The sequence below is a fragment of the Kitasatospora sp. NPDC086801 genome (assembly GCF_044745805.1).
Lineage (GTDB): Bacteria > Actinomycetota > Actinomycetes > Streptomycetales > Streptomycetaceae > Kitasatospora.
The window spans coordinates 169,084-279,632 of record NZ_JBIVAX010000001.1 but is presented as its reverse complement, the minus strand read 5'-3'; the positions used below and the strand labels follow the sequence as shown (position 1 = coordinate 279,632).

The window sequence follows — 110,549 nt, the reverse complement described above, 5'->3', positions numbered from 1 at the left end:
GGGGCGGTGAGGCGGTGCGTGGCGGACATGGCGTCAGTGGCTCCTTCAGCGCGCGGCGGTCGGGGCCGCGCCGTTGCCGTCACCGTACGCCTTGTCACCGCGGAGCAGCCCGGTGCCCTCCGCGGCCTCGGCGGGGTCGCCGCCCAGACCGGTGATCCGGTTCCGCTCGTCCACGAAGACGATGCTCGGCTCGTAGCCCTTGGCCTCGGCCGTGTCCATCTGCCCGTAGGCGATGAGTATGACCAGGTCGCCGGGGTGGACCAGGCGGGCGGCGGCGCCGTTGATGCCGATCACGCCGGAGCCGCGCGGGCCGGCGATGGTGTAGGTCTCCAGCCGGGCGCCGTTGTCGATGTCGACGATGTGGACCAGCTCGCCGGGGAGCAGGTCGGCGGCGTCGAGCAGGTCCTCGTCCACCGTGACGGAGCCGACGTAGTGCAGGTCGGCCTGGGTCACGGTGGCCCGGTGGATCTTGGACTTGAGCATGGTGCGGAGCATTGCGGGTCACGCCTCCTGTGAGTGCATGCCTGAAAGGGGGAGCTCTTACCGGACGATGATGCGGACGTTGTCGATCAGGCGGGTGGAGCCCACCTTCGCGGCGACGGCCAGCACCGCCTCGCCCTGGAAGCCTTCCGCCGCTTCGCCGAAGTCGTGCGGGTCGATCAGGGCGAGGTAGTCGAGGGTGACGCCGTCGGCCGCGTCCAGGACGGCCGAGGCGGCCTCGCGGACGGCCTTCGGGCCCTGCGCGGCCGCGTCCCGGCCGGCGAACAGCGCCTTGGAGAGGGCGAGGGCCTGCTCGCGCTCGTCGGCGGAGAGGTAGCGGTTGCGCGAGGAGCGCGCCAGCCCGTCCTCCGCGCGGGCGGTCGGCACCCCGACCACCTCGACGTCGAAGTCCAGGTCGGCGACCATCCGCTGGATGATCGCGAGTTGCTGGGCGTCCTTCTCGCCGAAGAACGCGAAGTCCGGGTCGGTGATGTGCAGCAGCTTGGCGACGACGGTCAGCACGCCGTCGAAGTGGCCGGGGCGGGTGGCGCCCTCGAAGCGCTCGCCCATCGGGCCGGCCGACAGGCGCACCTGCGGCTCGCCGTTCGGGTACACCTCGTCGACGGAGGGCGCGAACACCACGTCGGCGCCGTTCTCCTCGGCCAGCCTCACGTCCTCGTCCAGGCTGCGCGGGTAGCGCTCCAGGTCCTCGGCCGGGCCGAACTGCAGCGGGTTGACGAAGACCGTCACCGCCACCCGGCCCTCCTGGCCGACCTGCTTGCGGGCGGCCCGGATCAGCGCGGCGTGGCCCTCGTGCAGCGCGCCCATGGTCATCACGACGGCGTTGTCGACCGGACGCTCGTCCGGCCAGAACGCGGCCTCGAAGTCGTCCACGGTGCGGGTGACGACGGCCCGGTGGACCTTCGGTGCCCGCTGGGGCTTGTTTCGCTGGGCTTTGCCCGCCATTCCTGCACTCCTTCGCTCATTCGGCTGCGCGAGATCCCGCCGCCTTGTCACGCTCTGCCCCGCGCGGTGACGCACCGGGCAGGGCTTGTCCGTCATGAGGCCGCTCCGGCGGCCGAGTGAGAAGCCCCGGCTCAGGCCGGGGAGGAGTCACTGGTGATTCTCCTCGTCGAGAGCGTCCAGCACGGCGGCCGCGGAGTCGGTCGCGAGGGTTCCGTTCGCCACCGCCCGCTGCGCGGTGGCGCGGGCCATCGCCCGGTAGGCCGCCGGGATGTCCGGGGACACCGTACTGAGCTGTGCCAGGTGGCGCCGCACGGTGCCCGCGTCGCCCCGGGCGACCGGGCCGGTGAGGGCCGCGTCGCCGGAGCGCAGGCTGTTGTCCAGGGCGGCGCCGAGCAGCGGGCCGAGCAGCCGGCCGGGCTCGGCGACGCCGGCCGTGCGCAGCAGGTCCATCGCCTGCGCGACCAGGGTGACCAGGTGGTTCGCGCCGTGCGCGAGGGCCGTGTGGTAGAGCGGGCGGACCTGTTCCGGCACCCACTCCGGCTCGCCGCCCATCTCCACCACCAGCGCCTCGGCGACCGGCCGCAGCTCCTCGGGGGCGGTCACCCCGAACGGGCAGCCGGCCAGCCGGTCCAGGTCGACGGAGGTGCCGGTGAAGGTCATCGCCGGGTGCAGCGCCAGCGGCAGCGCCCCGGCCAGGGTGGCGGGCTCCAGGATGCCGACGCCGTGCGCGCCGGAGGTGTGCACCAGCAGCTGCCCGGGGCGGACGGCGCCGGTCGCGACGAGGCCGGCCACCAGGTCGGCCAGCGCGTCGTCCGGCACGGTGAGCAGCACCAGGTCGGCGGCGGCCAGCACCTGCGGCGGGGTGACGATCCGCACCCCCGGCAGCAGTGCCTCGGCCCGGCGGCGGGAGGTGGCGGACACCCCGGAGGCGGCGACCACGGTGTGCCCGGCGAGTTGCAGGGCGGCGCCCAGTGCCGGGCCGACCCGGCCGGTGCCGACCACGCCGACGGCCAGCCGGGCCGGGCGGTTGCCGGGGTCGGTCGGGTCGTTCGGGTCGCCGAAGCCGTCGGCGAGCGGGGCGAACCCGCCGTCGGCGGCGCGGTCGGCACTGTCGGACGTGTTCACGGCCCGGCCCTCGTCCTTAGTTCCTCGTTCCGGTCCTCTTCGGGTACCGGACGTACCGGCCCATTCTACGGGCGCTCAGCCGGTCCTCCACGGGGTGTTCGGGGGCGGGGGTGCTCAGTCCGTCGCCCCGGCCCGGATCAGCCCGGCCTCGTAGGCGAGCACCACGGCCTGGACCCGGTCGCGCAGGCCGAGCTTGGCCAGGATCCGGCCCACGTGGGTCTTCACGGTGGCCTCCGAGAGCACCAGCCGGGCCGCGATCTCGCCGTTCGACAGCCCCTGGGCGACCAGCAGGAACACCTCCCGCTCCCGCTCGGTCAGCCGCCCGAGGACGTCCGAGCCGGGCGCGCTCTGCGGGGTCGGCAGCACCTCGGCGAAACGGTCGATCATGCGGCGGGTGGTGGTCGGCGCGACCACCGCGTCCCCGCCGTGCACCGCGCGGATCGCGGCCACCAGCTCGGTCGGCGGGACGTCCTTGAGCAGGAAGCCGCTGGCGCCGGCCTTGAGCGCGGCGAAGGCGTACTCGTCCAGGTCGAAGGTGGTCAGGATGAGCACGTGCGGGGCGTCGGGCACGGGGCTGCCGTCCTCGGCCAGGCAGATCCGGCGGGTGGTCTGCACCCCGTCCAGGCGCGGCATCCGCACGTCCATCAGGATCACGTCCACCTGGGTGTGCCGCAGTTCCTCCAGGGCCCGGGCGCCGTCGCCGGCCTCGGCGACGATCTCGATGTCGCCCTGCGACTGCAGGATCATCCGGAATCCGGTGCGCAGCAGTTCCTGGTCGTCGACGAGCATCACGCGGATGGTCAAGGTGGCTCCTTCGGGGGGCGTCGGGGGGACCGGGGGGTTAGTGGGCCGCCTTGAGCGGGAGGACGGCGCGGATCCGGAAGCCGCCGCCGGGGCGGGGGCCCACGTCGAGGCTGCCGCTGACCATGCCGACCCGCTCGCGCATGCCGATCAGGCCGTGGCCGAGGCCGTCCGTGCCGCCGGTGGCCAGGTGTTCGTCGGTGCTGCCGCGGCCGTCGTCCTCGACCAGGACGGCCAGCTCGCGCTCGCCGAAGTCGACCGCGACCCGGGCGTGCACGTCGGGGCCGCCGTGCTTGCGGACGTTGGTCAGCGCCTCCTGGACGATCCGGTAGACCGTCAGCTCGACGCCGCGCGGCAGCTCGCGCGGATGCCCGGAGGCCGCGTAGTCCACCTGCAGCCCGGCGGTGCGGACCTGCTCCAGCAGCTCCGGCAGCTCCTCGACGCCCGGCTGCGGCACGTACTCCTCGGCGGTGTCGGCGGTGCGCAGCACGCCCAGCAGACGGCGCATCTCGACCAGCGCCTGTCGGCCGGTGGACGCGATCGTGCCGAGCGCCTCCTTCGCCTGCTGCGGCGAGTTGTCGAGCACGTACGCGGCGCCGTCGGCCTGGACGATCATCACCGAGACGTTGTGCGCGACCACGTCGTGCAGCTCGCGGGCGATCCGGGCGCGCTCGGCGGCCACCGCCACCTTGGACTGGGCGTCCCGCTCGCGCTCCAGCCGGGCGGCGCGGTCCTCCAGCTCGGTCAGGTAGGCACGGCGCACCCTGGTCAGCCGGCCCCACGCCCAGCACAGGATGAACGGGGTGCTCATCAGCAGCGTGATCAGCGCCGCCTCGCCGAAGGAGTACGGGCGGGTGTGGTAGTCCCCGGCGCCGTTGGAGACCGTCTTCATCGGATGGAGCTGCCAGAACACCAGGGGCCCGGCGGCCAGCCCGGCGACCAGCGCCAGCCGGGACGTCCACTTCTGGCCGAAGGCGGCGCCGGTGTACGCGAACACCAGGTAGGCGAGGGCGGAGACGGCCGGGGTGACGTCGGCGGCCACCTGGCCGACGCCCAGGCCGGTGGCGGCCGCCACGGTGACGTCGGGGAAGCGCCGGCGGAAGACCATCAGCGCGGGCAGCAGCACCCCGATCAGGATCTGTGCGTCGAAGCGCCAGCCGTCGCTGACGTTGTCGTTCGGCAGCAGGCTGAGGAACAGCACCACCGCAGCCCAGGCGGCGTCGACCACCATGGGGTGACGGCGGAGCCAGGCGTTGAGTCGATGCACGTCTCCAGCCTAGGCAGTGACTTGGCGTGCCCAGGTCCGCCGGTAGGGCGATCCGTCCTACTCCGTAGGTCGGAGACGCACCGTACCGGTGGGGAGGGCGCGCCCGGCTCCGGGTAGCGTCCCGCGCTATGACTTGGATGCGGTGGGCGCCCGCCATGGAGCAGGCCCTGTACGACCCGGACGGCGGCTTCTACCGCAGGCCGGAGGGCCCCGCCGGGCACTTCCGCACCTCGGTGCACGCCTCGCCGCGGTTCGCCCGCGCGGTGGCCCGGCTGCTGCTGGAGGTTGACGCCGCCCTAGGCCGTCCGGAGGAGCTGGCCCTCGTCGACGTCGGGGCCGGACGCGGTGAACTGCTCACCGGGGTGCTGGCCGAACTGCCCGGCGAGGTGCTGGCGCGGCTGCGCCCGTACGGCGTGGAGATCGCGGAGCGCCCGGCGGGCCTGCCGTCCACAGCCCTGTGGACGGACGAGGTGCCGCGCGGCCTCACCGGGCTGCTGTTCGCCAACGAATGGCTGGACAACGTGCCGCTGGACGTCGGCGAGGTCGACGAGGACGGGGTGCTGCGCTACCGGGAGGTGGACACCGCGACCGGCGGGGAGCGGCTCGGCGAGCCCGTCTCGGCGGCCGACGCGGCCTGGGCCGAGCGCTGGTGGCCGGTCGGGCACCCCGGGGACTTCGTGGAGTTCGGCGGCACCCGGGACGCCGCCTGGGCGCGGGCCGTCGCCGGGCTGGAGCGCGGCCTGGCCGTCGCCGTCGACTACGGGCACACCGCCGACCGGCGCCCGCCGTTCGGCACCCTCGCCGGCTTCCGGGGCGGCCGCGAGGTGGCGCCGGTGCCGGACGGCTCCTGCGACGTCACCGCGCACGTCGCCCTGGACTCCGCCGCCGCACCCGCCCTCCACAGCCTGTGGACAACCCAGCGGGACGCCCTGCGCGCCCTCGGCGTGAGCGGCGCCCGGCCGCCGCTCGCACTCGCCTCCACCGACCCGGCCGGCTACCTGCGGGCGCTCGGCGGGGCCGGCGAGGGCGCCGAACTGACCGACCCGGCCGGGCTCGGCGCCTTCGGCTGGCTCGCCCAGGCCGTCCGCATGCCGGCACCGGAGGCCCTGGCCGCCCTGCCGGGGTGGCAGACTCTGACCTCATGAGGGAGACCACGGTCGGCATCGGGGCGGGAGCCGAGAACTTCACCGGCGAGGCGGGCACCACCGACATGGTGCTCAACATCGGCCCGCAGCACCCCGCCACGCACGGCGTGCTGCGACTGCGGCTGGTGCTCGACGGCGAGCGGATCATCACCGCCGAGCCGGTGATCGGCTACATGCACCGGGGCGCGGAGAAACTGTTCGAGGCCCGCGACTACCGGCAGATCATCATGCTGGCCAACCGGCACGACTGGCTCTCCGCCTTCGGCAACGAACTCGGCGTCGTCCTCGGCGTCGAGCGGATGCTCGGCATGGAGGTCCCCGAGCGGGCGGTGTGGATCCGCACCCTGCTCGCCGAACTCAACCGGGTGCTCAACCACCTGATGTTCCTCGGCTCCTACCCGCTGGAACTCGGCGGCATCACCCCGATCTTCCACGCCTTCACCGGCCGCGAGGACCTCCAGCACGTCCTGGAGGAGGCCTCCGGCGGCCGCATGCACTACATGTTCAACCGGGTCGGCGGCCTCAAGGAGGACCTCCCGGCCGGCTGGCTCGGCCGCGTCCGCACCGCCGTCGCCACCGTCCGCTCCCAGCTGCCGGTCTTCGAGGACCTCGTCCTCGGCAACGAGATCTTCCGCGCCCGCACCGCCGGCGTCGGCATCCTCACCCGGGCCCAGGCCGAGGCGTACGGCGTCAGCGGCCCGATCGCCCGCGCCAGCGGCCTCGACCTCGACCTGCGCCGCGACGAGCCCTACCTCGCGTACGGCTCCGACGAACTGCGGCAGGTGCTCACCGTGGTCACCCGCGAGGAGGGCGACTGCCTGGCCCGCTTCGAGTGCCTGCTGGAGCAGAGCCTCAACTCGCTGGACCTCGCCGACGCCTGCCTCGACAAGCTCGCCACCCTGCCGCCCGGCCCGGTCAACCAGCGGCTGCCCAAGGTGCTCAAGGCCCCCGAGGGCAGCACCTACTGCTGGACCGAGAACCCGCTCGGCATCAACGGCTACTACCTGGTCTCGCGCGGCGACAAGACGCCGTGGCGGCTCAAGCTGCGCTCGGCGTCCTTCAACAACGTCCAGGCGCTGACCGAACTGCTGCCCGGGACGCTGGTCGCGGACATGGTGGCGATCCTCGGGTCGATGTTCTTCGTCGTCGGGGACATCGACAAGTAGGGCCCGGGCCCGCGCGGCGGTTTCTAGGGGCCTTTCGTGGGCCCGGGGGCCCGTGGGCGGGGCCCTCCGCGGGCCCAGCCCTTCTCCGGCTCAGCCCTCCGTGGGCCCAGCCCTTCGGGTGCTCAGCCCTTCTTGGGCCGCTTGGCAGGGTCGGCCGGGTGCGGGGCCACCTTGCGGTCGCCCTTGGTGGCGATCCGCTCCGCGCACAGGCCGGCCAGCACGTCGTACGCCGCCTTGCCCATCAGCTCGGTCAGCTCCGGGCGGTAGCTGACGTACACCGGGTCCGGCCCCTGGTGCGCCGCCGGGCTGCCGGTGCACCACCAGTGCAGGTCGTGGCCGCCCGGGCCCCAGCCGCGGCGGTCGTACTCGCCGATCGAGACCTGGAGGTAGCGGGTGTCGTCCGGCCGGTCGATCCAGTCGTAGGTGCGGCGGACCGGCAGCTGCCAGCAGACGTCCGGCTTCGTCTCCAGCGGCTCCCGGCCCTCCTTGAGCGCCAGTGCGTGCAGCGCGCAGCCGGCGCCGCCCGCGAAGCCGGGGCTGTTCACGAAGATGCACGCCCCGCCCACCCGGCGGGTCTGGCGGTCGCCGTCCTCGTCGAGCATGGTGACGCCGCCGTCGGACGTGATCCGGCCCTCGGCGTCGGTGCCGTGCGCGAAGTTCTCCCACAGTTCGGGCGTCAGCCGTGCCGCGTGGCCGAGGACGCGCTTCTCGTCGTCCTCGTCCGAGTAGTGCGCGCCCAGCGTGCAGCAGCCGTCCGACTCGCCGCGGCCCTCGCGGATGCCGTGGCAGCCCTGGCCGAAGACGCACGACCAGCGGGAGGTCAGCCAGGTGAGGTCACAGCGGAACACCTGCTCCTCGTCGTCGGGGTCGGCGAACTCGACCCAGGCGCGCGGGAAGTCGAGCGGGACCTCGTCGCGGGGGATCCCGCCGAGCGGGGCCTTGCCGAGCGGGGCCGTGCCGCGCAGGGTCGGCATCGCCAGGTCGACGGGGGCGGGGGAGGCCTTGGACTTCTTCTTGGACGTTTCTGCTGGTGCCACCCGGCAAGGGTAGAGCCTTCGGAGCGCTGCCGACCGCCCGTGGCCGGGGCTTTTACGGCGATTCGGTCGGGTGGGCCGCCCGTGCGGCGGGGCTCGGCCGGTGGTCGGTTGGTGGTCGGTCGGGGCCTGGCCGGTGGTCGGCCGGCCGTGAAGGCGGGGTGAAGAGGTCCGCCGGGCGGGCGGTCGGGTCCGGCTTGGTGCCTAGGATGGCGGCCATTCCGCTACGGGGAGGTACGGGGATGGCAGACGGCGGCGGCACGACCGGCACCGGCGGCGGGGAGTTCGTCCTCAAACCGTGGGAACTGCACGGTGAAGGGCGGGAATTCGAGCGGATCGGACGCGAACTGGCGAAAACCGTCGGCGCCCTGGAACGCGACGTCTCCGCTCTCGGCACACCGTGGGGCGCGGACCAGCCCGGCAGCGGCTTCGCCGCCGTCTACGGCCAGGCGCACGGCGAACTCACCGGCGGGCTCCGAGGGTTGGCCGGGCGGTTGGACCAGATCGGCACCGGGTTGCACGCGATGGCCGCCCGCACCACGGACACCGACACCTCGGCGGCGACCGCCTTCGGGCCGGGTGCGGCCGGGCCGGCGAAACCGGCGGCGGTCGATGCGGCGGCGGTCGATGCGGTGGTGGTCAGACCGGCGGCGGGTACACCGCCGGTGGTCAAACCGGCGGTGGCGGCAACCCCGGTGGTGGCGCCGGTCGTCCCCACGGACATGGCGGTCTGACGGCCGGATCCCGAAGGTCTCGAAGGGGGAGCACGTGTCCCGGAAACTGCCCGCCGAACTCGCCCCGCTCCTGGCCAGGACCGGCCACCCCTGGCCGCAGGCCGACGAGGACGCCCTGCGCCGGGCGGCCGGACGCTGGCGGGAGTTCGGCACCGACACGGAACGCCTCACCCGCCGCTGCGCCGAGTCCGTCCTACGCGTCACCAGCGACAACTCCGGCCACGCGGTGGACGCCTTCGGCGCGTACTGGCGGGCGTTCAGCGGCGGCGGCAAGGGCCACCTCGACGATGCGCACGCCGCCGTCGGACTGGTCGCCGGGGCCTTCGACAAGGCCGCGCGGGCCGTCGACGGCTGCAAGTCCGAGATCATCGCCACCCTCCAGGGGCTCGCCGCCGAGCTCAAACAGGCCGAAGAGCAGGCGGCCAAGGCGAAGGAGGCCGCCGCCAAGATCGCCGACGCGGCCGCTGCCAAAGGCGACGCCGCCAGGCCCGGGAACGGCGTGATCGGCGGGCTGGAACAGCGCGCCGGCGGCGTCGCGGACACCGTGCGCGGCACCGCCACCCGGCAGGTCGCCGGCGGCGTCGCGGTCGTCGCCGTCGAGGCCGCCGGGCTGAAGATCGGCGGGCTGCTCGACGAACTCGGCCGCGGCATGAAGGACGCCCTCGCCACCGCCCTCAAGGAACCGGCCGTCGTCGCCCTGCTCCGGCTCGGCGCCGCGCCCGGGGCCACCGCCGCCTCGTACCGCACCACCTCCGGCGCCTTCGACCCGCGCGCCGCCGGCCTGCCCGCGGCCCTCGGCGAACCCGGCGTGCTCGCCGCCGACGGCACCGGGCTGGTCCTGCTCGCCGGGCAGGACGGAAAACCCCTGGTCGGCGTTCTCGGGCTCACCGTCCAAGTCGACGAGACCGGGCAGCCCGTCCTCGGCCAGGACGGCAAACCGGTCATCCTCCGGGCCGACGGCACCCCCGTCCCGGACTCCGCCGGGCTGCTCGTCGTCACCGGGCCGGACGGCAAGCCGGTCGTCGGCGTGGCCGACCCGGCCGTCCGACTCGACGACCACGGGCGGCCGGTGCTCACCGGACCGGACGGCCGGGAACCGCACGGCCTGCCGCTCACCGACCCGACCGGGGTGGAGGGCCGGGCCGCCGACCCGAAGGCGGCGAGTGTGGTGGCCGCCGCCGTGGCCGTCGCGCCCGAGCAGGTGGCGGTCGCGGGCGGGACGGACACCGTCGTCTCCGGCGGCGCCTCTCCGGGCACCCCCGCCGCAGCCTCCGGCGCCTCGTACGCCGTCGGGGGCTGGTCGGGGCAGAACCGGGCCGTGCCCGGCGCCGACCAGTCGCCGCCCGCGCGGGCCGCCGCACCGGCCCCCCGGGGCGGTGGGGGTGGCTGGTCGGACGGTGACTACCCGCTCCAGCCCCCCTCGCGCGGTGGCGGTGGCGGTGGCGGTGGTGCTGGCGGTGGTGGTGGTGCTGGCGGTGGTGGTGGTGCTGGCGGTGGTGGTGGTGCTGGCGGTGGTGGCGGAACGCCCGTGACCGTACGGACCGACTCGCTGCTCGCGCCGTCTGCGCCCACCTCCGCCGCCTACCCGTCGTACGCCCAGGCCCAGGCCCCGGCCCCGGAGACGTCGGCGGCCGGCCGGCCGATCCAGGTGATCGGGCACGTCAACGCACCGTACGGCTCCCCCTCCCCGGGCGGCGGTGGCGGCGGCCTCGTCGGGCCGGGCCCGCTCGCGGGCGGCGGCGGATACGCCGGGCACGCGCCGGCGCCGTTCGGCAGCGGCGTCGGCGCGGGGGCCGCCGGTCCCGGGCCGTCCGGAGTGATCGCGGCGCCCGCTGGCGGCACCCCCGCCCCCGCCCCCGGCGGTCCGCAGCCCTCCGCCGAACCCCGCCCGGGCACGGCCCCGCCCCGCACCCCCGGCGGTGCCGCGCCGCACCCCGGCACCGCGCCCGGACCGACCGTCGCCCCGCCGCCCCCGGCCGCGCCCCCGATCGTCGGCACCACTCCGATCCCCGGCCGACCCGAACCCCACCACGCCGACGGCCGCCGCCGGGACACCGCTCCGTCCGCCGCCGACGCCTCCCTCGCCTGGGGCGCCGTCCCGGTCGCCTCCGCCCATGCGACGGCCCTCCAACTCGCCCTGCGCGCACGGCACGGAGCCCACCCCGACGGCCGGGCCGCCCCGGCGCGCACCATCGCCGACAGCCGCCCCTACGGCCGGCCCGGCGGGCTCGGCCCCGTCGACCCCGAACACCAGGCCGAACTCGAACGCCGCGCCCCGCGCGACGCCGACGGCCGGCCCCACCGCCACCCCGATCCGGCCGCCGGCGGCTGGACCGAAGCCGTCAACGACGGTGGATACCGCGAACCCGGCCGCGCCAACAACAGCCTGGAGATCGCCCTGTCCGCCCTGGACAGTTACGCCGGCCGCCCCACCTGCGCCGCCCCGCGCATCCCCACCGAAGGCGACGCGGGCGAACGCGGTGGCCGTAACCGCGCCGAACGCGAACTCGGCACCTGCTTCCGTGACCTCGGCGACGGCGGCCAGGCCTTCGGCCGCCTCGCCGCCGAACTGTGCCGCTCCGGCCACGGCTCCCAGGCCCTCGTCCTCACCCTTGACACCCACGGCCGCCCGCACGCCTGGAACGCCGTCAACCACCAGGGCGCCGTCATCTACCTCGACCACCAACTTGCCCGCCAGAGCCGCACCCCCCTCCACCCCGCCACCCACGGTCTCTGGGCCATCACCCTCACCCCCGAAGGCCACCCCCTCGACCTCACCCCCATCCCATGACCCCACTCACCGCCACCCCTGGCCCCGGCCCAGACTCTGCCCCTGTTTCACGCGCTGCTGTGCGCAGGAAGTCGGCCTGCCCGACTTCCTGCGCACAGAGCCCTTTCCGGTCGGCCAACTATGTAGACCGGTCGTCATATTCGGAACGGGGGCGTGGAGCAACCTGGAACCCGGCCAGGGGAGGGCGGCGCGCAGGAAGTCGGCTGGGCCGACTTCCTGCACGGAGGCCGGTGGTGGCGCCAGTGAAATATGTAGACCGACCGTCATATTCGGTGCGGCGAACGGAGGCGGTGTACGGGAAGTCGGTTGGGACGACTTCCCGTGCAGGAGGAGCGATGGTGACTCCGGTGAAATATGTAGACCGACCGTCATATTCGATGGCGCCTGGAGGATGGTGCGCAGGAAGTCGGGCGGGCCGACTTTCTGTGCAGAGGTTGATGGTGGCCTCAGCAGAATATGTAGACCGACCGTCATATTCTGCCCCGGCCGTGGCGGTTGGGGGCGGGTTGGAGACGGCGCGGAGGGGGCGGGCTCTGGGTAGGGCGGGGGGTGCCGGGTTGTGGTGCGGCCGGGGATGGTGGGTGGGCGAGTGGACGGGACGAACGGGGCGGTGGCTGGGTGATTTCGCGGGCGCAGGCGGTGGAGGCGGGGCAGCGGTGGGTCAATGGAGATCTGCCGCAGGGGGCTGGCGGGGTGCGGCGCGTGGTTGCGTACGAGTTCGAGCTGGGATGGGTGGTGTGGGCGGAGCCGCCACGGGTGGGAGTGGATCCGCGGACGGGGGAGCGGCGGGCACCTGAGGAGGTCGGGGCGGCGTGTGCCGTGGTGGACCGGGAGAGCGGGCGGTTCACGGTGTGGCCGTCGGTGCCGGTGGACGAGGTGGTCGGGCTGTACCGGGATTTCGTGGGCGCGGGCGGGTACGACCCGGCGCGGCCGCCGGTGACCGGCCGGGGTGCCCGGGCGGAGCTGTCGTACCGGGACGGCGCGGGCGAGGTCCGCTCGCTGGCGCTGCGTTCGGCGGCAGGGCTGCCGCATCCGGCGCTGCGCGGCTGGTGGTGGCTGCGCGAGCAGGGGGTGTCGGCCGAGGACGTGCTGGCCGTCCGGACCGACCTGCGGATGAGCGCGCTGCCCGGCGGTTACTGGGCGTACGCGCTGGCGGCGGAGTTGCCGCAGGTCCGGGTGGACTTCGAGCTGCCGTACGGGCCGCGGTTCGACCACCGGGCGGCGGCCGTACGGGCGTTGCCCGCGCCGCCGGACGGGCCGGCCCGCAACCGGGTGCCGTTCCCGCGGGCGGTGGCGCCGGTGCCCGCCGAGCCGGACGCCGAGCTGGACACCGAGCCGGACGCCGAGCCGGACGCCGCGTTGGCGGCGCGGTTGGCCGCGACGTTCGGCCCGGGGGGCGTGCGGCGGTTCGACCCGGCGGACGTGGCGCGGGCGGAGCTGCCGGGGGAGGCCGCCGCGCTGCTGTCGGCGGTCGGGGTGCCGGTGGCCGTGGACGGCTTCTTCGCCCTGCACCACCCGGGGGCGGGGGCGATCACGGACGGTTCCCGGGCGGGCGGGGTGCTGCCCCCGCTGGCGGGGTGGCTCGCGGCGGCGGGTCGGGGCGCCCGGGCCGCGGAGCGGGAGCGGCTGGCGCTGGCCGGCCGGTTGGTGCTGGGGACGGACGGCCGGGCGCTGGTGACGCTCGACGTGGCGGGCGGCGCGGTCCGGGCGGTCGATCCGGACTACGCGACGGCCCGGTACTGCAACGCCGATCTGCGGGCCTTCGTCCGCTGCCTGGCGGTGTTCGCCGAGCGGTTGCCCGCAGCGCGCGGGCCGGCTCCGGCGGAGGCGGGCCCGGCGGTCGAGGTCTTGCAGCGGGCTTTGGCGGAGGTGGACGGGACGGTCTTCGACGATCCGGAGAACTGGTGGGCCGTCATCGTCGAGCAGCTGTGGGACGGTCTGCTGTGAGCCGGCTTGCCGTGAGCAGGGGTTGCCGTGAGCCGGGTTGACGGGACCCGTCCGGGTGATCCGGGCTGCGCCGCGGCGACGGCGGGGACCGGATGGCCGCACGCTGAAGGGAACCGAGCGGCACTGTCGGGTTGTCAGATCAGTTTGATGATCTCGCACTGACCCGTATTGGATGCCCTGGAGCACCCCGCACCACCCCGCACCACCCCGGAACACCCCGGCCCACCCCGGAACACCCCGGCCCACCACTGGAGCACCGAGCCGTGACCGCCTCGCCCCGCGCCGCCCAGACGGCCGTCCTCGCCGCCCTCGCGGTCCTGGCCGCCGGGTGCGCCTCCGCCCCCGCACTGCGGGCCCGGTCGGCCGCCGCCGCGCCGGTGTGCGACGCCCCGGTGGTGGTCGGCCACCGGGGTGCCCCGCGCAACGCCCCCGAGAACACCATGGCCTCCTTCGAGACCGCCCTCGACCAGGGCGCCGACTGGCTGGAGACCGACGTCCAGACCACCCGGGACGGCGTCCCGGTGCTGATGCACGACCCCACGGTGGACCGCACCACCAACGGCAAGGGCGCCATCGCCGACCTGACCGCCGCCCAGATCGCCGCCCTGCGGGTGACCGTCGGCCCCGGCTCCGCCGAGCCCGTCCCCACCCTGCAGGAACTGCTCAAGCGCCTCTCCGACAGCAACGCCACCCTGCTGATGGAGATCAAGTGGCAGCGGGCCGAGGACGTCACCCGGATCGCCCGGATCGCCGCCGCCAGCGGCGCCCGGGTCGTCCTCTACTCGTTCTCGGCGGAGCACCTGCGCCAGGCCCACGCCGCCGCGCCCGCGCTGCCGGTCGTGCTGATCCAGGGCTCCGCGATCGCCGAGGACCCGGGTGATCTGCCGCTGCGCGGCATCGCCCTGGACGCGGCGCTGGCCAGCGCCTCCCGGATCGCCGCCGAGCGCAAGGCGGGCCGCGAGGTGTACGTCTGGACGCTCGACGACGAGGAGTCCTGGCAGCTGATGTCCGCCCGGGACGCCGACGGTCTGATCACCGACACCCCGGGCCGGGCCCGCCGCTGGGTGGACGCCAACTGCCGTACCGAGCGCCGGGCCGGGCCGCGCGGCCACTGAGGCGTCCGGTCGTCGGGCCGCTCGGTCACCGAGGCACCCCGTCACCGAGGCACCCCGTCACCGAACCGAAGGGCGCGATACGACCGGGACCAGTGTGAATACGGTCGTGACCGGTTTCGCCCGGGGCCGGATCGCGTAGCGTGGAGAGTTATGCGACTCGGTGTACTCGACGTAGGTTCCAACACCGTCCACTTCCTCGTGGTGGACGCCCACCCGGGTGCCGCCCCGCTGCCCGCGTACTCGCACAAGGCCGAACTGCGCCTGGCCGAGCTGCTGGACGACGACGGCGCGATAAGCGAGGCCGGCGTCGAGCGGCTGGTGGGCCACGTCGCCTCGTCGCTGCGGGTCGCGGAGGACAAGGGCGTCGTCGACATCCTGCCGTTCGCCACCTCCGCCGTCCGGGAGGCCGCCAACGGCGAGGAGGTGCTGCGCCGGGTCGCGGCGGAGACAGGGGTGGAGCTGCGGGTGCTGTCCGGGCAGGACGAGGCCCGGCTCACGTTCCTGGCCGTCCGGCGCTGGTTCGGCTGGTCCTCGGGCCGACTGCTCAACCTGGACATCGGCGGCGGTTCGCTGGAGATCGCCTGCGGCCTGGACGAGCAGCCCGACGTCGCCTGCTCGCTGCCGCTGGGTGCCGGCCGGCTCACCGCCCGCTGGCTGCCCGGCGAGGTCGCCGACCCGGACAGGCTGCGCGGGCTGCGGCGCCACATCCGGGCCGAGATGGCCACCGTCGTGGGCGAGGTCGCCCGGCTCGGTGCGCCGCAGCACGCGGTCGCCACCTCCAAGACCTTCAAGCAGCTGGCCCGGATGACCGGCGCCGCCCCCGCCGACGCCGGCCCGTACGCCGACCGCCGGCTCACCCGTAGCGGGCTGTCCGCCTGGCTGCCGCGACTGTCCTCGATGACCGTCGAGGAGCGGGCGCGGATTCCCGGTGTCTCCGAGGGCCGGGCCAAGCAGCTGCTGGCCGGGGCGCTGGTGGCGGACGCCGCGATGGACCTGTTCGGCCTCGACGAGCTGGACGTCTGCCCGTGGGCGCTGCGCGAGGGCATCATCCTGCGCCGCCTGGACGCCATGGACAGCTCCGCCGACCGCCGCCGCCCGGCCCTCACACCGTAGGGCCCTCACGCCGTAGGGCCCGTACGGCGCCCGGTCCGCACGGCGTAGGGCCCCATGGCCCGTCCGGCGGTTCCGGCCGGGGCCGCCCGGGGATCCGGTCCCGTTCGGAGCGCGGTCCGCTTACGCTGTCTCCCGTGGCGCAACCAGCGGGCGAGGACGGGACGCGGGAGGGCCGCGCTCCCGGGGACGGGCAGCCGCGGCCGGACGGCCCGCGCCGCAAGCTCGGCAAGGCGGTCAAGGGCGCCACCGGGACGCAGGCCGCGAAGGCCGTCGAGGCGGCCCGACGCACCGGGCGGAAGACCACCGCGCGCAAGGCCGCCGAGAAGCCTGCCGCACCCGAGGCGAAGCCGCCCGCGGAGGACACGTCCGAGGCGAAGGCGCCCGCCGGCAAGAAGCCCGAGCCGAGGAAGCCCGAGCCGAGGAAGCCCGGAACTCGGCAGCCCGGAACGCCGAAGGCCGCCGCGACCGCCGCCCCCCGGGAGACCCGCACCGCCCGGGCCGCCGGCGCCGCCAAGGCCGCCGTCCAGTCGGTGCGCTCGGTCAAGGCCGCCCGGCGCGACGCCGCCCGCCCGCCGCTGCTGCGCACCACCGACCGGCTGGTGCTGCCCTCGCACCCGGCCCTGCACATCCCCGACACCAAGGTGGTCCTGTCCACCGCGTCGGTGTACCCGGCGAGCACCGCCGTCGCCTTCGAGCTCGCCGCCAAGCTCGGCTACGACGGGGTCGAGGTGATGGTCTGGAACGACCCGGTCAGCCAGGACATCGACGCCCTGCGCCGCCTCTCCGACGCCCACCAGCTGCCGATCCTGGCCGTGCACGCGCCTTGCCTGCTGATCACCCAGCGGGTGTGGACCACCGACCCGTGGACCAAGCTGGTCCGGGCCCGGGCGGCGGCCGAGAAGCTCGGCGCGAGCGCCGTCGTGGTCCATCCGCCGTTCCGCTGGCAGCGCCAGTACGCGCGGGACTTCGTGACGGGCATCAACCGGATGGCGGGCGAGACCGACGTCCGCTTCGCGGTGGAGAACATGTACCCGTGGCGCTACCGCGACCGCGAGGTGCTGGCCTACGCCCCGGGCTGGGACGTCACCGACGAGGAGTACCGGCACTTCACCATCGACCTCTCGCACGTCGCCACCTCCCGGATCGACGCGTTCGCCATGGTCGAGCGGATGGGTGACCGGCTCGCCCACATCCACCTCGCCGACGGCAGCGGCTCCGGCAAGGACGAGCACCTGATCCCGGGCCGCGGCAAGCAGCCCTGCGCCGAACTGTTGGAGCACCTGGCCCGTACCGGCTTCGACGGCCACGTGGTGCTGGAGGTCAACACCCGCCGTTCCGCGTCCCCCGCCGAACGCGAGGCCGACCTGGCCGAGGCGCTCGCCTTCACCCGCTTGCACCTGGCCACCCCCTCGCGCGTACGCTGAGGAGCCGCGCCCGGCTGGGTGCGAACTTCCTTGCAGAGGGGGAGACATGACGGAGAAGCAGGACTTTCGGGAGGTTGCCGAGAGCTTCGGCGGGGTCGCCGCCGAGTACGACCGGGGCCGCCCCGGCTACCCGGACGGGCTGTTCGACGCGCTGGAGCGGCTGTCCGGCCGCGGTCTCAAGGGCGCCCGGGTGCTGGACGTCGGCGCCGGTACCGGCATCGCCACCCGGCTGCTGGCCGCGCGCGGCGCCGACGTCGTCGCGGTGGAGCCCAACGCGGGCATGGCCGCCCAGTTCCTGGCCTCGTCGGCGGGCCTGCCGCTGGTCAGGGCCGGCGGCGACGAACTGCCGTTCCACGACGACTCCGCGGACCTGATCAGCTACGCCCAGTCCTTCCACTGGACCCACCCCGAACGGGCCGTCCCCGAGGCGATCCGGGTGCTGCGGCCCGGCGGCGCCCTCGCCGTCTGGTGGAACGTGCACGACGAGACCGTGCCCTGGGTCCGGGCCCGGGTGGAGCGGCTGAGCGCCGCGCTGCCCGGCTACCACGGCTACGGCCGGATCGCCGAGTTCACCGCCCTCCTCGCCCCGGCCGGGCTGACGGTCGAACGCGCGGTGCTGCGCTGGGACCGGCGGATCACCGTCGACCACGTGCTCACCGACCTGGTCTCCCGCTCGTTCATGGCCGCGCTCTCCCCTGCCGAGCGCGAACCGGTGCTGGCCGTGGAGCGGGAGGCGATGACCGCCGAGTTCCCCGACGGCTGGGTGGTCGAGCCCTACGTCCTGGAGCTGGCGGTGGGGATCACCCCGGCCTGAGCCCCGTCCCGCCCGGCCTGACCCGCGCCCCGCCCCGCCCGGCCTGACCCGCGCCCCGCCCAGGCCGGCACCCGCGCCCCGCCCCGCCCGGGCCGGCACCCCCCGCCCGGACCGCGCCGCGGACGGACGGCCCGCCCGCGTGACCGCATCGCGGACGGACCGTCCGCCGCCTGGACGGCGGGCGTAGGCTCGGTAGCCACAGCGGCCCCCGCATCCTCCTACCGGCGGGGCGCCGGCGAGAGCCCCGAAGGAGTGGAGCACAGTGCCCGAGCTGAGGTCCCGTACGGTCACCCACGGTCGCAACATGGCAGGCGCCCGGGCGCTTCTCCGGGCCGCCGGCGTAGCCCGCGAGGACTTCGGCAAGCCGATCATCGCGGTCGCCAACTCCTTCACCGAGTTCGTCCCGGGCCACACCCACCTCCAGCCGGTCGGCCGGATCGTCTCCGAGGCGATCCAGCAGGCGGGCGGCATCCCGCGCGAGTTCAACACCATCGCCGTGGACGACGGCATCGCGATGGGCCACGGCGGCATGCTCTACTCGCTGCCCTCGCGCGACCTGATCGCCGACTCGGTCGAGTACATGGTCAACGCGCACTGCGCCGACGCGCTGATCTGCATCTCCAACTGCGACAAGATCACCCCGGGCATGCTGATGGCCGCGCTGCGCCTGAACATCCCGACCGTCTTCGTCTCCGGCGGCCCGATGGAGGCCGGCAAGGCCACCCTGGTCGACGGCACCGTGCGCAGGCTCGACCTGATCGACGCGATCTCCCAGGCGGCCAACGAGAACGTCTCCGACGAGGACATCGCGATCATCGAGGAGAACGCCTGCCCCACCTGCGGCTCGTGCTCCGGCATGTTCACCGCCAACTCGATGAACTGCCTCACCGAGGCCATCGGTCTCTCGCTGCCCGGCAACGGCTCCGTCCTCGCCACCCACACCGCCCGCAGGGCCCTGTACGAGAAGGCCGGGCAGACGGTCGTCGAGATCACCAACCGCCACTACGGCCAGGACGACGCCTCGGTGCTGCCCCGCGCGATCGCCACCCGCGCCGCCTTCGAGAACGCCATGGCCCTGGACATCGCCATGGGCGGCTCGACCAACACCATCCTGCACCTGCTCGCCGCCGCCCAGGAGGCCGAGCTGGACTTCGACCTGCGGGCCATCGACGCCGTCTCCCGCCGGGTGCCCTGCCTGTCCAAGGTCGCGCCCAACGGCTCGTACTACATGGAGGACGTGCACCGGGCCGGCGGCGTCCCCGCCATCCTCGGCGAGCTGTACCGCGGCGGGCTGCTCAACGAGGACGTTCACACCGTCCACTCCGACTCGCTCGCCGAGTGGCTCAAGACCTGGGACGTGCGCGGCGGTTCGCCCTCCGCCGAGGCCGTCGAACTGTGGCACGCGGCTCCCGGTTGCGTCCGCTCCGCCGAGGCCTTCTCGCAGTCCGAGCGCTGGGAGTCGCTGGACACCGACGCCGCCAGGGGCTGCATCCGCAGCGTCGAGCACGCCTACTCGGTCGAGGGCGGCCTCGCCGTCCTGCACGGCAACCTCGCCGAGGACGGCTGCATCGTGAAGACCGCCGGTGTCGACGAGTCGATCTGGACCTTCAGCGGCCCGGCCGTGGTCGTCGAGTCCCAGGACGACGCCGTCGAGGCGATCCTCGCCAAGCGGGTCAAGGAGGGCGACGTCGTCGTCATCCGCTACGAGGGCCCCAAGGGCGGCCCGGGCATGCAGGAGATGCTCTACCCGACGTCCTTCCTCAAGGGCCGTGGCCTCGGCAAGGCCTGTGCGCTGGTCACCGACGGCCGCTTCTCCGGCGGCACCTCCGGCCTGTCCATCGGCCACGCCTCCCCGGAGGCCGCCTCCGGCGGCACCATCGCCCTGGTCGAGGATGGTGACACCATCGCCATCGACATCCCCGGCCGGAGCATCTCCCTGGAGGTGCCCGACGAGGTCCTGGCGGAGCGCCGCCGCGCCCTGGAGGCCGCGGGCGGCTACCGCCCGAAGAACCGCGAGCGCCAGGTCAGCCAGGCCCTGCGCGCCTACGCCGCGATGGCCACCTCCGCCGACAAGGGCGCCGTCCGCGACGTCACCAAGCTCGGCTGAGACGTCACCAAGCCCGGCTGAGACGTCACCAAGCCCGGCTGAGACGCCACCAAGCCCGGCTGGGACCGTCACCAGCCCGGGCTGAGCCCCGCAGCTCCGGAGGAGCCGTCCCGCAGGCCGGGGCGGCTCCTCGCGCGTCGGGTGGATAATCGACCCCGTGAGCGAGCAGCCCCCCACCCCCGCACCCAAGCCCGCCGGCGCCCCCGAGCCGGAGCCGATCCGCTGGTTCGGCACCAGTTGGGTGAACCGGGACAACGGCTACTGGCTGCGCCGCGTGGCCGTGTCGGCCGGCGCCCTGGTCACGACCGCCGCCGCCGTCCTGCTGCTGCGCTTCGGCGTCGAGGGCGTCGCCCTCTCCGACGGCGGCGGCTTCCTGAACGGGCTGCTGACCGCCGCGATCGCGGTCTGCTCGATGATGTGCGTCATGCGCACCTGGAAGGTCCTCACCGAGGGCAAGGACCGGCTGAGCGGCTGGATGGCCGAGGACAAGTCGCTCGGCGCGGTCTGGCTCATCGGCGGCGCCGGCAGCCTGGCCGCCTACTTCGCCCGCAGCCTGGTCGAGGCCCCCGGCGAGACGGTCAAGCGCTCCTCGTACGAGCGGGCCGTCGCCCAGTACGAGAAGCGCCAGGCGGGCCGCAGCGGCCGGCCCGGCGCCAAGGCGCCGGGCCGGGGCAAGCGCAGGAGCTGAGCGTCAGAGGCGGCTGGCCGCGCCGCACCCGTCGCCGGTCGACAGGTCCTTGCGGCGGTCGTACGGGTCCGTCGTGGGGCCGGCCGGACGGCTGCCCGGGGCGTCCGGCGACTGCGTCGCGAACTGGTCGAACTGCGGGTGGTAGTAGCCGTCGTAGACGTCGCAGGACGAGTTGGCGGAGTCCGACCCGCCGCCCTCGCCGAACACGAGCTTCTTCGGGTTGGTCCGGTAGCGGGCCGGGTCGTAGAAGCGGAAGTTCTCGACCCGGCGCACGATCGTCCGGGTGGTCCAGGTGTCCCCGGCCACGTCGGCCGCCGGCACCAGCAGACCCACCGGCTTGGCCGTGCCGTCCTGCGGCGCGGCCGGCTTCGTGGGCTGCCGTCCGCCGGTCGGCTGCCCGCCCGTCGGCGGCTGGGGCCGGGGTGACGCGGCGCGCTTGGCGGCCTCCGGGCCGGGGCGCATCGCGTACACGTAGCTGAAGTCGGCGTGGACGAGGAGGCCCTTGTCCCCGTCGCCCTCGAAGGTGATCCGGCCCTGCACCTTGACCGTGTCGCCCACCTGGACGGCCTCGCGCTGGTCGAAGCGGCTGAACCAGGTGGTCGGATCGGTGTCCTTGGACGGGTTCGCCAGCGCGTTGATCGCGCGGTCCCGTTCCTCCCGGTCCAGCAGTACCAGGGCGGTTTCCGGCCGGCCGCCCGCGATCACCTGCGGGTCCAGGTTGGCGGCGGTCAGGTAGTCCTTGACCAACTGCAGCTGGGCGCCCACCTGTTCGGTGGAGAACGCGCCGGTGGCCTGGGCCTCGGGCAGGACGAAGGCCTCCGCGCCGTTCGGCCAGCCCTCGGCGGGGGAGCCGGCCCAGGGGTGGTCCACGGTCGGCTGCTGCTCGTCGGCCTTCGGCGGCGCGGCGGTCGGCTTGGCCGTCTCCGGGGCGACGGCGGGCGCGGGGGTGTAGGCCTTCGAGGAGCCCGCGCCGTAGTGGTCGGAGTACCAGGTGCGCAGCCCGTCGATGTTCAGGGCCGCGAGCAGCACCGCGACGGTCAGCACGACGAACAGCGGCGCGCGCCACTCCAGCCGGCGGCGGCGCGGGCGCGGGTTGCCCCAGGAGTCGGTCTCCGGGGGCTTCGGCGTGCGGCCGAACCGGCGGCCGGCCTTGGCCGGGCCGTCGTTGACCGAGCGGCGGCCGCCCGGGTCGACCGGCGGGGTGTGCTTCCAGCGGGCGGCCAGCATCCGGGTGCGCCCGGACTGCTCGGTGACGGTGGCCCCCTTGACGAACTCCTCGTCCAGGACGAGGTCTGCGAACGGGTCCTTCCCGCCCGCTCCGGACGGGTCGGACCCGCCCGGCTCACGGCCCTCGGCGGGGCGTGGTTCCGGATCTTCGGCAATCGGCATCGCGCCAGTATGCCGACGGGGTGTGACGATTCGTCGATCGGGGGCACACCTTGTGGTGAACTCGTGCGCGGGCCCGGTGATCCGGTCCGGCCCGGTCCGGCCCGGTCCGGTCCAGGGGTTTCAGTCCTTGGTGCGGGCCTGCTTCACCGATCCCACGATCCCGGCGACGGCCAGCAGGATGCCGGCCGGCAGCAGTGCCAGGAAGAACGCGCCGAACAGGCCCGCGTCCCCGAGCAGCAGCTGCGCCAGCATGTCCAGCACCAGCAGCCCGCCGGCCGCCGGGAGGGCCGACTGCCAGGGGTGCTCGTTCGCCCAGCGGCGCAGCCGCCGTTCGGAGGTGTCGCGGCGCAGCTGCCCGCCGACGGTGCCGACCAGGAAGAAGAAGAACAGGGCCCAGCCGGCCGGCCCGGCCAGCATGCCCAGTGACCAGTGCCCGGAGATCGCGTCGATCCCCAGGGCGGTCGCACCCACCACCGCACCGACCCCCGCGGCCGTCCGCCACGGTCCCACGGTCGCCGAGGCGACGGCGAGTTGCCGGTTCTCACGTCGGGACATTTCGTCGTGTGCCATGCCTCCACGGTGCTCCCGTGCGGCGCCGGAGGCCATAGGGGAAACCCCCGAGATTCTCCCTAGGGACGACGGGGGGCAACTCGTCGCCGACCACGGGCCGGACGGTCCCGGCGGGTGCCCCCGCACGGTGCGAGGATGGCCGCAGTACCGAGGTAAGGAGCGGCCATGGGCGCCAGCGCAGCACACGGACAGAAGATCGCCTTCCTGGGCACGGGCAAGATCGGCGAGGCCCTGCTCTCCGGCCTGCTGCGGGCCGGCAAGGACCCGGCGGACGTCCTGGTGACCGCCCGCCGCCCCGAGCGCGCCGCCGAACTCGCCGCCCGCTACGGCGTGGTGGCCGCCTCCAACGCCGAGGCCGCCAAGCTCGCCGACACCCTGATCCTCGCCGTCAAGCCGCAGGACATGGGCACCCTGCTGGAGGAGCTGGCCCCGCACGTCGGCGCGGACCGGCTGGTGATCTCGGCCGCGGCCGGCATCCCCACCGCCTGGTTCGAGGAGCGGCTGGCGGCCGGCACCCCGGTGGTCCGGGTGATGCCCAACACGCCCGTCCTGGTGGACGAGGGGATGAGCGTCATCTCCGGCGGCTCGCACGCCACCGAGGAGCACCTGGAGCGGGCGGAGGAGATCTTCAGCTCGGTCGGCAAGGCGCTGCGGCTGCCCGAGGCCCAGCAGGACGCGGCCACCGCGCTCTCCGGCTCCGGCCCGGCCTACTTCTACTTCCTGGTCGAGGCGATGACCGACGCCGGCATCCTGCTCGGCCTGCCCCGGCAGGTGGCGCACGACCTGATCGTGCAGTCCGCGATCGGCGCCTCGGTGATGCTGCGCGACTCCGGCGAGCACCCGGTGAAGCTGCGCGAAGCCGTCACCTCCCCGGCCGGCACCACCATCGCGGCCATCCGCGAACTGGAGAACCACGGGGTGCGGGCCGCGCTGCTGGGCGCCCTGGAGGCGGCCCGGGACCGTTCCCGGGAGCTCGCCTCCGGGGGGAGGTAGTCGCCTGGGTAGGCTCGACGGCATGGCCTACGACCTGGTGATCTTCGACAACGACGGTGTCCTGGTGGACAGCGAGCCGCTCTCCAACCGGGTGCTGGCCGCGTACCTGACCGAACTCGGCTACCCGACCACGGTCGAGGACTCCTATCGGGACTTCATGGGCTGCGCCGCCCACCGCATCCACGACGTGATCGCCGAGCGGTACGACGGCGCGACGCTGCCGGAGGGCTTCGACGAACTGTTCCACGGCCGGGTCTTCGACGCGTTCGGCACCGAGCTGACGGCCGTCCGGGGCGCGGAGCAGCTGCTGAAGGAACTGCGGCAGCGCTCCGCCCCCTACTGCCTGGCCTCCTCGGCGCACCACGTGTGGATCCGCACCGCGCTGGACGTCACCGGCCTGCGCGGGTACGTCGCCGAGGAGCGGATCTTCAGCGCCCAGGACGTCGGCGTGGGCAAGCCCGCGCCGGACCTCTTCCTGCACGCCGCCCGCACCCTCGGCATCGACCCGGCCCGCTGCCTGGTCGTCGAGGACAGCCCCAACGGCGTGCTGGCCGCCCGGGCCGCGGGCATGGACGTGTACGGCTACACCGCGCTCACCGACCCGGCGAAGCTGACCGCCGCCGGGGCCACCGGGCTGATCGCCGACCTCGCCGAGGTCGCCGCCCTGCTCTGAACCCCGCCCTGCTCTGAACCCGGCCCTGCTCTGAACCAGGCCCTGCTCTGAACCAGGCCCTGCTCTGAACCAGGCCCCCTCTGAACCAGGCCCTCCCGAATCTCCACCAGGTCGCGGAAAGTCCCTGCGCGACCCCTCCCGCAATCTCGGTCCACCGCCTACGCTCTCGCCAACATCGTCGTACCGGCCAGTAGCGAGGTCCGCCATGAGTGCCGCGTCACCCGCGATCCCGCCCGGCCTGCGCGCCGGGCGGGCCGCGCTCGCCGTCAGCTTCCTGCTCCAGGGCACCACCTTCGCGCTGCTGGTCACCTGCATTCCGGAGATCCAGCACCGGTACGGGCTGAGCGACGCGCTGCTGCCGCTGTTCCTGGCCGCGGTGCCGATCCTCGCCGGGGTCGGCTCGATCACCTCCGAGCGACTGGTGAAGCGCACCGGCGCGCGGGCCGTGCTGCGGGTCGTCCAGCCGCTGGTCTGCCTCAGCCTCGCGGGCGTCGGCCTCGGCGGCGCACTCTGGCAACTCGCCCTCGCACTCGGCGCGTTCGGCCTGCTGGTGGGCGCACTGGACGCGAGTATGAACATGCTCGGGGTGGGCCTGCAGCACCGCTACGGCCGCTCGATCATGATCGGCTTCCACGCCGCGTTCAGCCTCGGTGGCATCCTCGGCGCGGCCCTCGCCGGCCTCGGCTCGCACTACGACCTCGGCCTGCCGGTGCTGTTCGGCACGGCCGCGGCGGTGATCGCCCCGCTGGCCCTGCTGACCGGCACCCGCTTCGCCGGCCCGGCCGAACTCGGGGACGCCGTCCGGGAGGCCGCCGAGGCCGCCGCCCGGTCCATCCCCTGGCGGCCGCTGCTGCCGCTGTGCCTGGCGATGGCCTTCGCGTACATCGCGGACGCCTCGGTCTCCAACTACAGCGTCAAGTACCTCACCGACGGCCTGGGCAGCGCCGAGGACGTCGCCAAGCTGTCCTACCTCGGCTACATGGTCGCGATGCTGCTCGGCCGGGCGCTGGGCGACCGCGCGGTGCAGCGCTGGGGCGCCGTCCCGGTGGTCCGGGCCGGTGCCGGGCTGGCCGCGCTCGGCTTCGCGGTGGCCGCCGTCGCGCCCGCCGTCTGGGTGGGGATCGCCGGGTTCACCGTGCTCGGCTTCGGCATCTGCGCGATCATCCCGCAGGTGTTCGCGGCCGGGGGCAGGCTGTTCCCGGCCGACTCGGACGCCGCGGTGGCCCGGCTGAACCTCTTCAACTACGTGGGCTTCCTGATCGGTTCGCCGCTGGTCGGGGCGATCGCCGGCGCGGGCTCCTACCGCTGGGCGCTGCTGGCCCCGATGCTGCTGGTGCTCGCCGTCCTGCCGCTGGCCGAGCGCTTCGCCCCGGCACCCGCGCTCGCCCCCGCCGCCGTGTGACGGGGCGGGGCGAGCGCGGGCGGGCCGGGAGGTCAGCCGATCACGGTGGCCAGCTCGGGCAGGCCGTTGGCCCACAGCTGGTCCTTGATGCCGCCACCCGACTGGTAGTACTCGTAGTAGACGTACGGCGCCCAGTTCAGGGTGTACGGCCCGGTCCAGGTCGGGGCCGAGGTGATCTGGACGGTGAGCGTGACGGTGCGGGTCGCGCCCGGGGCGATCGGCGCCCGGAAGTGGAAGTTCGCGTTGTTCCCGTTCACGGCGCAGTCGGTGGAGTCGCCGGAACACCCGGTGACCGTGAACGCGCCGGCCTCCTGGTTGGCGGGCCAGATCGGCTGGATGTACTCGTAGGCGAAGTAGATGTCGGTGGTCTCGGTGTTGGTGAGCGAGAGCGTCAGGGTCAGCTGGTCGCCCGCCGCCGCCGTCTTCTTGTCGACGGCGAACGAGCTGCCGCTGACCGCGGCGGAGGCCGGCTGGGCGGCAAAGAGCAGGCCAAGTCCCAGTAATGCAGCGAGAATTACACCAAAGCGTTGCGCGCTGAATGGCTTCATGGCGGAGAGGATATGAAGTCGTGAAGGTTTTGTCTGTAGGGCCTCCGCGGGGGCGCTGAGTCCGCCCGCGGCGCGCCCTGGGCGAGGCCCGGTCACCCCCACCCGCTACGGTGGAGGCCATGCCCGAAGCCGAGCGTGACACCCCCTGCGGCCTGCACCTCTTCTGGGACGAGGCCGTCACCGCCTACGACTTCGGCCCCGGACACCCGATGGACCCGACCCGGCTGGCGCTCACCATGCGCCTGGTCGAGGCCCTCGGACTGGACACCGGGCCCGGGGTGACCGTGCGCGCCGCACCGCCCGCCGGCGAGTCCACCCTGCGGCTGGTGCACACCCGGGAGTACGTCGAGGCGGTCAAATACGCCGCCGCCCACCCCGATCTGTCGGACCCCCGGCACGGGCTCGGCACCGACGACAACTGGGCCTTCCCGGCCATCCATTCGGCCTCCGCGCTGATCGCCGGTCAGTCCGTGGCCGCCGCCGAGGCGGTCTGGCACGGGGAGACCCCGCACGCCGTGAACTTCGCCGGCGGACTGCACCACGCGATGCCCGCCAAGGCCTCCGGCTTCTGCATCTACAACGACCCGGCGCTGGCCGTGGCCCGGCTGCTCGAACTCGGCGCCGAGCGGGTCGCCTACGTCGACGTGGACGTCCACCACGGCGACGGCGTCCAGCAGGCCTTCTGGAACGACCCCCGGGTGCTCACGATCTCGCTCCACGAGCACCCCGCCACGCTCTTCCCGCAGACCGGCTGGCCCACCGAGACCGGCGGCCCGGACGCCCCCGGCTCCGCCGCCAACCTGCCGCTGCCGGCCGGCACCGGCGACGCCGGCTGGCTGCGCGCCTTCCACGCCGTGGTGCCCGAACTGCTCACCGCCTTCCGCCCGCAGGTCCTGGTCACCCAGCACGGTGCCGACACCCATCTGGAGGACCCGCTCGCCCATCTCGCCGTCACCGTGGACGCCCAGCGGATGATCGCCGAGGAACTGCACGACCTCGCCCACCGGCTCACCGGCGGCCGCTGGATCGCCACCGGCGGGGGCGGCTACGCCGTCGTGGACGTCGTCCCGCGCACCTGGACCCACCTGGTCGCCACCGCCGCCGGACGGCCCGTCGATCCGGCCACCGAGACCCCCGAGTCCTGGCGCGCCGAGGTCTACCGCCGCACCCGCCGGCCCGCCCCGCTGCGGATGACCGACGGGGCCCGACCGGTCTGGCGCGACTTCGACGCGGGTTACGATCCGGCCGACCGACTCGATCAGGCCATCCTCGCCAGCCGCCGCGCGGTGTTCCCCCACCTCGGTCTCCTGGCCTGAGCTCGGCCTCCCGGCCCAGGTGCGGGCTGGCCGTGCGTACGCCCGCTCCCGCGTTCCGCCGAGTGACTACGTACTGCAACTGTCCTATCTCTCACCGTACGAGGACCGCACCTCCCCTCTTCCCACTGGTACCACCCATAACTACTCTGGGGATACACGTGTGCCGGTGGAGTCACCGGAGGGGAAGCCGGTGCCTTGCACACGGGTTAAGGGTCGGGTGATGGTCATGAGTTCCGGCGAACGCCCCCTGCAGGAAGTCGTCTTCCTGACCGTGGCGGAGGTTGCCTCGGTCATGCGGGTGTCCAAGATGACGGTGTACCGGTTGGTGCACAGCGGAGAGCTGCCGGCCATCAGGGTCGGGCGGTCCTTCCGGGTGCCCCAGCAGGCGGTGCACGAGTACCTCAAGGAGTCCTACGTGAGGCTTGAGAGCGCGTAGTTCCGGGTGGGCGGGGGTGGGGTCCGCGACTGCGGATCCCACCCCCGTTCGCCGGGGATTCCCCGCGAGTTTCCCGGTCATCGGGAGCACGATTACGGCCCTGGCCCAGTGGACGGTAGGCTAGGCCGTCCGTCAGTCGTATGGACTCCGTCTCTCACGGGCGCGAGTCTCAGTGAGCGAGGGTTGTTCCGTGGGCTCTGTCATCAAGAAGCGTCGCAAGCGTATGGCCAAGAAGAAGCACCGCAAGCTTCTGAAGAGGACCCGCGTTCAGCGTCGCAACAAGAAGTAAGCGCCCCCGGCCGCGCTCTGCGCGCCCGGCGCTTCCACCGCCCGTCCAGGCCGTCATGGCCTGGGCGGGCGGTGTCGTTTCACGGCCCGGCAGGGCGGCGCGGTACGGTGCACGCAGGCCGCTCGGGTCGAGGGAATGGGGTGCACACCGTGGGCGTGGTCGTGCTCGTCACCGGCGTGGCACGCCATCTCGGTGCCCGCTTCGCCGCCGAGGTCCGCCGCCGTCCGGGCGTGGACCTGGTGGTCGGCGTGGACGTGCAGCCGCCCCGGCTGCCGGCCGAGGAACCGGACGGACCGGCCGCCGAGTACCGCTTCCACCAGCTCGACCTGCGCCGCCCGGCGGTCTCCCGGGTGATCGCCGAGCACCGGGTCGACACCGTGGTCCACCTCAGCGTCAGCGCCACCGGCCTGGGCTCCACCAACCGCTCCGCGGTGAAGGAGTCCAACGTCATCGGCACCATGCAACTGCTCGGCGCCTGTCAGAAGGCGCCCGGGGTGCGCCGGCTGGTGGTGAAGTCGACCACCGGCGTCTACGGCTCCGCGCCCCGCGACCCGGCGGTGTTCACCGAGCGGATCCAGCCGAAGAACCCGCCCGGCGGGGGCTTCGCCAAGGACGCGGCGGAGGTCGAGGGCTACGTCCGCGGCTTCGCCCGGCGCCGCCCGGACGTCGCGGTGACGGTCCTGCGCTTCGCCAACATCGTCGGCCCCGGCGCGGACACCCCGCTCAGCGAGTACTTCGCGCTGCCCGTGCTGCCGACCGTCCTCGGCTACGACCCGCGACTGCAGTTCGTGCACGAGGACGACGCCGTCGCGGTGCTCTGCCGGGCCGCCGCCGAGGCCGAGCCGGGCACCGTCAACACCGGGACCTTCAACGTGGCCGGGGAGGGCGTCCTGCTGCTCTCCCAGTGCGCCCGCCGGCTCGGCCGGCCGACCGTGCCGCTGCTGCTGCCCGCGGTCAGCTGGATGGCCGGGCTGGCCCGGCAGACCAGGCTGGTGGACGTCTCGCCGGAGCAGCTGCGGCTGCTCACCCACGGCCGCGTGGTGGACACCACGCGGCTGCGCGAGACCTTCGGCTACCGCCCGGCCTTCACCACCCCGGAGGCCTTCGCCGACTTCGCCGCCGCGCAGGGGTCCGGCCTGCTGCCGCCCGAGCGACTGGCCGCCGTCACCGACCGGCTGGCCGCCGTGCTCGGCCCGGTGCGGGCCCCGGCCGCCGAGGTCCGCACCGCCCGTACCGACCGTCCCCGCCGACCCAGGAGCTGAACCCGCGATGAGTGCCGCAGCCGAGAACGCGCCGGGCGAGGCCAGGGTCATCCCGATCGAGTCCGCCCCCAGCTGGACCTCGCCCGACGACCCCGGGCCCGCCGACCGGCTCGCCGACGCCGTCGGCGGGGCGCTGTCCGGGCAGCTCGGTTCGGCGGCCACCCGGCTGTTCGGCAAGGGTTGGGAGGGCCGGGCCGCGGACGGGCTGGCCTTCCTGCGCCGCCGGATCACCGGCGACTACGAGGTGGACGAGTTCGGCTTCGACCGGGAGCTCACCGAGGAGGTGCTGCTCGCCCTGCTGCGCCCGCTGGCCGAGAAGTACTTCCGGATCGAGGTCCAGGGCGTCGAGAACATCCCGGCGGAGGGCGGCGCGCTGATCGTCGCCAACCACTCCGGGACGATCCCGCTGGACGCCCTGATGACCCAGGTGGCCATCCACGACCACCACCCGCACCACCGGCACCTGCGGATGCTCGCCGCCGACCTGGTGTTCGTGCTGCCGGGCGTCAACGAGCTGGCCCGCAAGGCCGGCCACACGCTGGCCTGCAACGAGGACGCCCAGGCGCTGCTGGAGCGCGGTGAGGTGGTCGGGGTCTGGCCGGAGGGCTTCAAGGGCATCGGCAAGCCGTTCGCCGACCGGTACAAGCTCCAGCGCTTCGGGCGCGGCGGCTTCGTCTCCTCGGCGCTGCGGGCGAAGGTGCCGATCGTGCCGTGCTCGATCGTCGGCGCCGAGGAGACCTATCCGATGATCGGCAACGTGAAGACGCTGGCCCGGCTGCTGGGCCTGCCGTACGTGCCGATCACGCCGACCTTCCCGTGGCTGGGGCCGCTGGGCGTGCTGCCGCTGCCGACCAAGTGGACCATCCGGTTCGGGGAGCCGATCGCCACCGATGGGTACCCGTCGGAGGCGGCGGACGACCCGATGCTGGTCTTCGACCTGGCCGACGAGGTGCGCGAGACGATCCAGCACACGCTCTACAAGCTGCTGGTGCAGCGGCGGTCGGTGTTCTTCTAGGTCTTGTTCTTCTAGGTTTTCCGGCGACTAGGTTTTCCGGCGACTAGGTTTTCCGGCGACTAGGTTTTCCGGGGACTAGGTTTTCCGGCGACTTCCAAGGCGGCGGAGGGCCCCGGCGATCCTGGAACTCAGGGGATCGCCGGGGCCCTCCGCCGCCTTCCGGTCAGCCGCCGAGGATCCGCAGCCCGGGCAGCAGGCCCGGGATCAGCGGGGGCACCTCGACGCCCTGCGGCTGGCCGGCGGCCGGGGTGCTGGGCGGGCCGGAGGGCTGCTGCGGCGCCTGCTGCGGGGCCGGGGCGGCGCTCGGCGAGGCCTTGCCGCCGGTGAGCCCGCTGGTGAGGTCCCCGACGAGCCCGTTGACGGCGTCCGGCGCACTGCTGGGCAGGGTGCCCGGCAGGCCGCCGCCCTTGGCGCCGGTGCCGCCGGGCGTGCTGGCGCCGGTGCTGGCGGGGGCCCGCTCGGTGCCGCCGGGGCGGTTGTTGCCGCCGCTGCTCGCGCCGGTGCCGCCACCCTGCGCCGGGCCGCCGCCGGGAGCGGTGCCGTTCGTCGGGGTGTCGGCGGGGGTGCCGCCGCTGGCCGGGCCGGCCGTGTCGCCGCCCGCTCCGGTGCCGGCCGGGCCACCGCTCTTGGCGGCGGGCTGGGCCAGGCGCAGGGGCGCGACGTCCTCGCTTATGTCGTCGAAGAGCTGGTCGACCAGGTGCGCCTGCTGGGTGAGCTGGACGGGCAGCTGGCCCGCCAGTTCGCTCCAGCGGCCGTCCTCGCCCTGGGCGAAGCCGGCCAGGGCCCGCATCGGGTCGAGCGAGCCGTTGCTGCGGTAGACCGAGCGGAGCAGCTCGCGGCCCTTGATGGCGTCGGCGTGCATGTCGTCCAGCGCGCGGCGGACCCGCTCGACGGTGCCCGGGCTGAGCCCGGTGGCCGGGCCGGGGTGGCCGACCAGGGTCGTGGCCTCGCCGAGCCTGGTGGCGGCGTTGTCGAGCAGCAGTTCGCCGCGCTCGGAGTCGGTGTCCGCCAGGTCGAGCCTGAGCCCTTCGAGGCCGCGCTTCATGCCGTACAGCGTGTCCCCGGGGAGGGCGTTGGAGCTGGCGCCGGCGGCGCCGGCGAGGCTGCCGACGGCGAGCCCGGCGACCAGTCCGCCGATCGCGAACCGGCGGCTCCAGCGGCCGCGCGGCGCCGTCCGGATCGCCCGGTGCCGGCGTTGGCGGGGCACCGTGGCGCCCGGTCCGCCGGCGAAGGCCTGCTCGAACGCGGCCATCAGTTGGGCGCGTTGGACGGTCCGTACCTCTGGGTCCAGCGCCGGTCCGGGCATTGCGCCCAGTGCGTCGGTCAGGCCGACCAGTTGGGCCATCGCGACCGAACCGGTGCCGGTCGCAGCGGTGTTGGCCGATTCGGCGTCCGCCGCGCCGCGCTGCTCCGCCTGGTGGGCCTCCAGCGCCTCGGCGAAGGCCTTCGCCCGTCGGTGCTCCAGCACGTTTGCCGTCACGGGCCACACCTCCCTTCGTCGTTGTCGACACCCCGGCCTGCCGGACGGTTGCCTCGGCGGGCCAAAGCCACTCCATCGGGTGACAGGTCGCAATTCGGCTTGACCGTACGCCTGGTGGGGACTTGCACGCTGGCCAACGAGTGGCGCGGGCGGTGGGTTACGCACGGCTGATCATCGGATCGACCGTTCACCCGGACGTGTCGGTCGGGTACGGATGGTGACCGCCCGCCGGACCGCCCGCCGGACCGCCCGCCGGACCGCCCGCCGGACCGCCCGCCGGACCGCCCGCCGGCTATGCCGTCCCCGGTCACCGCGGCCTCACCGGGCGTCCGGCGGCAGCAGCCGGGCCAGGGTGCGGACGGCGCGGTACTGGAGGGTCTTGATGGCACCCTCGTTCTTGCCCATGATCCGCGCGGTCTCGGCCACCGAGAGCCCCTGCAGGAAGCGGAGCGTCACGCACTCCTGCTGCTGCGGGTTGAGCCGGCGCACCGCGTCCAGCAGGGCGGCGTTGGAGAGCGACTCCAGCACCGACTCCTCCGGGCTGCGCTCGCACTCGTTGGAGTCGAGCATCTCGCCGGTGGTGACCTCCAGCCGGAAGCGGCTGGACTTGAAGTGGTCGGCGACCAGGTTCCGGGCGATGGTCACCAGCCAGGCGCCGAAGTCGCGGCCCTGCCAGGTGAAGGTGCCGATCCGGCGCAGCGCGCGCAGGAACGTCTCGCTGGTGAGGTCCTCGGCGGTGGCCCGGCTGCCGACCCGGTAGTAGATGTAGCGGTAGACGGTGTCCGCGTAGTGGTCGTAGAGCCGGCCGAAGGCCTCGCTCTCGCCGGCCTGGGCCCGCTCGACCAGCTCCATGATCGGGTTGTGCTCGGTCTCGTAGCCGGGGCTCGGCGCGGTCCGGGCGCGGCTGCGGCCGACGCCGGTGCTGCCGGTGCGGCCGCGCGAGCCGGTGCCGGTGGAGCCGGCGGCGGTGGTGCGCAGCGCCAGGCCGGAGCCGTGCGGGTGGCCGAACGGTGCGCCGGCGGGCACGAGTTGGGGCGAGGCGGCGAGCTGGCTGCGGAGCAGGTTGCGCAGCAGGTCCAGGCCGGTGGAGATCTGCCGGTCGGCGACGGGGCGGCCGCGGAGGCCGGTGCGGGGGCGCAGGGACGCGGACGACGGGCGGGAGGGTGCAGGCGCGTCGTTCCGGACGGGTGGGTACACGGGACTCCCAGAGGCAGAACTGTGGACGGATCACCTCCGCCTGCGCGGAGAGCACTCCCGCGCCGCCCGTTCGAGCGGGGCGCGTGGGTGACGTGCATCCAGGAGAGAATAACGCTTTGTGCAATGACAGCTACACCGTGTGGTCGAAGTGGTCGTTTGGGATCCATTTATCGCGCATATTCGGCTGACACTGACCGGACCTGTCATCGTTCATCCGGCTCAACGTGACCGATCGGGTGCCCAGGGTGACCAATTCGGCGGTCTGGCCGGTGGTTTCCCAGTCTTGGGGCCCGGCAACCCCTGACTTTCCCGGTCTGGCGAACGATCAGAACCGGTCACCGGCTGACAGGTTCGCTCATTGGGCCGGAAAGCCGTACCTGAAACGGGAGTTCGCCCGTACGAGGGGCCAGGTCAGAGCCCTGGTTGACGGTCGGTCACCCCCGCCGGGAGGCCCGGCGGCGGGGGTCGGACCGGGGGTCGGACCGGGGGCGACGGGAGCCCGTCAGGCGCAGTGGCGGCGGCGGCTCAGGGCCACCCCGGCGGCCGCCGCACCCGCGAGCACCCCGAGCGCGGCCGCCGCCGGCAGCCCCACCCGGGCCGCCTTCCGGCCGGTCCGGAAGTCCCGCACCCGCCAGCCCTGGGCCCGGGCGTGGCGGCGCAGCGCGCCGTCCGGGTTCACCACGTACGGGTGGCCGACCAGCGAGAGCATCGGGATGTCGTTGGCCGAGTCGCTGTACGCGGCGCAGCGGTCGAGGTCCAGCCGCTCGCGCCGGGCCAGCGCGCGCACCGCGGCCGCCTTGGCGGGGCCGTGCAGCAGCTCGCCGACCAGTCGGCCGGTGTACCGGCCGCCGTCGGCCTCGGCGACGGTGCCGAGGGCGCCGGTCATGCCGAGCCGGAGGGCGATCACCCGGGCCACCTCCAGCGGGGCGGCGGTGACCAGCCAGACCCGCTGGCCGGCGTCCAGGTGCATCTGGACCAGGGCGCGGGTGCCGGGCCAGATCTTGTCGGCGACGACCTGCTCGAAGATCTCCTCGCAGATCGCCTCCAGGTCGGCGGTGCTCTTCCCGGCGACCAGGCCGAGCGCGGTGTGCTGGGCGTCCGAGATGTGATCCGGGTCCTCGGTGCCGCGCAGCCGGAACCAGGCCTGCTGCCAGGCGAACCGGGCGATGTCGCGGCGGGTGAGGAAGCCGCGCCGGTAGAGGCCGACCCCGAGGTAGAAGATCGCGGCGCCGCGCAGGATGGTGTTGTCGCAGTCGAAGAACGCGGCGGCGCGCGGGTCGTCCGGCTCGGGGGTGTGGTTCTCGGCCGGGGCCTTGGGCGCCTTGCCGGTTCTGCCCGCGGTGGGCGCGGCGGCGCTCTCGGTGGCGGCGGCGCTCTCGGTGGCGGTGACGCTCCCGGCGGGCGCGGTGACGCTCCGAGCGGGGGCGGGCGCGGTGTCCGGCTCCGGCTCGGCCCGCAGCGCGGCCGCCGCCGCCTCGGCGGCAGCCTCGCCCGCCTGGGCGCTCCGCCCGGTGGTGGAACGCTTCGCCTGGGTGAGCCTTCGGAGCACGGCCATGCCAACGAGCATAGCCAGCCGGGTGCGCGGCGGCCGTGACGACGGCGTGCCCGCGCGGTGAACACCGGGCGGTCCCGGGCCCGGCGGGGCGGCCGCCGGACGGGCGGACAATGGCCGGGTGAGCCCACTGCTGCGACGTGACAAGAGCCCGAAGCCTGCACCGGCCGACCGCACCGTGACCCTGGTCGGCAAGCCCGGCTGCCACCTGTGCGACGACGCCCGGGAGGTGATCGTCCGGGTGACGGGCGAGCTGGGCGCGAGCTTCGAGGAGAAGGACATCACCCAGGACGAGGAGCTGTACCGGCGCTACTGGGAGCAGATCCCGGTGACCCTGATCGACGGCCGCCAGCACGACTTCTGGCGGGTCGACGAACGCCGCCTGCGCGCCGCCCTCGGCGGCTGACCGCCCCCGCGCACCACCGCCCCGCCCCCGCCACTCGGCGGGGGCGGTTCGCCGAATCGTTGCCGAAGACACCCCGGTCCGGTTTGAGTCGGGGCCGGTTGGTCGGCTTACGATCGAACGCGTTTGCGCCCAAGGGGGGCTGAGCACACGAGGAGTGCCGCCATGCTTCCCGGTCCGACCCCTGGGACGCCCGAAGCCCCGCCGGGCGCCCGGGGCTTCGCCGTGGTGGACGTGGAGGCGACCGGCCGCAGTCCGTGGCGGCACCGGGTGGTCGAGATCGCGGTGGTCCTGCTGGACGAGCGGCTGCGCCCGGAGGCGGAGTTCGCCACCCTGCTCGATCCGCTGGGCCCGGTCGGTCCGACCCATGTGCACCGGATACGCCAGACGGACGTCGAGGGCGCCCCGCGCTTCCGGGAGATCGCCCCGCGGCTGCTGGAGCTGCTGGCCGGCCGGGTGCTGGTGGGCCACCACGTCAGCTGCGACCACGGCTTCCTGGATCGCGAGTTCGCCCGGATCGGGGTCGTGCTGCCGCCCGTCCCGCTGCTGTGCACGATGCGGCTGGCCCGCGCCCACCTGCCGCAGGCCCGCGGCCACGGCCTGGCGGCCTGCGTGGAGGCGGCGGGCCTGGGCTGGTACCCGGCGCACACCGCGCTGGGCGACGCCCGGGTGACCGCCGAGCTGCTGCGGCACTGCGTCGGCGTCCCGTCCTGCCCGCCGGACGACTGGGCGGGCCCGCTGCGCGAGGCGGCCCGGGTGCCGTGGCCGCGGCTGGGCCGGGCCCGTTCCCGCCCGTCCGGTACGCCCGTTCCACTGGTGCGCCGGGAGGCGCCGCACGGCCCGTGGCTGCCCGGGGTGCCCGCCCCGGCCGTTCTCCTGACGGAGCGCGGTGCTATGGGCTCTACGGCGTGATGCGCATCACTGTGCGGGGACAAAACGGACACCATCTTTGTGCACACGTTCACAAACGCATAGCCTGGCTGCCAAAGCCCAGCTTCACCCACAGGAGCACCGTGGCAATCGGCCGATCACCACAGAGCAGTTCGCAGACGCCCGACCAGGGCGCCGCGCGCCGACCCTCGCGTGCCCGGGGCATCCCGGAGGCGACCGTCGCCCGCCTTCCCCTCTACCTGCGCGCGCTCACCGCGCTCTCCGAGCGATCGGTGCCGACCGTCTCCTCCGAGGAGCTGGCCGCCGCCGCCGGCGTGAACTCGGCGAAGCTGCGCAAGGACTTCTCCTACCTCGGCTCCTACGGCACCCGCGGCGTCGGCTACGACGTCGAGTACCTGGTCTACCAGATCTCCCGCGAGCTGGGCCTGACCCAGGACTGGCCGGTCGTCATCGTCGGCATCGGGAACCTCGGCCACGCCCTCGCCAACTACGGCGGCTTCGCCTCCCGCGGCTTCCGGGTGGCCGCCCTGCTGGACGCCGACCCGAACGTGGTCGGCGGCAGCGCGGCCGGCCTGCCGGTGCGGCACATGGACGAGCTGGAGTCGATCGTCGAGAGCCAGCACGTCTCGATCGGCGTGATCACCACCCCGCCCGGCGCCGCCCAGCAGGTCTGCGACCGGCTGGTGGAGTCCGGCGTCACCAGCATCCTCAACTTCGCCCCGACCGTGCTGACCGTCCCGGACGGTGTGGACGTGCGCAAGGTCGACCTCTCCATCGAGCTGCAGATCCTGGCCTTCCACGAGCAGCGCAAGGCCGGCGAGGAGCCGGACCGCACCGAGTCGGTGCTGGACCGCGCCCCGGGCCCGGTCCGGGCGGCGGCCGCCAAGCTGCGCCGCGCGGCCGGCGGCAGCGGCAAGGGCCGCGGCACCGCCGAGACCGCGGCCAAGGACCAGGCCGAGCAGGGCACGCCCGGCAAGGGCGGGGAGGGCGATCTCCCCGCGGTGATGCCCGCATGAGCGAGCGAATCAGCCGGAGGACGCAGGTCGGGCGAAGCGCCCGCCGAGCGGCGCGAGAAGGCCGCATGAGTACGGACAACCGTGGGACCTGGGGGCGGGCGTGAGTCTTCTCGTCGTTGGACTGAGCCATCGCACGGCGCCGGTCGGCGTGCTGGAGCGCGCCGCGCTGACCGGTGAGGTGCCGACCCGGCTGCTGCACGACGCGGCCGCCACCGCGACCGTCGCCGAGGCCGCGCTGCTGAACACCTGCAACCGGATCGAGCTGTACGCGGACGTGGACAAGTTCCACGCCGGCGTCGCCGAGCTGTCGCTGCTGCTCGCCCACCACAGCGGGGTGGACCTGGAGGAGCTGACCTCCCACCTCTACGTCCACTACGAGGACCGCGCCGTCCACCACCTGTTCTCGGTGGCCTGCGGCCTGGACTCGATGGTGGTCGGCGAGGGCCAGATCCTCGGTCAGCTGCGCGACGCGCTGGCCACCGCGCAGGAGGAGCACACCGCCGGACGCGGCCTGAACGAGCTGTTCCAGCAGGCGCTGCGGGTCGGCAAGCGGGCGCACAGCGAGACCGGCATCGACAAGGCCGGCCAGTCGCTGGTGACCTTCGGCCTGGAGCAGGTCGCGGCCGGCGCGGGCGAGATCGCCGGCAAGCGGGCGCTGGTGGTCGGCGCGGGCTCGATGAGCTCGCTGGCCGCCGCCACCCTGGTCCGCTCCGGCGTCACCGACGTGCTGATCGCCAACCGGACGCCGGCCCGCGCCGAGCGGCTGGTCGAGATCCTCGGCTCCGGCGTGGCCCGCACCCTGGACCTCGCCAAGGTGCCGGAAGCGCTGGCCGACGTCGACCTGGTGATCTCCTGCACCGGCGCGGCCGGCGTGGTGGTCAAGGCCGAGGACGTGGCCGCCGCGGTCGCCGCCCGCGGGGCTGATCGGCCGCTCGCCCTGCTCGACCTGGCCATGCCGCGCGACGTCGACCACGCCGTGCACGAGCTGCCCGGCGCCCTGCTGGTGGACCTGGAGAGCCTCTCCCACGCGCACGCCGCCACCCCCGGCGCCGGCGACGTGGACCAGGTCGGCCGGATCGTCGCCGACGAGGTGACCGCCTTCGGCGCCGCCCAGCGGGCCGCCCGGATCGCACCGACCGTGGTCGCGCTGCGGGCGATGGCCTCCGACGTGGTCTCCGCCGAACTGGGCCGGCTGGACTCCCGGCTGCCCGACCTGGACGAGCGCTCCCGTGCCGAGATCACCCAGACCGTCCGCCGCGTCGTCGACAAGCTGCTGCACGCTCCGACCGTCCGGGTGAAGCAGCTGGCCGCCGAGCCCGGCGGCGCCTCCTACGCGGACGCGCTGCGCGAGCTGTTCGACCTCGACCCGGCGGCCGTGCACGCCGTGTCGGGCACACCCGTCGGCGGCCCCCAGCCCTCGGGCGGGGGCGCCAGATGAACCGTCAGCCATCCCACGAGTACCACCGGGACGATCACCTCATGAATGGTCAACCGATCACGGAGCAGGCTCCGGCCGCCACCGCGACCCTGCGGCTCGGCACCCGGCGCAGCGCGCTCGCCATGGCCCAGTCGGGCATGGTGGCCCGCGAGGTCACCCGGGTCACCGGGCGCCCCGTCGAGCTGGTCGAGATCACCACCTACGGCGACACCTCCCGGGAGGCACTGGCGCAGATCGGCGGCACCGGCGTGTTCGTCTCCGCACTGCGGGACGCGCTGCTGGAGGGCCGGATCGACTTCGCCGTGCACTCGCTCAAGGACCTGCCCACCGCCGCCCCGGAGGGCCTGGCGCTGGCCGCCGTCCCCGAGCGCGAGGACGTCCGGGACGCCCTGGTCGCCGCCGAGGGCCTCACCCTGGACGAACTGGTGGAGAAGCTGGCCGGCGCCGGCCGCCCGGCCCGGATCGGCACCGGCTCGCCGCGCCGGATGGCCCAGCTGAACGCCTGGGCCACCGCCCGCGGCGCCGCGCTGGAGACCGTCGCGATCCGCGGCAACGTGGACACCCGGATCGGCTACGTGACCAGTGGCGAACTGGACGCGGTGGTGCTGGCCACGGCCGGCCTCAACCGGCTCGGCCGGAGCGCCGAGATCTCCCAGCACCTCGACCCGGAGCTGATGCTCCCGGCCCCCGGCCAGGGCGCGCTCGCGATCGAGTGCGCCGGCGCCGACACCGACCTGACCGCCGCGCTCGCCGCCCTGGACCACGCCCCCACGAGGGTCGCCGTGGTCGCCGAGCGGGCCCTGCTGGCCACCCTGGAGGCCGGCTGCTCGGCTCCGGTGGCCGCGCTGGCCACCTGGGCGCGGCCGAACGAACTGCGGCTGGAGGGCGTGGTCGGCGACCCCGACGGCGCCGCCCTGCTGAAGATGTCCGCCAACGGTCCGATCGTCCTCGACGAGACCGCCGAGCAGCACGCGACGGCCCTCGGCCGCGCGCTGGCCGCCCGGCTGCTCGACGCGGGCGCGGCCACCCTGATGGGGGAGCGAGCCCGATGAGCCCCACCGCCGCCACCGAAACCCCGCTCCCGGGCGGCCAGTCCGCCACCGGACGGTGCACCTTCCTGGGCGCGGGCCCCGGGGACCCGGGGCTGCTGACCCTGCGCGCGGTCGAGGTGCTGTCCTCGGCCGACATCCTGGTCGCCGACCCGCTGACCGCAGCGGCCGTGCGCACCCACTGCCCGGCCGGTGTGCAGGTGCACACCCCGGCCGCCGAGGGCGCGGACTTCAACCTGGCCGGGCTGGTCGCCGAGGCCGTGCGGGCCGGCAAGCACGTGGTCCGCACCGTCGACGGCGACCCGGGCCTGGACGGCTGCGCCGCCGAGGAGATGCTCAGCTGCGCCGGCGACGGCATCCCCTTCGAGGTGATCCCGGGCGTCGCCCAGTCGGTCGGCGTCCCGGCGTACGCGGGCATCCCGCTGCGCGGCGCGGCCGGCGCCGACGTGCGCTTCGTGGACGGCACCGCGCTGCTGGCCGGTAGCCCGGTGGACCTGGGCGCGCCGGAGACCACCCTGGTCGTCCGGACCACCCTGGGCCAGCTGCCGGCCACCGCGGGCGCCCTGGTCGCCAACGGCCGCAAGCCGGAGTCGGCGCTGAGCGCGACGCTCTCCGGCACCACCACCCGCCAGCGGACCTTCACCTCGACCCTGTCCGGCATCGCCGCCGACCTGAAGGCCGCCCGGGTGCTGCCCTCGCCGGTCTCCGCCCCGGTGGACCCGGCGACCTCGGTGATAGCCGTGGTGGGCGAGCAGGTCGCCCACCGTTCCTCGCACTCGTGGTTCGAGACCAAGCCGCTGTTCGGCTGGAACGTGCTCGTGCCGCGCACCAAGGAGCAGGCCACCGGCCTGTCCGAGCAGCTGCGCTCGTACGGCGCGGTGCCGCAGGAGGTGCCGACCATCGCGGTCGAGCCGCCGCGCACCCCGCAGCAGATGGAGCGGGCCATCAAGGGCCTGGTCACCGGCCGCTACGAGTGGATCGCCTTCACCTCGGTGAACGCGGTCCGGGCCGTCCGGGAGAAGTTCGAGGAGTACGGCCTGGACGCCCGGGCCTTCGCCGGGATCAAGGTCGCGGCGGTCGGCGAGACCACCGCGCAGGCCCTGGTGGACTTCGGCGTGAAGCCGGACCTGGTGCCCTCCGGCGAGCAGTCCGCGGCCGGCCTGCTGGAGGACTGGCCGCCGTACGACCCGGTGTTCGACCCGATCGACCGGGTGCTGCTGCCGCGCGCCGACATCGCCACCGAGACCCTGGTGGCCGGCCTGGTCGAGCTGGGCTGGGAGGTCGACGACGTGACGGCGTACCGGACGGTGCGCGCCTCGCCGCCGCCGGCCGAGACCCGCGAGGCGATCAAGGGCGGCGGCTTCGACGCGGTGCTCTTCACCTCGTCCTCGACCGTGCGGAACCTGGTCGGCATCGCCGGCAAGCCGCACAACGTCACGGTCATCGCCTGCATCGGCCCGGCCACCGCCAAGACCGCCGAGGAGCACGGCTTGCGGGTCGACGTGATGGCCCCGGCGCCGTCGGCGGCCGCGCTGGCCCAGGCCCTGGCAGACTTCGGGGCCAAGCGCCGCGACACCGCCACGGCCGCCGGCGAGCCGGTCTACCGGCCCAGTGAGCGCCGCCCGGGTTCGCGCCGCAAGGCCCGCTGACACCCATGGGACCGGGGGCGGCGATCCGTCGCCCCCGGCACACTGCACAACCGTTCGGAGAGAGAAGCCGTGTCCGCTGAATTCCCGTACGTACGCCCGCGCCGACTGCGCCGGAGCCCGGCGATGCGCCGGCTGGTCGCCGAGACCCGGCTGCACCCGACGGAGCTGATCCTGCCGCTGTTCGTCCGCGAGGGCGTCAGCGAGCCCGTCCCGGTCACCTCCATGCCGGGCGTGGTCCAGCACACCCGGGACACCCTGCGCAAGGCCGCGGTGGAGGCGGCCGAGGCGGGCCTGGGCGGCCTCATGCTGTTCGGCGTGCCGGCCGTGCAGGACGCCACCGGCAGCGAGGGCACCAACCCGGACGGCATCCTCCAGCAGGCGATCCGTGACGTGGTCGCCGAGGTCGGCGACGCCCTGGTGGTCATGTCGGACCTCTGCCTGGACGAGTACACCGACCACGGCCACTGCGGCGTGCTGGCCGCCGACGGCAGCGTGGACAACGACGCCACCCTGGAGCGCTACGCCGAGATGGCGCGGGTGCAGGCGGACGCGGGCGTCCACCTGGTCGGCCCGTCCGGCATGATGGACGGTCAGATCGCGGTGGTCCGCAGGGCGTTGGACGAGGCCGGGCACCAGGACGTGGGCATCCTCGCCTACACCGCCAAGTACGCCTCGGCGTTCTTCGGCCCGTTCCGCGAGGCGGTCGGCTCCTCGCTCAAGGGTGACCGCAAGAGCTACCAGCAGGACCCGGCGAACGCCCGCGAGGCGCTGCGCGAGCTGGAGCAGGACCTCGCCGAGGGCGCCGACCTGGTGATGGTGAAGCCGGCCATGGCCTACCTGGACATCGTGCGCCAGGTCGCCGACGCCTCTCCGGTGCCGGTCGCGGCGTACCAGGTGTCGGGCGAGTACGCGATGGTCGAGGCGGCCGCGGCGAACGGCTGGATCGACCGGGAGCGGATGATCATGGAGACGCTCACCTCGATCCGCCGGGCCGGGGCCGAGCAGATCCTCACCTACTGGGCGGTCGAGGCCGCCGCGATGCTCAAGTAGCAAGCAAGCTACTCGCCCGCTCGCCTCCGGGGCGGGGCAGACGGAAGGCCGGGCACCCTCGTGGAGGGGGCCCGGCCTTCCGGGTCCTACTTCCAGCCGTTGATGTGCGCGAAGCCCTCGCCGCCGCCGATCACGTCGGTGGAGGTGGCGGCGCCGCCGCCGAAGCCGCCGGCGATGACGTCGCTGGTGTGGCCGACGCCCCAGCCCGCACCGGCCACGAACGGCTGGTCGCCCGAGGCGACGAACTCGCCGCCGCCCGCGAGGCCGACGTGCGCGAACGCCGGGGTGGCGGCACCCGCGAGCGCCAGCGCGGCGGTGGCGGTCAGTGCGGCCTTGGCCAGCTTGCTCTTCATGGAAATGCCCTCTCTTTCGGAGCGCCCCGGCGGGCGCTGCCTCTGACACGTGATCACATCCGGTCGGCCGGACCGGCGCCCTGAGCGCCGCTCCGAACGTCCGCTCACCCGGCCGGTCCGCACCTGTTCGGCGGCCGGCCGGACACCTTGCCCGTAGCGCCCGGAGGGCCCGGGGAGACGTACCTCCCCGGGCCCTCCGTCCGTGCCGTGCCCCTTGATCAGCCGATCAGGTGCGAAACGCCCGCGTCGCCCGAGGACTGGGTGTTCTGGCCGACGTTGCAGATCTGCTTCGGGGTGCTGTTCAGGATCGGCACCTCGACCGGAACCGCGACGCCGACCACGGCGACGGCGATGTTGTGGACCTCCGGCAGGCAGATGTTCGCGTTGTCCAGGGTGTGGAAGTTCGGGCTGCCGTTGCCGTGGGTGCCGGTCTGGTTGGTGCCGCCGTTGCCCTGGACGGAGGTGGCGGCGCCGTCCGAGTCGACGATGGCGGAGGCCGAGCCGGCGGACATCGCGATGGCGGCGGCGGCCAGGCCGGCGGCGGCGAGGGACTTCTTGATCATTTCCGGTTTTCCTCTCGGGGGGTGAATCGGGGAGCGATTCGAAGGGTGGTTCAGGGGGAGTGCAGCTGGGGGAACGGTCAGCCGATCAGGTGGGACACGCCCGCGTCGCCGTGGCTCTGGGTGCCCTGGCCCTGGGTGCAGTACTGCTTGCCACCGCTGTTGGCGATCGGGACCTCGACCGGGACGGCCACGCCGAGCACGCCCACCGCGATGTTGTGAATCTCGGGGAGGCAGACGTTCGCGTTGTCCAGGAAGTGGAAGTTCGGGCTGTTGTTCCCGACCGTGCCGGTGAAGTTGGTACCACCGTTGCCCTCGATGGAGGCGGCGGCGCCGTCCGCGTCACCGATCGCCGAAGCGGGCGCGGCGGCGGCGGCCAGCGCGGCGACGGCCAGGCCGGCGGCGGCGAAGGACTTCTGGATCATGGGGAGATCCCTCTCTGAAATGCTCTTGGTTTCCGTGCGTACAACGCGTAGAACGCTCAGACCCGGTCTGCAGTCACTGACGTCCAGATCAAAGAATGACGGCACGGAAGGTTACGGGGATTTTTGAAAAGAGTCCGGGAGGCGCGTCGCAGAGTGGTTTCCGGTCGGATTATTAGGCCGAACCGGTTAACCGCCGCAATCCGAACTCACGGTCACTCGTTGAGGCAGATTGCTTTCCGGCTGCGCCCCGCAGCCCCTCCCTTCAGGGATCTCCAGTACGGACAGGCAGAACGGTGAAAAGCATGAAGTTCTCCAAGCGGGCCGGCGCGATGCTGTTGGCGGTCGGTGCGGGCATGCTCGCCTCCCAGGGAGCGGCCTCCGCCGCCCAGGTCAGCCCCGACCAGGTCGGTGCCCTGGAGGACAAGCTGGCCACCCAGCAGGTCCCGGCGGACGTGCCGCTCACCCCGCTCGGCAGCCACCTCAAGGCCGGCATCCCGACCTCGTTGCTCCTGCCGCCGGCGCCCGGCCGCACCACCAGCACCGAGCTCGTCCCGGACCGGCTGGTCCCCGAGCTGCACACCGGCAAGGTCGGCCCGAGCGCCAAGGCCGAGCTGCCGCTCCCGCTGGTCGACCAGGGCGCCGACCTCGGCCAGGTGCTGCTGGAGGCCCCGGCCGCGCCGCTGCACGCGGACACCCCCGGCCTCGCCCTCGGCAAGCCGCTCGCCCTCGTCCAGGACGGCACCGGCCAGCTGGCCGACGGCCGGCTCAAGGTGGACGAGGTGGACCCGCGACTGGTCACCGGCACCGTGCAGGCCGTCCCCGGGGCCACCGCCAGCCTGGGCAACGACGACCACCGGATCTCGGTCACCGACGAGGTGGGCGACCTGGCCGCGACCACCACCGCGACCACCACCGGCGTGGTGCAGCAGACCGGCCTGACCGACCTGACCCAGCTCTGAGCCCAGCGGCTCCGGGCACGGCGGAGCCCGGCACCCCGTACGCGACCGGGGTGCCGGGCTCTCGGCTGCGCCGGGCGGCTCAGCCCGGCAGGACGCCGGTCAGCCCGCCGACCAGCGGGAGGTCCCGGATGCCGCCACCCGCGCTCAGCGGGCCGGTCAGCCCGCCGGTGCCGACCGGGGCCAGGCCCTGGTCGGGCTTGACGGTCGCGCCGTTGTTGAGCACGTCGGCCGAGGAGTTCGCCCACGGGTCCAGGCGCAGGTCCTTGACCGGCGCGATCCCGTAGCCGAGGCCGGAGGTCGTCCCGTTCAGCGCCTGGCCGACATCGGTCTTCGCCAGCTTGGCCGGGCCCGAGGCGGGGGCCGAATCGGTCGTGGTGGCGGCCTGCGCCGAGCCGGCGCCGAGCAGCACCGTGGCGCCGACGGCGACGACCAGGCAGGCCCCGCTCTTCTTCGAAACCATGCGGATCACCCTTCGGTGGATCGGGGGCCGGACGGCCACCGGCCGCCCGGGGATGCCGAACTGCCCCCCGGCCGGCTGGTCGGGGGGCAGTACGGCCGGAATGCGTGCCGATCGGGGATCAGCAGTCGTCCGCGGGCTGCGGGTGGATCTCCGCGTTGGCGCAGCTGTTGCCGAAGGCCGGGTTCAGCAGGCCGATGACGTTGATGGAGTTGCCGCACAGGTTGACCGGGATGTGCACCGGGATCTGGACCTGGTTGCCGGAGACGACACCGGGGGAGCCGGCGGCCACGCCCTCGGCGCCGGAGCTGGCGGCGGCGGAGCCGGCCGCGCCGAGCACCAGGCCGGCAGCGGCGGCGGACAGGACAGCGGCCTTCTTCACGTTCTGCATGGGGGTTGATCTCCTCGATCACACACGGGTGGAGCGTGCCGCGCCCCGGCGTCGCGGGGCGCGGCACGGGCTCGGTGAATCAGCTGTCGCCGGTGCGGCGACGGCGGGTTCAGCCGACGTTGGCGCAGTTGTTGCCGAACGCCGGGTTCAGGATGCTGACGACGCCGATGGAGTTGCCGCAGACGTTCAGCGGGATGTGCACCGGGATCTGGATCTGGTTGCCGGAGAGCACGCCGGGGGAGCCGGCGGCCACGCCCTCGGCGCCGGAGCTGGCGAACGCACCGCCGGCGGCACCGAGGACCAGACCGGTGGCGGCCAGGGACAGGACGGCTGCCTTCTTGAAGTTACGCATGTCTTTCCTCCGTTTTCTGCCCGACGGATGGGAAATGTCGGGAGCGGGGCGAGCACGAATACTCACCCGCTGGCTTCTGGGATTGCCGTGATTGTCACTCCGGCGGCGCACACCGGCGTGTTTCGCCCATGGCTCGGGCGTCGACGCGGCCGCCGCGTTGTTCCAGCACCTCGCGAACAATTCCCACACGGCCGGGAGCGGTTCGGGCGGAGGTGCGACCAGGGGAATTCCCGGTCAGGCGCTGAGGCAGCTATCGCCGAACGCCGGGTTCAGGAGGCCCACCACGTCGACCGAGTTGCCGCACACGTTGAGCGGGATGTGCACGGGCACCTCCACCGAGTTGCCCGAGACCGCGCCGGCCGAGCCGGCCGCGACACCTTCGGCGGACGCGCCGTGCAGGTGGTGGGCGGACGCGACGCCGGCACCGGCGGCGAGCAGTGCGGCGCTGGCCGCGGTGCCGACGACGCCGTGGGCGAGCTTGCGCATGGGCGGTACTCGATTCGTGTTGTAGGGCCGGGTGGATCGTGTTCCGCCAGAGAGAACGAGGCACCGCGCGAGGGGAAACGGTCCGGTCCGCTGATCACCCGAATGCCGGTCGCCGTCTTCGTTGGGCCGGATGGGTGACAGTGCGTCCACCGTCGCAACCGGTCCGGGTGGGTCTCGTTCTTGATGTCGCACTCCCCGTGCATCTCTGTATGAACAGTCAGGAGGCTCGTATGAGCATCAAGAAGACCGCCGCCGTCGGCGCGGCCGTGGTGGGCATCGTGGCCGCCGGCGCCGGCACCGCGATGGCCAGCTCCGGCGCCGAGGGTGTCGCCGCGGGTTCCCCCGGCGTCATCTCGGGCAACCAGGTTCAGGTTCCGGTTCACGTTCCGGTCAACCTGTGCGGCAACACCATCGACATCATCGGTCTGCTGAACCCGGCGTTCGGCAACCACTGCGCCAACCTGGGCTGATCCTGTCCCCGGTTCGGCCGGTGCGAGCCGCCGTTCCGCGCTTCCCTCCTGGGGCGCGGGGCGGCGGCTCTCCGCATGTCCGGGGGTGTGTCGGGGCGTCAGGTTCCGGAGCCGCCACAAGCCTTGTTGCGTTACTTGTCAGTACCTAGAATATGAGACCTGCTCACCTTTCTTGCTCCGCGCCGCTCGGCGCCCCGGCCGGGCGGCCCCCACCCCCCGCAAGGAGTCGCGTGTGATCAGGTCCCGACTGACAGCGGCGCGGCGCGCCCGGACGGTGGCGCGCCGCTCCCCGTACGGCGCGCTGCTCGCCGCCGGCGCCCTCGTCGCCACCCTCGGCCTGGCCGGCGCCCCCGCCGCCCTCGCCGATCCCGCCCCCGCGGCCGGCGCCACCAGCCCGGCCGCGATCGTCGCCCTCGGCGACAGCGCCATCTCCGGGGAGGGCGCCGGCACGGACACCAACGACGGCTACTTCCCGGAGACCGACAGCCCCACCAACTACTGCCACCGGCACCCCAAGTCGGAGATCTTCGTCACCGACATCCCCGGGGTCACCCCGGTCGACCTCGCCTGTTCCGGCGCCCAGACCGGCGACCTGGTCAGCGACCCCGAACTCGCCAAGGTCACCGGCTCCGGCAGCGGCGACTTCGGCGAGCCCAAACAGGACGTCAAACTCGCCGACGTGGCGGGCAAGTACGACGTGAAGATGGTCGTCGTCACGATCGGCGCCAACGACGACTTCGACTTCAGCGGGATCATGATGCACTGCCTCGCGCAGTACTTCCCGATCCCCAAGGACCAGGGCTGCCGCGACACCATCGGCAGCGACGAGATCGTCCAGCGCGCCAAGCGGGTCCAGCCCAAGGTCGTCGCCGCGCTCCAGAACATCCGCCGGACCATGCGGAAGGCGGGCTACGCCGACTCCGCGTACCAGCTGGTCTACCAGTCGTACTTCAATCCGATCACCCCGGACATCCGGCACAACGACTACCTCGGCAAGGTCGCCGACGGCTGCCCGGCCTTCCCCGAGGACCTCGCCTGGGGCCACAACTGGGTGGTGCCGACCTTCAGCGACGCGCTGCGCGGCGCCGCCGAACAGGTGCCCGGGGTGCGCTACCTCGACCAGCGGCGGGTCGCCTTCGGGCACGAGGTCTGCGCGGAGTGGACCAGTTCCCCGTACGAGTACACCAACGGGGACGTCATCAACCTCGCCGAGTGGGCGCGCAACGGCTGCGACTCGCAGATCGGCATCCCCGGGCTGTGCATGAACATGGTCCGCCAGTCGTACCACCTGCGGGTGGCCGGCTACCGGGGCGAGGGCGTCTGCCTCGGCCAGTTCTTCGCCCAACCCGGACTGGCGCAGGCCTACTGCACGCTCAACCAGCAGAACACCACCGCCATCCAGCCGCTCACCCCCGGGCAGCCGTTCGCGGACGTCCCCGAGGACGGCTCCTGGTACCAGCTCACCAACGCGGGCACCGGCAACGCGCTCGACCTCTCCGGCGGCGGCACCTACGGCGACTCCACCAACGGCCGGGCCGCCATCACCTATCCCGCCACCGGCGGGCTCAACCAGTCCTTCGTCCTGGAGGCCAAGGCCGGCGGCAGCTACGAGCTCGACTTCAGCGGCAACCGGGACATGTGCCTGGACGCCAACGCCGCCTCCACCGCCCCCGGCACCCGCATCCAGCAGTGGCGCTGCAACGGCGGCGGCAACCAGCACTGGGTCCTCAAGCCGGCCGGCGGCGGCCGCTACAAGATCGCCGACTCCCAGGACCCGACCAAGGTGATCGCCCCCGGCGCCACCCTCGACGCCAAGGGCAACCCCGTCGCCGAACTCACCGCCGACACCGGCGCCGCCGCCCAGCTCTGGCAGCTCACCAAACTCGGCATCGTCCACCTCCACAGCTGACCCCCCTCACCCCGTCGCCGCCCCCACCGACCGGGTGGGGGCGGCGACAGGTTTTTCGGGGCGGGCGGGCGTTCGCGGGGCGGATGGGGGCGTGCCGTAGGCTCACCTGAAAAATCGCTGCGCCGTAGCCGCGCGGACCACCAGCGGGGCGGGGAGTACCCAGAGCAGATGAGCACGGCATCGAGCACCGAGTCGTCCAGCACCGAGCCCGGTGCTCCCGTGGCACCGGAGACGGAGCGGTCCGAGGAGCGCTCCGAGGAGCGGGCGGGCCGGGGGCCCGGCCGGTTCGGTGCCCTGGTGGACCGCTTCGCGCCCGCGCTCGGGGCGTACGCGGTGGTCAAGGCCACCGGCCTCACGGTCTTCATGCTGCTGCTGTCGCACACCGGGGACTACCTCAAGAAGAACCCGGGCCGCGGCGGCGGGGCCCAGCCGTGGGACGTACTGGGCACCTGGGACGGCGTCTGGTACCAGCGGATCGCCGAGAACGGCTACGACCCGCAGCTGATCCCGCTGCACGGCTGGCCGCTGGCCACCTACTACGAGAACTCGGCCGCCTTCTTCCCGCTCTACCCGTGGCTGATGAGGCTGGTCGGCGCGGTCACCGGGCTCGGCCCGTACGGCTCCGGGATCGTCGTCTCGGTGGTCGCCTCGCTCGTCGCGGCGGCGGGGATCTTCGCGATCGCGGAGCGGCTCGGCGGCTTCCGGGCGGGTGTGATCGCCGCGGTGATCTGGGGCCTGTTCCCGGGGTCGGGCGTGGAGTGGGCGGTCTACTCGGACTCGCTGTTCGTCGCGCTGTCCGCCTGGGCCTGCTACTGCGTGATGACCCGCCACTGGCTGACGGCCGGGGTGCTGGCGCTGGTGGCGGGCCTCAACCGGCCGACCGCCGCCGCGCTGATCGCCGCGGTGTCGATCGCCGCGCTGGTGGCGCTGATCCGGCGCACCGACGGGGTGGCCCGGCCGCTGACCGCGATGCTGATCACCCCGTGGGGCCTGATCGGGTACGTCGCCTGGGTCGGCTACCGGATGGGCGACTGGGGCGGCTACTTCAAGCTGCAGCAGGGCGCCTGGAACCGCTACTTCGACGGCGGCGCCTCGACCGTCCGCACGATCATGGACGTGATCACCGGGCACTGGGACTTCTGGCAGTCCAACCCCGCCCCGGACCTGATCGCGATCGCCCTGCTGATCTCCCTGCCCGGCCTGCTGGTGCTGCTGTGGCGTGCCCGGCCGCCGCTGGTGCTGGTGGTCTACACGGCGCTCACCATCGCCACCGCGCTGAGCAGCAACCAGATCTTCGGCAACATCTCGCGCTACCTGCTGCCGGCCTTCCCGCTGTTCATCGGCCTGGCGGTGGCGCTGCGCCGGGTGCGGACGTCCTCGCTGGTCGGCTTGTTCGCGATGCCGGTGGTGGCGGCGGGCTGGTACGCGGGGTATGCGCTGTTCGAGTTGGGTATCCCGTAGACCCGAGGTTGGTTGCCAACGGGATCATCCGGCAGCGGACGGGCCGTTGCTAACCTCGGACGTATGACGACGACCCCGCCCGTGCGCCAGATCCGCGACATCTCCGGCCTGCTGGACCACGCGAGCCACGTGCTGGCGACCCGGATGGCGGCCGCCTTCACCGAGCTCGGGATCACCCCGCGCGCCTACTGCGTGCTGTTCCACGCGCAGGAGACCGAGCGCACCCAGATCCAGCTGGCCGAGCTGTCGGACCTCGACAAGACCACCATGGTGGTCACCGTGGACGAGTTGGAGAAGGCCGGCCTGGCCGAGCGCCGCCCGTCCGCGACCGATCGCCGGGCCAGGATCATCTTCGTCACCGAGGCGGGCGAGCGCGCCGTCGAGCGGGGCACCGCGATCGCGGACCGGGTGCACCGGGAGGTGCTGGAGTCACTGCCGGGCCCGGAGGGGGAGGTGTTCGTGTCGGCGTTGACGCGCCTGGTGGACGGGTACCTGGCGGAGCCGGTGGAGAGCGAACGGACGGTCCGGCGGGCGCGTCGCGCCCGGGGCTGAGTCATGGCCCGATCATGATCCCGAGATAGATAGTCTCGAACAAAACAATCTGATAGCGTCTCGCCCGGTACTCGACGAACCGGGAGACCCGCCATGACCGCGCACGCCCCGACCGCCCCTGCCCCGACCACCCCTGTCTCGGCCGCGCCCGCCCCGCCCGCACCGGCCCCGGCGCCCCCGGCCCCCGCCCGCTCCCGCGCGCTCGCCCTGGCGGTGCTCTGCGCGGGAATGCTGATGATCATCCTGGACGGTTCGATCGTCACCGTGGCCCTGCCGGCCATCCAGCAGGACCTCGGCTTCTCGCCCGCCGGCCTGACCTGGACCGTCAACGCCTACCTGATCGCCTTCGGCGGCCTGCTCCTGCTCGCCGGACGGCTCGGCGACCTGATCGGCCGCAAGCGGGTCTTCGTCGCCGGGCTCACCGTCTTCACCGCCGCCTCGCTGCTCTGCGCGGTCGCCCCCGGCCCCGGCCCGCTCATCGCCGCCCGCTTCCTCCAGGGCATCGGCGGCGCGCTGGCCTCTTCGGTCAGCCTCGGCATGATCGTCACGCTCTTCCCCGAGCCGCGCGAACGGGGCCGCGCGATCGGCGCGTTCAGCTTCGTCGGCGCGGCCGGCGCCTCGATCGGGCAGGTGCTCGGCGGGGTGCTCACCGAGGCCCTCGACTGGCACTGGATCTTCCTGATCAACCTGCCGCTCGGCCTCGCCGCCGTCCTGCTCGCCGTCCGGGTGCTGGAGGCCGAACGCGGCCCGGGCCTGCGGGCCGGCGCCGACGCCCTCGGTGCCGCGCTGATCACCGCCGCCCTGATGCTCGGCGTCTACACCATCGTCGGCACCGGTGAGCACGGCTGGGGCTCCGCCCGCACGCTCGGCCTCGGGGCGCTCACCCTCGCCCTGCTGGCCGCGTTCCTGCTGCACGAGTCGCGGACCGCCCACCCGCTGCTGCCGCTGCGGATGTTCCGCTCCCGCACCGTCGCCGGCGCCAACCTGGTCCAGGTCCTGGCCATCTCCGGGATGTTCGCGTTCCAGATCCTGGTCGCCCTGTACGCGCAGAACGTGCTCGGCTACGGCGCCGCCGCCACCGGTCTCGCGATGCTGCCGGCGGCGGTTGCCGTCGGCGCGGTGTCGCTGCTGCTCTCCGCCCGGTTGAGCGCCCGGTTCGGCGAGCGCGCGGTGCTGCTCGCCGGCCTCGCCCTGCTGGTCGCGGCGCTGGGCCTGCTGGTCCGGCTACCGGCCGACGCCGACTACGTCGTCCACCTGCTGCCGACCATGCTGCTCATCGGGGGCGGGGGCCTGGTGCTGTCCGCGCTCGCGGTGCTGGGCATGTCGGGCGCCGGACCGGCGGACGCGGGCACCGCCTCGGGCCTGTTCAACACCACCCAGCAGATCGGCGCCGTGCTCGGCGTCGCCGTCCTCACCACCCTCGCCAACGGTCGTACCGCTGCCCTGGCCGCGGCCGGGCACTCCACCGCGGACGCCCTGACCGGTGGCTTCCGGCTCGCCTTCGCGACCGCCGCCGGCCTGCTCGCCGCGGCGCTGCTGCTGGCGGCAGTGGTCCTGCGGCCGACCGGCCGCAGGAATTGACGCAAGGTCAAACCGCTTCGCCCCGGCCGCTGTTCAGCGATCGGGGTGAAGGGCTGGGCGAAGGGTCACGGCCAGACCAGGCAGTACAGCTGGTGCCCGGCGTCGTGCAGCCGGTTGGCGAAGTCCTGCCACTCGTGCAGCATGCTGTAGATCACGAAGGCGTCGCGCGGTCCGCGCCGGTCGGGGACGGTGGACCAGATGAAGGCGGCGGCGCCGAGTTCGGTCTCGTCGGCCTTGCGGAGCGGTTCGACGACGTTCTGCGGGAGTTGGACGACGGCGTAGTCGGGGTGCAGCACGACGAGTTCCAGCGGCGGGACCTGGTGCAGCGGGACGCCCTGGATGCCGGTGAGGACCATGGCGCTCATGGTCTCCGGCTTGATCTTGGTGGAGAGGTGGCCGTTGGGGGAGCCGCTGGTCTCCATCAGGTCGCCGAGCCGCCCGAGCGAGCCGAGTTCGCCGGCGTCCAGGCCGAGCCCGCCGGGGCCGAGGGCGGTGGGGACTCTGGCGGCGGTGGCGCGGTCCGGAGCGCCGAAGTACTTGTACGTCACCCCCATGCGTCCCTCACCCCGCCTCTCGCCGCCGCGGCGGCCACGACCCGTACCCGCTCCCGTACCCCCGCGTGCGGTTTCGGCGGGCCTGCGGGAGCCCCCCGCGGCCTCGTCGTAGCCGTCCTGCGCCTCGGACACTCGGACCATCCTCACCGGAATTCGCCGGAATCGACAGACCCCCGCACGTCCGGCGTCCCTCCGGACGTGCTCCTTACCCGTCATGCGCCGCCGTACCCACTCGCGGTACGCGGCAGTCCTCTCCACACCCCTGCACACAACCGGAACGCCTGCGCACTCTGCGTGCACAGTCTGACTGGTCCGTGCTCCGGAGCAGTCAGCGACCCCTGCTGTACGGACAACCGTACAGACAACGGTGCCCGGATCATCGTTCCAGATGATCGGGTCCGACATGCAGAGCTCAAGGACACGATTTGAGACCATGTCTTCCGTGAGCTACCCCTACGAAGCCCCCCAGTCCCAGTCGCTGTTCGACCGCGCCTCCGTCGTGACGCCCGGCGGCGTCAACTCCCCGGTGCGCGCCTTCCGCGCGGTCGGCGGCACGCCGCGCTTCATGGTGTCCGGTACCGGCCCCTACCTCACCGACGCCGACGGCCGCGAGTACGTCGACCTGGTGTGCTCGTGGGGCCCGATGATCCTCGGCCACGCGCACCCCGCGGTGATCGACGCCGTCCAGCGGGCGGTCACCCGCGGCACCTCCTTCGGCACGCCCGGCCAGGGCGAGGTCGAGCTGGCCGAGGAGATCGTCGGCCGGGTCGCCCCGGTCGAGCAGGTCCGCCTGGTCTCCTCCGGCACCGAGGCGACCATGTCCGCGATCCGGCTGGCCCGCGGCTTCACCGGGCGCGCGAAGGTGGTGAAGTTCGCCGGCTGCTACCACGGCCACGTGGACGCCCTGCTGGCCGCCGCCGGTTCCGGCGTGGCCACCTTCGGCCTGCCGGACACCCCGGGCGTCACCGGCGCCCAGGCCGGCGACACCATCGTGCTGCCCTACAACGACCTGGCCGCCGTCGAGCGGGCCTTCGCCGCCCACCCGGGCGAGATCGCCTGCGTGATCACCGAGGCCTCGCCCGGCAACATGGGCGTCGTCCCGCCGCTGCCCGGCTTCAACGCGGGCCTGGCCCGGCTCTGCCGGGCGAACGGCGCGCTGTTCGTCTCGGACGAGGTGATGACCGGCTTCCGCGTCTCCAAGGCTGGCTGGTACGGCCTGGAGGCGGCGAACGAGGGCTGGGCGCCGGACCTGCTGACCTTCGGCAAGGTCATGGGCGGCGGCTTCCCGGCCGCGGCCTTCGGCGGGCGCGCCGACGTGATGGCCCACCTGGCCCCGGCCGGCCCGGTCTACCAGGCGGGCACCCTGTCCGGCAACCCGGTCGCCACCGCGGCCGGCCTGGCCCAACTGCGCGGCTGCACCGACGAGGTGTACGCGACGGTGAACCGGGTCGCCGCCGAGATCTCCACCCTGGTGTCGGAGGCGCTCACCAAGGAGGGCGTCACGCACCGGCTGCAGACCGCCGGGAACATGTTCTCGGTGTTCTTCACCGAGGCCGCCGTCACCAACTACGACGAGGCCAAGACCCAGGAGGCGTACCGTTTCACCGCCTTCTTCCACGCGATGCTCGCCGAGGGCGTCTACCTGCCGCCGTCCGCCTTCGAGTCCTGGTTCGTCTCGGCGGCCCACGACGAACGGGCGATCGAGCGGATCGCCGCCGCGCTTCCGGCCGCCGCCCGCGCGGCCGCCGCGGCCACGGCCTAGGCCCCGATCCATCCCTGCGAGCCCCAGGAGTACTGAGAAGTGAGCGCCAAAGAGATCACCGTCGTCCATCTGATGCGGCACGGTGAGGTGCACAACCCGGAGGGCATCCTGTACGGGCGCCTGCCGGGCTACCGGCTGTCCGAGCTGGGCCGGGAGATGGCCGAGCGGGTCGCCGAGGACCTGGTCGGCCGGGACATCACCCACGTGGTGGCGTCCCCGCTGGAGCGGGCCCAGGAGACCGCCGGGCCGATCGCCAAGGCGCACGGCCTGGACGTCGCGGCGGACGAGCGGCTGATCGAGGCGGACAACATCTTCGAGGGCAAGACCTTCGGCGTCGGCGACGGCTCGCTGAAGAACCCGGGCTACTGGAAGTACCTCACCAACCCGTTCAAGCCCTCCTGGGGCGAGCCCTACCTCGACCAGGTGGTGCGGATGATGGGCGCGCTCGGCGCCGCCCGGGACGCCGCGCGCGGGCACGAGGCGGTCTGCGTCAGCCACCAGCTGCCGATCTGGATCGTCCGCTCCTTCGTCGAGCGCCGCCGGCTCTGGCACGACCCGCGCCGCCGGCAGTGCTCGCTGGCCTCGCTGACCAGTTTCACCTTCGAGGGCGACAGGATCGTCTCGGTCGGCTACCGCGAGCCGGCCCGCGACCTGCTGCCCGCGCACCTGATCGGCAAGGGCGGCAAGGACAAGCCGGTGGGCAAGAGCTTCGGCGCGTGAGCCTCCGAGGCCGCCGGTAAACCCCGCGTAAGTATGGCCTCGGGCCACCCGGCGAGAGCCGGGTGGCCCGACTCCGTCACAGGTCAGAGGGGGTGCGACGCGCTAGGGAGGACCCCGGCGAACCTGCCCGGAACTCCATGCGAAACTTTTCACATGTCTGCCATGGCGCGCCCCCGTCCCCGTGTCGCCGCAGCCGCCGCCACTGTCGCCGCCGCTGCGCTCGTCCTCACCGGCTGTTCCTCCTCGGGCTCGTCGGGCAGCGGCGAAGGCCAGGTCGGCTTCGTCACCGTCAAGGGGACCAACCTGTCGAAGGTGGACACCGGCAAGCGCGGGACCGCACCCGACATCTCCGGGGATACCCTGGACGGCGGGCAGACCAAGCTCTCGGACTACCGCGGCAAGGTCGTGGTGCTGAACGTCTGGGGCTCCTGGTGCGGGCCGTGCCGGGCCGAGGCGAAGAGCCTCCAGGCCGTCTCGGAGCAGTACAAGGACCAGGGCGTCCAGTTCCTCGGTGTCAACACCCGGGACAGCGACAAGACCAACGCCGTCCGCTTCGAGCAGGAGCAGGGCGTCACCTACCCGAGCATCTTCGACCCGGCCGGCACCCAGCTGCTCAAGTTCCCCAAGGGCAGCCTCAGCCTGCAGTCCCTCCCGACCACCCTGATCGTCGACCGCGACGGCAAGCTGGCCGCCCGCGCCGTCGGCGGCACGACCCAGGACGCGCTGGAGTCGATCCTCCAGCCGGTGGTCGCGGAGCAGAAGCAGTGAGCCTGCCACTACAGCTCGCCGACAACACCGGGACCCTCCAGAGCGGGGCACTGCTGGTGGCCGCGCCGATCGCGCTCGCGGCCGGGCTGGTCTCCTTCTTCTCGCCCTGCGTGCTGCCGCTCGTCCCCGGCTACCTGTCGTACGTGACCGGCTTCTCCGCCGCCGACCTCGCGGACGCCCGCGGCGCGCGGCGTGGCCGGATGCTGCTCGGGGCGGTGCTGTTCATCCTCGGCTTCACCGCGGTCTTCGTCTCGGGCGGGGCGCTGTTCGGCCAGTTCGGCGACACCCTCGTGGCACACAAGCGGGTCATCTCGATCGTGCTCGGCGCGGTGACCATCGTGATGGGCCTCGCCTTCATGGGCATCGTCCCCGGCCTGAGCATGCGCGAGGTGCGCTCCCACCGCCGCCCGGCGGTCGGCCTGGTGGGCGCCCCGCTGCTCGGCGTGGTGTTCGGCGTCGGCTGGACGCCCTGCATCGGCCCGACCCTGGCGACCGTCCAGAACCTGGCCCTGAACCAGGCCGACGCGGAGCGCGGCGCCCTGCTGATGACCTTCTACTGCCTGGGACTGGGCGTACCGTTCATCGTGGCCGCGCTGGCCTTCCGCCGGGCCCTGGGTGCCTTCGGCTGGGTCAAGCGGCACTACCCGCTCGTCATGCGGATCGGCGGCGGCATGCTCGTCGCGGTCGGTCTGCTGCTCGTCACCGGCATCTGGGACTCGACGATGAGCGAACTGCAGTCCTGGACCGCCGACTTCTCGATCGGAATCTGACCGTGAGCAAGACCACGACCGAGGCCGAGCTGCCCCCGGCGCCGGACGACGCGGCCGCCGAGCGGCTCAGCAGCGCGCCGGTCGAGTCCGAGGGCCCGACCGGCATAGGGGTGTTGGGCTGGGCGCGCTGGATGTGGCGCCAGCTGACCTCGATGCGGGTCGCGCTGATCCTGCTCTTCCTGCTGTCGCTGGCCGCCATCCCGGGCTCGCTGATCCCGCAGTACCAGAACGGTCAGGGCCTGCTCAAGGTCGAGGCGTGGAAGACGCACCACACCGCTGTCGCGCCGATCTACGAGAAGCTCCAGCTGTTCGACGTCTACAGCTCGGTCTGGTTCTCCGCGATCTACATCCTGCTGTTCGTCTCGCTGGCCGGCTGCATCGTCCCGCGCACCTGGCAGTTCGTCGGCGTGCTGCGGGCCCAGCCGCCGGCCGCGCCGCGCAACCTGACCCGGATGCCGGTCTACGCGGTCTGGCGCACCGAGGCGGACGCCGACGCGGTGAACGCCGCCGCCCACCGGCTGCTGCGCAAGCGCCGGTTCCGCGCCAACCTGGCCGGCGGCGCGGTGGCCGCCGAGAAGGGCTACCTGCGCGAGGTCGGCAACCTGCTCTTCCACATGTCGCTGTTCGCGCTGCTCGGCGGCTTCGCCTGGGCCAGCCTGGCGTCCGGCACCGGCGGCAAGCTGATGGTCGAGGGCGAGGGCTACTCCAACACCATCACCCAGCTCGACGACTTCAACGGCACGCGGTTCTACGGCACCGAGGACCTCGACCCCTTCTACCTGAAGCTGAACGGCTTCACCGCCAAGTTCCAGGACAAGGGCGACCAGATCGGCGCCGCCCGGCAGTTCACCGCGAACGTCGAGTACGCGGCGGGCGAGGACACCTCGAAGCTCAAGCAGGGCACGATCGAGGTCAACCACCCGCTGGAGATCGGCGGCAGCAAGGTCTTCCTGATCGGCCACGGCTACGCCCCGGTCATCACCGTCAAGAACGGCAAGGGCGACGTCGTCTACCGGGGCGCCGTGCCGTTCCTGCCGCAGGACAGCAACCTGACCTCGACCGGTGTCGTGAAGGTCTCCGACTACGGCGCCGGCCCGGACGGCAACCCGACCCAGATGGGCTTCTCCGGCTTCTTCCTGCCGACCGCGCCGCTGAGCTTCGAGGGCACCGGCCCGGTCTCGCTCTACCCCGGCGACGCCGCCCCCGAGCTGGTGCTGAACGCCTTCGCGGGCGACCTGGGCACCGACTCCGGCCTGCCGCAGAACATCTACCAGCTCAACGACCGGAAGCTGACCCAGCTGACCCAGGACGGCCAGCCCGCCAAGGCCCGGCTCAAGCCCGGCCAGGTCTGGGCGCTGCCGGACGACTACGGCAGCGTCACCTTCGAGGGCTACAAGCAGTGGGCCAGCTTCAACGTCTCGCACCGCCCGGGCAACACGATCGCCCTGACCGGTGCGGTGCTGGCGATCCTGGGCCTGATCGGCTCGCTGTTCGTGCAGCGCCGCCGGATCTGGGTGCGCGCGGTCGCCCTGCCGGGCGGCGGCACCCAGGTGGAGCTGGCCGGGCTGGCCCGCAGTGAGTCGGCGAAGATCGCCGACGAACTGGCCGAACTCGCGGTGGACCTCCAGGACGACGCCCCGGCGTCGGAGGACGAGGACGACGCCGCGCCCGAGGACCCCGCAGCCGAGGGCCCCGCACCTGAGGACCCCGCAGCCGAGGGCCCCGCGTCCGAGGCCGCCGCGGCTTCGGACGCACCCGCAGAACCCGCAGTCCCTGCCGACCAGAACTCCAAGGAGTAGACGGTGCATCTCGCCTCGGGGGTCGACCCACAGCTGGCCGACCTCTCCAACAAGCTGATCTATTCGGCGATGGTGGTCTACACGCTCGCCATGTTCGCCCACATGATCGAGTGGACCTTCGGCAGCAAGGGCGCCGTCGCCGTCCGCTCGAAGGAGCAGTCGGGCAGCCTGTCCGAGACCCTCGCGGCCGGGACCAAGGGCGCGAAGAAGGTCACCGTCACCGTGGCGGGGGCCGGCGGCGGCACCACCACGCTCACCCGCACCGCCCTGGCGGGCGAGGGCGCGACGGTGGTCACCAGCGGGCGCGGCGCGGACGAGGAGGACGGTCCGGGCGCGGCCGGCAACAGCGCCCGGGCCGACCTGGCCGGCCGGATCGCGGTCTCGCTCACCGTGCTGGGGGCCCTGCTGCACGCCGGCGGCATCGTCACCCGCGGTCTCTCGGTCTCCCGCTGGCCGTGGGGCAACATGTACGAGTTCTCCTGCGCCTTCGCCTTCGCCATGACGGCGGCCTACCTGGTGCTGCTGGCCTCGAAGAAGAACGTCCGCTGGCTCGGCCTGCCGGTCGTGCTCGCGGGGCTGCTGACCCTCGGCATCGCCACCACGGTGCTGTACACCGACTCCGAGCAGCTCGTCCCGGCGCTGCACTCGCCGTGGCTGGCGATCCACGTCTCGACCGCGATCTTCTGCGGCGGCGCCTTCTACGCGGCGTTCATCGCCACGCTGCTGTACCTCGGCAAGGACTCCTTCGACAAGCGGATCGCGGCCGGCCTGACCACCGGCCCGCTGGGCACCCCGGCGTCGGTCTGGCGCCGGCTGCCCGCCGCGTCCACCTTCGACAAGCTGTCCTACCGGATCAACGCCCTGGTCTTCCCGCTCTGGACCTTCACCATCATCGCGGGCGCGATCTGGGCCGAGGCGGCCTGGGGCAAGTACTGGGAGTGGGACCCGAAGGAGACCTGGTCGTTCATCACCTGGGTCGCCTACGCCTGCTACCTGCACGCCCGCGCGACGGCCGGCTGGAAGGGCCGCAAGGCGGCCTACCTGGCGCTGGCGGCCTTCGCCTGCTGGCTCTTCAACTACTACGGCGTGAACATCTTCGTCACCGGCAAGCACTCCTACGCGGGGATCTGACCGGGGCACACAGTCACCCACCGGCCCGGCTCTCCGCAGAAGGTAGCCGGGCCGAGGTGCGACAGGGGTAGTTCGTGCCGGCCGTCGGCCGGTACGGGGAGGAACGAGGAGGAAATCGCGCAATGGAGTGCGACGAGGTCATGCTGACCGTCCGAATCACCGCCGCCGAGCGCACGTTGCTCCGCCGGCTAGCCCAGGGACACCGCAGCGACGTGTCCGAGGTGGTGGCCGACGGGCTGCTGGACATCATCCCCACGCTCAGCTCGCCGGGGGACGCCTACCGCCTGCTGGGCGCCCTGGCGACGCCGGCGCCGTGCGCGCTGACGGTCTGGCTGCCGACCCCGCTGGCCGATCTGCTGGTGCCCGGCGCGGCGCGGATCGCGCAGGTCACCGAGGTCCGGATCGAGTCGGCCAGCGCGATGCTGGGCGCGGCGCTGCGGCTCTGGCTGGCCCAGGACCCGGTCCGGCTGGCCACCAACCTCAGCGTGATGCACGCCGGTCGGCCGCCGGCGCTGGTCGCCGCTTAGGCCCCGTCCGGCCGAGGGAAGGCCGTTCAACTGGCCATCGGCAGCCGGGGGCTGCCGGTGGCCAGGCCGGTGGAGCGGCCGTCGAAGGCCTCCCGCCGGGCGGGTACCGTCGGCGTCCCGGCCGGTCTGTCACCCGATCTGTCGTCCGGTCTGTCACCCAGCCTGTCCGCCGGTCCGTCGGCGGGTCCGTCGAGCGGTTCGGTGAGCAGCCAGCAGTCGGCCGCCGTCCGCCCGTCCTGGACCAGCAGCACCCGGACGGGCAGCCGGCGGCCGTCCGGCGCCTGTTCGTGGACCGCCTGGACCAGGCAGGGCCGGTCCAGCTCGATGTAGTGGTCGAAGGAGGTCACCAGCTCGACCGGCACCACTGGTTCGGGGTGGCGCAGCCGCTGGGCGGCCTGCCGGGCGGCCTCCAGCACCAGCATCCCGGGCACGTGGTCCAGCTCGTGGTCGAACAGCACCGGGTGCCCGGCGTCGGTGCGCAGCAGCCAGGTGTCGGGCCGCAGGGTGGGGCTGAGCACGACGTCCGCGGGCTGTGCGCGGCCGACGAGTTCGGGCGCGGTGGGCGCGGGCGGCCGGGGCAGGGCGGCGGCCCGCCGCTCGGGGCCGCGCAGCCGGGCGTAGGAGGCGGGGGAGATGACCCGCAGCTGGCCGGAGCCGTGGCCGATCGGGCGGTCGTCCCGGGATATGTCGATGTGCACCCGCAGCGAGACCAACCGGCCGTGCCGCATCCGGACGTCCTCGCAGCCGACCGCGAGCATCAGCGAGGCCGGCCCGGTGGTGACGGCCAGGCCGCGCAGCCCGTCCGGGCCGAGCGCGTAGGAGAGGTCCTCCATGACGAACTGGTGGCCGCGCGGCACCCCGAAGCCGGCGTGGCCGATCAGCAGTCCGGCCTGCCGGATGGTCTCGGCCATCAGCACCGGGTCGTGGAAGCGGTCCCCGGGCAGGCGGTAGAAGCCGTGCAGCCGGGGCCACTGGGCGCCGAGCAGGAAGTCGTACGGGCCGGTGGCCTGCCAGCCGGTGAGGAACACCTCGGACACCGAGGTGCGGTGCACCAGGTGGCGGGAGACGGTCCGCTCGTGGAAGTCGTAGCCGGGCCCGGGGTGGGCGTACGGACCGTGGGCGTCCGGCTCTACGATCAATGGCATGACGGGCCCTACTCCAGGGTGGCGGTCGAGCGGCCGGTACGGCCGCCTGAAACAAAACATACAGACCACCCGGTTTCTCTTCTGCGTCTGGGGTGGCCCCTGCCGCGCAGCCCGACGCGACCACGCTACCCGGCCCCTGGACTGGGGTAATGGCTGCCCGGGGGGTGGCAGACCTCGGGCGGGGGTGCTCCCCGCTGGACGGCGGGGTCGGCCGAGGAGCTAGATTAGATACCAACCATGCGGTTTCGGTCGGCGCCGTCCGCATGCGAGGCGTCGCCCCCCACCGGCGGCGCGCTGACAGCAGCCGGGCGGGCGGGGGGAAACGCGTCCGGCCGAGTCCGGAGGGGCCCAGTGGTCAAGCAGGAACGAGCGGGGCGGACCAGGCGTGCCGTGCTGCTCGCCGCGGCGGACACGTTCGCCGGCGTGGGCTTCGAGGCCGCCAGCCTGGTCGATATCAGCCGCCGGGCCGGGGTGAGCAAGGGCGCCCTCTACTTCCACTTCGTGTCCAAGCAGGCCCTCGCCGACGGCGTGCGCGCCGCCGCCGGGCGCGAGATCGGCTCGGCCGCGCTGCGGGCCCTGCGCTCCGGCGGACCGGCCCTCCAGGGCCTGATCGACTTCTCGCACGAACTCGCCCGGCTGCTGCGCGAGGACGTGATGGTCCGGGCCGGCGTCCGGCTCGGCCGCCAGGGCCAGCCCCGGGCCGACACCCCGGACGGCCCGCCCGGTGCGGACGCCGCCTGGCGCAGCCTCACCGCCGTCGTCCACCGCCTGCTGGACCGCGCCGCCGAGGCCGGCGAGCTGCGCCCCGGGCTGGACCGCCGGGCCGCCGCCGAACTGCTCACCGCGGTGGCGGCAGGCCAGGTGCTGCTGGGCGCCGAGGAGACCGACCGGCCCGGGCCGGAGGCCGTCGGCAGGCTCTGGGCGGCCGCGCTGCCGGCCCTGGTGGCGGCGGAGCACTGCGCCGGCTACCGGCTCTGAGCGCTCCCGGACGAAGCGCCCCGGGACAGGTCCAGGGGGCTCCCTAGGAGTGCACCCGTTCGGCGACGCTCAGCCGGGCGAGCGCGTGCGGCTGGACCAGGCCGGGCAGCACCAGCGTCCACAGGTCGGACATCCGCTGGATCAGGTCCCGCCGGTCGGTCAGCACCTGGGAGCTCAGCTGGATCCCGGTGACGGCCCCGGTGATCACCCCGGCGGCGGCCGCCAGGTCGATCCCCGGGTGGAGGTCCCCGGCGTCCCGGGCGCGTTCCAGCAGCCCGCGGGCCACGTCGGACCAGCCCTGGTAGGCGGCGATCTGCGGCTGGGTGAAGCTGCCGTGCTCGATCGTCAGCCGGATGCTGCCGCGCACCAGCGGGTCGTCCTGGAGGGCGTGGGCGAAGGCGTACCCGAGGTCGATCAGGGTCTGCACCGGGCTGTCCGAGGACGGCTGCCAGGTGCCCAGCCAGGCGCCCTGCCCCTCGATGACGGCGAGCGCCAGCTCCTCCTTGGAGCGGAAGTGGAAGTACAGCGCGCCCTTGGTGACACCGGCCCGGTCCAGGATCTCGGACATCGTGGCGGCGGCGTAGCCCCGCTCGTCGAACACCTCGGCCGCCGCGAGGAGTACCGTCTGGCGGGTCGCCAGCGCGCGGGCCTGCCTGGCCATCGCAGCCTCCCTGGATAGTTCTGGTCCATCGGCAGCGGCCGATCCTATGGGGGCCGACGGGGCGGCGGGCCGCATACCGTCCAGTAGGTATTCTACCGAGCCGTTCCGGGGCGGAGCGGACACCCGGTGGTCGGAGCGGGCCTGGACCGCCGGACGGGGCCGCCGGGACGGCCGGACGGCCGGCCACCCGGGTGGGGTGGCCGGCCGTCGCGGGAGGTTCCGGGCCGTCAGGCGGCCTGCTGCCAGCTGACCGGCGAGTAGTAGACCGGGCGGCGCTCCAGGCGCTGCCAGTTGGCGATCGGCTCGACCTGAGCGGTCGCGGCGGCCTGCTGCGCGACGGCCGCCCGGGCCATCAGCACGGCGGTGAGGGCGGCCAGCTCCTCGTCGGAGAGCGAGCCGCGGACGATACGGACGAGGGGTTCGGCGGAAGCGGTCATGGTCTGGTTTCTCCCCCGGTGGCTTGTGGTGTGTGGTGGTCGCTCGGAACTGCGTGCTGCGGGCCGCGCGTGGCGCGGGCGTTACATCGGCGGGTTGCCGTGCTTGCGGCTGGGCAGGTCGGCGTGCTTGGTGCGGAGCATGGCCAGGGCGGAGGCGATCACCTGGCGGGTCTCGGCGGGGTCGATGACGTCGTCGACGAGGCCGCGTTCGGCCGCGTAGTACGGGTGCATCAGTTCGTTCTTGTATTCCTTGATCTTCTGGGCGCGCATGGCGTCGGGGTCTTCGGCGGCGTTGATGTCGCGGCGGAAGATGACGTTGGCGGCGCCTTCGGCGCCCATGACGGCGATCTCGTTGGTGGGCCAGGCGTAGGAGAGGTCGGCGCCGATGGAGCGGGAGTCCATGACGATGTAGGCGCCGCCGTAGGCCTTGCGGAGGATGAGCTGGATGCGGGGCACGGTGGCGTTGCAGTAGGCGTAGAGGAGTTTGGCGCCGTGGCGGATGATGCCGTCGTGCTCCTGGTCGACGCCGGGGAGGAAGCCGGGGACGTCGAGCATGGTGACGAGGGGGATGTTGAAGGCGTCGCACATCTGGACGAAGCGGGCGGCCTTCTCGCTGGCGTTGATGTCGAGGACGCCGGCGAGGGACTGGGGCTGGTTGGCGATGATGCCGGTGACGTGGCCGTCGATGCGGGTGAGGACGCACAGGACGTTGGTGGCCCAGCGTTCGTGGACTTCGAGGTATTCGCCGTGGTCGACGATCTCCTCGATGACCTTGCGCATGTCGTAGGGGCGGTTGCCGTCGGCGGGGACGAGGTCGAGGAGGGTGTCGTTGCGGCGCTCGACGGGGTCGTCGTTGACGGCGGGGGGCGGCATCTCGCGGTTGTTCTGGGGGAGCAGGGAGAGGAGGTAGCGGACTTCCTCGATGCAGGACTGCTCGTCGTCGTAGACGAAGTGGGAGACGCCGGAGATGCCGGCGTGGACGTCGGCGCCGCCGAGGCCGTTCTGGCTGATCTTCTCGCCGGTGACGGCCTGGACGACGTCGGGTCCGGTGATGAACATCTGGGAGGTCTCGCGGACCATGAAGACGAAGTCGGTGAGGGCGGGGGAGTAGGCGGCGCCGCCGGCGCAGGGGCCGAGCATGACGGAGATCTGCGGGATGACGCCGGAGGCCCTGGTGTTGCGCTGGAAGATGCCGCCGTAGCCGGCGAGGGCGGTGACGCCTTCCTGGATGCGGGCGCCGGCGCCGTCGTTGAGGGAGACCAGCGGGGCTCCGGCCGCGATGGCCATGTCCATGATCTTGTGGATCTTCTGCGCGTGGGCCTCGCCCAGCGCACCGCCGAAGATCCGGAAGTCGTGCGCGTAGGTGAAGACGGTCCGCCCGTGCACGGTGCCCCAGCCGACGATCACGCCGTCGGTGTGCGGCTTCTTCGCCTCCAGGCCGAAGCCCTGGGCGCGGTGCCGGCGCAGCGGCTCGACCTCGTGGAAGGAACCCTCGTCCAGCAGCAGGTCGATGCGCTCGCGGGCGGTCAGCTTGCCCTTCGCGTGCTGGGCCTCGGTGGCCTTCTCGCTGGGGCCGCGCCGCACCTTCTCGCGCAGTTCGTGCAGCTCGGCGACCCGCCCGCGGGCGTCGGCCGCGACCTCGGGGACCTCGCCGTCGACTGGCGCCTCATGCACAACCGTCATCTCGAACCACTCCAAGGGTGAGGGAACTGTCCGACAGCCAACGTCTGCTGTGCCCCCGGCTGCGAATCACTTTCTTCACTTATGACTGTACGAGGGGCCGTGCGTTGGTTTCGGCGTCGATTCCGTACAAGGTCGGGTCCGTTTAGATGTCAGGCCTGCACAGAAGCGGTGGTCCCGAAGCCGGAGCGTTGGGTGTCCGTTCGAATACCGGGGGTTGTCGGGCAGGTGATGGTCCGATGATCTGAGCATGAAGAAAAGCGCAGGTCAGGGCCGTCGTTCAGTAATGTAGGGCGGCTCTCTTGCGCTTTGCTCAAGCTCCGCTCAAGCCAGGCCGGGCGGCGGTGCGGATCCGTGCTAGGGGGCGCCCAGTCGTAGGGAAGCGCCAAAAACGCCACAGCCCACCCGATGTCGTCCGGGTGGGCTGTCCGGGGGATCCCCCCAGTGGCTCCGATCAGCTCTTTCGGCCGTCCTCCGGCTCGTCCTCGCCCCGCAGCTCCTGCTCGCGGCGGCGCAGATCGGCCTCCCACTGCTTCAGCATGTCCTCGTGATCCTTGTTGCTCTTCTTCAATGAGGCGAGGAATTCGGGGTCGTCGTCGGGTGCGAGCGGGCGGCCGTCGCGCCGGACCGGCTGCCCGGGGAGGCCGTCGTCGTCGCCGGGCGCCCCGGTCCGCAGGAGGCCGCGCTGCTTGCCGGCCACCAGCCAGGCGATCGGGCCCACCGGCGGGAACAGCAGCACGATGAGCACCCACACCGGCTTGGGCAGGTGCTTCACCTGGTCCTCGGGCGTGGTCAGGCAGTCGATGAACGCCCACACCCAGAGCGCGAGCGGAACGATGATGGTCAGAAGAATTCTCAGCACGGCGGCGATCTCCCTGCGGGGCGGTCGGGGCGGGTGCCTTCCCGGGGCCCTTGACGGAGCCAGGCTATCGGGTGGCGGATACTGACAGGCATGGCATACGACGATCTCCGCTCGTTCCTGCGGGCACTCGACCGTGAGGGCGACCTCAAGCGCATCAAGGCAGAGGTGGACCCGCACCTGGAGATCGGCGAGATCGTCGACCGGGTCCAGAAGGCCAAGGGCCCCGCGCTGCTCTTCGAGAACGTCAAGGGCTCGTCGATGCCGCTCGCGATGAACGTCTTCGGCACCGAGCGGCGCCTCGCCAAGGCGCTCGGCCTCAAGGGCCCGGACGACATCGCGGAGAAGATCGCCGGCCTGCTCAAGCCCGAGCTGCCGCAGGGCTTCACCGGCTTCCGGGACGCCTTCGGCAAGCTCGCCTCGATGGCGCACGTGCCGCCCCGGCACGTGAAGTCCGGTGACGCACCGGTCCAGGAGGTCGTGCTCACCGGCGACGACGTCGACCTGGACGAGCTGCCCGCCCTGTTCACCTGGCCCCAGGACGGCGGCTCCTTCTTCAACCTGGGACTCACCCACACCAAGGACCCGGACAGCGGTGTCCGCAACCTCGGCCTCTACCGGCTCCAGCGGCACGACCGCCGCACCATCGGCATGCACTGGCAGATCCACAAGGACAGCCGCAACCACTACGCGGTGGCCGCGAAGCGCGGCGAGCGGCTGCCGGTCGCGATCGCCTTCGGCTGCCCGCCCGCCGTGACCTACGCGGCCACCGCGCCGCTGCCCGGCGACATCGACGAGTACCTGTTCGCCGGCTTCGTCGCCGGGGAGCGGGTGAAGATGGTCGACTGCAAGACCGTCCCGCTCCAGGTCCCGGCCGACGCCGAGGTGGTGCTGGAGGGCTGGCTGGAGCCCGGCGAGATGCTCCCCGAGGGCCCGTTCGGCGACCACACCGGCTTCTACACCCCGCAGGAGCCGTTCCCGGCGCTGAAGATCGACTGTGTGACGATGCGCCGCCGCCCGATCCTGCAGTCCATCGTGGTCGGCCGCCCGCCGACCGAGGACGGCCCGCTGGGCAAGTTCACCGAGCGGTTCTTCCTGCCGCTGCTGAAGATCATCATCCCGGACATCGTCGACTACGACCTGCCCGAGGCCGGCGGCTTCCATAACTGCGTGATCGTCTCGATCGACAAGAAGTACCCCAAGCACGCCCAGAAGACGATGCACGCCATCTGGGGCGCCCACATGATGTCGCTGACCAAGCTGATCATCGTGGTGGACTCCGACTGCGACGTGCACGACTACCAGGAGGTCGCCTGGCGGGCCTTCGGCAACGTCGACTACAGCCGCGACCTCACCGTCGTCGAGGGCCCGGTCGACCACCTCGACCACGCCTCCTACCAGCAGTTCTGGGGCGGCAAGGCGGGCATCGACGCGACCCGCAAGCTGCCGGAGGAGGGCTACACCCGGGACGGCGGCTGGCCGGAGATGGTCTCCTCGGACCCGGCGACCGCCGCGCTGGTCTCGCGCCGCTGGAAGGAGTACGGGCTGTGAGCACGGCCGCCGTCGAAACCCCCGGGCGCACGAAGGCCTTCCTGCGCCTGGTGATGATCGAGCACTCGGTCTTCGCCCTGCCCTTCGCCTACATCGCCGCGCTGACGGCCATGTTCCTCGCCGACAAGCGGGTGCACTGGGGCGAGTTGTTCGTCGTCACCGTCTGCATGGTCGGCCTGCGCACCTTCGCCATGGCCGCCAACCGGATCATCGACCGCGAGATCGACGCCCGGAACCCGCGCACGGCTTCGCGCGAACTGGTCACGGGTGCGGTGTCGTTGAAGACCGCGTACCTCGGTTCGGCGATCGCCCTGGTGGTCTTCCTCGGCGCCGCGGCGATGCTCAACCCGCTCTGCCTGGCGCTCGCGCCGGTCGCCGTCGTGCCGATGGTGGTCTACCCGTACGGCAAGCGCTTCACCGACTTCCCGCAGGCCGTCCTGGGGCTCGCCCAGGCCATGGGACCGGTCGGCGCCTGGCTCGCCGTGACGGGGAGTTGGTCCTGGGACGCCGTCGTGCTCGGCGTCGCGGTCGGCGTGTGGATCGGCGGCTTCGACCTCATCTACGCCTGCCAGGACGTCGAGTCCGACCGGCACGGCAAGGTGCGGTCGGTGCCGGCCCGCTTCGGCATCCCGGCGGCGATCTGGGGCGCGCGGGTGTGCCACGTCATCACAACGCTCCTGCTGGGGTGGTTCGCGCTCCTGACGGACGCCGGTGCGGCGTTCTGGGTCGGCCTGGTCGTCGTCGCGGGGGCGTTCGTCTACGAGCACACCATCGTCAAGCCGAACGACCTGTCGAAGCTCAATCGCGCGTTCTTCCAGACCAACGGGTTCGTGGGCATCTCGCTGTTCGTCTTCGCGCTGCTGGACCTGGTCATCCGCGGGATCGGGATCTGACGAGCGGTCCCGAAGGGCGGTCGAGGCGTCGCCCGGGAGCACGGGAAGTCGACGGGATCGACTTCCCGTGAAGGCGTGACCCCTCGCTCCCGCGGCCGTCTTCGCGGGGCGTTCAGTGGAACAACGCCGCATGGTCCGTGGCCCAGGCGCGGAAGCTGCGGGCCGGGTGGCCAGTGAGGTCCTGGACCGTCGTGGTGGCCGGTTCCGGGGCGGCGATGCGGGCGTGGATCACGTTCAGGGTGCCGTCGATGGCCGCCCGGGGCCGGCCGGTGGCGGCCATGCGGCGGCGGGCGGCCTCGCGGGGAATCTCCTCCCAGCGGGCCGGGCGGCCGGCGGCCTCACCGATGATCCGCACCTGCTCCGCCTGCGTGGGCGACTCCGGGCCGGTGAGCACGTACCGGGCGCCGTCGTGGCCGTCCTCGGTGAGGGCCCGTACGGCGACCGCCGCGATGTCCCGCTCGTCCACGGGGTTCAGCCCGGCGGCACCGCCGTAGCCCTGCACGGTGCCCCCGGACCGGATCTCCTCCGCCCACCGCAGCGCGGTGGCGAAGCCGTGTGCCCGCAGCACCGTGTGCCGTACCCCGCTGCCGGCGAGCAGCGCCTCCACCTCGCCCTCGGCCCGGCCGGCCGGCGACGACAGGAACACCACCCGCCCGACATTCCGGGCCAGCACCCCCACCACCTCCGCCGCCCCGTCCGCCGTAGGGAACGGCCACCCCAGCAGCACCGCGTCGACACCCTGGGCCGCCGCCTCCAGCGACGCCGGGTCGAGCAGTTCCCGCTGCGCCAGTGTCCGTACCCGCACCCCGGCGGCCGCGAGCTGCAGCCCGACATGCCGCCCGACCGTTCCGGAGACGCCCACCGCCAGTACGGGCGAGGTGTCGTCAACTCGCTTATCTGTCATGTCTCGAACGTAAGCGACAAGCATGAGACGCCCAATGCGTGCGGGTCTCCGGTCCATGCGCCATCGTCTACCCGGCGTGCGGCGACTTCCGTGCGCCCCTAGGGCGTGTCTGACCAGGTGCCCGCTGTGCACAGGAAGTCGGCGGTTCCGACTTCCTGTGCACGCGATCCGAGGAGACCGGGGGGTGGCTACTCCGGCTCGGCGGAGATGAAGGCCTCGTACTGGGCGGCCGTGAGCAGCTGCTTCAGCTCGTCGGGCCTGGTCAGCGTGAGCTCGATCATCCAGCCCGCGCCGTACGGGTCCGTGTTGACCAGCTCGGGTTCGTCGTTCAGGCCCTCGTTCACCGCCGTGATCGTCCCGGCGAGTGGCATGAAGAGTTCGCTCACCGACTTGACCGACTCCACCGTGCCGAACGGCTCCTCGGAATCGACCCGCCGTCCCACCGGGGGGAGTTCGACGAAGACGATGTCACCGAGCTGCTTCTGTGCGAACTCGGTGATGCCCACCTGGGCCTTGTCCTTTCCGGTGGTCCGCACCCACTCGTGGTCCTTGGTGTACTTGAGGTCTGCCGGGACGTTGGCCATGGAGGTCTCCGCGAAGTCGACGTGACATCACTGACGGTTCGTCAGCTACGCGGAGGAGCCTGCTACAGATCCCCGCCCATCGAAGCGAAGCTCACCCGGCCGAGTGAAGGCGGGTGTCAGTTGTGGAGGAAGGACTCCAGCGAGGTGGCCAGCGCCACCGGCGTCTCGTACATCGGGTAGTGCCCGCTGCCGCCGATCTCCTCCAGTTCGGCGTTGGGGTAGTGGGCGAGCCAGGTGCCGCGCATCACCTCGGCGGTCAGGGCGAGGTCGTGCTCGCCCACGATCACCTTGACGGGGACGGGGTTTCCGCTGATGCGGCGCTCCAGGTCGGCCGTCGCCCAGTCCCGGACGTACCCGCCGAAGGCCTCGCGGGTGGTCAGCCGCAGCGACTGGTCGACCATCCGGTCCAGCCAGACCCGGCCGGCCCGCTGCCCGGTGACCAGGTCGAGGATCGCGTACCGCTTCTCACGGTCCTCGGCGGCGCCGTAGAACAGCGCCTCGCCGGCCTCGTCCAGCGGGTACGCCCCGGCCGGCACCGGGGCCAGGCCGACCAGCTTGCGCACCCGCAGCGGCGCCTCGGCGAGCACCTGCTGGGCCGCCTTGCCGCCCATCGAGTGGCCGACCAACGAGAAGCGGTCCCAGTCGAGTTGGTCGGCGAGGGCGAGCGCGTCGGAGGCGATCTCGGCGAGCGTGTACTCCCCGGGGACGTCCTGGCGCTCGCCGTAGCCGCGGTAGTCGAGGAAGGCGTAGCTGAAGGCGCCGCCGTCGAGGTAGTCGAGGAACGGGCCCCAGCCCGCGCTGGTGCCGAACCAGTCGTGCAGGACCAGGACGTGGTGGTCACCGGTGCCGGTCAGGCGGTGAGGGATCGTCATGCCCTCGGTCCTTCCCGGTGACCCGTCCGCTCACGCCATGGGCCGCCGGGCGAAGGCCGGGGCGTGTTCGGGGCGGGGGCCGAAGGCGATCAGGCGGGAGATGCCCAGCCGGACCGCCGGGACGTAGCGGACGAGCGCGGCGAACCCGAGGGGCGGGCCGGACTGCCGCCCGGTGAGCGCCGGGACGAACATCACGCCGTGCAGGATCCGCTGGAGCCGCTGGATGACCACCGTCGGCATCTGGCGTCGCCGCTGCACCCGGGCGAGCGCGGCGGTGGTCGGGCGGCCGCGCAGCAGCGGCTCGGCGAGCAGGGCGGCGGCCGCGACGGCGTCCTGGATGGCGAGGTTGATGCCCACCCCGCCGGCCGGGGACATCGCGTGGGCGGCGTCGCCGATCAGCAGCAGGCCGTCGGTGTACCAGCGGTCCAGTCGGTTGAGCCGGGCGTCGAGCATGTGGACGTCGTCCATGCTCGCCAGCTGGTCGACCCGGTCGGCGTACTGGGGCAGCAGCCGGGCGATCCGCTCGCGGAAGCGCTCCACGCCCTCGGCGCGCAGCTGCGGGTCGGAGCCCTTGGGCTTGAAGTAGGCGATCTGGAAGTAGCCGTCGCGGGCGATGCTGAGGGCCAGCTCGCCGGCGCCGAAGCCGGCGACGAGGCTGGGCGGCGCGGCCTGCTCCTCCGCGTGCCGGGGCAGGCGGAACCACCAGACGTCGAAGGGCACCGGGTACTCCTCGGTCACCAGCCCGGCCGCCCGGCGCAGCGTGGAGTGCCGGCCGTCGGTGCCGACGGTGAGGTCGGCGCGGATCTCGCCCTGCTCGCCGTCCCGGGTGCGGTAGCTCACGCCGGCCACCCGGCCGCCCTCCCGGATCAGCCCGGTGGCCTCGGTGTTCATCCGCAGGGTGAAGGTGGGCTCCTGCCGCGCTTCCTCGACCAGGAAGTTGAGCAGGTCCCACTGCGGCATCATCGCGATGTAGTTGTACGGCGCGGGCAGCCGGTCGTAGGCGCTCAGCGGGACTTGGCCGACGCCGGGCACCGGCACCACCAGGTTGCCGAGCCGGCTCTGCGGCAGCGCGGCGAACTTCCGGCCGAGGCCGAGTTCGTCCATCAGTCGCACGGTGGAGGCGTGGACGGTGTCGCCGCGGAAGTCCCGCAGGAAGTCCCCGTGCTTCTCCAGCACGGTCACCTCGACACCCGCCCGGGCCAGCAGCAGGCCCAACATCATTCCGGCCGGTCCGCCCCCGGAGATCACGACGCTCATGGCTCTCTCCCTACAGTGCTCGGTTGATCACCTTCCGTGTGGAACTCGCATATATAGAATCTCTGGAACTGTCTCAGGTGTCAAGTAGTATGCTGCTTCACATGAAGGATCTGGTGGCGGCCGCCCTCACGGCGGCGAAGGACCGGGGTCAGGACGTCGCGGACGTTCCGCTGACGGCGATCGCCGCGACGGCCGGCATCTCCCGCAGCACCCTGCTGCGCAGGCTCGGCGGCTGCCGGGCGCCGCTGGACGAGGCGGTCCGGCAGGCGGGCGTCGACCCGGGCGGACGGCCGCCGGTACGGGAGCGCGCGATCGCGGCGGCGGCCGAGCTGGTGGCCGAACGCGGCCTGGGCGGGGTCACCCTGGACGCCGTGGCCGACCGCGCCGAGTGCTCGCTGCCCAGCCTGCACACCGTCTTCGAGGGCCGGGACGGCCTGCTCACCGCCGTCTTCCTCCAGCACGGCCCGCTGCCGGACCTGGAGGCGCTCGCCGCGAACCCGCCGGAGCGCCTGGAGGACACCGTCCGTGCGCTCCACCGGGCCTTCGCCGCAGCCCTCGACCGCGAGCCCCGGGTCGTTCCGGCGGTCTTCGCCGACCTGTTCGCCCGACCGGACGGCCCCGCCTCCCGGATGATGGCGGCCCACCTGCCGCGGCTGTTCGAGGGCCTCGGCCGACTGCTGCTGCCGCACGTCGAGGCCGGACGGCTGCGGGCGCTGCCGCTCCCGGTGCTGGTCCAGCTGCTGTTCGGCCCGCTGGTCAACCACATCCTGCTGCGGCCGGTCCTCGAACCGGCCTTCGGTGCCGGACTGCCCTCGCTGGAGGAGTCCATCGACCTCTTCGCCGAGGCCTACCTGCGGGCCGTCGCCCTGCCGTAGCGGCGCCGGGAAACGTCTTCGCCGGCGCCGTCATCACCGTGCTCCGGGCCCGCGACTACGCACACGTCCCGTTCCCGCTGGTCTACGCCGCCCGGTCGCCGCCGCCCTGGTGCTCGGACTGGCCGCCTGAGCCCCTCCGGGGCGCCTGCGAGAATCACGGCCGCAGAACTCCTCGGAGGGGAAGACCGTGATCGGCAAGCTGCAGTGCCTCGTGCTCGACTGCCCGGACCCGGCCGTACTGGCCCGCTTCTACGCGGGCCTGCTGGGCGGCGAGGTCGACCGTCCGGACCCGCGCTGGTCGCTCGGCGCGGGTTGGTCCACCCTGCACCTCGACGGCGGCACGGTGCTCTGCTTCCAGGGCGTCGCCGACCACCGCCCGCCGCGCTGGCCGGACCAGGAGCACCCCCAGCAGGCGCACCTGGACATCGACGTCGAGGACCTGGACGCCGCCGAGCGCGAGGTGCTCGGCCTCGGCGCCGTCCTGCTGCGCGACGTCGGCCGCTGGCGCGTCTACGCCGACCCGGCCGGGCATCCGGTGTGCCTGATCCGGGCGCACCGGCAGGGGCCGGCGGTCTGAGGTCCGTCCCGCAAGGCTGTGAACGGGGCGGTGCGGATCAGTCGAGGGCCAGGACGTCACCCACGCTCAGCCGTCCGGGGGCGGCGACCTCGGCGAGGGCGTCGAGCCGGCCGTCGTGGGCGTGCACGACGGCCTTGAGGATCTCGGGGGCGTGCGGCAGGCCCGGTTGGGCGGCGCCGGTCATCGCGCAGCGCTCGCTGGAGCGGACGAAGGCGAGGCGGGTGCCGGTGCCGCCGCGCCCCTCCCGGCCGAACCAGCGGTCCTCGACGAAGGGCGGGGTGCCCGGGGGCGTCCGCAGCAGGATGTTGGGGCGGAACCGGCGTTCGTCGACCACCGTGAAGGGGGCGGCCTCGCGGACCCAGTCCAGGGTGGCGGTGGTGAGCAGGCTGACCGGTAGCTGGTCGAAGTGGGAGACGGCGTCCTCGCGGGCGAGTTCGACGTCCTCGCGCTGGAGGTAGGCGCGCAGGAACGCGGCCGGGTCGGCGACCGGGCGGCCGAGCGGGTCGAACAGTTCGGGGCCGTCGATCCGGTGGCCGAGGCGGGCGGAGAGGCGGAGCAGGCCGTCCATCCGGCGGAAGCGGCGGGTGTTCTTGCCCGAGCCGAGCTTGCCGTCCGCGTCGCGGACGGCGTAGAGGCGGTCGCCGGCCAGGCCGCGCTCGTCCACCTCGACGGAGTCGAGCCGCTCGCCGCCGGTGGATTTCACGGGGTAGCGCCAGAGTCGCTCGATCACTCCGATGATCTCTGCCATGGGCGGACAGCGTAGCGGCGGCGCCGGGACTTGGTCTAGACCAAGTCCCGTGCGGCGACCGGCCGGAGCCGCTCAGCCCAGCCGGGCCACCGCCCGGACCGGCGCACCGTCCGCCGCCGCCAGCCGCAGCGGGAACAGCGACACCTCGACCGGCCGCCCGGCCTCCTGGGCGTCCAGCAGCGCCCGCAGATCGGTCAGGTTCTCGGCGATCACCCCGCCGCCGGGCGCCCCCAGCAGCACCCGGTGCGCGGCGAGGGTCGGCTCGTCGGCGCCGGGCTGGTCGTGCTCGTCGGTGAGGTCCGCGAGCAGCGCGGCGACCGCCGGGTCGCCCGGGCCCGGGTCGGGGGTGGGGTCGACGCTCAGCGCGTCCACCCCGACGGTCCGCACCCCGGCGGCGACGATCGCCTCGGCGGCGGCCGCGGTCAGGCTGGGGTGGGCGAGGTAGGCGTCGGTGCCCCAGTGCCGGGCCCAGCCGGTGGCGAGCAGCAGGACGGACCCCTCGCCGGCGCGCTCCAGGGCGGGCGCGAGCAACTCGGGGGTGACGGCGGCCCGGGGTTCCAGCCCGCGCAGGTCGGCGAGCACCGCGGGGCCGGTGAACCGCTCCAGCGGCAGTCCGTCCAGGGTCGGCCAGGTGACGTCCACGTGGTACGGCGCGTCCACGTGCGTCCCGGACTGCGAGCCGAGGTGCAGGGCCAGCACGTTCACCCCGGCGGTGGCGGTGGTGAGCGCGGGCTCCAGCAGGACGGCCGGATCGCCGGGGTAGACCGGCATCGCGGTGGTCACCTGATGGGTGAGGTCGACGAGGGTCGCTGCCATGCCCCCATCCTTCCAGGGGAGCCCGCGGATGAGGCCCGACCGGGTGAAGCCGGATAGAAATGGGCCATGGGAACAGTCAAGCGTCAGCCGTGGGTGGTCGGGGTCTCTGGTGCGTCGGGGACGCCGTACGCCGCCTCGGTGATCCGGGCGCTGCTCGCCGCCGGGGAGCCGGTGGACCTGATCGTCAGCCGAGCCGCCCGGCTCACCATCCTCGACGAGACCGGCATCTCCTTCCGGGACGCCCACTGGCGCGCCGACCTGGCCGCCTGGCTGGGCTCCGACGAGGGCCTGGACGACGTCCGCTACTGGCCCGCCGGGGACTTCGCGGCCGGCCCGTCCAGCGGCTCGTACCCGGCCAAGGGCATGCTGGTGGTGCCCGCGACCACCGGTGCGGTGGCCGGGATCGCGCTCGGCCTGAGCAAGGACCTGCTGCAGCGGGTGGCCAGCGTCACCCTCAAGGAGCGCCGTCCGCTGGTCGTGTGCGTGCGCGAGACGCCACTCAACGGGGTGACGTTGAAGCACCTGGTGGAGCTCGACGCGCAGGGCGCCGTCGTCCTCCCCGCCTCGCCCGGTTTCTACGCCGGCGGTTCGACCGTGCGGGAACTCGTCGACTTCGTGGCCGGCCGGGTGCTGGACGCGGTCGGCATCCCGCATTCCCTGTACCTGCGCTGGGAAGGGGAGTTGGGAGCGGCGGCCCGCCGGGCCGGCGAGAACGGCAGCGTGTCGGCTGAGGGGGAGTGAGGAGGCCGGGGGCGGGAGAGTATCTTCTCTGCGATATCCGGGTTGTTCCGCGCATGGCGCCTTGGAATCCGGATAATGATCTGTGGGTCTGGTGAGGTTCGGAAGGACGCGGACGGTATATGGACACGGTGGACAGACAGCTCATCCAGGCGCTCCGGGAGAACGGCCGCGCGTCCTACGCCGAGCTGGGCCGACTGGTCGGACTCTCCGGCCCGAGCGTCACGGACCGGATCAACCGACTGGAGCAGGCCGGCGTCATCACCGGCTACCGCGCGACGGTCAACCCGGCCTCGCTCGGCTTCGGCGTCACGGCCCTGATCGGCCTTCAGCTGACCGACGCCGCCGACCACGAGGACGTCGCGCACCGGCTCAAGGACCTCAACGAGGTCGAGGACTGCTGGTTCATCGCGGGTGACGACTCCTACATGCTCAAGGTCCGGGTGGCCGACGTGGCGGGCCTGGAGTCGGTGGTCAAGCGGATCTCGGGCACGAAAGGCGTGGCCCGCACCCGCACCACCGTCGTACTCTCCACGAAGTGGGAGAACCGGGTGAGCGAGCTCCCTCCCGAAGGAGAGTGACGGATGGCACTGGTCGGTCTGGAGGAGCTTCGCGCCGCTCGGCAGCGGATCGCGGGGGTGGCCGTGCGCACCCCGCTGGTTCCCGCCCCGTGGGCGGACGAGGGGGAGCGCCGGCTCTGGCTGAAGCCCGAGAACCTCCAGCCGACCGGGGCCTTCAAGACCCGCGGCGCGTACAACCGGCTGGCCGCGCTCACCGAGGGCGAGCGGGCCCGCGGCGTGGTCGCCCAGTCGAGCGGCAACCACGCGCAGGCGGTGGCGTACGCGGCGGCGCTGCTCGGCATCAAGGCCGTCATCGTGATGCCGGACACCTCGCCGGCGGTGAAGGTGGAGTCCACCCGGGGGTTCGGCGCCGAGGTGGTCCTGGTGTCGCCGGAGGAGCGGGACGCCCTGCCCGCCGAGCTGGCCGAGCGGCACGGCTACGTCTGGGTGCCGCCGTACGACGACCCGTTCATCATCGCGGGCCAGGGCACGGTCGGCCTGGAGATCGCCGAGGACGCCCCGGCCGGACTGGACACCGTCCTGGTGCCGGTCAGCGGCGGCGGCCTGATCTCCGGGACGGCGGCCGCGCTCAAGCTCACCCGCCCGGGCATCCGGGTGATCGGCGTCGAACCGGAGCTGGCCGCCGACGCGCAGGCCAGCTTCCGGGCCGGCCGCCGGCTGGCCTGGCCGGTCGCCGACACCTACCGGACCATCGCGGACGGCCTGCGCACCCCGTCGGTCGGCGAGCTGCCCTTCGAGCACCTCACCGCGTACGTGGACGACATCGTCACCGTCACCGAGGACGAGATCCGCGCCACCGTCGCCCTGCTGGCCCGTCGCGGCCGGCTGGTCGCCGAACCCTCCGGCGCGGTCGCCCCGGCCGCCTACTTCCACCGCGGCGCCGAGACCGGGGGCCGGACGGTCGCGGCCGTGGTCAGTGGTGGCAACATCGACCCCGCACTGCTCGCGGAGCTGCTGTCGGCACAGGCGTAGGCTCGTTCCGGCAAGGAATCGAAGTCGGAGGAGGCGGGTCACCGCATGGACGCAGGGCTCAAGCGCGAGCTGGAGGCGAAGGTCTACGCGGGTGAGCGGCTGACCCGCGAGGACGGGATCGCGCTCTACGAGAGCGACGACCTGGCCTGGCTGGGCGGTCTGGCCCACCACGTGCGGACGCGGAAGAACGGCGACGTCGTCCACTTCAACGTCAACCGCCACCTCAACATGACCAACGTGTGCAACGCGTCCTGCGCGTACTGCTCGTTCCAGCGCAAGCCGGGCGAGAAGGACGCCTACACGATGCGCATCGAGGAGGCCGTCCGGCTCGCCAAGGCGATGGAGGTCGACTCCCTCACCGAGCTGCACATCGTCAACGGTCTGCACCCCACCCTGCCGTGGCGCTACTACCCGCGCTCGCTGCGGGAGCTGAAGGCGGCCCTGCCGAGCGTCTCGCTGAAGGCCTTCACGGCCACCGAGATCCACTGGTTCGAGAAGATCAGCGGCCTGTCCGCCGACGAGATCCTGGACGAGCTGATCGACGCCGGCCTGGAGTCGCTGACCGGCGGCGGCGCGGAGATCTTCGACTGGGAGGTCCGCCAGCACATCGTCGACCACGACACCCACTGGGAAGACTGGTCGCGGATCCACCGCCTCGCCCACAGCAAGGGCCTCAAGACGCCCTGCACCATGCTGTACGGCCACATCGAGGAGCCCCGCCACCGGGTGGACCACGTGCTGCGGCTGCGCGAGCTGCAGGACGAGACCGGCGGCTTCCAGGTCTTCATCCCGCTGCGCTACCAGCACGACTTCCACGACTCCAAGGACGGAGTCGTGCGCAACAAGCTGATGGCCCGCACCGAGATGGCCACCGGTGCCGAGGCGCTGAAGACCTTCGCGGTCTCCCGGCTGCTCTTCGACAACGTCCCGCACGTCAAGGTCTTCTGGGTGATGCACGGCGTCACCACCGCCCAGCTGGCGCTCAGCCACGGCGCGGACGACATGGACGGCTCCGTGGTCGAGTACAAGATCACCCATGACGCGGACAACTTCGGCACCCCGAACAAGCTGGGCCGCGACGACCTGCTCGACCTGATCCGCGACGCCGGCTTCCGCCCGGTCGAGCGCAACACCCGCTACGAGATCATCCGCGAGTACGAGGGCCCGGACCTGGCGCGCCGCGAGGCCCCGCAGGCGATGCGCCTCTGACCGCAGACCTCCCCGCCGCCCGGGCCCCGGCCCGGGCGGCGTCGTTTCTTCACGGCCTCCGCACCCGCCCCGGGTTTACCAACCGGTACGCCCTTTGGCAGGATCGGCGGCATGTCCGGTTCCCATCGCGCCACCACGTACCCGTCGTACGAGCCGATACCGGAGCCGGTGTACGGGGCGCCGCAGCAGCCGTACGGGGCGGGTGAGCCGTACCAGCAGCCCGTCCGGCAGGACCACCACGGCGAGTACGGGCAGCTCCCGCAGACCCCTGACGGGTACTTCGAGGCGTACGAGCGGCCGTTCCAGCCGTTCCAGCCCTACCAGCCCTACCAGCCCTACCAGCCGTACGCCGCCGGACCCGAACCGCTCGCCGACCCCGAGCCGGGGTACGCCCCTGAGCCGGTGCACGACGCCGAACCGGTGTACGCGTTCGAGCCGGAGCCCGTCCGGCAGCCGACGCCCCCGCCCGCCGCGGTTCCCGTGGGTGCCCGGGCGGCCGCCCGGGGGCGTCGCCGGAAGGCGAAGAAGAAGCGCCACGGCAAGGCGGTGATGGCCGGCACCGCCCTGCTGGTCGCGGCCGCCGCCGGCTGGTACACCGTCGGCCAGGACGACGCCAAGCCCGTCGCCTCGGCCGCCGACGGCCCCGGCCCGGAGGGCGTCAGCACGCCCGACCAGTCGGCTCCCGCCGCCCGGGCCGCCGCCGACCGGCAGGCCCAGCCGCCGGCCGCCGACCGCAGCCAGGTCCGTACGGACGGCTCGGTCGCCGCGATACCCGGCCTCGGCGCCGACTTCGTCGCGAAGATACCCGCCGAGACCACCCAGGTGGTGCTCGCCTCCGGCCAGGACAAGAACGGCAACAAGAACGCCGTCACCCTCTGGACCCGCACCCCCGAGGGCCGCTGGCTGGCCGGTGAGACCTGGCAGGGCCACAACGGCAACAACGGCTGGACCACCGACCACAACGAGGGCGACCTGCGCAGCCCGATCGGCGTCTTCGCGCTCACCGACGCCGGCGGCCGCAAGGCCGACCCGGGCGGCAAGCTCCCGTACGACAAGGACCCGAGCTTCGTGGTCTCCGGGACGGGCTTCTTCGGCGACCAGCTGGCCGGCTCCTTCGACTACGTGGTCGCGATCAACTACAACCGGGTGCCCGGAAACTCCCCGCTGGACCCGCGCCGCCCGATGGGGGCGAAGAAGGGCGGCGGGATCTGGATCCACGTCGACCACGACGGCCCCACCCACGGCTGCGTCTCGATCCCCGAGGACAAGATGGCCGAGCTGATCCGCACCCTGGACCCAGCGGCCCACCCGGTGATCGTGATGGGCGACGCGGCCTCGCTGTCCGCCTGACCCCGGCGTTCTGACCCCGGCGTTCCGGCGGAGTTCCGGGCGGTGTCGGCCCCGTCGTCCGTGGCGGTGTTCGCCCCGGCGTCGATCCCGGCGTGCTCTGAGGCCAGGCGCCGCAACGCCCCTTGTCGGGCTCCTACAGATCGAGGGGGCGGATCCTGTAGCCGGTCGCGCCCCGCTGACCAGTGGGTAACCCGGTTCCATGGCACTATGAGCGGTTCGCGCATTGTGGCACTCGGCCACTACCAGCCCCCCAAGGTCCTCTCCAACGACGACCTGGAGGCGCTCGTCGACACCAACGACGAGTGGATCCGCAGCCGGGTGGGCGTCAGAACCCGGCACATCGCCGAGGGCGAGACCCTGGTCGACCTCGCCACCGAGGCCGCGCAGAAGGCACTCGCCAACAGCGGCCGGACGGCCGACGAGATCGACCTGGTCGTGGTCGCCACCTGCACCGCGGTCGAGCGCAGCCCCAACACCGCCGCCGCCGTGGCCGCCCGGCTGGGCGTCCGCGCGCCCGCCGCGTACGACATCAACACGGTCTGCTCCGGCTTCTCCTACGCCCTGGCCACCGCCGACCACGCGATCCGGGCCGGTGCGGCGCGGCGCGCGCTGGTGATCGGCGCCGAGCGGATGTCCGACACGCTCGACTGGACCGACCGCACCACCTGCGTGATCTTCGGCGACGGCGCCGGCGCCGCGGTGGTCGAGGCCCAGGAGGACGGCGCCGAGCCCGGCATCGGCCCGGTGGTCTGGGGCTCCGAGCCGGAGAAGGGCGACGCCGTGGTGATCACCGGCTGGGACCCGGTGATCAGTCAGCAGGGCCAGTCGGTGTTCCGCTGGGCCACCACCCAGCTCGCTCCGCTGGCCCGCCGGGCCTGCGAGCAGGCCGGGATCGACCCGGCGGAGCTGAAGGGCTTCGTGCCGCACCAGGCCAACCTGCGGATCATCGACTCGATCGCCGCCAAGCTGGGACTCACCGACGCGGTGGTGGCCCGGGACGTGGTCGACTCCGGCAACACCTCGGCCGCCTCCATCCCGCTGGCCTTCTCCAAGCTGGTCGAACGCGGTGAGCTGTCCCCGGGCGACCCGGTCCTGCTGTTCGGCTTCGGCGGCGGGCTCGCCTACGCCGGCCAGGTGGTCCGCTGCCCGTGACGGCGCGGGGCCGGGCGCCGCAGGGCCCCTGAGGGCCCGGAACGCGAACATGCCGGTGGGCGGGCACCCTGTGTGAGGGGTGCCCGCCCACCGGCGTGTCTGGCGCGCTTGCGGTACGTCGGCGGACCTCCCCCGAGGACACGGCCGCCGTCCGTCGTACCCCGGACAGGAGGCCGGGGCTGCGCGCGGAGCGGATGGTCGGTTGAGCGGATGGTCTACTTGGGCGGCTTCTTGCCGGTGACGCCCAGGTACACCAGGGGAGCGAGGTTGGGCTTGAGGTCCTTGACCTTGACGCCCCAGGAGGTGAAGGCCTTCTGGTGCTCGGCCGCCGAGGCGAGCAGCGAGACCAGGGCCCCGGCAACGGCGTTCGGGTCGAGCGACTTATCGGCCTGGCCCTTCGCCTGGAGTTCCTTGACGGCTTCCGCGAGCGGCTTGGCGACCGCGTTGAGGACCGTCATGCGGATCTTGAAGAACCGCTTGTCCCCTTCTGCGGCACCGAGCGTGACCACTCGGAGAATGGCGTCGTTCTTGCGCCAGAAGGCGAGGAATCCGTCGACCAGTTCTTCCGAAGTGGTCGGACCGGACTTCCCTGCCCAGGACTTTCCGGCCACCAGCTCTTTGAGGGTGTCGGCGTCCTTGGCCATTTCCTCGGCGATTTCGAGGACAGCGCCCTCGACATCCGGGAAGTACTGGTAGAAGGTCGCGGGGGAGGTACCCGCCATACGGGCGACGTCGATGACCTTGACGTCCCGATACGGCGACGTGCTGAGCATCTCGCGGAGGCAGTCGAGCAGCTTCTGCCGCGTCTCCTGTCCGCGTCGCCCGGCGACGCGACCGTCGACGGTGCGAACTTGTCCTGTCATGCCGTCAGCTTACCGTGGCACGATCTTGGCGCGATTCGGTGATGCGACTATTACTCCGCACGGGGGTTGCTATAGGGGCATGAACCACTTCGGACGGATATTCACCGTGCTCCGTAGGCGCCGTTGAAGCCCCCCCGTGTGCTTTTGACCCCACAGCGTGACGGCGAGTCCGCTGAGGGGTGGTCGAGTGACAGAGCGTGACGGTGGTTGGCGTCGAAAGATCGGTGCCGAGGTGGAGGCTCCGGGCGTCCGGGCGCAAGCCGCGGTCGGAGCGGGCGTCAGAATCCGGCCGTTCCGTCATCACCGGCCGGACGGCGGCGCCCCCGGGGTGGCCGTCGGCTCTGGGCGGGGGAGGTTGGAGATGGGCCGGGCGGCATTGGAGAATCGGGTCCGGCACCACGCGGCGGGTGCGGAAAACGGGGAGGTGGCAGCGGAGTGGACCAGCTGACGGCGCACGATCCGAGGCGGATCGGGCCCTTCGAGGTGCTGGGGCGGCTCGGCGCGGGTGGGATGGGGCTGGTCTACCTGGCGCGCTCCGCCTCCGGCCGACGGGTGGCCATCAAGACCGTCCGGGGGGAACTGGCCGAGGACGAGCTGTTCCGCGTCCGCTTCGCCCGCGAGATCGAGGCGGCCAAGACGGTGGGCGGTTTCTACACCGCGGCCGTGGTGGACGCCGACGCGGACGCCCGGGTGCCCTGGCTGGCGACCGCGTACATCCCGGCCCCCTCCCTGGAGGACCTGGTCGAGGAGTGCGGCCCGCTGCCGGTGGACGCCACCCGCTGGCTGATCGCGGGCATCGCCGAGGCGCTGCAGTCCATCCACGCGGCCGGGCTGATCCACCGCGACCTCAAGCCCTCCAACGTGCTGGTGGTCGAGGACGGCCCGAAGGTGATCGACTTCGGCATCGCCTCCGGCGTCTCCAGCACCCGGCTCACCATGACCAACGTCGCGGTCGGCACCCCCGCCTACATGTCCCCCGAGCAGGCCAAGGACAGCCGGAACGTCCGGGGCGCCAGCGACGTCTTCTCGCTCGGCTCGCTGATGGTGTTCTGCGCGACCGGGCACCCGCCCTTCGGCGGCTCCAACCCGGTCGAGACGGTGTTCCAGCTGCTGCGCGAGGAGCCGGACCTGTCCGGGATGCCGCGCGAGCTGATGGACCTGGTCCGCGCCTGCATGCGGCCCTCGCCCGAGCACCGGCCCAGTCCGGCGCAGATCCAGGCCGAACTGGCCCCGCACCTGTTCTCCCGGGACGACGCCGCCGGGGAGGTCGGTGACTGGCTCCCCGCGAACGCGCTGGAACTGATCGAGCGCAGGCGTGGCCGCCGCCCGAGCGCGCCGCCCCGGGCCGCCCACCTGCCGGGCGGCGCGCCGCCGCCCCCGGCCGGGCCGCCGCAGGCCGGTCCGCTCCAGCCCCACCAGCCGCCGCAGCCGCACCAGCAGGTCCCGGTGCAGCGCCCCGGCCTGGACGACCCGCGCACCCGTCCCGGCGGGGGGCACGCGCCGCCGCCGTCCGGGCCGGTGCACACGGGGCCGCGGCCGGGCCGGGCGTCCGACGGCGAGATCCCGACCGCGAAGATCGCCTCCCCCAACAAGCACCGCGCGCCGGGCGGCGGCGGGGCCGTCGAGGTGCGGCTGTCCGGGGCCTCGGTGCGGATAGGCCCCGGGCCGCGGGCCGAGCACGAGCAGCCCGGCCCGGGCACCGCTCCGGCCGAGACCGACTGGGTCCGCCGGATCACCCCGCCGCCGGTGCCGGCCGCCCGCTGGCGCCCCTGGCGGTTCCGGATGTCCAACGACGTCTGGGGCACCCCGGTGGTCGCCGACGGCACGCTCTTCGTCTCCAGCTTCGAGGTGCACGCGCTGGACATCGCCTCCGGCGAGCGGCGCTACAAGACCCGGGACGTCGCCTGGGCGCTCGCGGTGGACGCCGGCCGGGTGCACGCGGCCGACGGCCCGCACCTGTACACCGTGGACGTCGCGGACGGCACCGAGCGCTGGCGCACCTCGCTGGACGGCTGGGTCTACTCGCTCTCCGCCGCCGACGGGGTGCTCTGCTGCGGCGTCCGCGGCGGCGGCGTCCAGCTGCGCTCGGCCGCCAACGGCGCCGAGCTGTGGCGGGCCGACGACGCCCAGCAGGACTACGAGAACCCGCAGTCCGGGCCGGTCCTGGTGGCCGGTGCCGCCTACTACTACGGCGCCGGGCGGCTGCGCTGCATCGACCCGCGCGGCGCCGGCTTGCGCTGGTCCGTCCCGGTCGGCGAGGACGTGCCCTCGCACCCGGTCGAGCGCGGCGGCGTGCTGTACGTGACGGCCGGCTCCCGGGTGTACGCGCTGGACGCGGCCAGCGGGGCCGAGCGCTGGCGCTTCGAGGCCCCGGTGGTGCTGTTCACCCCGCCCGCGCTGGACGCCGACGCGGTCTACGTGGCCGACTACCTGGGCACGGTGTACGCGCTGGACGCGGCCACCGGCCGGGACCGCTGGCGCGGGGTCACCGGCAACCGCCAGGGCGCCGAGCCGGTGGTGGTCGGGGACGGCATGGTGCTGGTCGGCAGCGGCGAGGTGCTGTACGCCTTCGAGGCGGCGAGCGGCCGGGAGCGCTGGCGCTACACCGCGCGCGGCGAGATCGTCGGCTCCCCGGCGGTGGCCGACGGCCTGGTGCACCTGGGCAGCCGGGACCACTCGCTGCACACCCTGGACCTGGCGAGCGGTCAGCTGCGCTGGGAGCTCGGCACCAAGGGCGAGCTGACCGGCTCGCCGGTCGCGGTCGGCGGCCGGGTCTTCGTCGGCTCCAAGGACCGCTGCGTGTACGCGCTGGACGCCTTCTACGGCACGGCCGTCCCGGCGCGCTGAACCGGTGCGCTGAACCGGTGCGCTGAACCGGTGCGGCGGCGGGGCGCCCGCCCCGCCGCCGTCGGACGGTCCGGTCAGGCCTTGCGGGCCTCGGGGTGGCGGCTGCACCAGCCGTCCCACGCGGAGGCCACCATCTCGGCCACGTCGTGGCGGGCGCCCCAGCCCAGCTCGCGGCGGATCAGGTCGGCCGAGGCCACCACCCGTGCGGGGTCGCCGGCGCGGCGCGGGGTCACCTCGGGGGTGGTGTCGTAACCGGTGACCTTGCCGATCACCTCCAGCATCTCCTTGACGCTGACGCCCTCGCCGCGGCCGATGTTGAGCACCAGCGAGGTCTCGCCGGCCGGGTCGGCGGCCAGCCGCTTGGCGGCCGCGACGTGGGCCGAGGCGATGTCGGAGACGTGGATGAAGTCGCGGACGCAGCTGCCGTCCTGGGTGGGGTAGTCGTCGCCGAAGACCCGCGGGGCCTGACCGGCGGTGAGTCGCTCGAAGACCATCGGGATCAGGTTGAAGACCCCGGTGTCGGACAGCTCGGGGGAGGCGGCGCCGGCCACGTTGAAGTAGCGCAGTGCCACGGTGGAGATGCCGTGGGCCTTCCCGGCCGCGGCGACCAGCCACTCGCCGGCCAGCTTGGTCTCGCCGTACGGGCTCATCGGTGCGCACGGGGTCGACTCGGTGACCAGGTCGACGTCCGGCATGCCGTAGACGGCGGCGGAGGACGAGAAGAGGAAGCGCTTGACCCCGCCCTCGGCGGCGGCCTCCAGGACGGTCTGCAGGCCGATCATGTTCTCCCGGTAGTAGAAGAACGGCTGCTCGACGGACTCGCCGACCTGCTTCTTGGCGGCGAAGTGCAGGATGCCCTCGATCGCGTGCTCGCGGATGGCGGCGTCCAGGGCGGCCCGGTCCAGGGTGGAGCCCTCGACCAGGGCGACGCCCTCCGGCAGGCGGGAGGCGTCGCCGGTGCTGAGGTCGTCCAGGACGGCGACGCGCTCACCGGCGTCGAGCAGCTGGCGGACGACGTGTCCGCCGATGTATCCGGCACCGCCGGTGATCAACCAAGTCATGGGCTGATTCTAGGGCGTTCGGGTTCTGTGGTGGCTGCCCGGTGAGTTGAACCGTCAAATCGGACAAATCGGTGAAATGCTGACAAAGATTTCCGTGCTCTCAGCGTGGTGACGAATCGGAGGCAGCCAGGTGAGCCGAAAGAAGGAACACACCCGCCCCCTGCCGGCCGGGCCCCGGCCGACCGGGCCCAATGCGGCCCACGGCCGGTTGCTCGCGCCCGGCGCGGTGGCCGTACTGACCGCGCTGGCGCTGGCCGGGTGCAGCAGCGGCTCCTCCTCGTCGGCCACGGGCTCCCCGTCGGGCTCGGGCTCGGCCAGGCCGGCCTCGTCGGCCCCCTCGCAGTCGGCCGACGGGAACCAGTTGCAGGACGACTACCAACGGGTTATCGCCGACGTGCTGCCCTCGGTGGTGCAGATCACCACCGGCGACAGCCTGGGCTCGGGGATCGTCTACGACGACAAGGGCGACATCGTCACCAACGCCCACGTGGTGGGCACCGCGACCACCTTCACCGTCACCCTCGCCAACAGCACCAAGACGCTGGACGCCACCCTGGTCGGCAGCTACCCCGAAACCGACCTCGCGGTGATCAAGCTGAGCAACCCGCCGGGCGGCCTCAAGCCAGCCGCCTTCGGCGACTCCAGCAAGGTCGAGCTCGGCCAGATCACCCTCGCCATGGGCAGCCCGCTCGGCCTCTCCAGCAGCGTCACCCAGGGCATCGTCTCGGCCACCGGGCGGACCGTCTCCGAACCCCGGGGCGGCGGCGCGCCCGGCGCCACCATCGGCAACATGGTGCAGACCTCGGCCGCGATCAACCCGGGCAACAGCGGCGGCGCGCTGGTCAACCTGGACAGCCAGGTGATCGGCATCAACACGCTCGCGGCGACGGAGCCCGAGGCCAACGGCGCGGCCGCGCCCGGCATCGGCTTCGCCATCCCGGCGTCCACCATCACCAACATCACCGACCAGCTGATCAAGCAGGGCAAGGTCACCAACTCAGGCCGGGCCGCGCTCGGCATCACCGCCCGGACCAGCTTCAACCAGCAGTTCCAGTCCGTCGGCGCGGTCATCGTGGCGGTCACCGCGGGCGGCCCGGCCGCCTCGGCGGGGATGCGGGTCGGCGACGTGATCACCAAGATCGGGGACACCACGGTCGACTCGCTGAACGCGCTCACCACCGCGCTCGCCTCGCTCACCCCGGGCAACAAGGTCACCGTCGCCTACACCAGGGACGGTGGCGGCCAGACCGCCGACGTCACCCTCGGCACCCTGGAGACGCCCTAAGTGCCTGTACGGCCCGGCCCCGTGCGCCGCGCAAGGGTTCCGCGGGCCGGCCGCCGTACCGGACCGACGCCGGGACCTCGTCACCTCCTCGACGAGGTCCCGGCGTCGTGCGCCCGGCGTGATCCGGAGGAGAGGGCTCGCTCAGCGGCGGGCGGTGTGGGTGCGCCAGGGCAGTTCGACGGTGACGCTGGTCGGGCCGCCCTCCGGGCTCTGCACCAGGAGCACCCCGTCCACCGCGCGGATCCGCTCGGTCAGCCCGGCCAGGCCGCTGCCCGGGTACGGGGCCGCGCCGCCCTTGCCGTCGTCCTGGACCAGCACCATCAGCTGGTCGTCCGAGCGCCAGACGTCGACCGAGGCGGAGCGGGCGCCGGCGTGCTTGGAGACGTTGGTCAGCAGCTCGCTGACGGTGAAGTACGCGATGCCCTCGACCGCCGAGTCCGGGCGCTCGGGCCGGCCGTCCGGTCCCTTCAGGTCGACGTTCACCTTGACCCCGCCGGGGACGGTGCAGCGGGCGGCGACCGCGGACAGGGCCGCGTCCAGGCCGCGGTCGGTGAGCACCGCCGGGTGGATGCCCCGGGCCAGGTCGCGCAGCTCCTGTAGGGCCAGCTTCACCTCGCCGTGCGCGTTGTCGACCATCTTCGTGGCGGCCGCCACGTCGTCCTCGGTCTCGACCTCGCGCAGCCGCTCCTTGGCCATGCCCAGGTCCATGGCCAGCGCGACCAGGCGGGCCTGGGCGCCGTCGTGCAGGTCGCGCTCGATCCGGCGCAGATCGGCGGCGGCGGTGTCGACCACGGTGCCGCGGTCGTCCTCCAGCTCGCGCACCCGCTCGGCCAGGGCGCCGGGGAAGAGCAGCGACTCGATCAGGATCCGGTCGATCGCCGCCAAGGCCCGGATCACCCAGGGCAGCACCGGCCACATCACGGTGACCGCGACCAGGGCCACCGTGAAGCTCAGGATGCCCCAGGGCAGCATCAGCACGTTGTAGAGCGCCGAGCGCCAGTTCAGCAGGTCGGTCAGATGGGCGATGGTGAAGCCCACCACCCCCGGCCGGCGCGGCCACACCGGCTCCGGCTCGTGGATCGCGGAGTCGTACGCCGCCCGGGCCCGCCGGCGGCCCAGCCCGCCCAGGAAGCGGGAGACGGCCAGTCCGCCGGCCAGCAGCGGCAGGCCGACCACGGTGATCGACATCCCCAGGCCGGCGGTGAGCGTGATGGTGGTGAGCGTGAAGCCGACGACACCGAGCGGCAGGTTGAGCAGCAGCTGGCCGACCTGCCGCCACATCCGCGCGCCGTACAGCGGCGGGCGGTCCATCCGGGCGTCCTGCCCCTTGATGGCGTCCACGGTGCGGCGGTGCAGCGGCTTCATCTGGATCTACCGTCCCTCTTGGTCGAGCTGGTGGACCAAGCTTCCCGAACCCGGGGCAGGAGATGCCATGGGGGTGATACATCTTCCGGGACGGGGGTTATCCCTACCCCTGCCCCGGTCGTCGGGCCGCTGCCCGGTGCTCGCGGGGGTGTCCACCGGACGTCTTGCGGAGCGAGCGGGGTTCGGGCGGAGCGGAGCCGTCCCCTTAGACTCACGCATTGGCCATGGTTATGACCGTGCGAGGAAACGTCGTAGAACTGCCTTGAGGGGTTGTTCACGGCCGAGGTGGAGGGCGAAGGCATGGAGGGGCAGCACGCGGCTGCCGTCGCGGCCGACCCGGCGGTCGGCGGCGGCTACTTCGACGCGTACGCCGCGATGGGCCTGATGGCCGTCGTCGGAGTGCTCTTCGTCGCCGTGGCGTTCACCGCCAACCGGCTGCTGCGGCCGGTGGTCTACTCGCCCGAGAAGCTCCTCGCCTACGAGTGCGGGGTGGACCCGGTGGGCGAGGACTGGGCGCACACCCAGATCCGCTACTACGTGTACGCCTTCCTGTACGTGATCTTCGCGGTCGACGCGATCTACCTGTTCCCGTGGGCGACGGTCTTCGCCACCGCCGGGTACGGCGCCGGAACGCTGATCGAGATGTTCCTCTTCATCGGCTTCCTCGCGGTCGGCCTGCTCTACGCCTGGAAGAAGGGCGTTCTGGAATGGACGTGACGCACACCCACTCGCACGGCGCCCAGGGCGGGCCGGTCCCGCTCGGCCTCCCGGACCCGTCGCGCCCCGGCGCCGTCGAGCACCGCGGCATCGGCCCGCTGGCCCGGCTCGCGCCCGACCCGGTCAAGGTCGTGCTCAACTGGGGCCGCCGTTACAGCCTCTGGTGCTTCAACTTCGGCCTGGCCTGCTGCGCGATCGAGTTCATCGCGGCGTCCATGGCCAAACACGACTTCATCCGGATGGGTGTCATTCCGTTCGCGCCCGGACCCCGTCAGGCCGACCTGATGATCGTCTCGGGGACGGTGACCGACAAGATGGCGCCCGCCGTCAAGCGCCTCTACGAGCAGATGCCCGAGCCGAAGTACGTCATCTCCTTCGGCGCCTGCTCCAACTCCGGCGGCCCGTACTGGGACTCCTACTCGGTGACCAAGGGCGTGGACCAGATCATCCCGGTCGACGTCTACGTGCCCGGCTGCCCGCCCCGGCCCGAGGCGCTGCTCCAGGGCATCCTCAAGCTGCAGGAGAAGATCGCCGCCGAGTCGCTGCCCGACCGCTACACCGCGCCCGCGGCGGCGCTGCGCCGCCCGCTCGTGGCGGGGCCTTCGACCGAGGGAGGCGTCTCATGACCATCGCCGAGCAGTACGCGGCGTCGGTCGGGGAGTGGGCGACCGGCGCCGAGGCTTACGGGCTGGTCACCGTCGACGTCCCCGCCGAACACTGGATCGAGGCGCTCACCAACGCCCGCGACACGCTCGGCCTGGGCTTCTTCGACTGGCTGAGCGCCGTCGACGAACTGGCCGAGGGCTTCTCCGTGGTCGCCCACCTCGCCTCCGCCGACGCCCCGGGCGTGCGCCACCTGGCGCTGCGCACCCGGGTGCCGCGGGGCGGGGCCGCGCTGCCGACCGCCGTCCCGGTCTACGCGGGCGCCGCCTGGCACGAGCGCGAGACCCACGAGATGTTCGGCATCGACTTCCCCGGACACCCCTACCTCGCCACCCTGCTGCTGCCGGACGGCTTCGAGGGATACCCGCTGCGCAAGGAGTTCGTGCTCGCGGCCCGGGTCGCCAAGGCCTGGCCGGGCGCCAAGGAGCCGGGCGAGTCGGACCACGGCGACGGGCCCGCCCGGCGCAAGATGCAGCCGCCCGGCGTGCCGGACCCGAACGAGTGGGGGCCGCTGAAGGGCACCCTGCCGCCGGTCGCCGAGCGGCCCGCGCGCGGAGCGCGGGCGGCGGGCGCGGCCGGGCGGACGCCTCGGGCGGCTGCTGGTGCTGCTGGTGCTGCGGCCGGTGCCGAGGGTGCGGCGGTGCGGGCGGACCGGCCGCGGCGGACCAGGACGGTGGCGGAGGGGTCGGCGAGCCAGGCGGGTGCCGAGGCCGCTGCTGCCGGCGCCGGCGCCGGCGCCGCCGCTGCTGATGCTGCCGCCGCCGGCGAGGCGGCGCCTGCGGTGCGGGCGGACCGGCCGCGGCGGGTCAGGTCGGTGTCCGACGGCTCGGTCAGCCAGGCCGCGGAGCCGGCGGCTGCTGCGCCTGCGGCGGCTGCTGGGCCTGCGGAGGCCGCTGCGCCTGCTGAAGCCGCCGGACCCGTCGAGTCGAAGGCCGAGCGCTCGGCGCCGCCGCGGACCCGGTCCTCGGACGCGCCCTGGCACAACCCGGTGCCCGCGCACGACGAGCCCGCGAAGCCCGCCGGGGCGGAGGCGCCGACCGAGGCCGTGCCGCCCGCCGAGGTGGAGGCGCCCGTCGAGCCGGCGAAGCCCGCCGCGCCCGCGGGTGAGCAGGACGAGACGTCGGCCGGACCGGCCGGCCAGGACGGAGGCGGCGCGTGAACCTGCTCGACACGGTGCTGCGCTGCGTCGCCACCCTGGTCGTCTTCCTCACCTTCCCGCTGGTCATCGGACAGACCGAGCACAAGGTCATGGCGCACATGCAGGGCCGGCTCGGCCCGATGTACGCGGGCGGCTTCCACGGCTGGGCGCAGCTCGTCGCGGACGGCGTGAAGTTCGCGCAGAAGGAGGACATCGTCCCGGCCGGGGCGGACCGCCGGATCTTCCGGCTGGCGCCCGCCGTCTCGCTGCTGCCGTACCTCTTCGTGCTGCTGGCGATCCCGGTCGGCCCGAACGGCTTCGTCGGCCAGGCGATCGACGCCGGTCTGTTCTTCGTGCTGGCCGTGATGGGCGTCGGCGTGATCGGCAAGCTGATGGCCGGCTGGGCCTCGGCGAACAAGTTCTCGCTGCTCGGCGGTCTGCGCACGGCCGCGCAGCTGATGTCGTACGAGCTGCCGATGGTGCTGGCGGCGGCCTCGGTGGCGATGGCCGCCGGCACGCTCTCGCTGCCCGGGATCGTGGACGCCTGGGAGTGGTACTGGCTGCCCTGGCAGCTCATCGGCGCGTTCGTGTTCTTCACGGCCGGTCTGGCCGAGCTCCAGCGCCCGCCGTTCGACATGCCGGTCGCCGACTCGGAGATCATCTTCGGCGCGTACACCGAGTACACCGGCCTGCGCTTCGCGCTGTTCCTGCTGTCCGAGTACGTGGGCATCCTGGTGGTGTCGGCGCTGACCGCGGTGCTCTTCCTGGGCGGCTGGCACGGCCCGCTGCCGGACCAGCTCGGCTGGCTCTGGATGATCCTGAAGACCTTCGCGCTGGCCTTCGTGGTCATCTGGCTGCGGGTCACCTACCCGCGTCTGCGCGAGGACCAGCTGATGCGCTTCGCGTGGACCGTGCTGATCCCGCTCGCCCTCGTCCAGCTGGCCCTGACCGGCGTCATCAAGGTGGCGATCTCATGAGTTTTCCCGGTGCTGGCCTGGCCAAGGGCTTGGCCGTGACCCTGCGGACGATGACGAAGAAGACCGTCACCGCGCAGTACCCCGACGTGCAGCCGTTGCTGCCGCCGCGTTCGCGCGGCGTCATCGCGCTGCTGGAGGAGAACTGCACGGTGTGCATGCTCTGCGCGCGCGAGTGCCCGGACTGGTGCATCTACATCGACTCCCACAAGGAGACGCTGCCGGCCGCCGAGCCGAACGCGCGGGCCCGCACCCGCAACGTGCTGGACCGGTTCGCCATCGACTTCTCGCTCTGCATGTACTGCGGGATCTGCATCGAGGTGTGCCCCTTCGACGCGCTGTTCTGGTCGCCCGAGTTCGAGTACGCCGAGACCGACATCCTGGAGCTGACCCACGAGCGGGACAAGCTCCGCGAGTGGATGTGGACCGTCCCGGCGCCGCCGGCGCTGGACCCGGCGGCCGAGGAGCCCAAGGAGATCGCCACCGCGCGCAAGGCGGCGGACAAGCTGGCGGCCGCCGCGGCCGTCGCAGCCGCCTCGGATGAGGGGGAGGCCCAGTGAGCGCCGCCACCCTGCTCGCGGCGACCGGCTCGCTGGAGCCGGCCGCCCGTTCGTTCCTGTCCCCGACCGGGGTGGAGCTCGTCTTCCTGCTGGTCGGCGTCGCCGTGCTCGGCTCGGCCGTGGTCGCCGTCAGCACCAAGCAGCTGGTGCACGCCGCGCTCTGGCTGGTGGTCGCGCTGGGCGGGCTGGCGGTGGAGTTCCTGCTGCTCACCGCCGAGTTCATCGCCTGGGTGCAGGTGCTGATCTACCTCGGCTCGGTGATCGTCCTGGTGCTGTTCGGGCTGATGCTCACCAAGGCGCCGATCGGGCGCTCGCCGGACGCCGACTCCAAGAACCGCTGGGTGGCCCTGGTCGTGGCGCTCGCCTCGGCCGGGACGCTGGTGACGCTGGTCGTCGACGCCTTCCGGACCTCCTGGATCGACCTCGGCGCGGGGGGCGGCTCGGCCGCCGTCACCGGGGCGAGCCTGTTCCGCCACTGGGTGCTGCCCTTCGAGGCCCTCTCCGTGCTGCTGCTGGCGGCGCTGGTCGGCGCGATCGTGCTGTCGCGCGGGTCGAAGCGGCGGGTGCCGCCGCCCCGGGCGGGCCGGTTGCGGGCCGGTCGGCCGGTGGGCTCGAACGGGACCGTCGCCGCCACCGTGCCCCGGCCGGCGCCGGAGAGCCCGGAGGCCCCGGAGGCCCCGGAAGCCCCGGAGGCCGCAGTGACCACGGAGGCTGCGCCCGCTGGGCCGTCCGCGCCGTCCGCGCCGTCCGCGCCGTCCGAGCGGTCCGCGCCGTCCGCGTCGGAGGAGAGCTGATGCACCTCGCCTACCCCGTCGTCCTCGCCGCGCTGCTGTTCAGCGTCGGCGTGTACGGCGTGCTCGCCCGGCGCAACGCCGTCCTGGTCCTGATGTCCGTCGAGCTGATGCTCAACGCCGTCAACCTCAACCTGGTCGCCTTCGACACCTGGCTGCGCGACTCGCTGCACGCCGGCCAGGCGCTCACCCTGTTCACCATCACCGTCGCCGCCGCCGAGATCGGGCTGGGGCTCGCCATCGTCCTGCTGCTGTTCCGGGCCCGGGGCACCGCGGACATCGACCGGGCCACCGCGCTCGGCGATCCGGCCGAACCGCTCGCCGAGGAGACGCCGACCGGAGCCGAGGCGCTGAAGGGCCAGGCCGCCGCATGAACCTCGCCCTGCCCGCCCTCGTCCCCGCGCTGCCCGCACTCGGTGCCGCCGCGACCCTGGCCGTCGGCAAGAAGGCGCCCGGCCTGGCCCGGCCGCTGGCCATCGTGCCGGTCGCCGTCTCGGCTGTGCTCGCCCTGGTCGTCGCCCTCCAGCTCGGCACCGGCCAGGCCCTGGACGCCGCCACCCGGCTCACCCCGACCGGCGGTCCGGACATCGCGCTCGCCCTTCACCTGGACGGCTTCAGCTCGCTGATCTCCGTGCTGGTCGGCCTGGTCGCCACCTGCGTGCAGGTCTACTCGACCGCGTACCTCAGGAAGGACCCGCGCTACCCGTCGTACGCGGCACTGGTCTCGCTGTTCACCGCGGCGATGTTCCTGGTGGTCTACTCCGGCGACCTGATCGTGCTGCTGGTCGGCTGGGAGGTCATGGGCATCTGCTCGTACTTCCTGATCGGCCACCACTGGGAGACCGAGGACGCCCGGTCGGCCTCGCTGAAGGCCTTCCTGGTCACCAAGCTCGGCGACGTGCCGTTCCTGTTCGGGATCTTCCTGCTCGGCGCGGACGCCGGAAGCTTCCGGATCCCCGACGTGCTGGCCGCCGCCACCGACGGGCGGCTGGGCCACCCGACACTGATCGCCCTGCTGCTGCTCGCCGGGGTGGCCGGCAAGAGCGCGCAGTTCCCGCTGCACACCTGGCTCCCGGACGCGATGGCCGGCCCGACGCCGGTCTCCGCGCTGATCCACGCCGCCACCATGGTCGCGGCCGGCATCTACCTGGTCGCCCGCCTGCTGCCGGTGTTCCTGCTGTCGGGCGCGGCGCTGGTCGTGCTGGCCGTGATGGCCGCCGTGACGATGATCGGTTCGGCGCTCTGCGCGCTCGCCCAGGACGACCTCAAACGGGTGCTCGCCTACTCCACCGTCGGCCAGCTCGGCTACATGGCCGGGGCGCTGGCCAGCGGCGACCGCGAGGCCTCCGTCTTCCACCTGGTCAGCCACGGCGCCTTCAAGGCGCTGCTGTTCCTGGCCGCCGGCGTGGTGATCCACGCCGCGCACACCAACTCGATCTCCGCGATGTCCCGGATCCCCGGGCTGCGCAAGCGCGTCCCGGACGCCTACTGGACGATGGGCATCGCGCTCGTCGCCCTGGTCGGGCTGCCGCCGTTCTCCGGCTTCTTCAGCAAGGAGGCGGTGCTGACCGCCGCCGAGCACGCCGCCAACGGTGAGGCGCTCACCAACGGGCTCGGCCCGGCCTCGGCCGTGCCGGAGGCCGCCGGGTGGATCGTGCTGATCTCGGCCGGACTCACCGCGCTGCTCACCGCCGCGTACGCGACCCGGCTCTTCCTGGTCAGCTTCCACAGCCCGGCCGTCAGGGCGCCGGGAGCCGGGGCGCCGGCTGCCGCGGCCTCGCAGGCCGGGGTGTCTCCGGCCGCAGTGTCTCCGGCCGCAGAGTCTCGGGCCGGGGCGTCTCCGGCCGGGCACGAGGCGGACGCGCCGTACTCGCCCGAGCTCGACGAGGCCGACCCGGCCACCGCCGAGCCGCCCGCGATGCGCTGGCCGCTCTGGGTGCTGGCGATCCCGACCATGGGCTTCGGCATCGCCGGGCTGCGCTCGGACTGGCTGCCCGCGCTGCTGGACGGCGGCTCGCTGCGCCCCTCGGCCGTCACCGCCGTCATCGGTACCGGGCTCGCCGTGGTCGGCGTGCTCGCGGCGTACGGCGCCTGGCGCGCGGCGACCGCGCGGCTGGCCACCGGCCGCCCGGCCCCGGCCGACGCCGGCCGGGTGCCCGAGCAGGCCGGGGCCCCGGCCGCCGAGGTGATCGTCGCCGACCCCGGGCGCACCCTGCTCGGCCCGCTGTTCGGCCCGGCCCGGCACGGCTTCGGCGTCGACCGGCTGTACCACGCGCTGTTCGTCCGCCCGGTGACCGCCGCCGCGCGGCTGGTCCGCTTCCTCGACCGCGAGGTCGTCGAGACCTACGTGCGCGGCAGCGGGGTCGGCGCCAACCTGCTCGGCCGGGCCGTCCGGCTCGCGCAGACCGGCAACGCGCAGACCTACCTCAGCGCGCTGCTCGCCGGCGTCGTCCTGCTGGCCGTCCTGGTGGCGGTGTAGCGGATGCCGTACCCCCTCTCCCCGGTTCCCCCGATTCCGACCGCCGCCCGTAGGAGCCCCCGATGAACGCAGTCCTCATCGCCCTCCTGGTGCTGCCGCTGCTCGGCGCCGCGCTCACCCTGGCGCCGGTGTTCGGCCCGGAGCCGGCCGCCGCCGACCGGCGGGCGCTGCGGCTGAACACCGTCGTCACCGGCGCGGTGCTGCTGCTCACCGTCGCCCTGGCGGCCGGTTTCGACCACGACGAGCCCGCCCGGATGCAGGCCACCACCGACGTGTCCTGGATCCCGGCCCTCGACGTGCGCCTCCACCTCGGCGTGGACGGCGTCTCGCTGCCGCTGATCGTGCTGACCGCACTGCTCACCTTCCTCTGCGCGCTGTACTCGGAGAAGCGGCTGCCGGACGGGCCCGGCGCGCCGTCGGCGAGGGCCTTCGTCGGGCTGTTCCTCCTCCTCGAAGTCGGCATGCTCGCCACCTTCGCGGTGCTGGACCTCCTGCTCTTCTTCCTGGCCTTCGAGATCGTGCTGATCCCGATGTACTTCCTGATCGCCCGCTGGGGGAGCGGGGCGAAGGCCCCGGCCGCCAACCGGTTCATCCTGTACACGCTGCTCGGCTCGGCCGTGATGCTGCTCGGCTTCCTGCTGATCGGCAGCAAGGCCGGCACCTTCGACATGCAGGCCCTGGCCGCCGCGCACGGCAACGGCCTGAGCCACACCACCCAGGTGATCGCCGCGCTGGCGATCATGGTCGGGCTCGCGGTCAAGGCCCCCGCCTGGCCGCTGCACAGCTGGCTCCCGGACGCGCACACCGCCGCTCCGACGGTCGGCTCGGTGCTGCTCGCCGGCGTGCTGCTGAAGATGGGCACGTACGGTCTGGTCCGCGTCCTCCTCCCGGTCGTGCCCGACGGCACCGCGACGCTCGCCCCCTACCTGGGCGCCTTCGCCGCCGTCGGCATCGTCTACGGATCACTGGCCTGTCTGGCGCTGGCCCGCCCCGGCGCCAAGGGCGACCTCAAGCGCCTGATCGCGTACTCCTCCGTCGGCCACATGGGCTTCGTACTGCTGGGCATCGCCTCCCTCACTCCGGTGGGCGTCAACGGCGCGCTGTTCGCCAACATCGCCCACGGTCTGATCACCGGTCTGCTGTTCTTCGTCGTCGGCGCCCTCAAGGACCGCTACGGCACGGCGGACCTCGACACCCTCTCCGGCGCCACCGGCGCGGCCCTGTACGGCCGTGCCCCGCGGATCGGCGCGCTGCTCGCCTTCGCCGCCGTCGCCAGCCTCGGCCTGCCCGGCCTGGCCGGCTTCTGGGGCGAGCTGCTCGCCATGTTCGGCGCGTTCGACCCGGCCGACGGCCTGTCGCGCCCCGCGTTCGTCACCTACATGGTCCTGGCCGGTCTCGGCACCCTCCTCACGGCCGCCTACCTGCTGATCGTGGTCAGGCGCGTCTGCATGGGCGACCCCCAGCAGCCCGCCCCGGTGGACCGGGTCGCCGACCTGCGCCCGTACGAGGCCGTCAGCTGGACGCCGCTGGCCGCCCTCACCCTGCTCGCCGGCCTCTGGCCCGCGCTCCTGCTCGGCCTCTCCGATCCCGCCGTCAAGCACCTCCTCGGGGGTGGCTGACCGTGCTCGGAGCCCAGACCGCCGCACTCGGACCTCACTCCACGGGGCAGCACACTGTGACCTCCCTCGCCGTAGCCAACCCGGGCAGCCTGATCCAGTCCGTGGACTGGGTGGCGATCGCGCCCCCGCTGATCGCCGCGGTGGCCGCCCTCGCCGTCCTGGTCGCCGACCTGTTCCTGCCCGAGCGGCACCGGAAGTGGCTCGGCCGCCTCGCCGCGGCCGGACTCGCCCTCGCCCTCATCGCACTCCTCCCCCTCACCGGGGGGTCACCCCGGGCGACCTTCTGTGTGCAGAACGTAGCAGGGGGGTCTGACAACGGCGGCTGCTCGTACGTCGCCGACCACTTCGCCCTGGTGTTCCAGCTGCTCGCCCTCGGCGGCGCGCTGATCGCCGCCCTGCTCTCCGCACACACCGTCGAGGACGAGAAGCTGCCCGGCGGCGAGTACTGGTTCCTGCTGCTCTCCAGCGCCACCGGCGCCGCACTGCTGCCCGCCTCCCGCGACCTCGCCACCATGGTGATCGCGCTGGAGGTCGCCTCGCTGCCCGCCTTCGCCCTGGTCGCGCTGCGCCGGGACGGCCGGGGCGCCGAGGCCGCGCTCAAGTTCTTCGTCTCCTCCGTCACCGCCACGGCCGTGATGCTGCTCGGCATCGGCTTCGTCTACGCGGCCAGCGGCAGCCTGCACCTCGGCGCCGTCGCCCAGGGCCTGGAGCACGCCCCCGGGCAGCTCAAGCCGCTGGCCGAGGCGGGCGCCGTGCTGACCCTGGTCGGCTTCGCCTTCAAGGTCGCCGCCGTCCCGTTCCACTTCTGGGTGCCCGACACCTACACCGGCGCCCCGCTGCCGGTGGCCGGCTACCTCTCGGTGGTCGGCAAGGCGGCCGGCCTGTCCGGTCTCGCGCTCGCCACCACCATCGCCTTCCGCCCGTACGCGCACACCTGGGGCCTGGTGCTCGCCGTGCTGGCCGCCGTCACCATGACGGTGGGCAACGTCGGCGCGCTGCGCCAGCGCTTCGACACCCGCTACAGCGCGGTGCGGCTGCTCGCCTGGTCGTCCGTCGGCCAGGCCGGCTACCTGCTGGTGCCGCTCGCCGCCGCCGGTTACGCGCCCACCGGGGTCGATCCGCTCGGCGCCACCGCCGCGTACGCGCTGATCTACGGCGTGGTGAACCTCGGTGCGTTCGGCGTGGTCGCGGCGGTCGGCCGCCGGGCCGGGACCAGCGTGGACGACTTCCGCGGCCTGTTCGCCCGGCGCCGCTGGACGGCCCTCGCGCTCGCCTTCTTCCTGCTCTGCCTGGCCGGGCTGCCGCCGGGCGTGATCGGCCTGTTCGGCAAGGTCGTGGTGTTCCGCGCGGCCGTCGACGCCGGGCTGGGCTGGCTGGCCGTCGTGATGGCCGTCAACGTGGTCGTCGCGCTGTACTACTACCTGCTCTGGACGGCCCGGCTGTTCGCCCCGGCGCCGGGTGCCGCGCCGGGTGCCGAACCGGGCGCCGCACCGGTGGGCGAGGCCGGCGCCGAAGGCCCGCTGCCGGCCGGTCTGACCGCCACGCTGGGGCTCACCGCCTCGGTGGCCGTGGTCCTCTCCTTCGCCCCGCAGCTGGTCCTCCAGGTCGCCGGCGGATCCCTGTTCTGAGCCCGCCGGGCCGCGGCGGCGGTCCGGCGGGGCGGGTGCGCGGGCGTCGCGGCGGTGCCGCACCGGTGCCGCACCGGTGCCGCACCGGTGTCGCACCGGTGTCGCGGCGGTGTCACGCCGGTCACAAGGGAACAAGGCCCGGGCCCCCACCCGTTGACCGGGCAAGAGGGACGAGGCAGAAAGGGCTTCCCCACCGCACCATTGGAGGGCCTGACGTGCACCGCCGGCACAACGGACTGAGGACCGCCGTCCTGCTCGGCGGCCTCTCGGCGCTCATCTTGGTGATCGGCGGATTCTTCGGCCGAACCGGCTTGGTGATCGCCCTGCTGGTCGCCCTCGGCACCAACGCCTACGCCTACTGGAACAGCGACAAGCTCGCGCTGCGGGCCATGCGGGCCCGGCCGGTCAGCGAGATCGAGGCGCCACGGCTGTACCGGATCGTCCGCGAGCTCTCCACCGCGGCCCGCCAGCCGATGCCGCGCCTCTACATCTCCCCGACCCCCGCGCCGAACGCCTTCGCCACCGGCCGCAACCCGCGCAACGCGGCCGTCTGCTGCACCGACGGCATCCTGCAACTGCTGGACGAACGCGAACTGCGGGGCGTGCTCGGGCACGAGCTGAGCCACGTCTACAACCGGGACATCCTGATCTCCTCGGTCGCCGGGGCGCTCGCCTCGGTGGTGATGTTCCTGGTGAACTTCGCCTGGCTGATCCCCTTCGGCCGCAGCGACGACGACGACGGGCCCGGCCTCTTCGGCATGCTCGCCATCATGATCCTCGGCCCGCTGGCGGCCGGGCTCATCCAGCTGGCCGTCAGCCGCTCCCGCGAGTACCAGGCCGACGCCGACGGCGCCCGGATCACCGGCGACCCGCTCGCCCTGGCCGACGCCCTGCGCAAGCTCGACGCCGGCACCCGCCGACTGCCGCTCCCGCCGGAGCCGCAGCTCCAGACCGCCAGCCACATGATGATCGCCAGCCCCTTCCGCCCCGGTGAGGCCGGCGCCCGGCTGTTCTCCACCCACCCGCCGATGGCGGAGCGCATCGCCCGGTTGGAGCGGATGGCGGGCTACGGGCGCTGAGGCCCGGACGACGGGGCCGGAGGTCAGGCCGGCAGGTCCTCGTAGGCCCGGCGGAGGCGGTGGATCCCCTCGGCGGTGTGGGCGGAGCTCTCGGCGGCGGCGTAGCTGAGGCGCAGGTGCGGGGCCGGGGGTTCGGCGGCGTGGTACGGGCGGCCGGGGGTGACCTGGACGCCGGCGCGCAGGGCGGCGGCGGTGAGGGCGGCGTCGTCGACGCCGTCCGGGAGCCGCAGCCACAGGTGGTAGCCGCCGGGCCGGTAGGTGTCGAGCAGGCCGGGCAGCTCGCGGTGCAGGGCGGCGACGGTGGCGGTGCGGCGGGTCCGCAGTTCCGCTCCGAGGGCGCGCAGGTGGCGGGCCCAGCCGGGGTCGGCGACCAGTTCCAGCGTCGCCTCCTGGAGCGGCCGGGGCACGAAGAAGCTGTCCACCACCTGGGTGGCCCGCAGCCGGGCCAGGGCCGGGCCGCGCGCGGTGAGCGCGCCGACCCGCAGATTGGGCGAGGCGGCCTTGGTCAGCGACCGCAGGTGCACCACGACCCCGTCCTGGTCGTCGTCGGCGGCGAGCGGGCGCGGTAGTGCGGGGGCGTCCGCGTGGATGAGCAGGCGGGCGAAGTCGTCCTCGACGATGAACGCGCCGGCCGCCCGGGCGATCCGCAGCACCTCGGAGCGCCGGGTGGGCGAGAGCACCGCGCCGGTCGGGTTCTGGAACAGCGGCTGGCAGACGAAGACCCGCGCCCGGGTGGCCTCGAAGGCGTCGGCCAGCAGGTCGGTGCGCACGCCGTCGGCGTCGACCGGGACGGGGACGGGGCGCAGCCCGGCCGCGCGGACGACGGCCAGGATGCCCGAGTAGGTCGGCGACTCCACCAGGACGGGCGCGCCGGGCGCGGCGAGCGAGCGCATGGCCACGGTGAGCCCGCTCTGCCCGCCGGAGGTGATCAGGACGTCCCCGGTGCCGATCGGCCCGCCGGTGCCGCCGATGTCGCGGGCGAACCAGCCGCGCAACTCGGTGAGGCCGTCGGTGGGCGGCCGCTCCCAGGCGCCCGGGCGCCGTCCGGCCCGGGCGAGGGCGGTGGCCAGCAGGCGTTCGGGCAGCAGCGAGGCGTGCGGGTAGCCGCTGTTGAGGTCGATGACGTCGGGCGGGGGCACGCGGAGGGTGGCGAACACCGGCGCGGCCAGCAGGTCGCGCGGGCCGGAGTCGGCGCTGAGCGCGACCTCCTGCCAGGAGAGGTCGCCGGGGCGGGCGGCCGGCGCGGCGGTGCCGGACGGGCGCCCGGCGAAGGCCGCCGCCCGGAACACCCCGGCGCCCGGCCGGGAGACCACCAGGCCCTCGGCCGCGAGCACCGCGATGGCCCGGGAGACCGTCACCGGGCTGACCTGGTGGCGTTCCACCAGCACCCGGCTGGAGGGCAGCTTTCGCCCCTCCGGGTAGCGCTCGACCTCCCGTCGCAGCCTGTCGGCGAGTTCGGCCACACTGCTACGCTCGTTCATGACGGCACAAGATAGCGCTACCCACCCGCTGGCGGTAGCACCGCGAGGCCCCGCCTCCGGCACCGCCCTGGCCGCCCTCGGGGTGGCCTCCTTCTCCCTCAGCTTCCCCGCCACCGCGTGGGCCCTGACCGGCTTCGGCCCGTGGACCGCGACCGGGCTGCGCGGCGTCGCGGCCGGCCTGCTCGCCGCGCTCTACCTGGCCGCCGCCCGCGCTCCGCTGCCGCCCCGGCGGCACTGGCCCGCCCTGCTGGTGGTGTCGGGGGGCTGCGTGCTGGGCTTCCCGCTGCTGACCACGCTCGCCCTGCGGACCTCCTCGACGGCCCACTCGGCGGTGGTCATCGGCGTGCTGCCGCTGGCCACCGCGGTGTGCGCGGCGCTGCGCACCGGGCGCCGGCCGTCCCGGGCGTTCTGGGCGGCGGCGCTGGCCGGGGCGGCGGCGGTGCTCACCTTCACCCTGCTGCAGAGCCACGGCCGGCCGACCGCCGCCGACCTCTACCTGTTCGCGGCGCTGCTGGTGTGCGCGGCCGGGTACGCGGAGGGCGGGCGGCTCTCCCGGGACCTGCCGGGTGCCCAGGTGATCGCCTGGGCGGTGGTGGCCGCGCTGCCGGTGACGCTGCTGACCGCGGCCCTCGCGCTGCCCGCCGAGCCGGTCCACCTCGGGGTGAAGGCGCTGGCCGGGCTGGCGTACACGGCGGCGGTCTCGCAGTTCGGCGGGTTCGTGCTCTGGTACCGGGGGATGGCGGAGATCGGGGTGCCGCGGGCCAGTCAACTACAGCTCGCGCAGCCGCTGTTGACGCTGGTCTGGTCGGTGCTGCTGCTGGGCGAGGACCTGCCGGCGGCCGCTCCGGTGACGGCGGCGGTGGTGCTGGTCTGCATCGCCGTCACGCAGCGCGCCCGCACCTGAGACGGGTGCGGGCGCGCGGACCACCGGGTCGTCAGGACGGGGCGCCCTGCTCGGGGCGGTAGACGCAGAGCGCCCAGATGATGAAGACGTCCAGCGCGATCACCACGAGCGACCAGAGCGGGAAGTACGGCAGGGCCAGGAAGCTCTCCAGGGCGCTCAGCGCGGTGAGGAGGATGCCGGCGACGCGGGCCCAGGCGGCGCCCTTGAGGACGAACGCGCCGACCACCGCGACCAGCACGCCGACGATGATGTGGATCCAGCCCCAGCCGGTGAGGTCGAACCGGAAGACGTAGCGGGGGGTGTGGACGAAGAGGTCGTCGTTGGAGACCGCCATGATGCCCCGGAAGACCTCCATGATGCCGTTCATCAGCATCAGCACACCCGCGAACATCACCAGGCCGGGGGCCCAGTCGCTGAACTGGTTGCCCGGCGTCGGCTGCGGTGTGCCGGGGCCGGCGCGCCAGGGCTGCTCGGGGTTGGACGACGGGCTGCTCATGGATTCCTCCAGGGGCCGAACAGGCCTACGGGCGGACCGTACGGACTTCGACCGTCCGTCGGGCCGGGTCGCCGGGCAACCGGGCCGGGGCTGTTCGAGTGACGCGTCGTGCGCGGTCCCGGGCGGCCCCGGGCGGCCCCGGGCGGCGACTGGTAGTGGTTGTCCGACCACCGTCCGGCCCCGGTCCGGCCCCGAGCACGGGAGGCGCGCCGCGTGACTCTGCTGCCGAAGGACGTCGTGGACCAGGCCCCGCGCCCGCCACGCACCCCCCGGCTGGACCGCCTGCGCCGTGCCCGGCGGCTGCGCCGCGGCCGGGCGCTGGTCGGCTGGCTGACCACTACCGACCACAAGCGCATCGGCACCCTCTACATGACCACCGCCTTCCTGTTCTTCCTGGCCGGCGGCCTGATGGCCCTGCTGATGCGCATCGAACTGGCCCGCCCGGGGCTGCAGTTGATGGACAACGAGCAGTTCAACCAACTGTTCACCATGCACGGCACGATCATGCTGCTGATGTTCGCCACCCCGCTGTTCGCGGGCTTCGCCAACTGGATCATGCCGCTGCAGATCGGTGCCCCGGACGTCGCCTTCCCCCGGCTGAACGCGCTCGCCTACTGGCTCTACCTGTTCGGCTCGCTGATCGCCGTGTTCGGCTTCCTGACCCCGGACGGCGCCGCCGACTTCGGCTGGTTCGCCTACGCGCCGCTGAACAGCGCCGAGCACAGCCCCGGCCTCGGCGCGGACCTGTGGATCATGGGCCTGGCCTTCTCCGGCTTCGGCACCATCCTGGGCTCGGTCAACTTCATCACCACGATCATCTGCCTCCGGGCGCCCGGCCTGACCCTGTTCCGGCTGCCGATCTTCGTCTGGAACATCCTGCTCACCGCCGTGCTGGTGCTGTTCGCCTTCCCGGTGCTCGCCGCCGCGCTGCTCTGCCTGGAGTCGGACCGCAAGTTCGGCTCGCACGTCTTCGACGCGGCCAACGGCGGGGCGCTGCTCTGGCAGCACCTGTTCTGGTTCTTCGGCCACCCGGAGGTGTACATCATCGCGCTGCCGTTCTTCGGCATCGTCACCGAGATCATCCCGGTGTTCAGCCGCAAACCGGTCTTCGGCTACTCCGGTCTGATCGGCGCGACCATCGCCATCACCGGCCTGTCGATCACGGTCTGGGCGCACCACATGTTCGTCACCGGGCAGGTGCTGCTGCCGTTCTTCTCGATCATGACGATGCTGATCGCGGTGCCGACCGGGGTGAAGTTCTTCAACTGGATCGGCACCATGTGGCGCGGTTCGCTGAGCTTCGAGACGCCGATGCTGTGGACGGTCGGCTTCCTGGTCACCTTCCTGTTCGGCGGCCTCACCGGGGTGCTGCTGGCCTCCCCGCCGATCGACTTCCACGTCTCCGACTCGTACTTCGTCGTCGCCCACTTCCACTACGTGGTCTTCGGCACCGTCGTCTTCGCGATGTTCGCCGGATTCCACTTCTGGTGGCCCAAGTTCACCGGCCGGATGCTGGACGAGCGGCTCGGGCGGATCCACTTCTGGACCCTCTTCACCGGCTTCCACGCCACCTTCCTGGTGCAGCACTGGCTCGGCGCCGAGGGCATGCCCCGCCGCTACGCCGACTACCTCGCCTCGGACGGCTTCACCACGCTGAACACCGTCTCCAGCATCGGTTCGCTGCTGCTCGGCGCCTCCACCCTGCCGTTCCTCCACAACGTCTGGCACACCGCCCGGTACGGGGAGAAGGTGACCGTCGACGACCCGTGGGGGTACGGGCGGTCGCTGGAGTGGGCCACCTCCTGCCCGCCGCCCCGGCACAACTTCCGCACCCTGCCGAAGATCCGCTCCGAGTCGCCGGCCTTCGACCTGCACCACCCCGACATCGCCGAACTCGACCGGCGGCAGAACGCCCGGGAGCCGCTGCGGTGAGCGGGTCGGGGGTCTGGGGGAGGGGCTGGGGGCCGGGTTGGGGAGGGTCTGGGGGCGGGTCTGGAGGAGGGGGTGCGGGCGGGGTGAGGGTGGTGAGGGCGGGAAGCCCTGCGCGAACCGGTTCGCCGGGGGCCCGCGCTCGTTAGGATGAACGCGTGCCCCGCCGGCTCCGGGGCGCGGCATCCGGAGGGAGTGGGCCGTCATGGCAGACGAGAGGCACGCCCCGGCGGCCGCGGAAGCGCCCGCCCGACGGCGCGGCCAGGGCGAGTTGGAGGCGCAGGTGCTCGCGGTGCTCCAACGGGCGCCCGGCCCGGCCACCGCGGGGTGGGTCCAGGAACGCCTGGAGGGCGACCTTGCGTACACCACCGTGATGACCATCCTGTCCCGGCTGCACGCCAAGAGCGCCGTCTCGCGGTCCCGTTCGGGCCGCTCCTACCTGTGGCAGGCCTCCTCCGACGTGGCCGGGCTGGCGGCCCTGCGGATGCGCCGGATGCTCGACGGGGAAGCGGACCGGGACGCCGTCCTGGCCAGCTTCGTGAGCGCGCTGCTCCCGCACGACGAGGACCTGCTGCGGGCGCTGCTGGACGCCGCCTCCGCCGATCCGGCAGCGGCCGACCGTGAGAGCTGACCCGTGGGCTTCTTCGTCTTCCTCCCGCTCATCCTGCCGCTGACCGCGGTGCCGATCGCACGTCTCACCGAGCAGCACCTGCACCCGCGCGGCGCGGCCCGGCTGATGACCGTGATCAGCGCGGTGATGGCCGTGTGCAGTGTGCTCTGCCTCGGACTGATCGGCGTGGTGGGCACCGCGCAGATCCCCGGCAACCCGCTGCCGGACAGCTGGTCCGACCCGGAGGTGCGGGCCGCGCTGCCGTACCACGAGACGGTCGGGACGGCCGCGATGTGGCTGCTGGTCCTGGTGGCCGCGGCCTGCGCCCGGACGGTCGGCCGGCACCTGCGGGTGCGCTCCCGGGCCCGGCGGGCGCTGACCGGGCTGCCGGCCGGGCCGGAGGCGGCCGGCGACCTCGCGGTGCTGCCGGACCGCAGCCCGTACGCGTACGCGCTGCCCGGTTCGCCGGGGCGCGTGGTGGTCTCCACCGGGATGCTGGCCGGGCTGCCCGAGGACGAGCGCGAGGCGCTGCTCGCGCACGAGCGGGCGCACCTGCGCCACCGTCACCACCGGTACCTGCTGACCACCCAGCTGGCCGCCTGCGTCAACCCGTTCCTGCGGCCGCTGCAGTACGCGGTGGCGTTCAGCGCGGAGCGCTGGGCGGACGAGGAGTCGGCCCAGGAGGTGGGGGACCGCCGGATCACCGCGCGGGCGGTGGCCCGGGCGGCCCTGGTGTCGCACGCGGCGCCGGCGCCCGGCTTCGCGGCCTTCGCCGCCCCGGCGGCCGCGCCCGGCCCGGTGCCGCGCCGGGTCGCCGCGCTGCTCGGCCCGGTGCCGACGTCCCGCAACTGGCCCCCGGCGAAGACCCGGGCGGGCCTGGCCGCGATGGTCGCCGCGGCCGGTACGGCGGCGTCGGCGCTGTGCGCGCTCAACGCCGCCGTGGCCCTGCTGGTGGTGCTGAAGGCCGTCACCCCGCTGTAGGTCAGCCGCTGTAGGCCGGTCGCGGTGGATCAGGCGGTGGCGAGCGCGTCCAGGGCGGCTTCGGCGTCGGCCAGGGACTTCGCGGCGAGCGGCCGCAGCCCGGCCAGGGCGGGGACGTCGTCGGCGCGGGTGAGTTCGGCCGGGACGACGTGCAGCTGCTCGGCCGGGACGCCGAGCCTGGCGAAGTAGGCCCGCAGGTACGGGGTCTGGAAGTCGAAGGCCTCGCGCGGGGTGCCGGGGCCGTAGCCGCCGCCGCGGGCGGCCGCGACGACGACCCGGGTGTGGCGCAGCAGGCTCTCGCCGGTGGCCGGGTCGGTGTAGACGCCGGGGAAGCTGATCCGGTCGATCCAGGCCTTGAGCGTGGCCGGGACGGTGAGGTTGTACATCGGCACGCCGAGCAGCACGGTGTCGGCGGCGAGCAGCCGGTCGATCAGCGGGTGGGTGAGGGACCACTCGTGTTCCTCGTCCGGGCCTTCGGCGAGGGCGGCGACGTCGGCGACCGGGATGGTCCCCTTGCGTTCGACGCGGCGGCCGAGGAGGGCGTACCCGGCGCCGATCGCGGCGACCGGTTCGGCGGCGAGGTCCCGGTGGACGTACCGGCCGGCGGCGCCGTGCCGGGCGCGCCAGGCGGCGGCGAACCGGGCGGTCAGCGCGCGGCTGACCGAGTCGCCGTGGCTGATGCTGGAGTCCAGGTGCAGCAGGGTGGTGGTGGTCACAGCGTTCTCCCGTCACTTCGGTGCTGGGTGGATCGTCATCGCTGTGACGGGCCGGGCCGAGGAAAGGTGACCGATGGACCGGGACGAGGTGCTGGCGGCGCGGTTCGAGGCCGAGCGGGGGCGGCTGAGGGCGGTCGCCCAGCGGATGCTCGGGTCGACGGGCGAGGCGGAGGAGGCCGTCCAGGAGGCGTGGCTGCGGCTGGACCGGGCCGGTCCGGACGAGGTGGACAACCTGCCGGGCTGGCTGACCACGGTGGTGTCGCGGATCTGCCTGGACGTGCTGCGGGCCCGCGCGGTGCGCCGCGAGGAGCCGACCGGCGACGCGCTGCCGGACGGGCTGCCGGACGCGGCGGTGGCCGGTGCGGCGGGCGGGGGCGCGGACCCGGAGCGGGAGGCGCTGCTGGTCGAGTCGGTGGGCCGGGCGCTGCTGGTGGTGCTGGACCGGCTGGGGCCGGCCGAGCGGGTCGCCTTCGTGCTGCACGACGGCTTCGCGGTGCCGTTCGAGCAGATCGCGCCGATCGTCGGCCGGACCCCGGTGGCCGCCAAGAAGCTGGCCAGCCGGGCCCGGCAACGGGTGCGCGGGACGGCCGCGCTGCCGCCGGAGCGCCTGGCCGGGCACCGGCGGGTGGTGGAGGCGTTCCTGTCCGCCGCCCGGGGCGGGGATCTGGCCGCGCTGCTGGCGGTGCTGGCGCCGGACGTGGTGCGCCAGGCCGATCCGGCCGCGCTGCCGGCCGGGCGTTCCCCGGTGGCCCGGGGTGCGGAGACGGTGGCCCGGGAGACGACGGTGTTCGGCCGGCGGGCCCGGTTCGGCGCGGTGGCGCTGGTGGACGGGGTGCCGGGGATCGTGATCGCCCCGGGCGGGCGGTTGCGGCTGGTGCTGCGGGTGGCGGTGGTGGACGGCCGGGTGGCCGGCTACGAGGTGGTCGCCGACCCGGCCCGGCTGGCCGCCCTGGAGCTGGCGGTGCTGCCGGAGTGACCGGGGCGTGCCCCGGTGGATCCCGCCGGGCGCGGCGGCAGCACCGGGCGCGGCCTACTCGGCGAGCCGGACGATCATCTTGCCGGTGTTGGCGCCCCGCAGCATGCCGAGGAAGGCGTCCACCACGTGGTCGAAGCCGTCCACGATCGTCTCGTCCGGGACCACCGCGCCGGAGCGCAGGTGCGGGACGAGGAACTCGTACAGCTCCGGTTGGGCGTCGCGGTGGTTGCGGACCAGGAAGCCTTCCAGCCGCAGGCTCTTGCCGACCACGTCGAAGAGGTTGCGCGGGGCGGCGGGCGGGTTCCGGGGGTGGTTGTACTGGGCGACGGCGCCGCACCAGGCGATCCGGCCGTAGTCGCGCAGGGCGCTGATGGCGCCCTCCAGGTGGTCGCCGCCGACGTTGTCCAGGTAGACGTGCAGCCCGTCGGGGGCGGCCTCGCGGAGCCGGTCGGCGATCGGCCCGTCGTGGTAGTCGAAGGCGGCGTCGAAGCCGAGGTGCTCGGTGAGGTGGGCGGCCTTGGCGGCGGAGCCGGTGCTGCCGATGATCCGGCCGGCGCCGAGCAGCCGGGCGAACTGGCCGGCGGCGGTGCCGACCCCGCCGGCGGCCGACGAGATGAAGATCGTCTCGCCGGGCTGCAGCCGGGCGATCCGGGTGAGGGCGACCCAGGCGGACAGACCGGTGCCGCCGAACACCGACAGGTGGGCGCTGAGCGGGACGCCGTCGAGGTCGGGCAGCGGGTTCGCGGTCTCGGCGGTGACCACCGAGTGGGTGCGCCAGGCCTGGCGGTGGAAGACCAGCGTGCCGACCGGCAGGGCGTCGGCCCGGGACTCCACCACCCGGCCGAGGGTGCGGCCCTCCAGCGGGGCGTGCAGCTCCCAGCCGTCCTCCTCCTCCATCTCCTCGCGCATGTACGGGTCGACGGACTGGTGGGTGTTCTCGACCAGGGCCTCACCGGCGGCGAGCGCCGGGATGAGCTCCTCGACGAAGGCGAAGTTCTCGGCGGTCGGAGCGCCGTCGGGGCGGGACACCAGGTGGACGGCGCGGGCGGTGGGGCGGGACATCGGGCTGCTCCGAACGGGAGGCGACGGGCGGATGCGCCCACCGTAGGAAGCGGGGGAGCGGCCGGGCAGGGGTCCGCGTCGATGGAACGGCGGCTTCCATGAGCGGGATTGATGGATGCCGGTAGATTCGGGCGCATGACCGATCTCGCCCCGCACGAGCTGCGGATCCTGGTCGCGGTCGAGGAGGAGGGCAGCTTCACGGCCGCCGCCGTGCGCCTCGACACCACCCAGTCCGCCGTCTCGCACGCCGTGCGCGCCTGCGAGCGGAAGCTCGGCGCGGTGCTCTTCGACCGTGGGCGCCACGGCGCACGCCCCACCGACGCCGGCGCGCGGGCGGTGGCGTACGCCCGCCGGATCCTGCGGCTGCTGGCCGCGATGGGCCCCGAGGTGCGCGGCGTGGGCACGACCGGGCCGCTGACCGGCACGCTGCGGATCGCCGCCTTCCGCAGCGCCGCCGCCCACCTGCTGCCGCCCGTGCTGGCCGGGCTGGCCGCCCGTCACCCGGGGCTGACGGCGCAGGTCCGGATCGTCCGGGAACTCGGCCGCGGCACCGCCGGGGAGGTCGCCGACGGCCGCGCCGACCTCGGGCTGGCCACCCTGGACGCCGACGGCCCGCCGCCCGTCCCGGGCCTGGTCGCGGTGCGCCTGTACGAGGAGTCGTACGCGCTCGCGCACCAGCGGGGCCATCCGGCGCCGCGCGGGCTGCCGCTGGTCGACTGGGACGAGAACTGCGGCTCCTACACCCGGGACTGGTGGCGGCGGCAGGACTGGATCCCGCCCGCGACCATCGACGTCGAGGACGACACGGTGGCCGTCTCGCTGGTCTCGCAGGGCCTCGGCATGGCGATCATGCCCCGGACGGCGCTGCTCGGTGCCCCGGCCGGCCTCGCCGTCGCCGACCTCGGGCCGCACCCGCCCAGCCGGTTCGTCGGGTACGTCACCACGCCCGAGCTGGCCGGGACGGCCGCCGTCCGGGCGCTGATCCGCGAGCTGCGCGAGCTCCCGCTGCCGCCGGGGCTGACGGCGGCCTGACGAGCCGCCTGCCCGGCTGCCGGTGCGGCTGCCTGCCCGGCTGCCCGTGCGGCTGCCGGTCCGGCCGTCAGCCGTCCAGCGCGTCCCGGAGCCGGCGGAACTCGGCGGCCAGCGCGTCCAGCGTGTAGTGCG

General features: G+C 73.5%; 109 protein-coding genes (2 of these 109 only partly in view). 69 read left to right on the top strand and 40 right to left on the bottom strand.

From position 1 onward, the window contains the following. The 6 genes from ACIPLC_RS01355 to ACIPLC_RS01330 all read right to left on the bottom strand — a co-directional run. Positions 1-29: the 5' portion of an L-aspartate oxidase gene (locus ACIPLC_RS01355; RefSeq protein WP_400469608.1), read on the bottom strand. Its footprint begins 1,645 nt before the window's first position; only the first 29 of its 1,674 coding nucleotides appear in the window; it begins with the start codon at positions 27-29; the stop codon falls past the left edge of the window. Between the two features lie 16 nt (positions 30-45). After that, on the bottom strand, positions 46-495 hold the full coding sequence (gene panD, locus ACIPLC_RS01350; RefSeq protein WP_400469606.1) for an aspartate 1-decarboxylase: 450 nt from the start codon (positions 493-495) through the stop codon (positions 46-48). Between the two features lie 45 nt (positions 496-540). Further along, the gene (gene panC / locus ACIPLC_RS01345; protein WP_400469603.1) at positions 541-1,446 is read right to left on the bottom strand and encodes a pantoate--beta-alanine ligase; all 906 of its coding nucleotides are present in this window, start codon (positions 1,444-1,446) and stop codon (positions 541-543) included. Between the two features lie 147 nt (positions 1,447-1,593). Further along, on the bottom strand, positions 1,594-2,460 hold the full coding sequence (locus ACIPLC_RS01340) for a Rossmann-like and DUF2520 domain-containing protein (protein ID WP_400470623.1): 867 nt from the start codon (positions 2,458-2,460) through the stop codon (positions 1,594-1,596). A 225-nt stretch (positions 2,461-2,685) separates the two neighbouring features. Further along, positions 2,686-3,375, bottom strand: a complete 690-nt coding sequence (locus tag ACIPLC_RS01335) for a response regulator (protein ID WP_400469600.1) — start codon at positions 3,373-3,375, stop codon at positions 2,686-2,688. 37 nt (positions 3,376-3,412) lie between these two features. Further along, positions 3,413-4,639 (bottom strand): sensor histidine kinase, encoded by a 1,227-nt coding sequence (locus tag ACIPLC_RS01330; protein ID WP_400469597.1) that lies wholly within the window; start codon positions 4,637-4,639, stop codon positions 3,413-3,415. Between the two features lie 128 nt (positions 4,640-4,767). Here ACIPLC_RS01330 and ACIPLC_RS01325 point away from each other — a divergent pair, with 128 nt between their 5' ends. Further along, positions 4,768-5,784: an SAM-dependent methyltransferase gene (locus tag ACIPLC_RS01325; protein ID WP_400469594.1), complete on the top strand. Its 1,017-nt coding sequence runs from the start codon at positions 4,768-4,770 to the stop codon at positions 5,782-5,784. Next, a complete protein-coding gene (locus tag ACIPLC_RS01320; RefSeq protein ID WP_400469591.1) occupies positions 5,781-6,950 on the top strand; it encodes an NADH-quinone oxidoreductase subunit D in 1,170 nt (389 codons plus the stop codon). Before ACIPLC_RS01325 ends, ACIPLC_RS01320 begins: the two co-directional genes overlap by 4 nt. Positions 6,951-7,072: 122 nt before the next feature. On the opposite strand, the gene ACIPLC_RS01315 is transcribed toward ACIPLC_RS01320, so the two are convergent. Beyond that, a complete protein-coding gene (locus ACIPLC_RS01315; RefSeq protein ID WP_400470621.1) occupies positions 7,073-7,924 on the bottom strand; it encodes a hypothetical protein in 852 nt (283 codons plus the stop codon). A gap of 302 nt (positions 7,925-8,226) precedes the next feature. Between ACIPLC_RS01315 and ACIPLC_RS01310 the strand changes: the two genes are divergently transcribed. The 9 genes from ACIPLC_RS01310 (at position 8,227) to ACIPLC_RS01270 (ending at position 20,717) form a co-directional block, all read left to right on the top strand. Beyond that, the gene (locus ACIPLC_RS01310) at positions 8,227-8,718 is read left to right on the top strand and encodes a hypothetical protein (protein WP_400469588.1); all 492 of its coding nucleotides are present in this window, start codon (positions 8,227-8,229) and stop codon (positions 8,716-8,718) included. 34 nt (positions 8,719-8,752) lie between these two features. Then, complete coding sequence (locus tag ACIPLC_RS01305) at positions 8,753-11,509, top strand: toxin glutamine deamidase domain-containing protein (protein ID WP_400469585.1); 2,757 nt, start codon at positions 8,753-8,755, stop codon at positions 11,507-11,509. Between the two features lie 702 nt (positions 11,510-12,211). Beyond that, complete coding sequence (locus ACIPLC_RS01300) at positions 12,212-13,456, top strand: SUKH-4 family immunity protein (protein ID WP_400469582.1); 1,245 nt, start codon at positions 12,212-12,214, stop codon at positions 13,454-13,456. Between the two features lie 263 nt (positions 13,457-13,719). Next, positions 13,720-14,571, top strand: a complete 852-nt coding sequence (locus tag ACIPLC_RS01295) for a glycerophosphodiester phosphodiesterase (RefSeq protein WP_400469579.1) — start codon at positions 13,720-13,722, stop codon at positions 14,569-14,571. A 150-nt stretch (positions 14,572-14,721) separates the two neighbouring features. Further along, complete coding sequence (locus ACIPLC_RS01290) at positions 14,722-15,684, top strand: Ppx/GppA family phosphatase (RefSeq protein ID WP_400469576.1); 963 nt, start codon at positions 14,722-14,724, stop codon at positions 15,682-15,684. 596 nt (positions 15,685-16,280) lie between these two features. Further along, on the top strand, positions 16,281-17,108 hold the full coding sequence (locus tag ACIPLC_RS01285) for a sugar phosphate isomerase/epimerase family protein (protein ID WP_400470619.1): 828 nt from the start codon (positions 16,281-16,283) through the stop codon (positions 17,106-17,108). 46 nt (positions 17,109-17,154) lie between these two features. Then, positions 17,155-17,922, top strand: coding sequence for a class I SAM-dependent methyltransferase (locus ACIPLC_RS01280; RefSeq protein ID WP_400469573.1), 768 nt, complete (start codon positions 17,155-17,157; stop codon positions 17,920-17,922). Positions 17,923-18,184: 262 nt separating this feature from the next. After that, positions 18,185-20,029 carry a dihydroxy-acid dehydratase gene (gene ilvD / locus ACIPLC_RS01275; protein WP_400469571.1) on the top strand — a complete coding sequence of 615 codons (1,845 nt, stop codon included), beginning with the start codon at positions 18,185-18,187 and terminating at the stop codon, positions 20,027-20,029. A gap of 157 nt (positions 20,030-20,186) precedes the next feature. Beyond that, positions 20,187-20,717 carry a hypothetical protein gene (locus ACIPLC_RS01270; RefSeq protein WP_400469568.1) on the top strand — a complete coding sequence of 177 codons (531 nt, stop codon included), beginning with the start codon at positions 20,187-20,189 and terminating at the stop codon, positions 20,715-20,717. 3 nt (positions 20,718-20,720) lie between these two features. Here the strand turns inward: ACIPLC_RS01270 and ACIPLC_RS01265 are convergent, their stop codons facing one another. Both ACIPLC_RS01265 and ACIPLC_RS01260 read right to left on the bottom strand, forming a co-directional pair. Then, the gene (locus ACIPLC_RS01265) at positions 20,721-22,106 is read right to left on the bottom strand and encodes a hypothetical protein (protein ID WP_400469565.1); all 1,386 of its coding nucleotides are present in this window, start codon (positions 22,104-22,106) and stop codon (positions 20,721-20,723) included. 120 nt (positions 22,107-22,226) lie between these two features. Beyond that, on the bottom strand, positions 22,227-22,676 hold the full coding sequence (locus ACIPLC_RS01260) for a hypothetical protein (RefSeq protein ID WP_400469562.1): 450 nt from the start codon (positions 22,674-22,676) through the stop codon (positions 22,227-22,229). 165 nt (positions 22,677-22,841) lie between these two features. Here ACIPLC_RS01260 and proC point away from each other — a divergent pair, with 165 nt between their 5' ends. From proC to ACIPLC_RS01245, 3 genes are all read left to right on the top strand, one after another. Beyond that, positions 22,842-23,669 carry a pyrroline-5-carboxylate reductase gene (gene proC, locus ACIPLC_RS01255; RefSeq protein ID WP_280675469.1) on the top strand — a complete coding sequence of 276 codons (828 nt, stop codon included), beginning with the start codon at positions 22,842-22,844 and terminating at the stop codon, positions 23,667-23,669. Between the two features lie 22 nt (positions 23,670-23,691). Beyond that, entirely contained in the window at positions 23,692-24,342 is a 651-nt protein-coding gene (locus ACIPLC_RS01250) for an HAD family hydrolase (protein ID WP_400469559.1), read from the top strand. Between the two features lie 205 nt (positions 24,343-24,547). After that, positions 24,548-25,744, top strand: coding sequence for an MFS transporter (locus ACIPLC_RS01245; protein ID WP_400469556.1), 1,197 nt, complete (start codon positions 24,548-24,550; stop codon positions 25,742-25,744). Positions 25,745-25,776: 32 nt separating this feature from the next. On the opposite strand, the gene ACIPLC_RS01240 is transcribed toward ACIPLC_RS01245, so the two are convergent. Beyond that, complete coding sequence (locus tag ACIPLC_RS01240) at positions 25,777-26,292, bottom strand: hypothetical protein (protein ID WP_400469553.1); 516 nt, start codon at positions 26,290-26,292, stop codon at positions 25,777-25,779. 119 nt (positions 26,293-26,411) lie between these two features. Here ACIPLC_RS01240 and ACIPLC_RS01235 point away from each other — a divergent pair, with 119 nt between their 5' ends. The 5 genes from ACIPLC_RS01235 to ACIPLC_RS01215 all read left to right on the top strand — a co-directional run bounded on the left by ACIPLC_RS01235 (position 26,412) and on the right by ACIPLC_RS01215 (position 30,610). Next, entirely contained in the window at positions 26,412-27,608 is a 1,197-nt protein-coding gene (locus ACIPLC_RS01235) for an acetoin utilization protein AcuC (protein WP_400469551.1), read from the top strand. Positions 27,609-27,834: 226 nt separating this feature from the next. Next, positions 27,835-28,044, top strand: a complete 210-nt coding sequence (locus ACIPLC_RS01230; protein ID WP_063351305.1) for a helix-turn-helix domain-containing protein — start codon at positions 27,835-27,837, stop codon at positions 28,042-28,044. Between the two features lie 190 nt (positions 28,045-28,234). Further along, complete coding sequence (locus ACIPLC_RS01225) at positions 28,235-28,333, top strand: 30S ribosomal protein bS22 (protein ID WP_003948845.1); 99 nt, start codon at positions 28,235-28,237, stop codon at positions 28,331-28,333. 149 nt (positions 28,334-28,482) lie between these two features. After that, the gene (locus ACIPLC_RS01220; protein WP_400470617.1) at positions 28,483-29,595 is read left to right on the top strand and encodes an NAD-dependent epimerase/dehydratase family protein; all 1,113 of its coding nucleotides are present in this window, start codon (positions 28,483-28,485) and stop codon (positions 29,593-29,595) included. Between the two features lie 7 nt (positions 29,596-29,602). Further along, positions 29,603-30,610 carry a lysophospholipid acyltransferase family protein gene (locus ACIPLC_RS01215; protein ID WP_400469548.1) on the top strand — a complete coding sequence of 336 codons (1,008 nt, stop codon included), beginning with the start codon at positions 29,603-29,605 and terminating at the stop codon, positions 30,608-30,610. A gap of 163 nt (positions 30,611-30,773) precedes the next feature. On the opposite strand, the gene ACIPLC_RS01210 is transcribed toward ACIPLC_RS01215, so the two are convergent. From ACIPLC_RS01210 to ACIPLC_RS01200, 3 genes are all read right to left on the bottom strand, one after another. After that, positions 30,774-32,090: a DUF5667 domain-containing protein gene (locus ACIPLC_RS01210; protein WP_400469545.1), complete on the bottom strand. Its 1,317-nt coding sequence runs from the start codon at positions 32,088-32,090 to the stop codon at positions 30,774-30,776. A gap of 318 nt (positions 32,091-32,408) precedes the next feature. After that, positions 32,409-33,230 (bottom strand): ECF subfamily RNA polymerase sigma factor, BldN family, encoded by an 822-nt coding sequence (locus ACIPLC_RS01205; RefSeq protein ID WP_400470615.1) that lies wholly within the window; start codon positions 33,228-33,230, stop codon positions 32,409-32,411. Positions 33,231-33,789: 559 nt separating this feature from the next. Then, on the bottom strand, positions 33,790-34,842 hold the full coding sequence (locus tag ACIPLC_RS01200) for an HAD family hydrolase (RefSeq protein WP_400469542.1): 1,053 nt from the start codon (positions 34,840-34,842) through the stop codon (positions 33,790-33,792). Between the two features lie 118 nt (positions 34,843-34,960). Between ACIPLC_RS01200 and ACIPLC_RS01195 the strand changes: the two genes are divergently transcribed. From ACIPLC_RS01195 to hemB, 7 genes are all read left to right on the top strand, one after another. Beyond that, positions 34,961-35,245: a glutaredoxin family protein gene (locus ACIPLC_RS01195; RefSeq protein WP_400469540.1), complete on the top strand. Its 285-nt coding sequence runs from the start codon at positions 34,961-34,963 to the stop codon at positions 35,243-35,245. A gap of 162 nt (positions 35,246-35,407) precedes the next feature. After that, a complete protein-coding gene (locus ACIPLC_RS01190; protein ID WP_400469537.1) occupies positions 35,408-36,154 on the top strand; it encodes an exonuclease domain-containing protein in 747 nt (248 codons plus the stop codon). A 101-nt stretch (positions 36,155-36,255) separates the two neighbouring features. Further along, positions 36,256-37,149 (top strand): redox-sensing transcriptional repressor Rex, encoded by an 894-nt coding sequence (locus tag ACIPLC_RS01185; protein WP_400469534.1) that lies wholly within the window; start codon positions 36,256-36,258, stop codon positions 37,147-37,149. A gap of 100 nt (positions 37,150-37,249) precedes the next feature. Beyond that, positions 37,250-38,587, top strand: coding sequence for a glutamyl-tRNA reductase (locus ACIPLC_RS01180; RefSeq protein WP_400469531.1), 1,338 nt, complete (start codon positions 37,250-37,252; stop codon positions 38,585-38,587). A gap of 41 nt (positions 38,588-38,628) precedes the next feature. Next, positions 38,629-39,639 carry a hydroxymethylbilane synthase gene (gene hemC / locus ACIPLC_RS01175; protein ID WP_400469529.1) on the top strand — a complete coding sequence of 337 codons (1,011 nt, stop codon included), beginning with the start codon at positions 38,629-38,631 and terminating at the stop codon, positions 39,637-39,639. Continuing rightward, a complete protein-coding gene (locus tag ACIPLC_RS01170) occupies positions 39,636-41,285 on the top strand; it encodes a uroporphyrinogen-III synthase (protein WP_400469526.1) in 1,650 nt (549 codons plus the stop codon). Before hemC ends, ACIPLC_RS01170 begins: the two co-directional genes overlap by 4 nt. Before the next feature lie 69 nt (positions 41,286-41,354). Beyond that, the gene (gene hemB / locus ACIPLC_RS01165; RefSeq protein ID WP_400469524.1) at positions 41,355-42,335 is read left to right on the top strand and encodes a porphobilinogen synthase; all 981 of its coding nucleotides are present in this window, start codon (positions 41,355-41,357) and stop codon (positions 42,333-42,335) included. Between the two features lie 86 nt (positions 42,336-42,421). On the opposite strand, the gene ACIPLC_RS01160 is transcribed toward hemB, so the two are convergent. The 3 genes from ACIPLC_RS01160 to ACIPLC_RS01150 all read right to left on the bottom strand — a co-directional run bounded on the left by ACIPLC_RS01160 (position 42,422) and on the right by ACIPLC_RS01150 (position 43,673). Continuing rightward, positions 42,422-42,688, bottom strand: a complete 267-nt coding sequence (locus ACIPLC_RS01160) for a hypothetical protein (RefSeq protein WP_400469521.1) — start codon at positions 42,686-42,688, stop codon at positions 42,422-42,424. Positions 42,689-42,906: 218 nt separating this feature from the next. Further along, the gene (locus ACIPLC_RS01155; protein ID WP_363587783.1) at positions 42,907-43,251 is read right to left on the bottom strand and encodes a rodlet layer protein; all 345 of its coding nucleotides are present in this window, start codon (positions 43,249-43,251) and stop codon (positions 42,907-42,909) included. A gap of 77 nt (positions 43,252-43,328) precedes the next feature. Further along, positions 43,329-43,673 (bottom strand): hypothetical protein, encoded by a 345-nt coding sequence (locus tag ACIPLC_RS01150; RefSeq protein ID WP_030232098.1) that lies wholly within the window; start codon positions 43,671-43,673, stop codon positions 43,329-43,331. Between the two features lie 302 nt (positions 43,674-43,975). Between ACIPLC_RS01150 and ACIPLC_RS01145 the strand changes: the two genes are divergently transcribed. Then, on the top strand, positions 43,976-44,632 hold the full coding sequence (locus ACIPLC_RS01145; RefSeq protein WP_400469518.1) for a hypothetical protein: 657 nt from the start codon (positions 43,976-43,978) through the stop codon (positions 44,630-44,632). Positions 44,633-44,711: 79 nt separating this feature from the next. Here the strand turns inward: ACIPLC_RS01145 and ACIPLC_RS01140 are convergent, their stop codons facing one another. The 4 genes from ACIPLC_RS01140 to ACIPLC_RS01125 all read right to left on the bottom strand — a co-directional run bounded on the left by ACIPLC_RS01140 (position 44,712) and on the right by ACIPLC_RS01125 (position 46,318). Further along, positions 44,712-45,092, bottom strand: coding sequence for a hypothetical protein (locus ACIPLC_RS01140; RefSeq protein WP_400469515.1), 381 nt, complete (start codon positions 45,090-45,092; stop codon positions 44,712-44,714). A gap of 118 nt (positions 45,093-45,210) precedes the next feature. Then, positions 45,211-45,480 (bottom strand): chaplin, encoded by a 270-nt coding sequence (locus ACIPLC_RS01135; RefSeq protein WP_400469512.1) that lies wholly within the window; start codon positions 45,478-45,480, stop codon positions 45,211-45,213. A gap of 109 nt (positions 45,481-45,589) precedes the next feature. Continuing rightward, positions 45,590-45,832, bottom strand: a complete 243-nt coding sequence (locus ACIPLC_RS01130; protein ID WP_400469509.1) for a chaplin — start codon at positions 45,830-45,832, stop codon at positions 45,590-45,592. Positions 45,833-46,066: 234 nt separating this feature from the next. Beyond that, a complete protein-coding gene (locus tag ACIPLC_RS01125) occupies positions 46,067-46,318 on the bottom strand; it encodes a chaplin (RefSeq protein WP_400469507.1) in 252 nt (83 codons plus the stop codon). A gap of 230 nt (positions 46,319-46,548) precedes the next feature. Between ACIPLC_RS01125 and ACIPLC_RS01120 the strand changes: the two genes are divergently transcribed. The 5 genes from ACIPLC_RS01120 (at position 46,549) to ACIPLC_RS01100 (ending at position 52,291) form a co-directional block, all read left to right on the top strand. Then, a complete protein-coding gene (locus ACIPLC_RS01120; RefSeq protein WP_363587791.1) occupies positions 46,549-46,788 on the top strand; it encodes a chaplin in 240 nt (79 codons plus the stop codon). A 232-nt stretch (positions 46,789-47,020) separates the two neighbouring features. Next, positions 47,021-48,697: an RICIN domain-containing protein gene (locus tag ACIPLC_RS01115; protein WP_400469504.1), complete on the top strand. Its 1,677-nt coding sequence runs from the start codon at positions 47,021-47,023 to the stop codon at positions 48,695-48,697. Positions 48,698-48,865: 168 nt separating this feature from the next. After that, positions 48,866-50,158, top strand: coding sequence for a glycosyltransferase family 39 protein (locus tag ACIPLC_RS01110; protein WP_400469501.1), 1,293 nt, complete (start codon positions 48,866-48,868; stop codon positions 50,156-50,158). Between the two features lie 63 nt (positions 50,159-50,221). Beyond that, entirely contained in the window at positions 50,222-50,710 is a 489-nt protein-coding gene (locus ACIPLC_RS01105) for a MarR family winged helix-turn-helix transcriptional regulator (protein ID WP_400469498.1), read from the top strand. 93 nt (positions 50,711-50,803) lie between these two features. Then, positions 50,804-52,291 carry an MFS transporter gene (locus tag ACIPLC_RS01100; RefSeq protein WP_400469495.1) on the top strand — a complete coding sequence of 496 codons (1,488 nt, stop codon included), beginning with the start codon at positions 50,804-50,806 and terminating at the stop codon, positions 52,289-52,291. Between the two features lie 65 nt (positions 52,292-52,356). Here the strand turns inward: ACIPLC_RS01100 and ACIPLC_RS01095 are convergent, their stop codons facing one another. Continuing rightward, positions 52,357-52,845, bottom strand: a complete 489-nt coding sequence (locus ACIPLC_RS01095) for a hypothetical protein (RefSeq protein ID WP_218198242.1) — start codon at positions 52,843-52,845, stop codon at positions 52,357-52,359. A 433-nt stretch (positions 52,846-53,278) separates the two neighbouring features. Here ACIPLC_RS01095 and hemL point away from each other — a divergent pair, with 433 nt between their 5' ends. From hemL to ACIPLC_RS01060, 7 genes are all read left to right on the top strand, one after another. Next, a complete protein-coding gene (gene hemL / locus ACIPLC_RS01090; RefSeq protein WP_400469492.1) occupies positions 53,279-54,607 on the top strand; it encodes a glutamate-1-semialdehyde 2,1-aminomutase in 1,329 nt (442 codons plus the stop codon). Between the two features lie 72 nt (positions 54,608-54,679). Then, positions 54,680-55,327 carry a histidine phosphatase family protein gene (locus tag ACIPLC_RS01085; protein ID WP_400470613.1) on the top strand — a complete coding sequence of 216 codons (648 nt, stop codon included), beginning with the start codon at positions 54,680-54,682 and terminating at the stop codon, positions 55,325-55,327. A gap of 162 nt (positions 55,328-55,489) precedes the next feature. Next, positions 55,490-56,095, top strand: a complete 606-nt coding sequence (locus ACIPLC_RS01080; RefSeq protein WP_400469489.1) for a TlpA family protein disulfide reductase — start codon at positions 55,490-55,492, stop codon at positions 56,093-56,095. Further along, positions 56,092-56,865 carry a cytochrome c biogenesis CcdA family protein gene (locus ACIPLC_RS01075; RefSeq protein WP_400469486.1) on the top strand — a complete coding sequence of 258 codons (774 nt, stop codon included), beginning with the start codon at positions 56,092-56,094 and terminating at the stop codon, positions 56,863-56,865. Before ACIPLC_RS01080 ends, ACIPLC_RS01075 begins: the two co-directional genes overlap by 4 nt. 2 nt (positions 56,866-56,867) lie before the next feature. Then, positions 56,868-58,664, top strand: coding sequence for a cytochrome c biogenesis protein ResB (locus ACIPLC_RS01070; RefSeq protein WP_400469483.1), 1,797 nt, complete (start codon positions 56,868-56,870; stop codon positions 58,662-58,664). A 3-nt stretch (positions 58,665-58,667) separates the two neighbouring features. After that, positions 58,668-59,795: a c-type cytochrome biogenesis protein CcsB gene (ccsB, locus tag ACIPLC_RS01065; RefSeq protein WP_400469480.1), complete on the top strand. Its 1,128-nt coding sequence runs from the start codon at positions 58,668-58,670 to the stop codon at positions 59,793-59,795. A gap of 140 nt (positions 59,796-59,935) precedes the next feature. Further along, complete coding sequence (locus tag ACIPLC_RS01060) at positions 59,936-60,322, top strand: hypothetical protein (RefSeq protein ID WP_400469477.1); 387 nt, start codon at positions 59,936-59,938, stop codon at positions 60,320-60,322. A 26-nt stretch (positions 60,323-60,348) separates the two neighbouring features. Here the strand turns inward: ACIPLC_RS01060 and ACIPLC_RS01055 are convergent, their stop codons facing one another. Continuing rightward, positions 60,349-61,467: a ScbA/BarX family gamma-butyrolactone biosynthesis protein gene (locus ACIPLC_RS01055; protein ID WP_400469474.1), complete on the bottom strand. Its 1,119-nt coding sequence runs from the start codon at positions 61,465-61,467 to the stop codon at positions 60,349-60,351. A 351-nt stretch (positions 61,468-61,818) separates the two neighbouring features. Between ACIPLC_RS01055 and ACIPLC_RS01050 the strand changes: the two genes are divergently transcribed. After that, positions 61,819-62,445, top strand: coding sequence for a ScbR family autoregulator-binding transcription factor (locus ACIPLC_RS01050; protein WP_400469471.1), 627 nt, complete (start codon positions 61,819-61,821; stop codon positions 62,443-62,445). Positions 62,446-62,488: 43 nt separating this feature from the next. On the opposite strand, the gene ACIPLC_RS01045 is transcribed toward ACIPLC_RS01050, so the two are convergent. From ACIPLC_RS01045 to ACIPLC_RS01030, 4 genes are all read right to left on the bottom strand, one after another. Beyond that, complete coding sequence (locus ACIPLC_RS01045; RefSeq protein WP_400469469.1) at positions 62,489-63,106, bottom strand: ScbR family autoregulator-binding transcription factor; 618 nt, start codon at positions 63,104-63,106, stop codon at positions 62,489-62,491. Positions 63,107-63,333: 227 nt separating this feature from the next. Further along, complete coding sequence (locus ACIPLC_RS01040) at positions 63,334-63,543, bottom strand: acyl-CoA carboxylase subunit epsilon (protein ID WP_400469466.1); 210 nt, start codon at positions 63,541-63,543, stop codon at positions 63,334-63,336. An 81-nt stretch (positions 63,544-63,624) separates the two neighbouring features. Further along, entirely contained in the window at positions 63,625-65,226 is a 1,602-nt protein-coding gene (locus ACIPLC_RS01035) for an acyl-CoA carboxylase subunit beta (protein ID WP_400469463.1), read from the bottom strand. Between the two features lie 451 nt (positions 65,227-65,677). Beyond that, on the bottom strand, positions 65,678-66,085 hold the full coding sequence (locus ACIPLC_RS01030; RefSeq protein WP_400469460.1) for a PLDc N-terminal domain-containing protein: 408 nt from the start codon (positions 66,083-66,085) through the stop codon (positions 65,678-65,680). Positions 66,086-66,175: 90 nt separating this feature from the next. Here ACIPLC_RS01030 and ACIPLC_RS01025 point away from each other — a divergent pair, with 90 nt between their 5' ends. Both ACIPLC_RS01025 and mqnP read left to right on the top strand, forming a co-directional pair. After that, a complete protein-coding gene (locus tag ACIPLC_RS01025) occupies positions 66,176-67,633 on the top strand; it encodes a menaquinone biosynthesis decarboxylase (protein ID WP_400469458.1) in 1,458 nt (485 codons plus the stop codon). Next, positions 67,630-68,526 (top strand): menaquinone biosynthesis prenyltransferase MqnP, encoded by an 897-nt coding sequence (gene mqnP / locus ACIPLC_RS01020; protein ID WP_400469455.1) that lies wholly within the window; start codon positions 67,630-67,632, stop codon positions 68,524-68,526. Before ACIPLC_RS01025 ends, mqnP begins: the two co-directional genes overlap by 4 nt. A gap of 112 nt (positions 68,527-68,638) precedes the next feature. Here mqnP and ACIPLC_RS01015 read toward each other — a convergent pair whose 3' ends face one another. From ACIPLC_RS01015 to ACIPLC_RS01000, 4 genes are all read right to left on the bottom strand, one after another. Then, positions 68,639-69,430 (bottom strand): hypothetical protein, encoded by a 792-nt coding sequence (locus ACIPLC_RS01015; protein ID WP_400469452.1) that lies wholly within the window; start codon positions 69,428-69,430, stop codon positions 68,639-68,641. 188 nt (positions 69,431-69,618) lie between these two features. Next, positions 69,619-70,014 (bottom strand): glycine cleavage system protein GcvH, encoded by a 396-nt coding sequence (gene gcvH, locus ACIPLC_RS01010; protein WP_400469449.1) that lies wholly within the window; start codon positions 70,012-70,014, stop codon positions 69,619-69,621. A gap of 116 nt (positions 70,015-70,130) precedes the next feature. After that, positions 70,131-70,886 carry an alpha/beta fold hydrolase gene (locus ACIPLC_RS01005; protein WP_400469446.1) on the bottom strand — a complete coding sequence of 252 codons (756 nt, stop codon included), beginning with the start codon at positions 70,884-70,886 and terminating at the stop codon, positions 70,131-70,133. A 30-nt stretch (positions 70,887-70,916) separates the two neighbouring features. Beyond that, entirely contained in the window at positions 70,917-72,143 is a 1,227-nt protein-coding gene (locus ACIPLC_RS01000; RefSeq protein ID WP_400469443.1) for an FAD-dependent oxidoreductase, read from the bottom strand. A gap of 101 nt (positions 72,144-72,244) precedes the next feature. Between ACIPLC_RS01000 and ACIPLC_RS00995 the strand changes: the two genes are divergently transcribed. Both ACIPLC_RS00995 and ACIPLC_RS00990 read left to right on the top strand, forming a co-directional pair. Further along, on the top strand, positions 72,245-73,018 hold the full coding sequence (locus ACIPLC_RS00995; RefSeq protein WP_400469440.1) for a TetR/AcrR family transcriptional regulator: 774 nt from the start codon (positions 72,245-72,247) through the stop codon (positions 73,016-73,018). Between the two features lie 187 nt (positions 73,019-73,205). After that, positions 73,206-73,595 (top strand): VOC family protein, encoded by a 390-nt coding sequence (locus ACIPLC_RS00990; RefSeq protein ID WP_400469438.1) that lies wholly within the window; start codon positions 73,206-73,208, stop codon positions 73,593-73,595. A gap of 37 nt (positions 73,596-73,632) precedes the next feature. On the opposite strand, the gene ACIPLC_RS00985 is transcribed toward ACIPLC_RS00990, so the two are convergent. Further along, positions 73,633-74,343, bottom strand: coding sequence for an MOSC domain-containing protein (locus tag ACIPLC_RS00985; protein WP_400469435.1), 711 nt, complete (start codon positions 74,341-74,343; stop codon positions 73,633-73,635). A 72-nt stretch (positions 74,344-74,415) separates the two neighbouring features. After that, complete coding sequence (locus ACIPLC_RS00980; protein ID WP_400469432.1) at positions 74,416-75,159, bottom strand: cyclase family protein; 744 nt, start codon at positions 75,157-75,159, stop codon at positions 74,416-74,418. A 66-nt stretch (positions 75,160-75,225) separates the two neighbouring features. Between ACIPLC_RS00980 and ACIPLC_RS00975 the strand changes: the two genes are divergently transcribed. From ACIPLC_RS00975 to ACIPLC_RS00950, 6 genes are all read left to right on the top strand, one after another. Continuing rightward, the gene (locus ACIPLC_RS00975) at positions 75,226-75,900 is read left to right on the top strand and encodes a UbiX family flavin prenyltransferase (protein ID WP_400469430.1); all 675 of its coding nucleotides are present in this window, start codon (positions 75,226-75,228) and stop codon (positions 75,898-75,900) included. 119 nt (positions 75,901-76,019) lie between these two features. Then, positions 76,020-76,478 (top strand): Lrp/AsnC family transcriptional regulator, encoded by a 459-nt coding sequence (locus ACIPLC_RS00970; protein ID WP_063348891.1) that lies wholly within the window; start codon positions 76,020-76,022, stop codon positions 76,476-76,478. A gap of 3 nt (positions 76,479-76,481) precedes the next feature. Next, entirely contained in the window at positions 76,482-77,450 is a 969-nt protein-coding gene (locus ACIPLC_RS00965; protein WP_400469427.1) for a threonine/serine dehydratase, read from the top strand. A 45-nt stretch (positions 77,451-77,495) separates the two neighbouring features. Continuing rightward, positions 77,496-78,659 (top strand): aminofutalosine synthase MqnE, encoded by a 1,164-nt coding sequence (mqnE, locus tag ACIPLC_RS00960; RefSeq protein ID WP_400469425.1) that lies wholly within the window; start codon positions 77,496-77,498, stop codon positions 78,657-78,659. Between the two features lie 111 nt (positions 78,660-78,770). Next, positions 78,771-80,009: a L,D-transpeptidase family protein gene (locus tag ACIPLC_RS00955; protein WP_400469422.1), complete on the top strand. Its 1,239-nt coding sequence runs from the start codon at positions 78,771-78,773 to the stop codon at positions 80,007-80,009. 207 nt (positions 80,010-80,216) lie between these two features. Then, positions 80,217-81,161, top strand: a complete 945-nt coding sequence (locus tag ACIPLC_RS00950) for a beta-ketoacyl-ACP synthase III (RefSeq protein ID WP_400469419.1) — start codon at positions 80,217-80,219, stop codon at positions 81,159-81,161. 215 nt (positions 81,162-81,376) lie between these two features. Here the strand turns inward: ACIPLC_RS00950 and ACIPLC_RS00945 are convergent, their stop codons facing one another. Continuing rightward, the gene (locus ACIPLC_RS00945; protein ID WP_030055725.1) at positions 81,377-82,024 is read right to left on the bottom strand and encodes a TetR family transcriptional regulator; all 648 of its coding nucleotides are present in this window, start codon (positions 82,022-82,024) and stop codon (positions 81,377-81,379) included. A gap of 435 nt (positions 82,025-82,459) precedes the next feature. Here ACIPLC_RS00945 and ACIPLC_RS00940 point away from each other — a divergent pair, with 435 nt between their 5' ends. Then, complete coding sequence (locus ACIPLC_RS00940) at positions 82,460-84,871, top strand: PQQ-binding-like beta-propeller repeat protein (protein WP_400469416.1); 2,412 nt, start codon at positions 82,460-82,462, stop codon at positions 84,869-84,871. Between the two features lie 74 nt (positions 84,872-84,945). On the opposite strand, the gene galE is transcribed toward ACIPLC_RS00940, so the two are convergent. Further along, positions 84,946-85,932, bottom strand: a complete 987-nt coding sequence (gene galE / locus ACIPLC_RS00935; protein WP_400469414.1) for a UDP-glucose 4-epimerase GalE — start codon at positions 85,930-85,932, stop codon at positions 84,946-84,948. A 208-nt stretch (positions 85,933-86,140) separates the two neighbouring features. Between galE and ACIPLC_RS00930 the strand changes: the two genes are divergently transcribed. After that, a complete protein-coding gene (locus tag ACIPLC_RS00930) occupies positions 86,141-87,217 on the top strand; it encodes a S1C family serine protease (protein ID WP_400470611.1) in 1,077 nt (358 codons plus the stop codon). A gap of 141 nt (positions 87,218-87,358) precedes the next feature. On the opposite strand, the gene ACIPLC_RS00925 is transcribed toward ACIPLC_RS00930, so the two are convergent. Continuing rightward, the gene (locus ACIPLC_RS00925) at positions 87,359-88,582 is read right to left on the bottom strand and encodes a sensor histidine kinase (RefSeq protein ID WP_400469412.1); all 1,224 of its coding nucleotides are present in this window, start codon (positions 88,580-88,582) and stop codon (positions 87,359-87,361) included. A 300-nt stretch (positions 88,583-88,882) separates the two neighbouring features. Between ACIPLC_RS00925 and ACIPLC_RS00920 the strand changes: the two genes are divergently transcribed. From ACIPLC_RS00920 to htpX, 11 genes are all read left to right on the top strand, one after another. After that, positions 88,883-89,299: an NADH-quinone oxidoreductase subunit A gene (locus tag ACIPLC_RS00920; protein ID WP_400469409.1), complete on the top strand. Its 417-nt coding sequence runs from the start codon at positions 88,883-88,885 to the stop codon at positions 89,297-89,299. Continuing rightward, positions 89,290-89,925 carry an NADH-quinone oxidoreductase subunit B gene (locus ACIPLC_RS00915; RefSeq protein ID WP_400469406.1) on the top strand — a complete coding sequence of 212 codons (636 nt, stop codon included), beginning with the start codon at positions 89,290-89,292 and terminating at the stop codon, positions 89,923-89,925. The genes ACIPLC_RS00920 and ACIPLC_RS00915 overlap by 10 nt, the downstream gene beginning before the upstream one ends. Then, a complete protein-coding gene (locus ACIPLC_RS00910) occupies positions 89,922-91,121 on the top strand; it encodes an NADH-quinone oxidoreductase subunit C (RefSeq protein ID WP_400469403.1) in 1,200 nt (399 codons plus the stop codon). Before ACIPLC_RS00915 ends, ACIPLC_RS00910 begins: the two co-directional genes overlap by 4 nt. Beyond that, positions 91,118-92,077: an NADH-quinone oxidoreductase subunit NuoH gene (nuoH, locus tag ACIPLC_RS00905; protein WP_400469400.1), complete on the top strand. Its 960-nt coding sequence runs from the start codon at positions 91,118-91,120 to the stop codon at positions 92,075-92,077. Before ACIPLC_RS00910 ends, nuoH begins: the two co-directional genes overlap by 4 nt. Then, positions 92,074-92,634, top strand: coding sequence for a NuoI/complex I 23 kDa subunit family protein (locus ACIPLC_RS00900; protein ID WP_400469398.1), 561 nt, complete (start codon positions 92,074-92,076; stop codon positions 92,632-92,634). The genes nuoH and ACIPLC_RS00900 overlap by 4 nt, the downstream gene beginning before the upstream one ends. Continuing rightward, positions 92,631-93,428, top strand: coding sequence for an NADH-quinone oxidoreductase subunit J (locus tag ACIPLC_RS00895; protein ID WP_400469395.1), 798 nt, complete (start codon positions 92,631-92,633; stop codon positions 93,426-93,428). Before ACIPLC_RS00900 ends, ACIPLC_RS00895 begins: the two co-directional genes overlap by 4 nt. After that, positions 93,428-93,799 (top strand): NADH-quinone oxidoreductase subunit NuoK, encoded by a 372-nt coding sequence (gene nuoK / locus ACIPLC_RS00890; RefSeq protein WP_400469392.1) that lies wholly within the window; start codon positions 93,428-93,430, stop codon positions 93,797-93,799. The genes ACIPLC_RS00895 and nuoK overlap by 1 nt, the downstream gene beginning before the upstream one ends. Then, a complete protein-coding gene (locus ACIPLC_RS00885; RefSeq protein WP_400469389.1) occupies positions 93,796-95,904 on the top strand; it encodes an NADH-quinone oxidoreductase subunit L in 2,109 nt (702 codons plus the stop codon). Before nuoK ends, ACIPLC_RS00885 begins: the two co-directional genes overlap by 4 nt. A gap of 62 nt (positions 95,905-95,966) precedes the next feature. Beyond that, a complete protein-coding gene (locus ACIPLC_RS00880; RefSeq protein WP_400469386.1) occupies positions 95,967-97,523 on the top strand; it encodes a NuoM family protein in 1,557 nt (518 codons plus the stop codon). A 56-nt stretch (positions 97,524-97,579) separates the two neighbouring features. Further along, entirely contained in the window at positions 97,580-99,151 is a 1,572-nt protein-coding gene (locus tag ACIPLC_RS00875; protein WP_400469384.1) for an NADH-quinone oxidoreductase subunit N, read from the top strand. A gap of 215 nt (positions 99,152-99,366) precedes the next feature. Then, positions 99,367-100,230 carry a zinc metalloprotease HtpX gene (gene htpX / locus ACIPLC_RS00870; protein ID WP_400469382.1) on the top strand — a complete coding sequence of 288 codons (864 nt, stop codon included), beginning with the start codon at positions 99,367-99,369 and terminating at the stop codon, positions 100,228-100,230. Positions 100,231-100,253: 23 nt separating this feature from the next. Here the strand turns inward: htpX and ACIPLC_RS00865 are convergent, their stop codons facing one another. Further along, on the bottom strand, positions 100,254-101,711 hold the full coding sequence (locus tag ACIPLC_RS00865) for a PLP-dependent aminotransferase family protein (RefSeq protein ID WP_400469379.1): 1,458 nt from the start codon (positions 101,709-101,711) through the stop codon (positions 100,254-100,256). Between ACIPLC_RS00865 and ACIPLC_RS00860 the strand changes: the two genes are divergently transcribed. Beyond that, positions 101,710-102,615: a DMT family transporter gene (locus ACIPLC_RS00860; protein ID WP_400469377.1), complete on the top strand. Its 906-nt coding sequence runs from the start codon at positions 101,710-101,712 to the stop codon at positions 102,613-102,615. The two genes, ACIPLC_RS00865 and ACIPLC_RS00860, sit on opposite strands and share 2 nt — an antisense overlap. Before the next feature lie 31 nt (positions 102,616-102,646). Here ACIPLC_RS00860 and ACIPLC_RS00855 read toward each other — a convergent pair whose 3' ends face one another. After that, positions 102,647-103,111 (bottom strand): hypothetical protein, encoded by a 465-nt coding sequence (locus tag ACIPLC_RS00855; protein ID WP_400469374.1) that lies wholly within the window; start codon positions 103,109-103,111, stop codon positions 102,647-102,649. Between the two features lie 273 nt (positions 103,112-103,384). Between ACIPLC_RS00855 and ctaD the strand changes: the two genes are divergently transcribed. From ctaD to ACIPLC_RS00840, 3 genes are all read left to right on the top strand, one after another. Beyond that, on the top strand, positions 103,385-105,043 hold the full coding sequence (gene ctaD, locus ACIPLC_RS00850) for a cytochrome c oxidase subunit I (RefSeq protein WP_400470609.1): 1,659 nt from the start codon (positions 103,385-103,387) through the stop codon (positions 105,041-105,043). A 202-nt stretch (positions 105,044-105,245) separates the two neighbouring features. Then, positions 105,246-105,671 (top strand): BlaI/MecI/CopY family transcriptional regulator, encoded by a 426-nt coding sequence (locus ACIPLC_RS00845; protein ID WP_400469371.1) that lies wholly within the window; start codon positions 105,246-105,248, stop codon positions 105,669-105,671. A gap of 3 nt (positions 105,672-105,674) precedes the next feature. Further along, on the top strand, positions 105,675-106,631 hold the full coding sequence (locus tag ACIPLC_RS00840) for a M48 family metalloprotease (RefSeq protein WP_400469368.1): 957 nt from the start codon (positions 105,675-105,677) through the stop codon (positions 106,629-106,631). A 29-nt stretch (positions 106,632-106,660) separates the two neighbouring features. Here ACIPLC_RS00840 and ACIPLC_RS00835 read toward each other — a convergent pair whose 3' ends face one another. Beyond that, on the bottom strand, positions 106,661-107,347 hold the full coding sequence (locus ACIPLC_RS00835) for an FMN-dependent NADH-azoreductase (RefSeq protein WP_400469365.1): 687 nt from the start codon (positions 107,345-107,347) through the stop codon (positions 106,661-106,663). A gap of 73 nt (positions 107,348-107,420) precedes the next feature. Here ACIPLC_RS00835 and ACIPLC_RS00830 point away from each other — a divergent pair, with 73 nt between their 5' ends. Further along, positions 107,421-108,323: a sigma-70 family RNA polymerase sigma factor gene (locus tag ACIPLC_RS00830; RefSeq protein ID WP_400469362.1), complete on the top strand. Its 903-nt coding sequence runs from the start codon at positions 107,421-107,423 to the stop codon at positions 108,321-108,323. 54 nt (positions 108,324-108,377) lie between these two features. On the opposite strand, the gene ACIPLC_RS00825 is transcribed toward ACIPLC_RS00830, so the two are convergent. Then, entirely contained in the window at positions 108,378-109,385 is a 1,008-nt protein-coding gene (locus ACIPLC_RS00825; protein ID WP_400469359.1) for an NADP-dependent oxidoreductase, read from the bottom strand. Positions 109,386-109,520: 135 nt separating this feature from the next. Between ACIPLC_RS00825 and ACIPLC_RS00820 the strand changes: the two genes are divergently transcribed. After that, positions 109,521-110,417 (top strand): LysR family transcriptional regulator, encoded by an 897-nt coding sequence (locus ACIPLC_RS00820; RefSeq protein ID WP_400469356.1) that lies wholly within the window; start codon positions 109,521-109,523, stop codon positions 110,415-110,417. Between the two features lie 67 nt (positions 110,418-110,484). Here the strand turns inward: ACIPLC_RS00820 and mug are convergent, their stop codons facing one another. Further along, positions 110,485-110,549: the 3' end of a G/U mismatch-specific DNA glycosylase gene (gene mug / locus ACIPLC_RS00815; protein WP_400469353.1), read on the bottom strand. 502 nt of this gene lie beyond the right edge of the window; only the last 65 of its 567 coding nucleotides appear in the window; the start codon falls outside the window, past its right edge; it ends in the stop codon at positions 110,485-110,487.

Coding starts and splice junctions, on each gene's coding strand:
- ACIPLC_RS00820 (WP_400469356.1), top strand. CDS start 109,521: ATGACCGATCTCGCCCCGCACGAGCTGCGGATCCTGGTCGCGGTCGAG.
- ACIPLC_RS00845 (WP_400469371.1), top strand. CDS start 105,246: ATGGCAGACGAGAGGCACGCCCCGGCGGCCGCGGAAGCGCCCGCCCGA.
- mqnE (WP_400469425.1), top strand. CDS start 77,496: ATGGACGCAGGGCTCAAGCGCGAGCTGGAGGCGAAGGTCTACGCGGGT.
- ACIPLC_RS01325 (WP_400469594.1), top strand. CDS start 4,768: ATGACTTGGATGCGGTGGGCGCCCGCCATGGAGCAGGCCCTGTACGAC.
- ACIPLC_RS01045 (WP_400469469.1), bottom strand. CDS start 63,106: ATGGCCAGGCAGGCCCGCGCGCTGGCGACCCGCCAGACGGTACTCCTC.
- ACIPLC_RS00950 (WP_400469419.1), top strand. CDS start 80,217: ATGAGCGGTTCGCGCATTGTGGCACTCGGCCACTACCAGCCCCCCAAG.
- ACIPLC_RS01230 (WP_063351305.1), top strand. CDS start 27,835: ATGAGTTCCGGCGAACGCCCCCTGCAGGAAGTCGTCTTCCTGACCGTG.
- ACIPLC_RS01320 (WP_400469591.1), top strand. CDS start 5,781: ATGAGGGAGACCACGGTCGGCATCGGGGCGGGAGCCGAGAACTTCACC.
- ACIPLC_RS01240 (WP_400469553.1), bottom strand. CDS start 26,292: ATGAAGCCATTCAGCGCGCAACGCTTTGGTGTAATTCTCGCTGCATTA.
- ACIPLC_RS01040 (WP_400469466.1), bottom strand. CDS start 63,543: ATGACCGCTTCCGCCGAACCCCTCGTCCGTATCGTCCGCGGCTCGCTC.
- panC (WP_400469603.1), bottom strand. CDS start 1,446: ATGGCGGGCAAAGCCCAGCGAAACAAGCCCCAGCGGGCACCGAAGGTC.
- ACIPLC_RS00920 (WP_400469409.1), top strand. CDS start 88,883: ATGGAGGGGCAGCACGCGGCTGCCGTCGCGGCCGACCCGGCGGTCGGC.
- ACIPLC_RS01005 (WP_400469446.1), bottom strand. CDS start 70,886: ATGACGATCCCTCACCGCCTGACCGGCACCGGTGACCACCACGTCCTG.
- ACIPLC_RS00970 (WP_063348891.1), top strand. CDS start 76,020: ATGGACACGGTGGACAGACAGCTCATCCAGGCGCTCCGGGAGAACGGC.
- hemL (WP_400469492.1), top strand. CDS start 53,279: ATGTCTTCCGTGAGCTACCCCTACGAAGCCCCCCAGTCCCAGTCGCTG.
- ACIPLC_RS00910 (WP_400469403.1), top strand. CDS start 89,922: ATGACCATCGCCGAGCAGTACGCGGCGTCGGTCGGGGAGTGGGCGACC.
- ACIPLC_RS00860 (WP_400469377.1), top strand. CDS start 101,710: ATGACGGCACAAGATAGCGCTACCCACCCGCTGGCGGTAGCACCGCGA.
- ACIPLC_RS00830 (WP_400469362.1), top strand. CDS start 107,421: ATGGACCGGGACGAGGTGCTGGCGGCGCGGTTCGAGGCCGAGCGGGGG.
- ACIPLC_RS00945 (WP_030055725.1), bottom strand. CDS start 82,024: ATGACAGGACAAGTTCGCACCGTCGACGGTCGCGTCGCCGGGCGACGC.
- ACIPLC_RS01215 (WP_400469548.1), top strand. CDS start 29,603: ATGAGTGCCGCAGCCGAGAACGCGCCGGGCGAGGCCAGGGTCATCCCG.
- ACIPLC_RS01145 (WP_400469518.1), top strand. CDS start 43,976: ATGAAGTTCTCCAAGCGGGCCGGCGCGATGCTGTTGGCGGTCGGTGCG.
- ACIPLC_RS00880 (WP_400469386.1), top strand. CDS start 95,967: ATGAACGCAGTCCTCATCGCCCTCCTGGTGCTGCCGCTGCTCGGCGCC.
- ACIPLC_RS01150 (WP_030232098.1), bottom strand. CDS start 43,673: ATGATCCAGAAGTCCTTCGCCGCCGCCGGCCTGGCCGTCGCCGCGCTG.
- ACIPLC_RS01280 (WP_400469573.1), top strand. CDS start 17,155: ATGACGGAGAAGCAGGACTTTCGGGAGGTTGCCGAGAGCTTCGGCGGG.
- ACIPLC_RS01080 (WP_400469489.1), top strand. CDS start 55,490: ATGGCGCGCCCCCGTCCCCGTGTCGCCGCAGCCGCCGCCACTGTCGCC.
- hemC (WP_400469529.1), top strand. CDS start 38,629: ATGAATGGTCAACCGATCACGGAGCAGGCTCCGGCCGCCACCGCGACC.
- ACIPLC_RS01035 (WP_400469463.1), bottom strand. CDS start 65,226: ATGACGGTTGTGCATGAGGCGCCAGTCGACGGCGAGGTCCCCGAGGTC.
- ACIPLC_RS00900 (WP_400469398.1), top strand. CDS start 92,074: ATGAGTTTTCCCGGTGCTGGCCTGGCCAAGGGCTTGGCCGTGACCCTG.
- ACIPLC_RS01290 (WP_400469576.1), top strand. CDS start 14,722: ATGCGACTCGGTGTACTCGACGTAGGTTCCAACACCGTCCACTTCCTC.
- ACIPLC_RS01130 (WP_400469509.1), bottom strand. CDS start 45,832: ATGCGTAACTTCAAGAAGGCAGCCGTCCTGTCCCTGGCCGCCACCGGT.
- ACIPLC_RS01055 (WP_400469474.1), bottom strand. CDS start 61,467: ATGCCATTGATCGTAGAGCCGGACGCCCACGGTCCGTACGCCCACCCC.
- ACIPLC_RS01100 (WP_400469495.1), top strand. CDS start 50,804: ATGACCGCGCACGCCCCGACCGCCCCTGCCCCGACCACCCCTGTCTCG.
- ACIPLC_RS00885 (WP_400469389.1), top strand. CDS start 93,796: ATGAACCTCGCCCTGCCCGCCCTCGTCCCCGCGCTGCCCGCACTCGGT.
- ACIPLC_RS00825 (WP_400469359.1), bottom strand. CDS start 109,385: ATGTCCCGCCCCACCGCCCGCGCCGTCCACCTGGTGTCCCGCCCCGAC.
- ACIPLC_RS00915 (WP_400469406.1), top strand. CDS start 89,290: ATGGACGTGACGCACACCCACTCGCACGGCGCCCAGGGCGGGCCGGTC.
- ACIPLC_RS01085 (WP_400470613.1), top strand. CDS start 54,680: ATGCGGCACGGTGAGGTGCACAACCCGGAGGGCATCCTGTACGGGCGC.
- ACIPLC_RS00965 (WP_400469427.1), top strand. CDS start 76,482: ATGGCACTGGTCGGTCTGGAGGAGCTTCGCGCCGCTCGGCAGCGGATC.
- ACIPLC_RS00980 (WP_400469432.1), bottom strand. CDS start 75,159: ATGGCAGCGACCCTCGTCGACCTCACCCATCAGGTGACCACCGCGATG.
- ACIPLC_RS01310 (WP_400469588.1), top strand. CDS start 8,227: ATGGCAGACGGCGGCGGCACGACCGGCACCGGCGGCGGGGAGTTCGTC.
- ACIPLC_RS01170 (WP_400469526.1), top strand. CDS start 39,636: ATGAGCCCCACCGCCGCCACCGAAACCCCGCTCCCGGGCGGCCAGTCC.
- ACIPLC_RS01200 (WP_400469542.1), bottom strand. CDS start 34,842: ATGGCCGTGCTCCGAAGGCTCACCCAGGCGAAGCGTTCCACCACCGGG.
- ACIPLC_RS01155 (WP_363587783.1), bottom strand. CDS start 43,251: ATGATCAAGAAGTCCCTCGCCGCCGCCGGCCTGGCCGCCGCCGCCATC.
- galE (WP_400469414.1), bottom strand. CDS start 85,932: ATGACTTGGTTGATCACCGGCGGTGCCGGATACATCGGCGGACACGTC.
- ACIPLC_RS01260 (WP_400469562.1), bottom strand. CDS start 22,676: ATGGCACACGACGAAATGTCCCGACGTGAGAACCGGCAACTCGCCGTC.
- gcvH (WP_400469449.1), bottom strand. CDS start 70,014: ATGGCCAACGTCCCGGCAGACCTCAAGTACACCAAGGACCACGAGTGG.
- panD (WP_400469606.1), bottom strand. CDS start 495: ATGCTCCGCACCATGCTCAAGTCCAAGATCCACCGGGCCACCGTGACC.
- ACIPLC_RS01250 (WP_400469559.1), top strand. CDS start 23,692: ATGGCCTACGACCTGGTGATCTTCGACAACGACGGTGTCCTGGTGGAC.
- ACIPLC_RS01245 (WP_400469556.1), top strand. CDS start 24,548: ATGAGTGCCGCGTCACCCGCGATCCCGCCCGGCCTGCGCGCCGGGCGG.
- ACIPLC_RS00855 (WP_400469374.1), bottom strand. CDS start 103,111: ATGAGCAGCCCGTCGTCCAACCCCGAGCAGCCCTGGCGCGCCGGCCCC.
- ACIPLC_RS01000 (WP_400469443.1), bottom strand. CDS start 72,143: ATGAGCGTCGTGATCTCCGGGGGCGGACCGGCCGGAATGATGTTGGGC.
- ACIPLC_RS01120 (WP_363587791.1), top strand. CDS start 46,549: ATGAGCATCAAGAAGACCGCCGCCGTCGGCGCGGCCGTGGTGGGCATC.
- ACIPLC_RS01160 (WP_400469521.1), bottom strand. CDS start 42,688: ATGAAGAGCAAGCTGGCCAAGGCCGCACTGACCGCCACCGCCGCGCTG.
- ACIPLC_RS00975 (WP_400469430.1), top strand. CDS start 75,226: ATGGGAACAGTCAAGCGTCAGCCGTGGGTGGTCGGGGTCTCTGGTGCG.
- ACIPLC_RS01105 (WP_400469498.1), top strand. CDS start 50,222: ATGACGACGACCCCGCCCGTGCGCCAGATCCGCGACATCTCCGGCCTG.
- ACIPLC_RS01135 (WP_400469512.1), bottom strand. CDS start 45,480: ATGCAGAACGTGAAGAAGGCCGCTGTCCTGTCCGCCGCCGCTGCCGGC.
- ACIPLC_RS01060 (WP_400469477.1), top strand. CDS start 59,936: ATGCTGACCGTCCGAATCACCGCCGCCGAGCGCACGTTGCTCCGCCGG.
- proC (WP_280675469.1), top strand. CDS start 22,842: ATGGGCGCCAGCGCAGCACACGGACAGAAGATCGCCTTCCTGGGCACG.
- ACIPLC_RS01140 (WP_400469515.1), bottom strand. CDS start 45,092: ATGGTTTCGAAGAAGAGCGGGGCCTGCCTGGTCGTCGCCGTCGGCGCC.
- ACIPLC_RS01025 (WP_400469458.1), top strand. CDS start 66,176: ATGGCATACGACGATCTCCGCTCGTTCCTGCGGGCACTCGACCGTGAG.
- ACIPLC_RS01110 (WP_400469501.1), top strand. CDS start 48,866: ATGAGCACGGCATCGAGCACCGAGTCGTCCAGCACCGAGCCCGGTGCT.
- ACIPLC_RS01125 (WP_400469507.1), bottom strand. CDS start 46,318: ATGCGCAAGCTCGCCCACGGCGTCGTCGGCACCGCGGCCAGCGCCGCA.
- ACIPLC_RS00865 (WP_400469379.1), bottom strand. CDS start 101,711: ATGAACGAGCGTAGCAGTGTGGCCGAACTCGCCGACAGGCTGCGACGG.
- ACIPLC_RS00955 (WP_400469422.1), top strand. CDS start 78,771: ATGTCCGGTTCCCATCGCGCCACCACGTACCCGTCGTACGAGCCGATA.
- ACIPLC_RS01190 (WP_400469537.1), top strand. CDS start 35,408: ATGCTTCCCGGTCCGACCCCTGGGACGCCCGAAGCCCCGCCGGGCGCC.
- ACIPLC_RS01235 (WP_400469551.1), top strand. CDS start 26,412: ATGCCCGAAGCCGAGCGTGACACCCCCTGCGGCCTGCACCTCTTCTGG.
- ACIPLC_RS00925 (WP_400469412.1), bottom strand. CDS start 88,582: ATGAAGCCGCTGCACCGCCGCACCGTGGACGCCATCAAGGGGCAGGAC.
- ACIPLC_RS01095 (WP_218198242.1), bottom strand. CDS start 52,845: ATGGGGGTGACGTACAAGTACTTCGGCGCTCCGGACCGCGCCACCGCC.
- ACIPLC_RS00995 (WP_400469440.1), top strand. CDS start 72,245: ATGAAGGATCTGGTGGCGGCCGCCCTCACGGCGGCGAAGGACCGGGGT.
- nuoK (WP_400469392.1), top strand. CDS start 93,428: ATGCACCTCGCCTACCCCGTCGTCCTCGCCGCGCTGCTGTTCAGCGTC.
- ACIPLC_RS00985 (WP_400469435.1), bottom strand. CDS start 74,343: ATGGCAGAGATCATCGGAGTGATCGAGCGACTCTGGCGCTACCCCGTG.
- ACIPLC_RS01015 (WP_400469452.1), bottom strand. CDS start 69,430: ATGACAGATAAGCGAGTTGACGACACCTCGCCCGTACTGGCGGTGGGC.
- ACIPLC_RS01265 (WP_400469565.1), bottom strand. CDS start 22,106: ATGCCGATTGCCGAAGATCCGGAACCACGCCCCGCCGAGGGCCGTGAG.
- ACIPLC_RS01315 (WP_400470621.1), bottom strand. CDS start 7,924: ATGCCGACCCTGCGCGGCACGGCCCCGCTCGGCAAGGCCCCGCTCGGC.